Annotated in this window: 78 protein-coding genes, 2 tRNA genes, 1 pseudogene and 1 CRISPR repeat array (2 of these 82 only partly in view); of the genes and pseudogenes, 42 read left to right on the top strand and 39 right to left on the bottom strand. The window is 48.4% G+C overall.

Annotated features, from left to right (window positions below):
- Nucleotides 1-532, top strand: partial view of a peptide-methionine (S)-S-oxide reductase MsrA gene (gene msrA, locus IPM52_02985; protein MBK9290585.1) — the 3' portion only. The gene continues 77 nt to the left of window position 1, outside the view; 532 of the gene's 609 nt are visible here — the last part of the coding sequence; the start codon falls outside the window, past its left edge; it ends in the stop codon at nt 530-532.
- Nucleotide 533: 1 nt separating this feature from the next.
- On the opposite strand, the gene mgtE is transcribed toward msrA, so the two are convergent.
- The 3 genes from mgtE to gyrA form a co-directional block, all read right to left on the bottom strand.
- Nucleotides 534-1,892: a magnesium transporter gene (gene mgtE / locus IPM52_02990; GenBank protein MBK9290586.1), complete on the bottom strand. Its 1,359-nt coding sequence runs from the start codon at nt 1,890-1,892 to the stop codon at nt 534-536.
- A 279-nt stretch (nt 1,893-2,171) separates the two neighbouring features.
- Nucleotides 2,172-3,317 carry a hypothetical protein gene (locus IPM52_02995; protein MBK9290587.1) on the bottom strand — a complete coding sequence of 382 codons (1,146 nt, stop codon included), beginning with the start codon at nt 3,315-3,317 and terminating at the stop codon, nt 2,172-2,174.
- A gap of 57 nt (nt 3,318-3,374) precedes the next feature.
- Nucleotides 3,375-5,903 carry a DNA gyrase subunit A gene (gene gyrA, locus IPM52_03000; protein ID MBK9290588.1) on the bottom strand — a complete coding sequence of 843 codons (2,529 nt, stop codon included), beginning with the start codon at nt 5,901-5,903 and terminating at the stop codon, nt 3,375-3,377.
- A 234-nt stretch (nt 5,904-6,137) separates the two neighbouring features.
- Here gyrA and IPM52_03005 point away from each other — a divergent pair, with 234 nt between their 5' ends.
- The 3 genes from IPM52_03005 to IPM52_03015 all read left to right on the top strand — a co-directional run bounded on the left by IPM52_03005 (nt 6,138) and on the right by IPM52_03015 (nt 12,099).
- Complete coding sequence (locus IPM52_03005) at nt 6,138-8,687, top strand: ATP-dependent Clp protease ATP-binding subunit (GenBank protein ID MBK9290589.1); 2,550 nt, start codon at nt 6,138-6,140, stop codon at nt 8,685-8,687.
- A gap of 157 nt (nt 8,688-8,844) precedes the next feature.
- Nucleotides 8,845-10,623 carry an acyl-CoA dehydrogenase family protein gene (locus tag IPM52_03010; GenBank protein ID MBK9290590.1) on the top strand — a complete coding sequence of 593 codons (1,779 nt, stop codon included), beginning with the start codon at nt 8,845-8,847 and terminating at the stop codon, nt 10,621-10,623.
- Between the two features lie 108 nt (nt 10,624-10,731).
- Entirely contained in the window at nt 10,732-12,099 is a 1,368-nt protein-coding gene (locus tag IPM52_03015) for a GIY-YIG nuclease family protein (protein MBK9290591.1), read from the top strand.
- Here IPM52_03015 and IPM52_03020 read toward each other — a convergent pair.
- Both IPM52_03020 and IPM52_03025 read right to left on the bottom strand, forming a co-directional pair.
- Nucleotides 12,081-12,833, bottom strand: a complete 753-nt coding sequence (locus IPM52_03020; GenBank protein ID MBK9290592.1) for a class I SAM-dependent methyltransferase — start codon at nt 12,831-12,833, stop codon at nt 12,081-12,083. The genes IPM52_03015 and IPM52_03020 overlap by 19 nt on opposite strands.
- Before the next feature lie 2 nt (nt 12,834-12,835).
- A complete protein-coding gene (locus tag IPM52_03025; protein ID MBK9290593.1) occupies nt 12,836-13,615 on the bottom strand; it encodes an SDR family oxidoreductase in 780 nt (259 codons plus the stop codon).
- Between the two features lie 101 nt (nt 13,616-13,716).
- Here IPM52_03025 and IPM52_03030 point away from each other — a divergent pair, with 101 nt between their 5' ends.
- The 7 genes from IPM52_03030 (at nt 13,717) to IPM52_03060 (ending at nt 20,374) form a co-directional block, all read left to right on the top strand.
- Entirely contained in the window at nt 13,717-14,637 is a 921-nt protein-coding gene (locus IPM52_03030; GenBank protein MBK9290594.1) for an EamA family transporter, read from the top strand.
- Between the two features lie 54 nt (nt 14,638-14,691).
- The gene (locus IPM52_03035; GenBank protein MBK9290595.1) at nt 14,692-14,922 is read left to right on the top strand and encodes a DUF2007 domain-containing protein; all 231 of its coding nucleotides are present in this window, start codon (nt 14,692-14,694) and stop codon (nt 14,920-14,922) included.
- 1 nt (nt 14,923) lies between these two features.
- Complete coding sequence (locus tag IPM52_03040; protein ID MBK9290596.1) at nt 14,924-15,757, top strand: aminotransferase class IV family protein; 834 nt, start codon at nt 14,924-14,926, stop codon at nt 15,755-15,757.
- A 376-nt stretch (nt 15,758-16,133) separates the two neighbouring features.
- Nucleotides 16,134-16,370: a hypothetical protein gene (locus IPM52_03045; GenBank protein ID MBK9290597.1), complete on the top strand. Its 237-nt coding sequence runs from the start codon at nt 16,134-16,136 to the stop codon at nt 16,368-16,370.
- Between the two features lie 525 nt (nt 16,371-16,895).
- Complete coding sequence (locus IPM52_03050; GenBank protein ID MBK9290598.1) at nt 16,896-17,750, top strand: SPOR domain-containing protein; 855 nt, start codon at nt 16,896-16,898, stop codon at nt 17,748-17,750.
- 44 nt (nt 17,751-17,794) lie between these two features.
- Nucleotides 17,795-19,081 (top strand): deoxyribodipyrimidine photo-lyase, encoded by a 1,287-nt coding sequence (locus IPM52_03055; GenBank protein ID MBK9290599.1) that lies wholly within the window; start codon nt 17,795-17,797, stop codon nt 19,079-19,081.
- A gap of 87 nt (nt 19,082-19,168) precedes the next feature.
- On the top strand, nt 19,169-20,374 hold the full coding sequence (locus tag IPM52_03060) for a hypothetical protein (protein ID MBK9290600.1): 1,206 nt from the start codon (nt 19,169-19,171) through the stop codon (nt 20,372-20,374).
- A gap of 30 nt (nt 20,375-20,404) precedes the next feature.
- On the opposite strand, the gene IPM52_03065 is transcribed toward IPM52_03060, so the two are convergent.
- The 5 genes from IPM52_03065 to IPM52_03085 are packed head-to-tail and all read right to left on the bottom strand — an operon-like array spanning nt 20,405 to nt 25,626.
- Nucleotides 20,405-22,063 (bottom strand): amidohydrolase, encoded by a 1,659-nt coding sequence (locus IPM52_03065; GenBank protein MBK9290601.1) that lies wholly within the window; start codon nt 22,061-22,063, stop codon nt 20,405-20,407.
- On the bottom strand, nt 22,044-23,045 hold the full coding sequence (locus tag IPM52_03070) for an ABC transporter ATP-binding protein (GenBank protein ID MBK9290602.1): 1,002 nt from the start codon (nt 23,043-23,045) through the stop codon (nt 22,044-22,046). The genes IPM52_03065 and IPM52_03070 overlap by 20 nt, the downstream gene beginning before the upstream one ends.
- A 2-nt stretch (nt 23,046-23,047) precedes the next feature.
- Complete coding sequence (locus IPM52_03075) at nt 23,048-24,082, bottom strand: iron ABC transporter permease (GenBank protein ID MBK9290603.1); 1,035 nt, start codon at nt 24,080-24,082, stop codon at nt 23,048-23,050.
- Nucleotides 24,079-25,215, bottom strand: a complete 1,137-nt coding sequence (locus IPM52_03080; protein ID MBK9290604.1) for an ABC transporter substrate-binding protein — start codon at nt 25,213-25,215, stop codon at nt 24,079-24,081. Before IPM52_03080 ends, IPM52_03075 begins: the two co-directional genes overlap by 4 nt.
- A gap of 27 nt (nt 25,216-25,242) precedes the next feature.
- Entirely contained in the window at nt 25,243-25,626 is a 384-nt protein-coding gene (locus IPM52_03085; protein ID MBK9290605.1) for a co-chaperone GroES, read from the bottom strand.
- A 143-nt stretch (nt 25,627-25,769) separates the two neighbouring features.
- Between IPM52_03085 and IPM52_03090 the strand changes: the two genes are divergently transcribed.
- From IPM52_03090 to uvrB, 6 genes are read left to right on the top strand one after another with little or no spacing between them, the layout of a single operon-like run.
- Nucleotides 25,770-26,078 carry a hypothetical protein gene (locus tag IPM52_03090; protein ID MBK9290606.1) on the top strand — a complete coding sequence of 103 codons (309 nt, stop codon included), beginning with the start codon at nt 25,770-25,772 and terminating at the stop codon, nt 26,076-26,078.
- Nucleotides 26,079-26,100: 22 nt separating this feature from the next.
- Nucleotides 26,101-27,921, top strand: coding sequence for a DNA mismatch repair endonuclease MutL (gene mutL / locus IPM52_03095; GenBank protein ID MBK9290607.1), 1,821 nt, complete (start codon nt 26,101-26,103; stop codon nt 27,919-27,921).
- A 33-nt stretch (nt 27,922-27,954) separates the two neighbouring features.
- Nucleotides 27,955-28,797, top strand: a complete 843-nt coding sequence (locus tag IPM52_03100; GenBank protein ID MBK9290608.1) for a rhomboid family intramembrane serine protease — start codon at nt 27,955-27,957, stop codon at nt 28,795-28,797.
- A gap of 1 nt (nt 28,798) precedes the next feature.
- A complete protein-coding gene (locus tag IPM52_03105; protein MBK9290609.1) occupies nt 28,799-29,716 on the top strand; it encodes a rhomboid family intramembrane serine protease in 918 nt (305 codons plus the stop codon).
- Nucleotides 29,717-29,724: 8 nt separating this feature from the next.
- A complete protein-coding gene (locus IPM52_03110) occupies nt 29,725-30,843 on the top strand; it encodes an endonuclease/exonuclease/phosphatase family protein (protein ID MBK9290610.1) in 1,119 nt (372 codons plus the stop codon).
- 9 nt (nt 30,844-30,852) lie between these two features.
- Nucleotides 30,853-32,883: an excinuclease ABC subunit UvrB gene (gene uvrB / locus IPM52_03115; GenBank protein MBK9290611.1), complete on the top strand. Its 2,031-nt coding sequence runs from the start codon at nt 30,853-30,855 to the stop codon at nt 32,881-32,883.
- Between the two features lie 295 nt (nt 32,884-33,178).
- Here the strand turns inward: uvrB and IPM52_03120 are convergent, their stop codons facing one another.
- From IPM52_03120 to IPM52_03140, 5 genes are all read right to left on the bottom strand, one after another.
- Entirely contained in the window at nt 33,179-33,316 is a 138-nt protein-coding gene (locus IPM52_03120; protein ID MBK9290612.1) for a transposase domain-containing protein, read from the bottom strand.
- A 59-nt stretch (nt 33,317-33,375) separates the two neighbouring features.
- Nucleotides 33,376-33,468, bottom strand: a complete 93-nt coding sequence (locus tag IPM52_03125) for a transposase (protein MBK9290613.1) — start codon at nt 33,466-33,468, stop codon at nt 33,376-33,378.
- 171 nt (nt 33,469-33,639) lie between these two features.
- Nucleotides 33,640-34,245, bottom strand: coding sequence for an IS66 family transposase (locus tag IPM52_03130; protein MBK9290614.1), 606 nt, complete (start codon nt 34,243-34,245; stop codon nt 33,640-33,642).
- Between the two features lie 495 nt (nt 34,246-34,740).
- The gene (locus tag IPM52_03135) at nt 34,741-34,989 is read right to left on the bottom strand and encodes an IS66 family insertion sequence element accessory protein TnpB (GenBank protein MBK9290615.1); all 249 of its coding nucleotides are present in this window, start codon (nt 34,987-34,989) and stop codon (nt 34,741-34,743) included.
- A gap of 120 nt (nt 34,990-35,109) precedes the next feature.
- Entirely contained in the window at nt 35,110-35,385 is a 276-nt protein-coding gene (locus tag IPM52_03140) for a hypothetical protein (GenBank protein MBK9290616.1), read from the bottom strand.
- A 51-nt stretch (nt 35,386-35,436) separates the two neighbouring features.
- On the opposite strand from IPM52_03140, the gene IPM52_03145 reads away from it, so the two are divergent.
- From IPM52_03145 to IPM52_03235, 19 genes are all read left to right on the top strand, one after another.
- Nucleotides 35,437-35,763 (top strand): response regulator transcription factor, encoded by a 327-nt coding sequence (locus tag IPM52_03145; protein ID MBK9290617.1) that lies wholly within the window; start codon nt 35,437-35,439, stop codon nt 35,761-35,763.
- 33 nt (nt 35,764-35,796) lie between these two features.
- On the top strand, nt 35,797-36,972 hold the full coding sequence (locus IPM52_03150; GenBank protein MBK9290618.1) for a sugar transferase: 1,176 nt from the start codon (nt 35,797-35,799) through the stop codon (nt 36,970-36,972).
- Nucleotides 36,973-37,073: 101 nt separating this feature from the next.
- On the top strand, nt 37,074-37,850 hold the full coding sequence (locus tag IPM52_03155) for a TolC family protein (protein ID MBK9290619.1): 777 nt from the start codon (nt 37,074-37,076) through the stop codon (nt 37,848-37,850).
- A 9-nt stretch (nt 37,851-37,859) separates the two neighbouring features.
- A complete protein-coding gene (locus IPM52_03160; protein MBK9290620.1) occupies nt 37,860-40,721 on the top strand; it encodes a LysM peptidoglycan-binding domain-containing protein in 2,862 nt (953 codons plus the stop codon).
- Between the two features lie 9 nt (nt 40,722-40,730).
- The gene (locus tag IPM52_03165) at nt 40,731-42,176 is read left to right on the top strand and encodes an oligosaccharide flippase family protein (GenBank protein ID MBK9290621.1); all 1,446 of its coding nucleotides are present in this window, start codon (nt 40,731-40,733) and stop codon (nt 42,174-42,176) included.
- A complete protein-coding gene (locus IPM52_03170; GenBank protein ID MBK9290622.1) occupies nt 42,173-43,672 on the top strand; it encodes an O-antigen ligase family protein in 1,500 nt (499 codons plus the stop codon). The genes IPM52_03165 and IPM52_03170 overlap by 4 nt, the downstream gene beginning before the upstream one ends.
- A 17-nt stretch (nt 43,673-43,689) precedes the next feature.
- On the top strand, nt 43,690-44,601 hold the full coding sequence (locus IPM52_03175; protein MBK9290623.1) for a glycosyltransferase family 2 protein: 912 nt from the start codon (nt 43,690-43,692) through the stop codon (nt 44,599-44,601).
- An 11-nt stretch (nt 44,602-44,612) separates the two neighbouring features.
- Nucleotides 44,613-45,851, top strand: coding sequence for a glycosyltransferase (locus IPM52_03180; GenBank protein MBK9290624.1), 1,239 nt, complete (start codon nt 44,613-44,615; stop codon nt 45,849-45,851).
- A gap of 24 nt (nt 45,852-45,875) precedes the next feature.
- Entirely contained in the window at nt 45,876-46,802 is a 927-nt protein-coding gene (locus tag IPM52_03185) for a glycosyltransferase family 2 protein (protein ID MBK9290625.1), read from the top strand.
- Nucleotides 46,803-46,816: 14 nt separating this feature from the next.
- A complete protein-coding gene (locus IPM52_03190) occupies nt 46,817-48,013 on the top strand; it encodes a glycosyltransferase (protein MBK9290626.1) in 1,197 nt (398 codons plus the stop codon).
- A gap of 14 nt (nt 48,014-48,027) precedes the next feature.
- On the top strand, nt 48,028-49,170 hold the full coding sequence (locus IPM52_03195; protein MBK9290627.1) for a glycosyltransferase family 4 protein: 1,143 nt from the start codon (nt 48,028-48,030) through the stop codon (nt 49,168-49,170).
- A gap of 39 nt (nt 49,171-49,209) precedes the next feature.
- Nucleotides 49,210-50,412: a glycosyltransferase gene (locus IPM52_03200; GenBank protein ID MBK9290628.1), complete on the top strand. Its 1,203-nt coding sequence runs from the start codon at nt 49,210-49,212 to the stop codon at nt 50,410-50,412.
- 6 nt (nt 50,413-50,418) lie between these two features.
- On the top strand, nt 50,419-51,039 hold the full coding sequence (locus IPM52_03205) for an acyltransferase (GenBank protein ID MBK9290629.1): 621 nt from the start codon (nt 50,419-50,421) through the stop codon (nt 51,037-51,039).
- Nucleotides 51,040-51,052: 13 nt separating this feature from the next.
- Complete coding sequence (locus IPM52_03210) at nt 51,053-51,850, top strand: FkbM family methyltransferase (GenBank protein MBK9290630.1); 798 nt, start codon at nt 51,053-51,055, stop codon at nt 51,848-51,850.
- Between the two features lie 12 nt (nt 51,851-51,862).
- Nucleotides 51,863-53,056 carry a glycosyltransferase family 2 protein gene (locus tag IPM52_03215; GenBank protein MBK9290631.1) on the top strand — a complete coding sequence of 398 codons (1,194 nt, stop codon included), beginning with the start codon at nt 51,863-51,865 and terminating at the stop codon, nt 53,054-53,056.
- Entirely contained in the window at nt 53,053-54,696 is a 1,644-nt protein-coding gene (locus IPM52_03220; GenBank protein ID MBK9290632.1) for a right-handed parallel beta-helix repeat-containing protein, read from the top strand. Before IPM52_03215 ends, IPM52_03220 begins: the two co-directional genes overlap by 4 nt.
- Nucleotides 54,697-54,755: 59 nt before the next feature.
- On the top strand, nt 54,756-55,589 hold the full coding sequence (locus tag IPM52_03225; GenBank protein ID MBK9290633.1) for a methyltransferase domain-containing protein: 834 nt from the start codon (nt 54,756-54,758) through the stop codon (nt 55,587-55,589).
- A 56-nt stretch (nt 55,590-55,645) separates the two neighbouring features.
- Entirely contained in the window at nt 55,646-57,949 is a 2,304-nt protein-coding gene (locus tag IPM52_03230; protein MBK9290634.1) for a response regulator, read from the top strand.
- Between the two features lie 81 nt (nt 57,950-58,030).
- Nucleotides 58,031-58,438, top strand: a complete 408-nt coding sequence (locus IPM52_03235; GenBank protein ID MBK9290635.1) for a response regulator — start codon at nt 58,031-58,033, stop codon at nt 58,436-58,438.
- A 91-nt stretch (nt 58,439-58,529) separates the two neighbouring features.
- Here IPM52_03235 and pepE read toward each other — a convergent pair whose 3' ends face one another.
- The 3 genes from pepE to IPM52_03250 form a co-directional block, all read right to left on the bottom strand.
- A complete protein-coding gene (gene pepE, locus IPM52_03240; protein MBK9290636.1) occupies nt 58,530-59,264 on the bottom strand; it encodes a dipeptidase PepE in 735 nt (244 codons plus the stop codon).
- 139 nt (nt 59,265-59,403) lie between these two features.
- Nucleotides 59,404-59,487 (bottom strand) — tRNA-Leu (locus IPM52_03245).
- Between the two features lie 18 nt (nt 59,488-59,505).
- Nucleotides 59,506-59,592: transfer RNA gene (locus IPM52_03250), tRNA-Leu, on the bottom strand.
- Nucleotides 59,593-59,715: 123 nt separating this feature from the next.
- On the opposite strand from IPM52_03250, the gene IPM52_03255 reads away from it, so the two are divergent.
- Complete coding sequence (locus tag IPM52_03255; GenBank protein MBK9290637.1) at nt 59,716-61,272, top strand: DUF4301 family protein; 1,557 nt, start codon at nt 59,716-59,718, stop codon at nt 61,270-61,272.
- 64 nt (nt 61,273-61,336) lie between these two features.
- On the opposite strand, the gene IPM52_03260 is transcribed toward IPM52_03255, so the two are convergent.
- The 8 genes from IPM52_03260 to IPM52_03295 all read right to left on the bottom strand — a co-directional run bounded on the left by IPM52_03260 (nt 61,337) and on the right by IPM52_03295 (nt 70,753).
- A complete protein-coding gene (locus IPM52_03260) occupies nt 61,337-63,211 on the bottom strand; it encodes a RecQ family ATP-dependent DNA helicase (protein MBK9290638.1) in 1,875 nt (624 codons plus the stop codon).
- Between the two features lie 21 nt (nt 63,212-63,232).
- On the bottom strand, nt 63,233-64,729 hold the full coding sequence (locus IPM52_03265) for a response regulator (GenBank protein MBK9290639.1): 1,497 nt from the start codon (nt 64,727-64,729) through the stop codon (nt 63,233-63,235).
- 68 nt (nt 64,730-64,797) lie between these two features.
- Nucleotides 64,798-64,986 carry a hypothetical protein gene (locus IPM52_03270; protein ID MBK9290640.1) on the bottom strand — a complete coding sequence of 63 codons (189 nt, stop codon included), beginning with the start codon at nt 64,984-64,986 and terminating at the stop codon, nt 64,798-64,800.
- A complete protein-coding gene (locus tag IPM52_03275) occupies nt 64,983-66,791 on the bottom strand; it encodes a hypothetical protein (GenBank protein ID MBK9290641.1) in 1,809 nt (602 codons plus the stop codon). The genes IPM52_03270 and IPM52_03275 overlap by 4 nt, the downstream gene beginning before the upstream one ends.
- A gap of 177 nt (nt 66,792-66,968) precedes the next feature.
- Complete coding sequence (locus IPM52_03280; protein ID MBK9290642.1) at nt 66,969-68,312, bottom strand: FKBP-type peptidyl-prolyl cis-trans isomerase; 1,344 nt, start codon at nt 68,310-68,312, stop codon at nt 66,969-66,971.
- Between the two features lie 3 nt (nt 68,313-68,315).
- A complete protein-coding gene (locus IPM52_03285) occupies nt 68,316-69,179 on the bottom strand; it encodes an FKBP-type peptidyl-prolyl cis-trans isomerase (GenBank protein ID MBK9290643.1) in 864 nt (287 codons plus the stop codon).
- A 4-nt stretch (nt 69,180-69,183) separates the two neighbouring features.
- Entirely contained in the window at nt 69,184-69,702 is a 519-nt protein-coding gene (locus IPM52_03290; protein ID MBK9290644.1) for an FKBP-type peptidyl-prolyl cis-trans isomerase, read from the bottom strand.
- 22 nt (nt 69,703-69,724) lie between these two features.
- Nucleotides 69,725-70,753 carry a bifunctional oligoribonuclease/PAP phosphatase NrnA gene (locus IPM52_03295; protein MBK9290645.1) on the bottom strand — a complete coding sequence of 343 codons (1,029 nt, stop codon included), beginning with the start codon at nt 70,751-70,753 and terminating at the stop codon, nt 69,725-69,727.
- 154 nt (nt 70,754-70,907) lie between these two features.
- Between IPM52_03295 and ndk the strand changes: the two genes are divergently transcribed.
- A complete protein-coding gene (gene ndk / locus IPM52_03300; protein MBK9290646.1) occupies nt 70,908-71,327 on the top strand; it encodes a nucleoside-diphosphate kinase in 420 nt (139 codons plus the stop codon).
- On the opposite strand, the gene IPM52_03305 is transcribed toward ndk, so the two are convergent.
- Nucleotides 71,324-71,854, bottom strand: a complete 531-nt coding sequence (locus tag IPM52_03305; protein ID MBK9290647.1) for a helix-turn-helix transcriptional regulator — start codon at nt 71,852-71,854, stop codon at nt 71,324-71,326. The genes ndk and IPM52_03305 overlap by 4 nt on opposite strands.
- A gap of 503 nt (nt 71,855-72,357) precedes the next feature.
- On the opposite strand from IPM52_03305, the gene IPM52_03310 reads away from it, so the two are divergent.
- Both IPM52_03310 and IPM52_03315 read left to right on the top strand, forming a co-directional pair.
- On the top strand, nt 72,358-74,181 hold the full coding sequence (locus tag IPM52_03310; protein MBK9290648.1) for a sensor histidine kinase: 1,824 nt from the start codon (nt 72,358-72,360) through the stop codon (nt 74,179-74,181).
- 3 nt (nt 74,182-74,184) lie between these two features.
- Nucleotides 74,185-74,817, top strand: coding sequence for a response regulator transcription factor (locus tag IPM52_03315; protein ID MBK9290649.1), 633 nt, complete (start codon nt 74,185-74,187; stop codon nt 74,815-74,817).
- A 186-nt stretch (nt 74,818-75,003) separates the two neighbouring features.
- Here IPM52_03315 and IPM52_03320 read toward each other — a convergent pair whose 3' ends face one another.
- Together IPM52_03320 and IPM52_03325 are read right to left on the bottom strand one after the other, a co-directional pair.
- Complete coding sequence (locus tag IPM52_03320) at nt 75,004-76,665, bottom strand: S8 family serine peptidase (GenBank protein ID MBK9290650.1); 1,662 nt, start codon at nt 76,663-76,665, stop codon at nt 75,004-75,006.
- 12 nt (nt 76,666-76,677) lie between these two features.
- Entirely contained in the window at nt 76,678-78,573 is a 1,896-nt protein-coding gene (locus IPM52_03325; GenBank protein ID MBK9290651.1) for a M1 family metallopeptidase, read from the bottom strand.
- A 97-nt stretch (nt 78,574-78,670) separates the two neighbouring features.
- Here IPM52_03325 and IPM52_03330 point away from each other — a divergent pair, with 97 nt between their 5' ends.
- Together IPM52_03330 and trmD are read left to right on the top strand one after the other, a co-directional pair.
- Nucleotides 78,671-80,029 carry an NAD-dependent succinate-semialdehyde dehydrogenase gene (locus IPM52_03330; GenBank protein ID MBK9290652.1) on the top strand — a complete coding sequence of 453 codons (1,359 nt, stop codon included), beginning with the start codon at nt 78,671-78,673 and terminating at the stop codon, nt 80,027-80,029.
- Nucleotides 80,029-80,715 (top strand): tRNA (guanosine(37)-N1)-methyltransferase TrmD, encoded by a 687-nt coding sequence (trmD, locus tag IPM52_03335; protein MBK9290653.1) that lies wholly within the window; start codon nt 80,029-80,031, stop codon nt 80,713-80,715. Before IPM52_03330 ends, trmD begins: the two co-directional genes overlap by 1 nt.
- Before the next feature lie 234 nt (nt 80,716-80,949).
- Here trmD and tnpA read toward each other — a convergent pair whose 3' ends face one another.
- The 10 genes and pseudogenes from tnpA to IPM52_03385 all read right to left on the bottom strand — a co-directional run bounded on the left by tnpA (nt 80,950) and on the right by IPM52_03385 (nt 109,618).
- On the bottom strand, nt 80,950-81,432 hold the full coding sequence (tnpA, locus tag IPM52_03340; GenBank protein MBK9290654.1) for an IS200/IS605 family transposase: 483 nt from the start codon (nt 81,430-81,432) through the stop codon (nt 80,950-80,952).
- 1,289 nt (nt 81,433-82,721) lie between these two features.
- Nucleotides 82,722-89,096, bottom strand: coding sequence for an amino acid adenylation domain-containing protein (locus tag IPM52_03345; protein MBK9290655.1), 6,375 nt, complete (start codon nt 89,094-89,096; stop codon nt 82,722-82,724).
- Nucleotides 89,097-89,972: 876 nt separating this feature from the next.
- Nucleotides 89,973-91,130, bottom strand: coding sequence for a DNA-processing protein DprA (locus IPM52_03350; GenBank protein MBK9290656.1), 1,158 nt, complete (start codon nt 91,128-91,130; stop codon nt 89,973-89,975).
- On the bottom strand, nt 91,127-93,115 hold the full coding sequence (locus IPM52_03355) for a RecQ family ATP-dependent DNA helicase (protein ID MBK9290657.1): 1,989 nt from the start codon (nt 93,113-93,115) through the stop codon (nt 91,127-91,129). The genes IPM52_03350 and IPM52_03355 overlap by 4 nt, the downstream gene beginning before the upstream one ends.
- Nucleotides 93,116-93,256: 141 nt before the next feature.
- Nucleotides 93,257-94,795: pseudogene (locus IPM52_03360) on the bottom strand (putative DNA binding domain-containing protein).
- A gap of 23 nt (nt 94,796-94,818) precedes the next feature.
- Entirely contained in the window at nt 94,819-99,030 is a 4,212-nt protein-coding gene (locus IPM52_03365) for an N-6 DNA methylase (GenBank protein MBK9290658.1), read from the bottom strand.
- Between the two features lies 1 nt (nt 99,031).
- Nucleotides 99,032-101,845, bottom strand: coding sequence for a DEAD/DEAH box helicase (locus IPM52_03370; GenBank protein ID MBK9290659.1), 2,814 nt, complete (start codon nt 101,843-101,845; stop codon nt 99,032-99,034).
- Nucleotides 101,846-101,848: 3 nt separating this feature from the next.
- Entirely contained in the window at nt 101,849-107,134 is a 5,286-nt protein-coding gene (locus tag IPM52_03375; protein ID MBK9290660.1) for a DEAD/DEAH box helicase, read from the bottom strand.
- A gap of 276 nt (nt 107,135-107,410) precedes the next feature.
- Complete coding sequence (locus IPM52_03380) at nt 107,411-109,234, bottom strand: ATP-binding domain-containing protein (protein MBK9290661.1); 1,824 nt, start codon at nt 109,232-109,234, stop codon at nt 107,411-107,413.
- Between the two features lie 75 nt (nt 109,235-109,309).
- Nucleotides 109,310-109,618: an AAA family ATPase gene (locus tag IPM52_03385; GenBank protein ID MBK9290662.1), complete on the bottom strand. Its 309-nt coding sequence runs from the start codon at nt 109,616-109,618 to the stop codon at nt 109,310-109,312.
- Nucleotides 109,619-110,097: 479 nt separating this feature from the next.
- A CRISPR array of direct repeats spans nt 110,098-115,343; the repeat unit is 37 nt; unit sequence GTCTTAATCCTTGTTTTAGTGGAAGTTGGTTAGTGAG; it runs 6,876 nt beyond the window's last position.

Below are 115,343 nucleotides of genomic sequence, written 5' to 3' on the forward strand. Positions count from 1 at the left end.
CGAAACCATTACCCTCGGAGGCGGGTGTTTTTGGTGCGTAGAAGCTGTATTTCAGCGCGTTAAAGGCGTAGAAAATGTCGTTAGCGGTTATTCAGGTGGCCGCATAGCCAACCCCACCTACAGGGAAGTGACCTCAGGATTGACCGGACACGCCGAAGTGGTGCAGGTCACGTTTGATCCTAAAGTGGTGAGTCTCGAAAAAATCCTTGAGGTATTTTTCAAAACCCACGATCCCACTACGCTCAACCGCCAGGGTGCAGATGTGGGCACCCAATACCGGTCAGTTATCTTCTATCATAATGAAAATCAAAAAATTACTGCCGAACGAATCATCCGCCGGCTGACGGAAGAAAAGATATGGGACAAGCCAATCGTCACGGAACTGAGCCCTTTCAAAGCTTTTTACAAAGCTGAGGATTACCATCAGAACTATTTCAACCGTAATCCCAGCCAGGGATACTGTCAGTTTGTCATAATTCCGAAACTGGAAAAATTCAATAAAATCTTCAGCGAAATCAGCACCGGTCGTTAGACTATGCAAACATTCCGTACATCAGCCGTCCGATGCTGAAATAGATAAACAAGCCTACGATGTCGTTCGAAGTGGTGATGAAAGGCCCGGTAGCCAGGGCAGGGTCTATCTTTAACTTATTGAGCGCCAGGGGAACAAAAGTACCAAAAATTGAAGCGAACAATATCACGGTGAGTAGTGCAACACTCACCGTCATGCTCAGCGCAAACGTAGGTGCATAAAAGAAACTGTAGGCTAGCAACAAAGCCGAGCAGACCAGGCCATTGATCAGACCGACGGTGAGTTCTTTGCCCAATTTGCTTAACAAACTACCGCTCAGACTGTTGCTTGCGAGTGCCTGCACAATGAGTGCCGAAGACTGCACCCCCACATTTCCCGCCATGGCGGCAATCAGGGGCATAAAGAAGGCCATTTCCGGGTAGATACTAATCTGATCTTCGTAATTGGCTATCACACGCGAACCCAAAATACCACCAAAAAGCGCCACCACCAGCCAGAAAAGGCGACCACGGGTAAGTTCCCACACTTTGTCGGACGCCTCGATGTCGTGGCTGATACCCGACATCAGCTGATAGTCTTTTTCAGCCTCATCTTGCACAAAATCAAGTACATCGTCAATGGTAATCCGTCCTATCAGCCTGCCTATCTCGTCCACAACGGGCAGGGCCACCAGGTCGTACTTCTTCATGATAGAGGCTACTTCTTCAGCTTTTTGGTATGCTTTTACCGAAATTACATCCGGTTCATACAGATCAGAAATCTTATCGCGAGGCGATGCAATAAGCAATCGTTCAAGCGAAAGCATGCCAACCAGCACGTTATCGTCGTCCACCACATACACCTGATAAACTTTGTCCACATTGGCAGCCTGCGCGCGCATTTCGCGGATGCAGGTAACCACATGCCAGCTGATGTTTACCTTCACCAGCTCCTTGGCCATCAGACTACCCGCGGTATTCTCCGGATAGAATAACAGGTCAGCAATGTTTTGTGCCTGGTTGCGGTCAGAGATTTTCGAAAGCACATCCTGCCTGAGGTTTCCAGGCAATTCGTTAATCAGGTCGGCGGCATCGTCCGAATCCAGGTTGTCAATCACATCCCTGGCAAGCTCCATGCTGGTGAGCGAACTGATCAGATCCTCACGCACATCTTCTTCCAGCTCCATCAAAACCTCGGCAGCTTCTTCCTTGTGAAGCAGGCTCATCAGGTATTTCGCCTCGTCGGCCTCAATCTGATTAATGATTTCAGCAATATCTGCCGGATACAACGCTTCGAGTTGAGCCAAAAGAAAATCAACCTTATTGGCTTCGATGGCTTCCCGGATTTCGTCAATCTTTTCTTTTGTGATATGCTGGCTCATCGAAAGGCGCTTTTTTTCTGGTTTGTGCGAAGATACTCAATCACGCCTTTGTTTTACCGTTTATTAAAGGATATTTATGTGGATAAAAAATGTACATAATTTATATTATGTTAAATTATGAAAATCGCTTCTAAGGGTTCACAGAGATCCACCAATGCCACACCATAATTTAATTTTTGAAAATTGCCTGCCAACAATCTGAGAAATCCCCCCCTGCCTGGATAAAAAAACTGCCCCGAAAAAATCCGGGGCAGAATGCAGTTTATATGTCTGATGTCTTTACTGCTCGTTCAGTTTTTTGAGCTGATCGTCCATCTTGAAGCGGATGTAAACAGATTTCAGCACGGCGATGGTTTCTGGATTGCCTGGTTGCAGCTCATTGGCCTTTTCCAGGTGTGGCAGAGCCAGCCGGATGATTTCATCAGCCTGTTGGGTCAGCGCTTCGTATTCTTTGGTTTTGTCGAGCGGCAGGTCGTTTGCTTTCACCTGAATCTTATTTGCCTCGTTGATATAGAGCGCTCCCAGGTTGTACACAGCGTCGTAGTAATTAGGCTCAATTTCAAGCGCTTGCTTGTAGTATTTGGCAGCAAGTTCCATGTCGTACATATCGGCTTTGGTGTCGTCGCCATAAAGTGTGCCAAGCACAAAATAGATGCTGTAGTTGTTCGGATCTTGCTTGAGCAACTCTTTGAGGTCGTCCACCACTTTTGCACCCTCGCCGATCGACAGGTAAGCATTGATCTGTTCGAGCAACAAACCGGCATCATTGGGGTATTTCTGGCGACCGAGCTGAATAGTTTCAAACATCTTTTCGCTGTTTCCCAATCCACGGTATGCGGCTGCCATATTGCGATAAAGCTCGGGTTCGTCGAAGCCGATGCCCTTGAGCTGTTCGTAGTAGCCGAGTGCGGCTTCAAAATCTTCACCACGAAGCGACGAAAGTCCGGCATTGATAAGTGCCAGGGTATCAGTTTTATTGATCAGACGGGCAACCTCGTAGGCTTTGGCAAAGTCAACGGCTGCACTCTTGTAATCAGACTCGTTGAAAGCCTGAACTCCAATGCTAAAGTACTGTTGGCCAATTACATCCACACGTGGTCTGATTTCGGCCATTTGTTTGGTACGATCGGTGGGATCGAGTTCCATTGCTTTTTTGAACGATTCGAGGCTCTTCTCCAACGCCTGGGGATCGAGGTTGGCAAATTGCTCGGAAAAGACGATGTTCAGGTAGATCATTCCCCTGTAAAGCCAGGTTTTGGGATCGTTCATGGTCTTTTCGTGGTTTATTGCCCTGTCGATGGCTTCGCGTGCCTTATCGTACTGACCGTTTTTATTGAACATGAATGCACTTGTCCGCTCGGAATTCTGCGCCATTACCTGAAAGCCGAGCGCAAACGAAAAAAAGAGGATGAAAAACTTTTTCATAGTGTTAAGGTTTGGGTTATACAGTTTGATGCATGAATCGTGCCAAAGTACTGTTAACTAATTATCTGTCTGATTATCTGTATCTTCAATCAAATCGAGCTCAGCTGTTTCGGGGTTAACCTCATCAGGGTTCTCCTCTTCATCAACTGTTGCCTTTGCCACAGCGGCAATTTCATCACCGGCTTTGAGATTGATCAGGCGTACACCTTGTGTGGCACGACCCATCACACGCAAGGTATCCACACCTATTCTGATAAGGATACCCGACTTGTTGATGATCATGAGGTCATCTTTGTCGGTCACATCGAGAATTGCGATGAGTTTGCCTGTTTTTTCGGTGATATTTATGGTTTTAACGCCTTTGCCACCGCGGTTTGTTGTGCGGTATTCCTCGAGCTTCGAGCGTTTACCGTAGCCTTTTTCTGAAACTACCAGGATGTCGGCATCGGCGTTTTCGACGCATATCATACCCACTACCCTATCCGATTCATCACTCAGACTGATGCCGCGCACACCGGAGGCATTGCGGCCCATCGGACGGACGGTGCTTTCGTTGAAGCGGATTGCCCTGCCCGATTCCAGTGCCATCATCACTTCATTGTTGCCATTGGTCAGGCGCGCTTCCAGGAGTTCGTCGCCTTCGCGCACGGTGATGGCATTGATGCCGGATTGTCTTGGGCGGGAATAAGCTTCCAGGCTGGTTTTTTTGATGACGCCCTTGCGTGTGCAGAGAATAATGAAGTTGTTGTCAATATATTCCTGATCCTTAAGGTCTTTGACGTTGATATAGGCTTTCACCTTATCGTCGGGTTCAATATTGATCAGGTTCTGAATAGCTCTGCCTTTGCTGGTTTTAGTGCCTTCGGGTATTTCGAATACCCTGAGCCAGAAGCACTTGCCTTTTTCGGTGAAGAAAAGCATGTAATTGTGGTTGGTGGCCACAAAGAGATGTTCGATAAAGTCTTCTTCTCTGGCTTCCGAACCTTTGGCTCCCTTCCCTCCCCTGCTCTGCTTGCGATATTCCGCAAGGGGTGTGCGTTTGATGTATCCCAGGTGACTTATGGTAACCACCACAGATTCGTCCGCAATGATGTCTTCGATGCGGAAGTCTTCGGCAGCGTGCACAATGGTCGTCCGCCTTTCGTCGCCATATTTCGACCTGATTTCGAGCATCTCGTTGCGAATGATCTCATACTGAAGCGCTTCGCTGGCGAGGATTTCGCGATAGCGGGCGATCATGTTCATGACCTCCGTGTATTCCTCCCTGATCTTCTGGATTTCCAGACCCGTGAGGCGCTGCAGTCGCATATCGAGAATGGCTTTGGCCTGAATCTCCGACAGGTTGAAGTTTTCCATCAGGCCGTTGCGGGCAGTTTCAGGATTTGGCGAGCGCCGGATGAGTTCAATCACTGCATCCAGATTATCGAGCGCAATGATCAGACCTTCGAGGATATGTGCACGTTTTTCGGCTTCGGCAAGCTCAAACCTTGTGCGACGCACCACCACATCATGCCTGTGCTCTACAAAGTGGACAATGAGGTCTTTGAGGTTCAATGTTTTAGGTCTGCCCCCAACCAATGCCACGTTGTTCACGCTGAAGGCTGTCTGCAGCGGGGTCATCTGATAGAGCTTGTTGAGCACTACGTTCGAAACGGCGTCTTTGCGCAGTTCGTACACAATGCGCATGCCCTGCCTGTCGGATTCGTCGCGGATATCTACGATGCCGTCAATCTTTTTCTCGTTGATGAGGTCGGCGGTCTTTTTGATCATCTCCGCCTTATTCACCATGTAAGGAATAGAGGTGACCACGATCCAGTCGCGCCCGCCATGTTCTTCGATGGTGGCCTCGCCCCGCATGACGATACGTCCGCGTCCGGTTTCGAAAGCTTCGCGCACTCCCTCGTATCCGTAAATGATGCCACCTGTCGGGAAATCGGGTGCCTTGATGTATTGCATCAGCTCCGGAATTGTGATATCGCGCTTATCGATGTAGGCCACTATGCCATCAATCACTTCGGTAAGGTTGTGCGGGGGCATATTGGTGGCCATACCTACTGCAATCCCACTGGCGCCATTGACCAGCAAGTTGGGAATGAGCGAAGGTAAAACGGTGGGTTCCTGGAGGGTATCGTCGAAGTTTAGTTGAAAATCAACTGTTTCCTTATCAATATCGGCGAGCATTTCCTCGGCTATCTTGCGCAGCCGGGCTTCGGTGTAACGCATGGCCGCAGGGTTGTCGCCGTCGATAGAGCCAAAGTTACCCTGACCATCTACCAGTGGGTAGCGTAGCGACCATTCCTGTGCCATACGCACCATGGCATCATAAACTGAGGAGTCGCCATGGGGATGATATTTACCCAAAACTTCCCCGACAATTCTTGCAGACTTTTTATAGGGCCTGTTGCTCAGCACGCCAAGCTCAAGCATGCCAAAAAGCACACGGCGGTGTACAGGTTTCAGACCATCGCGCACATCGGGTAAGGCACGCGAAACGATGACCGACATCGAATAATCGATGTAGGCAGATTTCATCTGGTTCTCAATGTTTACCCTGATGATTTTTTCTCCTTCGAACACTTCTTCCATTCGGGTTACTCAGTCGTTTTAAAAGACTTGCAAAGGTAAGAATTCTTTGCGGACCCTCCGTCCGGCATTTTGGCAAGTTCTCAACAGATTATGACCTTTTTGACAGGTTCAACAACGGCATGTTGATAATTTTGTCAGGCGAACAATCCTGGACTGATTTTTGTTGGTACCTTTGAAACTGCACAGATTTGCTTGTTTTGTAAGTCTGTCGAAAATCTAATTCTTGTGACAAATATGGATGCAAAATTTTCACCACAGGTGAAAGACATACTGAGTTTCAGCCATGAAGAGGCAGTACGCCTAGGCAACAGCTACATTGGCATCGAACATCTTTTCCTTGGTATTGTGCGCGAAGGCGACAGCAAGGCGCTTCAGGTGCTCAAATACCTTGGTGTTGATATTCAGAGCTTTAAAAAGAAAATTGAGATATCAATACGGGGTGAGGATGTCCAGAATGCGCCCAACTCCAACATTCCCCTGATGAAACAGGCCGAACGGGCACTTCGGTACACCTATATCGCTGCCAAAGAACTGAAAAGCGACATCATTCATCCGGAGCACCTGCTGCTGGCCATCCTGCGCGACAAAAATAATATCGTGAGCCAGCGGCTCGATGAGCAAGGTGTTGATTATGAAGCTTTTCGTAACGAGCTTCTGCTGATGATCTCAGGAACCGAAGCGCAAAGGCAGCAGCCCAAAGCTGAATACAACGACCCCTCGGAAGAAGATGAGGATATTCGTCCGGCCGGTGGACAACAAAAACGTCAGGCCGACAGCAAATCGAAAACACCTGTGCTCGACAATTTTGGTCGCGACCTGACCAAAGCGGCCGAAGAAGGCAGGCTTGATCCGATTGTAGGACGCGAACGCGAGCTCGAACGCGTGGCTCAGGTGCTCAGCAGACGCAAAAAGAACAACCCGATTCTTATAGGTGAGCCAGGTGTTGGTAAATCGGCCATTGCCGAAGGACTGGCACTGCGCATCGTGCAACGGAAAGTGTCGCGGGCACTGTTCAACAAGCGGATTATCATGCTCGACCTTGCTTCGCTGGTTGCTGGTACCAAGTACCGCGGACAGTTTGAGGAGCGCATGAAAGCTGTGCTCAACGAGTTGGAAAAGAATCCCGACGTCATTTTGTTTATTGACGAAATACACACCATTGTTGGCGCGGGCAACGCCAGCGGCTCGCTCGACGCTTCCAATATGTTCAAACCTGCATTGGCAAGGGGCGAACTGCAATGCATCGGCGCCACCACCCTCGATGAATACAGGCAATATATCGAAAAGGACGGTGCCCTTGAGCGCAGGTTCCAGAAGATCATGGTTGATCCTACCTCACCGGAGGAAACCATCGAGATTCTCAACAACATCAAGGAAAAATATGAGGATCATCACCTTGTAAAATATACCCCGGAGGCCATTGAAGCCTGCGTGAAACTTACCAACAGGTACATTTCGGACCGTTACCTTCCTGATAAGGCCATCGACGCTCTCGACGAAGCAGGCGCACGTGTTCATATCAATAATATTAATGTGCCTGCAGAGATCATTGCTTTGGAAAACGAGATCGAGGAAACCAGGCAGAAAAAGAACAAAGCCATTCAGATTCAGAAGTTTGAAGAGGCTGCCATGTTCCGCGACAAGGAGCGCAAACTTACCGACGAGCTGGAGCGCGCCAAACGGAAATGGGAAGAGGATTCCAAGATTCACCGTGTTACCGTGACCGAAGAAAATGTGGCTGAGGTGGTTGCCATGATGACCGGAATCCCCGTTCAGCGAATTGCCCAAAACGAGAGCGACCGCCTGCTGTCAATGGAAACAGAACTCGAGGGTGCAGTCATCGGTCAGAATGAAGCCATCCGGAAAGTGGTTAAAGCTATCCGGCGCAACCGGGCTGGTCTCAAAGATCCTAACAAGCCCATTGGCACCTTTATTTTCCTAGGTCCGACCGGTGTGGGCAAAACCTATCTTGCCAAAGTGCTCGCCAAATATCTGTTCGACAGCGAGGATGCCCTGGTACGCATCGACATGAGCGAGTATATGGAAAAGTTTGCTGTGTCGCGCCTGGTGGGAGCGCCTCCCGGTTATGTGGGCTACGAAGAGGGCGGCCAGCTCACCGAGAAAGTAAGGCGCAAGCCCTACTCCATTGTGCTGCTCGACGAAATCGAAAAAGCCCATCCCGATGTGTTCCATCTCCTGCTACAGGTGCTGGACGACGGTGTGCTCACCGACAGCCTTGGCAGGCGGGTGGACTTCAAAAACACCATTGTGATCATGACCTCCAACATTGGATCGCGTCAGTTGAAGGACTTTGGTCAGGGGGTTGGATTCAGCACCACTGCCCGCAAAAGCAGCAAAACTGCTTATGCCCAGGGAGTTATCGAAACTGCCCTACGCCGGGCATTTGCACCTGAATTCCTTAACCGCATCGATGATGTGATTGTATTTGAATCGCTCGAGCGTGAAGACATTCACAAAATCATTGACATTGAGCTGAATCATCTTTACCGCCGTGTGTCGGAGATGGGTTATACACTCAAACTGACCGGGAAGGCAAAGGACTTCATCGTGGAAAAAGGTTGGGACGAGCAATTTGGTGCCCGTCCGCTCAAGCGTGCCATCCAGAAATATGTCGAAGATCCGCTGGCGGAGGAAATCATCCGAACCAAACTTGTCAGGGGCGATGTTTTGCTGCTGGATTACAATGCCGAGAAGCAGGAAATGTTTATCACTGTCGAGAAGCCCGAAGCGGTTGTGAAAGCCGAAGAAGCCGAGCTGAACTAGGGAAACATTTTATTGAGCGCCAAATACTTGTAACAGGCTTGCCCATTCAGGCGAGCCTGTTCTTCTTTAGAGAAAATCTAAATTGCCTGAGTTTTAGGCAAATGTGAAAATGATTGCTCATTTTGGCTATGTTTGCCCACTAACAATACCAAAACACATGAGCGAGATTCCAAAACTTAGAGGCGGCGAATTTCTGATTCGCAAAGTTGATTTTGAAGATATTTTCATCCCTGAAGAGTTTGATGAGCAAACGCAGATGATTGCCCAGACCTGCCAGGATTTTTTGGAAACGGAGATTTTTCCGAACCTCGACAGGATTGATAGTCAGGAAGAAGGCCTGATGGCTTCGTTGCTCAAGAAAGCCGGTGAACTGGGTTTGCTTGGTTTGGCCGTGCCGGAAGAATATGGTGGTTTTGAGCAGCCTTTTCTCACCGTGATGCGGGCCAACGAGGTGCTTGGCGCTGCGCACTCCTATTCGGTGGCCATTATGGCGCATACCGGAATTGGTACTTTACCCATCCTATACTACGGCAACGATGAGCAACGCGCAAAATATATCCCAGCCCTTGCTGCGGGCGATCTGATGGCAGCATACTGCCTTACGGAGCCGGGAGCAGGTTCGGATGCCAATTCTGGACGCACAAAGGCAGTGCCTTCAGCCGACGGCAGCCATTACATCCTCAACGGACAAAAGATGTGGATCACCAATGGTGGTTTTGCGGATGTGCAGACTGTTTTTGCCAAAGTGGAGAACGACCGCGTGCTGAGTGCTTTCATCGTGGAGCGCAAATGGGATGGCGTCAGCATGAATCCCGAAGAAAAAAAGATGGGTATCAAAGGCTCGTCCACCCGCCAGATCTTTTATAACGACGTGAAGGTGCCTGCCGAAAATATGCTCGGCAAACGCGGTGAAGGATTCCGCATTGCACTGAATATCCTTCATCTTGGCAGGATCAAGCTGGGCGCAACAGTGGTTGGCGGAGCCAAACGTGCCATCTTGCACTCGGTGAATTATGCCAACGAACGCAAACAATTCGGAAAAGCAATAGCCGAGTTTGGTGCCATCAAGCACAAGCTGGCACAACAGGTTGTCCGCACATTTGCCACCGAATCAGCCATTTATCGTGCCAGCAAGGACATTCAGGATAACATCGCCAAAATGAAAGCCGAGGGCAAACCCTACGGTCTGGCCAATATAGAAGGCGTGGCCGACTACGCCATCGAATGTGCGTTGTTGAAAGTCTTCGGATCGGAAGCCCTTGATTATGTGGTTGATGAGGCCGTTCAGATTTATGGTGGGATGGGCTTCTCGTCGGAAACACCGGTGGACAGGGCCTACCGCGACTCGCGCATCAACAGGATTTTCGAAGGCACCAACGAAATCAACCGTTTGCTGGCCGTAGATACACTGCTTAAGAAAGGCATGAAAAACGAATTCAACCTGTTCGAGCATGCCCGCAAGGCCTGCGAAACAAGAAACCAGGCTGAAAGTTTTGAAGGCAAGGGTTATTTTGAAGCCAAAGAAGCCGTGGTCGAAAACCTGAAAAAAGCCACGCTGATGATGATCCCCGGAATCTCCGAGGCGTTCGGCCGCAAGCTTGCCGACGAAGAGGAAATCCTGATGAACTTGTCGGACATGCTGATGCAGATATACGGTCTTGAGTCCACCCTGCTCAGGGTGAAGAAACTCGAGCACCTCAAAGGCGAAGAATATGCCGCAGTTTACAGGGATATTCTGGACGTGTTGACACACGAAGTTGCTTCGATCGTACAGAAATCAGGAAAAGATGCCCTGGTTGCTTTCCTGCCTGCTGAATCTGTTGATGATTATATGCTGGCCCTCAACAATCTTTGCCGCACCCCCTACGCCAATGTTAAGGACAGCCGCAGGCGAATAGCCGACAGGCTCATCGAGGAAAACCGGTATTGCTTCTGAGGGGCTGTATCGAAACAACTTTAAACCGCCGTCAAAATGGCGGTTTTTTTGTTTTTCAACGTATAATGCGCCGTGCGGCAAATTATGAACTTTGCGGCGAATTGTAGTATGCAGGAAAAATTTGCCATAGTTGACATCGAAACCAACGGACTGAGCGCTGGCCAGGGACGCATCACCGAGATTGCTATCCTTGTTTATGATGGCATAGAGGTGGTTGATGAATTTACGAGCCTGGTTAACCCTGAGGCCCCCATACCCTATTTCATCACCAGGCTCACCGGAATCAACAACCAAATGGTTGCCGGTGCACCAAAGTTTTATGAAATAGCCCGTCGCGTGGTCGAACTTACCGAGGGTTGCACTATCGTAGGGCACAATGTCAAATTCGACTACGGTTTTTTGAGGGCAGAGTTCAGAAGTCTTGGATACGATTACCATCGAAAGACCCTCGATACCGTGGCGCTCACGCGCAAGCTGATGCCGGGAATGCCCGGATACAGCCTTGGGAAGTTATGCAACGCATTGCAGATCAACAACTCAGGACGACACAGGGCATGGGGGGATGCTGCTGCCACACTGGAGCTTTTTAAAAAATTGCTTACTATTGATCCGCAACTGCTTACACCGGGCGAATATCGCAACAGTCAGGGTAAAAATCTGAACATCAATACCTTGCCCGAGCGCACTGGTGTATATCAGTTTTATGATGCATCAGGTAAACTGATTTACGTGGGAAAATCGGTGAATATACGCTCCAGGGTGATGCAGCACCTGAGCAATACCGGTACCCGCAAAGCAATAGAAATGAAAAACAGTATCGATTCGGTGAGTTGCGAACTTACTGGAAGTGAACTGATTGCATTGCTGCTCGAATCGGACCTGATCAAAAAGCATCAGCCACTATACAACCGCCGGCAGCGAAGGGCGCTATTCAATTATGGATTGTATCATTATACCGACGATCAGGGTTACATTTGTCTGAAGGCCTCCAAAACCATCAACGGGCTGGTACCCGATTACAGTTATGCCTCGCTCCAGGAAGCCAACGGGCATCTTTTCCAGCTGACCGAGCGCTATCAGCTCTGTCAAAAACTCAATGGACTGTACACCAGCCGGGGAAGCTGCTTTCATTACCATATCGGCCAGTGCTTTGGCGCCTGCATCGGCAAGGAGGAGGCGGAAAGTTACAATGCAAGGGTGATGCAGGCCCTCGAAAGGTTTCACCCTGACCATCACAGCTTTTTCCTTATTCTCCCGGGGCGTTCGGAAGAGGAACTTGGTTTGGTTCGCATGGCTAACGGTGTGTACATGGGATTTGGTTTCATTCCTTCGGATGCATACAGCGAATCGCCCGAGGTGCTGGATGACTATATTAAAAGGTATCCCGACAACCGGGATGTTCGCCAGATCATCCTTTCGTACCTTCGAAACTCGAATAATTACAAGATCTTACCGGTTCAGGAGGCTGGCCTGTAGTTCGTCTTGTTTTTGATGATCACCAGGCTACAATCGCGGTCGGGGATGGCAACAGCTTCTTCAGGAATGGTGGACAGGAATTCGTCCACAGCCTGCATCAGTCCGGGCCATTTCGGATTGTAGTCGTGCACGATGATTACCCCTCCGGGAAGCAATCTGGGATAAAAAAACTTCAGCGCCAGGGCAGTGGGCGCAGCCAGATCGGCATCCAGATTGACAAGTGCAAACGACACGTTTTCAATAAGATGGAGGGTATCCTTCAGGTTGCCCTCGAGAATATGAACTTTTGGGCTGTGCTTCAGCCGTTCGCGTACGAGCGAGGTGTTGGTATCGGCAAAGCTGGCCGGGGTGTAGGTTGCTGCTTCGCCCTCCTCCCCTTCCAGGTCGGCGGCATCAAAACCTCTGAAGGTGTCGAGCAGATACAAATCACGTTCGGGGTCGAGTGCATGCAATATTCTGGCACTGTCGCCACGGTACACGCCCACTTCGGCAAAAGCCCCTGAGGGAACCACATTTTTTAGCCGGCTCACCTGCAGCCAGAACAGGATGAACCGTTCTTTGTCGGGATATGTTCTGAAGAGTCTCCTGACCTCCCTGCTTATGGCTCCTGTTTTATTGGCCCAAACCCAGGCCTGATGCCTTTTTTCAATTGCATGAAAACTTCCGGCCAGGTAATAAATAGCAAAAACTACCAGAGCTGCGAGTAAGATATAATACAGTGTACTGATTATCATGTCTATCCGAAAATACCCTTTACTATTCCGCCATCGTGACTGATGGTCTGACCGGTGAGGTAGTGTGCCAGAGGCGACAACAGCCAAACGGCCAGGGAGGCCAGGGAGGCAGGTCCGGCCATGGCACCCACGGGGATTTGTTTTTCGAACTGCTGACGAGCTTCCTGCACACTGATGCCCAGCATATCCGATTTCTTTTGGTAAAGCCTTTGCATGGCCGGGGTATCATGGTAGCCCGGTGCAAGCACGTTGACGGTAATGCCATGCGCAGCAATCTCCTGAGCAAGTGTTTTGGCGTATCCCACAACTGCCGGACGCAATGCATTGCTTAGCACCAGGTTATCCACAGGTTGCTTCACCGAAACGCTTTCCACAAACAAAATCCTGCCATAGTGCCGACGCATCATCAGTTTCGCCATTTCGCGGCTCAGGTAAATCTTCCATCTCAAAACGAGCTGGTAAGCCTGATCCCATTGTTCGTCAGCAACTTCCAGAGCACCTCCGGCAGGTGGTCCGCCAGCATTAACCAGCACCCCGTGCACCGGTCGGCAATTGGCCCAATTCAGCATTTTTTCGAGGGTTTCATGCTGGGTCACATCGCCTGGCAAGATCTCCAGCCTGTTGCTGTCCGACTGCTTTTTGAAAGCTTCAAGCACATGAGCGCTGCGGGCGACAGCCATTACATTGGCTCCTTCGGCCAGCAAAGCCTCAGCCACTGCCCTGCCGAATCCTGATCCTGCGCCAGTTACCAGAAAGTTCTGTCCTGTCAGTTTTAGATCCATGGTTCTGAGATGTTTTTGCCAAAGGTAATGAACGAACAGCATATGTTGGAGGAAAGGCCGGGAACAGTCAATTTGCTACCTTTGCGCTTCAATTTTGAAGAATGGAAAGATCAGCCAGAAGGGAGATTTTTCGCGGGTCGCTGGCGGTAGGCCTGGCAGCTGTGCTCTGGGGCTTCGATGGGGTAGTGCTCACCCCGCAGCTTTACCGGCTCGATGTGATTTATGTGGTTTTCATCCTGCATCTGGTACCCTTCCTGATGATGCACCCGTTTTTCTGGAGGTCGTACAAAAGCCTGGCGAAGATGTCGCCCACCGACTGGCTGACTTTCAGCCTGATCGGGCTTTTTGGCGGAGCCATAGGCACCATAGCTATTGTAAAGGCGCTCTTTTTACTGAATTTCAATCAGTTATCGGTCGTTGTGCTGTTGCAGAAACTTCAACCGGTTTTTGCCATTGCGCTGGCTGCCCTGTTGCTCAAAGAGCGCATCAGCAGGCGCTATGCTTTCTGGTCGGCTGTGGCCATTGTTTCGGGTTACTTTCTCACTTTTGGATGGAATCTGCCTGATCTTCAAACTGGAAGCAACACCATCCATGCCGCGCTGCTCGCCTTGCTGGCAGCATTTTCGTTCGGCAGCTCCACAGTTTTTTCGAAAAAAGTCCTCTTCAAATACCCTTTTACCACTTCCACATTCTTCAGATATGGGTTTACCAGCGCCATCATGTTGATAATCATGATGTTTTTTGGCGATTTCGGACAATCTGCCCTGACAACAGGACGCGACTGGCTGTTTATTCTGATTATCGGGCTGACCACCGGTTCCGGGGCTATCTTTTTGTATTACTATGGTTTGCGTCGCATCAAAGCCATGACGGCTACCATCAGCGAACTATTGTTCCCCGTTTCGGCTGTGGTGTTCGACTATTTGATCAACGATTCGGTGCTCAATCCCCTGCAGTGGATCTCTGCTGCCCTGATGGTTTTTGCCATCATCCGACTGAATACGGAGTTTCGGGAAAACTAAGTTTGCTTTCACGGTGCAAAAGTGTTAAATTAGCCAAACTAAATTTCATTGCTTATGTCGGAAGATTTGGTCAGAGTTTACACCGGATCCATTGTGGAGGCCACTTACCTCAAAGAGATGCTGCTCGAAAATGGTATTGGCTGCATCCTGCGCGATACGCTCAACGAAAGTCTGATGGCCGGCTGGGGTAATGGCTCGCCTGAGAATTCAGTGATCCTGCTGGTAGAGTCGAGCCTGGCTGAAGAGGCTGAAAGGCTTGTCAGTCAGTATTTTGATTACACCTGAAATGGAGCAGTGCCTGCACCAGTGGTTCGTTGCAGATGGTCAGCTTCGCAATAGTTGCGATTTTCACGATGGTCTGATACCGGCCCATAACGCTGTTTATGAGGTAATTCGGATCATTCATGGCAAGCCATTGTTTCTCAAGGCACACCTCGAAAGGCTGTATGAGAGCCTGCAGCTTACGGCGATGAACCATTTTCCCAAACCTGAATCCGTCCGGCTCAGCATCAAAACCCTGATTCAGGCCAATGGCGTGCATACAGGCAACCTTAAGCTGTTGGTCGGCAAGGGTAGCACAAATTCCTCCGCTCAAATCTTTGCATGGTTGATACCATATTTTTATCCCTCAGAAGACATGTATCTGAACGGGGTAAATGTTTCCTTGTTCACCTACCAAAGGAAACAACCGAATGCAAAATTGGTGAACCCTGAACTGAAAAGCGCTGCATCCGGCCTGATGGAACAACAGGAGGCCTATGAGCTTTTGCTTCATCACAACGGGCTGATTACCGAAGGAAGCAGATCAAATGTGTTTTTTATTATCGGTAATACGATCCGAACGGCTCCGGACAACCTGGTGCTGAAAGGAATTACCAGGGATAAAGTATTGGAGATCATTAAAATAAATAAGATACCACTCGAGTTGGAGGCTGTCGGGCTCAATGAGCTGGAACGGGTAGAAGCGGCTTTTCTTTGCGGCACTTCACCCCGTGTGCTGCCCATCCGAAGCATTGACCATCAATACTATTTTGATGTACAAAATCAAACCATAAAGGACATCCGGTTGACCTATGACCAAATGATCGCGGACGATATTGATTCTTTTGTCTGGGAATGAGGGTATTATTACTTCGGCGTTTAATTATCGCAATTAACTAGCATGGGGTTTAGCTTACTTTTTCATGTTCAATAAACTTTTGTCCTTCGTTTTGTCGTGATATGGTTTTTACAGGCATGGCCTGACACAGCCTTCAGGTTTAAATTAGTCTGCGTGGTTCTGGTTTGTGCATTGTGTTGGTCTTCAAATCATTACTCACGTATTGGTCAGGATTGAGTCAGGACGATTTTGGTTGGTAATAGCTATAGCACTAAAGGGTTTTGGAAATAACATGAATGAGTTCCTCGCTTGCGGCGGATTAGATACCTGGATAGAACTACGCTGATAGTGATCACGGTAAAATGAAGGAGATTTCTCCCTTCAGAACTCGCTGATAATGATCACGGTAAATGAAGGAGATTTCTCCCTTCAGAACTCGCTAATAATGATCACGGTAAATGAAGGAGATTTCTCCCTTCAGAACTCGCTGATAATGATCACGGTAAATGAAGGAGATTTCTCCCTTCAGAACTCGCTAATAATGATCACGGTAAATGAAGGAGATTTCTCCCTCGAGTTTTTCGCTGCGCTCAAAACTCTCAGTCGAAATGACAGGCGCCTGAAACAGGAATAGGGTAAGTGGGCGGTGCGCCTGCGGCGCACCGCCCACTTACCCCCCCTTATCCGTTTGCAGCCTGTCAATTCGACGAGTCATTTCCCGCCAGGGAAAGGACGAGGAGAAATCTCCTTCTTGTTAATATGAATTAGACTGCGAAAAGTAACGGGAGCGAGACCCTGTTCCGCCCTGGGGAAAATCTCCTGTTAGTTTAATCTAACTTCTTTCTGATTTCATGAAGAGGCATTACGCCTTGTTTCCTGCCCTTGGTTTTAGGGTTTATTGCCTTTGTCCATTCTTACGTGGATAATTTCTACCAAAGTTGAACTGTCCGTCTGCTGCAACTAATTATTTCGACAAACTCAGCATGTTTCTTAACGCCTTGTATCATGCGTATGACCGTACGGTTTATTTCCATAGGTGCTGAATCGGGAAGTTATACAAAATCTATGCGTTTCAGGCGACAAAGACGCATTGGTATTTATGTATTTAGTCGCCATGGCAATTAATTTCCGCTATAATTAATTTTCATATTTTTGGCCTATGCGCCTTCGACTCCATTTGCAGAAGTTGTTGATTTTGCTCCTCTTTGTGCGGTTACATCCGGCCAATCTTTCCGCTCAGGAAGTATGCCTGAGTGATGATGAAAACCGGCTTGCCACATTGATCAATCAGTTGAGGCAACAGCACCGGCTGCCTGAGATTGCCCTGTCGGCAAGCCTTACTTTTGTGGCCAAAACCCACGTCAACGATCTTCAGCTGAACCGGCCCGATACAAGCATCTGTTCAACAGCGAGTTGGTCGAATAAGGGCCAATGGACGCCCTGTTGCTTCACCGCCCTGGCTCCCCGGTTCGAATGCATGTGGAACAAACCCAGGGAACTGACAAACTATACATTCCGGGGTTATGAGATCAGCCACTTTGAAGAGGGAATAATTCATGTGGACAGTCTGTTTTCGATCTGGATGCGCACCCCGGCCGTGGTGGATATGTTGTTGGGGCGCAATGCCCACAGCGACAAACGCTGGGCAGTGATGGGGATAGCCATCGGAGAAAATTACGCCTCCCTCTGGCTGGGACAGCGACCCGATGCGGCAGGAAAGCCGGCCCTGTGCAGGAACATAAATCCGGCAAATGAACCATCGGCTGATAAACAGATGGATGTAAACACAAAACCAGGTAAATACCACCTCATTTTTGCCAGTTTTTCCAACCGTGCCGATGCCAACGAAGCTGTCAGGCGTTTTCGCAACAGCGGTTTCCCCAATGCTGCCGTCATCGCAAAGGACGGGCGGTTTCGGGTGTCGATCAATACATACAAATTTCTGAAAGAAGCCATGGAAGCCCGGGAAAAACTGTTGGCCGAATATCCGGACATCTGGGTAATGAAAGAATAGCCGGCAAACCTTTGGCGCTCCGACTTGTTTATCAGAAAAAACCTATGATCAACATCTTCTGGTTTCGCCGCGATCTCCGGCTCGACGATAATCATGGACTTTACAGGGCTTTGAGCTCCGGACTACCCGTTCAGTTGCTGTTCATTTTCGACAAAGCCATACTCCAAAAGCTTGAAAGCAAACAAGATGCAAGGGTCACTTTTATTCACGATCAACTCGCAAGGCTCAATCAGGAACTCAAACCATTCGATACCAGCATCTTAGTGGAGTATGGAAGACCTGTAGAAGTGTTTGATAAAATTCTTGATCAAAAACAGGTTCACACGGTATTCACAAACGAAGACTATGAACCCTATGCCATCGAAAGGGACATGGCAATTGCTATGTTGCTGAATTCAAGAGGAGTAGCGTTCCAAAGATTCAAGGATCAGGTGATTTTCGCACCCGGGGAGGTGCTCAAGGACGATGGCCGGCCCTATACTGTGTTTACGCCGTTTTCAAAAAAATGGAAGATGCTGCTCAGGCCAGAGCATTACGCTGAGTTTCCGTCAAGGGAACTCCTAACCAAATGTTTCAAAAACAACCAATCCCTGCCCGGACTACAAGACTTTGATTTTCAGCGCTCAGCCATCAAGATCCCAGAAGCCCGGCTGGAGGCAGACCTAATACAAAACTACGCACAAACGCGGAATTTTCCTGGGATTGCAGGCACAAGCATGGCTGGCGTGCACCTCCGGTTTGGAACTATAAGCGTCAGAAAAGCCGTGCGGCTTACTGTCGGGCACAGTGAAACCTGGCTTAACGAGCTCATCTGGCGCGAATTTTTCATGCACATCCTGTACCATTTTCCGCACAGCGCCACCGAAAATTTCAATCCACGCTATAACCGGCTGCAATGGCGCAACGACGAAGAAGCCTTCCGGCGCTGGTGCGAAGGCAGGACAGGTTTTGCCATGGTAGATGCCGGCATGAGGGAACTCAATGCCACGGGATATATGCACAACCGCGTCCGGATGGTAACGGCAAGTTTTCTCACCAAGCACCTGCTAACCGACTGGCGTTGGGGCGAAGCCTATTTTGCTTCGAAACTGCTCGACTTCGAACTGGCTTCGAATGTCGGCAACTGGCAATGGGCAGCCGGAACTGGTTGTGATGCAGCGCCTTACTTCAGGGTATTTAATCCCGCAGAACAAGTGAAAAAATTCGACCCCGACCTGAAGTACATCCGTAAATGGGTGCCTGAATACAGCGAAATCACTTACCGGCCCATGCTCGACCATGCGCAGGCCCGACTGCGTGCCATCGAAACTTACAAATCCGCATTGAGCTAAAAACCGTGCTCGTTGACAGCGTCAGCGTAAACTGATTTTTTGGACTTTGCACTATGGGCCATATCTTTGTGCAAAATCCGTTAATCCATGGCAAATTATACTCTTGCTGAAGTCAACAACGAAAGCCTTGAAAATGCATGGCTTGCTTTGCCTGCGCGCATGTATCGCAATGATAAAAACTACGTCAGGCCACTTGATCAGGATGTGAAGAAACTTTTCGACCCTTCAGCCAACAAAAAGTTGCGCAAGGGGGAAGCTGTCCGCTGGCTTCTGGCTGATGGACATGGCAATTACGTGGGCAGGATAGCTGCCTTCATCGACCCCCATACGGCTAAAAACAATGAACAACCCACGGGTGGTTGTGGATTTTTTGATTGCCCGAACGACTTCGAAGCTGCAAGAATCCTCTTTGATGCCGCCAAAACCTGGCTCGAACAAAGAGGAATGGAAGCCATGGACGGCCCGATAAATTTCGGCGACCGCGACAATTTCTGGGGGGTGCTGGTGGATGGTTTTACTGAGCCGGTGTTCAACATGCCCTATAACTACCCGTATTACAAGGACTTATTCGAGAAATACGGTTTCCAGAACTACTTCAATCAGTACACCTATCGCAGAATGATTTATGATGGCGGCCTGAGCGAGAAGGTTTTTGAAAAGGCTGCCAGAATCCAGAAAAATCCGGATTACCACTTCGAAATGGTAAGCTGGAAAAAAATGGAGAAATACGCTGAGGATTTCATGACCATCTATAACAAGGCCTGGGGGGTAATTCCTGGTGTGAAGATGATTACCCGGGAGCATGCCATGGCCCTGCTGAAGCAGATGAAACCCATTCTCGACCCCAGGCTTGCACACTTTGGTTATTATAAAGGTGAGCCCATCGCCTTTTTCATCATGATGCAGGACCTTAATCAGGTGATTTACGATTTCAACGGTAAGATCAACTGGATCAATAAGTTAAAGTTGCTTTACCGACTAAAGGTTAGCAAAAGCTGCACCCGAATTATCGGAAGAATCTTTGGCATTGTTCCTGAACATCAGGGTAAAGGGGTGGATGGAGCCATAGTATTGCATTTCAGGGAGATAGCAATTCAGAAGAACTTTAAGTACAAAGAATTGCAGTTGAACTGGATTGGTGATTTCAATCCGCCAATGATGAAAATAGCCGAAGGAATCGGAGGGCAGATATACAAAACCCACGTTACCTACCGCTACCTGTTCGATCGCAACAAACCTTTCAAAAGGGCTGAGCGTCAGGAGTCGGCAAGAACAAAAGGACTTAAGGAGTGAGCACTAAAAACGGCTCACACTCCACGTAAATCACTCATCAGCAAACATTTGCAGGCCTGAGCTAAACACATAACGGGCTCTGGCGTTGGCCACATCAGCCGGTGATGCGGTCATCAGATCGGTGTTGAGCACCACAAAATCAGCCAGTTTTCCAGGTTCGATGCTCCCTTTGATTTGCTCTTCGAATCCTCCACGCGCAGCCCAGATAGTCATGGAACGTAATGCCTCCTCCCGGCTGAGCGCCTGCTCCGGCAGGAAACCATCGTCGGGCCAGCCATTCAAATCTTTTCTGAACACAGCTGCATAAAATGTGTATATGGGGTTGACGTGCTCGATCGGAAAATCGGTGCCATTGATGAGCCAGCCATTCTGCCCAAGAAGTCTTTTCGAAGCGTATGCATTCTTAATCCTCTCATCCCCAATACGTTCCACAGCCCAATACATATCAGAGGTGGCGTGTGTACTTTGTATGCTCGGGATGATATTGAATTGCGAGAAACGATCAAAATCATCGGGATGCACAATCTGGGCATGTTCTACCCGCCAGCGCCTGTCGTTGGCGGTTTTGAGATAACTGCCATAAAGGTCGAGCACGTAGCGGACTGCCGCATCTCCAATGGCATGGGTATTAACCTGAAATCCAGCATCGTATGCCCTTTTCAGCACCTTATTAAAAAATTCATCTTCATGCATCTTCAGTCCGGTGGTGCCCGGGCTGTCGGAATAAGGCTCAAGCAACCAGGCGCCGCGCGATCCCAGGGCTCCGTCGGCAAACAGCTTCACTGCGGTGATGCTGAGCATCTCGCCCACCTGCGGACCAGCCGGAAGATAGCGATCGAGTGTAGCTTCGTCGGGGTTGAGCATCGCATTGATGCGCATTTTAAGTTTTCCTTCTTCCTGCATCTGCCGGATGAGTTCGATGGTTTCGGCAGACAATCCGGCATCGTGCACACTGGTCAGTCCCAGCGCAAAACACTTTTCCTGTGCTTCGAGCAGGGCCTGCATTTTTTCTTCAGTTGTGAGCGGAGGTATCATTGACCTGACGCGTTCGTAGGCCTTGTCGATCAAAACCCCTGTTGGTTTACCTCTGGAATCAAGCAAAATTTCTCCTCCTTCAATCCGGCTTCGGCTGTCGATGCCTGCCTCAGCTAAAGCGGCTTGGCTTACCAGACCTGCATGGCCATCAATTCGGATAAGCAGGATTTTCTTCCCGGGGAAGTGAGCCTCAAGCAATTCGTTATCAGGAAACATCTTTCCCGGAAACAGGTTCTGATCCCATCCCCTGCCCAGCAACCATTCCGACTGGTGCTTTCCGGAATGTGCTTTCAGGCGTTCCACCACCTCTTCCATCGAACGGCTTCCGGCCAGATCGGCATAACGTACCAGGTTTTCGCCATAACCGTAAAAATGGCAATGCCCGTCGATGAAACCCGGATAAACCGGCAAACCGGAAACATCCAGGATGTGATCGGATTCAAAGCGGCTAAGGATGTCTTCGTTGGATCCAACCGCGGCAAACTTTCCGTTTACGACCGCAAAAGCCTCTGCCGTCCGGAATGATTCGTCAACTGTATAAACTTTTCCGTTCACCAGTATCAGATCGGCATGTTGCTTTTTGTTCTGACATGACATTAGAACGATAGTGGTCAAAGTCATGGCCGCCAGGAGTTTAGAGATTTTGTATTCCATATATCAAAGCTTCGAAGTTTTCAAAATTATGGGTTTTGCCTTTAAAGGTAATCTGGACAATACCTGCCTGCTGCCTGACCACAAGGTCGGCCTGCGGAAGAGCTGAGGGAATAAAGCCTTTTCGTTGTAAAGCACTACTAACTAATGTTTTATCAACTGTGTCATTCTCAAAAAAATAGGTGCCTCTGATGGCATCATGCACCACAAAATGTCCGGAGAGGGTATCGAAGCGGAGGCGCTGGTTACCAAAAGCACTGGCAAAGGCATTCTGTCTCAGCAGGATTTCGGGTGCCCCCTGCCCTACCTGCACTCCGTTGCCCAACAGCCAGACATGGTCGGCTGTCCGGATAATCAAATCGAGATCGTGCGAAGAGAAAAGCACAGTCTTTTGCTGTTCTGTTGTAAGCCGTTTGAGCAGGTGCATCAGCTCAATTTTGCTGGGGAAATCGAGAAAGGCTGCAGGTTCGTCGAGTACGATGATGGGGGTATCCTGAGCTAATGCCTTGGCAATCATTACCTTCTGTCGCTCACCATCGCTGATGCTGTTCAGAAAATTGTCCTTCAGATGGCTGATGGAGGTATATTCCAGACTTTTCTCAATCGCCAGATGATCGGCTTGGCTCAATCTTCCCCAGAACCCGGTGTAGGGTGCACGACCCGAAGCAACCGTCTCATAAACAGTAAGATACTGTTCTTCAGGCCGGTCGGTTAACACAAGGCTGATCAGTTGCGAGAGTGCTGATGGCTTAAGTTGCGTTATTTCTTTTCCAAACAACAAGATGTTGCCTGCCAAAGGTTTGAGCAATCCGGAAATGGTTTTCAGCAAGGTACTTTTGCCGGCGCCATTGAGTCCGGCAATGGCAGTAAGCTGTCCCTTTTCAAAAGCAGTATCAATGCCATGAAGCACCAGTTTGTGTTGCTTAGCGGCCTGGTAGCCCACGCTGAGGTTGCGGCATTCGATCGCTTTTGAGGAGAGCTGCATACTCAATAAGGCATTGATTGATATCGCTTTACAAGTACATAAACTACGATCGGTGCACCTATGAGTGCAGTGATGGAGTTGATGGGCAAACTGCCGTCGAAGCCCGGGAGGCGGGCGATGAGATTGCAAATCAAAGCAAGAATGGCTCCGATGAGCATACTCGAGGGAATCAGGACACCGTGGTTACTGGTTTTAAACAAGTTACGCGCAATGTGCGGCACAGCCAGTCCGAGAAAAGCAATGGGTCCCGTGTAGGCAGTGGTTACCGCCGTGAGGTACCCGGCAAGCAACAGGATCAAAGTACGGAACGGACGAATGCGCAATCCGAGATTGGAAGCATACGACTCGCCCAAGAGAAAGATATTGAGAGGCTTAATCAGAAAAACCGAAGCAAGCAGCCCGAATAGCACAACGGAAGAAAAAGATGCCAGTGAAGCGCGGTTAACGTTTGAAAAACTCCCCATTCCCCATACCACAAAAGCCTGCAGATCTTCCTTGTTGCTGAAATACTTAATAATTCCGGTGAACGCACCTGCCAGGTAGGCAATCATGATACCGGCAATAAGCAGGCTGGTCATTGAGCTTAATACCCTGCTTATCAATGTGATAGCAAAAAGAACGGCCAGAGCTCCCAGAAAGGACGCCCCTATGATCCCTACATGACCAAAAGCGCTGAAGCGGTAGGCCTGATCGGTAAGGCTTGCTGTGCCAAAGAGCAGGAGAGCCACACCAAGGCTTGCGCCAGAACTGATGCCCAAAATAGATGGATCGGCCAGTGGGTTGCGAAAAAGCGTTTGCAACAACAAACCTGCCACGGCCAGTGCAGCACCTGTGAGCATGGCAGTGAGCAACTGTGGTATCCGGAAATGAAAAATTATAGTGTCGAAAGCCTGATCTGCCTGCGGATGACCCTGCAGTACCAGGAACAGCTGCTCCAATGAGATATGGACCGAACCGTAAATCAGATTAAGCCACACAAACACCGGCAGGAGCAACAAAAGCAGAACAAAGACTATGGTCGTCCTGGATGGAATCATTTCAGCAGGTAATGATAGCGTGGCTTGTGATCCGGTAAAATTTCGGGGTGAAAGATAGCGATAAAATCAGCGAGTATCAGCTGAGGTTCCAGCGGGCCAAGCTCAAAATATCTGCTTTCCATTGTGTTGCAAAAAATTACGCGCCTGTTGCGAAAAGCTGCGAATTGTTCGAATACTTTGTTCTCGCTTAACAAACCTTCGTAACCTCCGATGTCGCCTGCATGCGCAATGCGCCAGAAATCAGCGTCCACTGCCCGTGCAAAGATGGCCTCGGGGTCGAGGGGAATGCTGCCGGTTGCATCGAGATGACTGAACACATAGTCTCCCCCGGCATCCCTGATGATTGAAGCCATATAACTCCTGCCTCCCGGCACATACCACTGTCCTGCAAAAGGCTTGTCGGCGAAGATGGTGGGTCGGGATGTGGTTTCGGATGCCAGATGTGAGAGTCTCTCATATTCAGCTTTTATCTGACCAAAGATGCTGTCTGCCAGGGTTTTATAGCCGGTAAGGAAACCCAGCAATCGAATCCATTCGGCCCGGCCAAGCGGGTGAGGCTCCAGAAAATCAGTCCACGGCAAAGGCGTGAGCGGAAGCGCCTTGATAGGCTCAGGCAAACCTGAAGCGTCCGGGGAGTAGAGCATCAGTGCACCGGGGTATTTGCTCAACAGCTCGTAACGGAACAGCCCGTCGCGGGCTACCTCGGCCACCTCTCCCCTTTTGAGCATTTCAAGTATGCGCGGGTCGCGTACGTAGGGCGCCTCTGAGATGCCCGCGATAAGGTGTCCTGCATCGAGCTGAAGCAACATGCCCCACTGGGTAGCCGATAATGCTATTATCTGATTTACAGGAAGATGTATTGCAGGTGTGGATGATGCAACCTCTTTCGTTTCCGAAATATCCTGAAAAATGAATCTTGCCAGCAGATGTTGTCCTGCTGATGGGTCAAAAATTTCCAGAAAGTAAGCCTGGCCATCGTCAATGATGCGAAATCCTCTGGCATAGTCAGGATCGAGTACAATGCTATGGCTTTCAGTCTTTTCCGGGACTTTTTGGTTATGATTGACACAGGAAAAATTGAACAAAGCCAGTAAGCAAAACAAATGCAATCGAAAAAGACTGTGTTTCGTCATGGTTGGGCTGGCAGGCAAAAATGATGGTTAATCTTCTGGCATCAGGTCTTCCCGTTCAAGCAGGAGAATAGAATTGTGGGGTACGATGAAATAGCGCTCGTTGTGATAAAATACCTCTATGGCGCCTTTTTGCAGGAAGATAGCCAGATCGCCCACCTTGGCCTGAAGCGGTAAATAGCGGATATCTTCCCTGCTGTTTTTCTTCCAGGGTTCGTAATCTTCATCCTGCAGGTTTGGAATAGGATAACCAGGCCCCACCTTGACCACATATCCGCTCTGAATGGCTTCTTTCTCGGTGTATCCGGGAGGTAAAAAAAGTCCTCCCCGGGTTTTCTCAGGCGATGATTTTGGTTTGATCAGCACCCTGTCGCCAACCACGATGAGCTTGTCGAATTCTGTTTCGGATTGCATGAATATGTTTGAGCTAAGACATTTGCAAAAATAGCCCTTTTGTTCCGAAGGCCTGCTTTCTGGTTCAGTGAAGTCATCCGCTAACTCTCCGATTTTGGCTACTTTTGCACGATTACGCGGATGACGCAAATAAAGTTTTTATCATGAAGCTGTATATGTTCCGGACCTCCGGTCCCAGAAAATTCACCTATATTCCAAGGTATTACGACCCCCAAAAGGAAGCCCTCGAAAAACGCAAAGCCGAGCTGGGACTTGATACCCAACTGAGCGAAGAGGAGAAACTCAGGCTGCGTATGAGTTCGCGCTGGCGGAAAAGCGGTCAGGACAGAAGCATAACCGGCCCAAGGTTTACCTTTATTATATATGCCATCGTCATAGTGGGCGGAATTTACATGATCTTTTTCACCGATCTGATTGACAACCTCTTACGGGCTTTTGGTGTAGGCAAATAATGAATAAAGCGAATAAAAATCCATGAGCGACCTCATCAGGCTATTGCCCGATTCAGTGGCGAACCAGATTGCCGCGGGCGAGGTGATCCAGCGACCTGCCTCGGCAGTCAAGGAGTTGCTCGAAAATGCCATTGATGCTGGTGCAAGCCGCATTGATCTGGTAGTCAGAGAGGCCGGAAAGAATCTGATTCAGGTTACCGACAATGGTTCGGGCATGTCGGAGACCGATGCCCGCATGTGTTTTGAGCGCCATGCCACTTCCAAAATCAGTAAAGCCGACGACCTGTTTTCCATTCGCACCATGGGTTTCAGGGGGGAGGCACTGGCCAGTATTGCTGCCGTATCACAGGTGGAGTTGCGCACCCGGCGTCCGGCCGACGAACATGGTACCCTGGTAAAAATTGAAGGCTCAACGGTGGTGGCTCACGAAATCTGCGTTTGTCCGGCCGGAACGACCATCTATGTCCGTAATCTTTTTTTCAACGTTCCTGCCAGACGCAACTTTCTCAAATCCACGCCCGTGGAGCTCCGCCACATCATCGACGAATTTCAGCGTGTGGCGCTGGTGCATCCGCATGTGGCTTTCACCCTGACCCACAACGACAAAGAAGTTTTCAGGCTGGCAACCGGATCGTTCAAGCAGCGCATCGTAAACCTGCTCGGCCCAACCTATAACGAACGCCTGCTGAGCGTGAGCCAGGAAGCAGCAAAAATCAAGATAGACGGCTTTGTGGTCAAGCCCGAATTTTCGAGAAAAACCCGTGGAGATCAGTTCTTTTTTGTAAACAACCGCTTCATCCGGCATCCTTACCTGCATCACGCCATCGAAAATGCCTTTGCCGAGCTTCTTCCCAAAGACACTTTTCCGGGTTATTTTATACACATATCCATCGACCCTGCCGAGATTGACATCAACATCCATCCCACAAAAACAGAAGTTAACTTCCTGGATACCAAGCTTGTGTATGCCATTCTGCATGCAGCTGTCCGGAAAACCCTGGGGATGCATCAGCTCAGTCCGCGCCTTGATTTTGAATCGGATCATGACCATGGCATTGACTTTGGCGAGATAAGCCGGGCAGGAAGGGAAGTCAGGCCGCCAACCATCAGCATCGATCCCGGATTCAATCCTTTTCGCTCCTCAAGCCAGCCGGCGGGCAATGCACAAAGGCTCAGGCCAAACGAAAACTGGAGGCTATTTTATCAGGAGACGCATGAAAAAACTGTAGAGAATGCGCCTCAGTTGGCTCAACAGCAAAAGCCGGCGCAAGAACCCGCTGTCCGTTCTGCATTTTTGCAATTGCACGGCACCTACGTCATCAGCGTGGTAAAATCCGGATTGCTTATTGTCAATCAGCACCTTGCAAGTTGGAGAATACGATACGAAAGCTGCCTGGAACATTTGAAAAACGGTTATGGGGTATCGCAACAGCTGCTTTTTCCACACACCGTGCAGCTCAATGCCCGTGAAGCCTCGCTCTGCGAAAGTATATTGCCTGACCTGCGTACCCTGGGAATGGACATTTCAAAAGCCGGCGACCGAACCTTTGTGGTGTCAGGCCTGCCCGAAGGCAGCGAAGATCAGGATGCCGGTGCCCTGCTCGAAGGATTGCTGGAACAGCTGCAGCAACACTTAGACCAGGGAGCGGGCGACAGCAAGGAACTTCTTGCTGCTGCACTATCGCTCAGGCTTGCCTGGCCCTATGGAAAAACCCTCTCTGCAACCGAAATGGCCGGATTGGTAGATGCGCTTTTTGCCTGCAGCCAGCCTGAGGTTGCACCAGATGGCCGGAAAATATTTACTTTGCTCGGAATTAACCAACTGAATCAATATTTCGAATAAACCCCACGCCACCGCATGAGCTACTATCAACCAATGGGATTCAGGGTTTTGCCCCCTGTGGTAAAAAACCTGCTTATCATAAATGGTCTTTTCTTTCTGGCGACCATTTCCTTTCAAACGAGCTTTGGCCTCGACCTGACCAAAACCCTTGGTCTTCACTTTCCGCTGGCTTCCGATTTCAGGCCGTGGCAGTTTATCACCTATATGTTTATGCACGGCGGCTTTGCACACATCCTGTTCAACATGTTTGCCCTGTGGATGTTTGGCTACGCACTGGAAAACGTATGGGGTGGGAAACGATTCCTCGTTTATTACATGGTAACCGGAATAGGCGCCGGCATGGTTTACCTGATCTGGATCTGGTTTCAGATGAGGCCTGATATACAGGCAATGGATCGCTTTCTTGCCACTGCAAGTGTGGAAAGTTTGCAACAATTTACCTCTGAACATACTTTCCGTGTGAGCAGGTTCTCCGGCCCCATCTGGCATGAGTTCCAGAAATTCGAACGAAACCTGAGCCTGATCTCGCTCAATCCATTCGATACCAGAGCATTAAGCGAAGCTTTGGAATTTGTTTCGCTTTACCGCGACTATTACCTCAATCAATTTGTGGTGGTGGGCGCCTCGGGTGCAGTGTTTGGTATCCTGCTTGCATTTGGCATGATGTTTCCCAACTCATTGATTTACTTGTATTTCTTTATCCCGATCAGGGCCAAGTATTTTGTCATCCTATATGGTGCATTCGAACTTTTCGAAGGGGTGATGAACCGTCCCGGAAACAACATCGCCCATTTTGCCCACCTCGGAGGCATGATCTTTGGTTATTTCCTGATCCGTTACTGGAAGAAAAAAGGTGAGTTCTACGAACTGAACTGATATGGCTTATTATGCTTATAATCAGGGAAATGCGGGGGATGCGATCAAAAGCTTTTTCCGTAAGCCCTCCGCCCTTCCAAGGCTTATTCTGGTAAACCTGGCAGTTTTTGCCGTCATTTATCTGATTAGCCTGTTTTTGTGGCTCTTCAGTGCTGTGCCCCGGTCGGATGTTTCACAAATAATTGCCGGATGGCTTGCTGTGCCTTCAGAATGGTCGAGACTTGTGCAGAAACCCTGGACCATAGTCACATACATGTTTTTGCATCTGGGGCTGCTGCATCTGCTCTTCAATATGTGGATGTTGTATTTTGGAGGAAGCCTGTTTCTGCGTTACCTAAGCGACAGGCAGATGCTGGCAACCTATGTGTTTGGCGGCTTTTCCGGGGCATTGGTGTACATCCTGTCCTACAATTTTTTACCTGTTTTCATTCAGGCCAATCCTTATGCGGTGGCACTTGGAGCTTCGGCTTCGGTGCTGGCAATTGTGGTTGCCATTGCCGCATGGGTGCCAAACTATCCGGTGGATTTGTTGCTAATCGGCCGCGTGCGGATCAAGCATATTGCTATCGCATTGGTAATCATCGACTTTTTTAGTATTCAGGGTGCTAATCCAGGAGGCCACCTGGCACATCTGGGGGGCGCCTTGTGGGGCTTTATTTATGCCAGACTCATGCGCAGAGGCTACGACCCGGCTGTGGTCTTCAACTTTGCAGGAGTGTTTCGCAGAAAACCAAAATTCAGAACCTATCCGGGAGAGCGCAGGCAAAGGCCGGAGACTGACGAGCAATACAACATGCGAAAACAGGCTGAGCAACAGGTGATTGATGAAATCCTGGATAAAATAGCCAGAAGTGGCTACGACAGCCTGAGCAATAAGGAAAAAGATATCCTGTTTAAAAACAGCAACCGAAGAAGCTAACCTGAACAATGGGTACCATAAGCAGCCTGGGGCGCAAAGTAGCCGAAACCATCACCACACCTTTGTCGCTGGTGATTGCCCTGCTGCTTGTGCTATCAGCTACTGCGCAATATTTCAACCCATTGCAGGTGGAACTGATGCCTTTTCTCGGGCTCTTTTTCCCTGTCTTTTTCCTCCTCAACATCTTTTTTTTGGTGCTGCTGGCAATCCTGGGAAAACGAACCGCCTTTTTATCGCTTTTTCTATCACTGGCACTGTCACCTGTTTTCCTGACCTACATCGGAAAAAACCAGACTTCAACGGAAAGCGACTTTAAACTACTGACCTTCAATGTACATGGTTTCAGAGGTCAGGCCAAAGACAGCAACAGATCAGATGTAGCCACCGGGATTGCCAATTTGATCAGGGATTCCGGAGCAACCATGGTTTGTTTGCAGGAATTCAGATCATGGACGGGTGATATCGAACAGGATATCAGCATGTTTGCCGGCCAGGCCGGTTACCCTCATTATTCCTACACCATTTACTGGCCCAAAGGAGGTAGCAATTCTGATATTCATCTGATAATCAGCAGGCATCCTATTTTAAGGTCTGGTCCGGTTGGTGCCAGAACCGGACGCAACATCGGACACTATGCGGATCTTGCAACAGATTTGGGCGTCATCAGGATGGTAGGTTTGCATCTGGTTTCATTCAGCCTCGATAAGCAAGAAATTGAAATGTTGGGTCAGGCTGATTTTCTGAACCGGGAAAATGCACGTAAGCACTTTCCCCGTCTTTCAAGTAAATTGGTCAACACCTTCAGAATAAGGGCTTTCGAAACTCAGGACCTCCTTACCTTTATCAACAAAAGCCCGTTACCCCTTGTGCTGGCAGGCGATTTCAACGATACACCAGCCTCGTACACCTACCATAAACTGCGACGGGCAGGATTTACTGACGCCCATTCCCGATCGGGCCATGGCATAGGCGCAACATACGCAGGCCGGATTCCCCTGCTCCGAATCGATTACGTGTTTTTGTCGCCGGCTTTCGAATCCCGCTCCAGCACAGTTTTACCTTCATCATTGTCCGACCATTACCCTGTTGTGGTTACTTTTGCAAAACGCACCTCTGCGCAAGATTAAGTCTCCACAATGCACTTTAAACTTGTTTCCGATTTTCAGCCCACAGGCGACCAGCCACAAGCCATCGCGCAGCTGGTTGATGGCTTACACCGTGGCGACCGGCATCAGGTGCTGCTTGGAGTCACCGGATCCGGTAAAACTTTCACCATTGCCAATGTGCTCGCGCAGGTGAACCGCCCTGCCCTAGTGCTTAGCCACAACAAAACACTGGCAGCCCAGCTCTACGGCGAGTTCAAACAGTTTTTTCCGGAAAATGCCGTGGAGTATTTCGTTTCCTACTACGACTATTATCAGCCCGAAGCTTACATCCCGAGCACAAACACTTATATAGAAAAAGACCTTTCGATCAACGACGAAATCGAAAAACTGAGGCTGAGTGCCACTTCCTCCCTGCTCTCAGGCAGGCGCGATGTGATTGTTGTTTCTTCCGTTTCGTGCATATATGGAATCGGAAACCCGGACGATTTCACCAACAACATTATCCATCTTTCTGTCGGACAGCGCATTAGTCGGAACTACCTCCTCAATCTGCTGGTCAATGCCTTATACAGCCGCACCATGGCAGAGCCGGGAAGGGGCCAGTTTCGGGTGAGAGGCGAGGTGCTCGATGTATTCCCAGCCTATCTCGACTACGGTTTCAGAATCATCTTTTTCGGAGATGAAATTGAGCAAATCGAAATTATAGAAACCAATACCGGTAAACGGATTGAACGCCTGACCGAGGCCACCCTCTATCCGGCAAACATCTTTGTCACTTCGCCCGACAGAATGAAGCTGGCACTCATTCAGATTCAGCAGGATATGATCCGGCAGGTGGAATATTTCAATGAGATTGGCAAGCACGAGGAAGCCCGAAGGCTGGAAGACCGCGTGACTTACGACCTTGAGATGATGCGCGAACTTGGGTATTGCAGCGGCATCGAAAACTACTCGTTGTATTTCGACGGACGCAAGCCTGGATCGAGGCCCTTCTGTCTGCTCGACTACTTCCCGGAAGATTACATCACCATCATTGACGAAAGTCATGTCACCATCCCCCAGCTTCGGGCCATGTATGGTGGCGACCGCTCGCGCAAGCAGGTGCTGGTGGAATACGGTTTCAGATTACCTGCAGCCCTGGATAACAGACCTTTGAAGTTTGATGAGTTTGAAGCGCTATGCGGGCAAACCATCTACGTGAGCGCCACTCCTGCTGATTATGAACTTCAGAAATCAGAAGGCGTGGTGGTGGAACAACTGATCCGGCCAACCGGACTACTCGACCCTGTGATAGAGGTAAGGCCAAGCATCAATCAGATTGACGACCTGCTCGACGAAATCAGCCAGGTTGTAAAAAAAGGCCAGAGGGCGCTTGTGACCACCCTCACCAAACGCATGGCCGAAGAACTCAACAAATACCTGCTGAAGCTTGATATCCGGAGCCGCTACATCCATTCTGATGTGGAAACGCTTGAGCGCGTGGAAATTATGAGGGGTTTGAGGCTTGGAGAATTCGATGTGCTCGTGGGTGTAAACCTGCTTCGCGAAGGCCTTGATCTTCCGGAAGTTAGCCTGGTGGCTATCCTGGACGCAGATAAGGAAGGTTTCCTGCGCAGCGAACGGTCGCTGACCCAAACAGCAGGTCGTGCTGCCCGAAACGCCGACAGCAAAGTGATTTTTTATGCGCATACCATCACCGGCAGCATGCAGCGGACGATAGACGAAACCAACCGAAGAAGACAAAAACAACTGGAATACAACGCATTGCACGGAATCACCCCTACGACAATCATCAAATCGACCACAGCAGTTCTGGGCCAGAGTGCAATTGTCGATATCGCGGCAGAAAAGAATCAGGAATATCCGCTACACGATACCCAGGCTTCGCTGGCCTCCGATCCGGTGATCAAATATTTAAAACCGGATGAAATCAGGAAGATCATTTCGCAGCACAAGCGTTCGATGCAGGAGGCCGTGAAGGAGCTCGATTTTATTGAAGCTGCCCGCCTTCGTGACGAGATTGCCGAACTGGAACGCTTGCTTGCAGAGAAATCAAACTGAAAAATTCTTATTATTAGATTCCTTGTCTCATTTTTGGAATGTAACAAGGTATTTTTCATGAACCAAATTTTGTTGGAAAAAAATTTTTCTTTCAAACCTTGCGGATTTGGTTAATTTTGCGTGGTGGTGGGAAATATTAGTAATTTGGGGCATGGAATAAAACTGGCAAAAACAACCCGGAACTAAACACATGAAAAAGAAGATTCTTGTTGTGGACGACGAAATGAGCATCCGATTGTTGCTCGAAAATTATCTTGGAAAAACCGTAACCCTTCGGCCACGAGCGTGTTGCTTGTTATTTTGGATTTTTTATTGGGAGTAGTTTGTACAGTTGGTTGGCCGGGTGGTCTGGAAGTACCTCGAGGGTATGGCTGAGCCAGCCAAAAGGTTCTACTTCATTGAGTTTGCAAGTGGCTAACAAGGAATAAATCATGGCTGCGCGCTTTGCTCCCTCATGCGAGCCTGCAAACAGATAGTTTTTTCGGCCAAGGGCTAAGGACGTATGGTGTTTTCAATCAGGTTGTTGTCCATTTGATATCGTCCGTCATCGAGGTATCTTATCAGTCTTGGCCAAAGGGTCAACATGTAAGTGATGGCCTGGCCAATGGCGCTTTGGGCAAGACACAGGCATGTTGCTCACTGAGCCACCGATGCAACTGCTCAAGCACAGGTTGGGCCTGTTGCTGTCTGAGGATTTTTATCTCATCATGGTTCAGGGATTCTCTTTTGCCATGCGCTCAATCTGGTATAGCTTGCCTATAAGCAACAGGGCAGTTTCAGCCCGTTGGCTGTCGTTATCCAATGCCTTTTCAAAATTGCGTCTGGCATGTGCCATGCAGGCAGTTGCAAGATATGGCCTTTGAGTCTTAATCCGTTGTATGCTGCATAACCATCGGTTTGAAGCACTCCGCTAAAGTCTTTCAAAAACTTCCGGGCCTTCGCGTCCGCGCCCTGCTGGTAGTCGAATACCACAAGGCGCTCCATCGGATCGTGGTACACCCAGAGGTAACCTTTGTGTGTTGAGCCCGGCTTGTCTTTTGTCAATACTGCAATGGGCGTTTCATCGGCCTGAAGGTAGCCCGAGGATTGAACTTTTGCCACAAGGCTATGGTATAGCGGTTCAAGCAACTGACAGCTGGCGCTGAACCATCCGTTGATGGTTGACTCTGACAACTGAAGCTTCTGACGTTTGAACATTTGTACCTGACGGTAAAATGGCAGGTGATCTGCGTATTTACTCACTATCAGGTGAGCCAACATGCTTGCGCCGGCATTACCTTTCTCGATAGGCAGGCTCGGAAGCTCGGCTATGGCTATCTGTGTTTGTTCCTGGTTCTGACCAAGCACATACTTGGGGCGCACAATCGCCTGACATAGATGCTGCCAGGCTCGTATTCAAGTACCTCCGTGATGGCATTACCAATGAAGCGGGCGCCCTCAGGAAGGTTCTGTGGTTCGATGACCTGCTGTTTGCGTGGCAAATGGGCCGGAAGTTCAAGACGAAGCGGTTGTTGCTTGTCTTTTTGCCCGGCTTTTGTGGGTGTAGTTTATTTGCTGGGTCTGGGGCTCCGGTTTCTGAGGTTCCGGCAGCTCGAAAAGGGTTAGTTGATTGGGATTGGGCCACAAACCGTTCGCTCTTTGCACCAAATAGCATACGCTGGCTGGGCAAGTTCATGCTGAGCAGCTGGAGCTGACCACCAGCGCATCATTCCATACCATGTCCTTATGCCGTGCAAGCTCTTGACGAAGCATATTGAGCTCGGCCAGTAAGGCTTGATGTGCTGCTTTGGAAATAGTGATTGTTTCTGTGCTTGCCATAGGGCAAAATTCAGAATCAACCTGCTGGAAATGACCGCCTTAAACCTTAGTTTCCAACAAAATCATGTCGATAAAATCGCTTGTTTTTCTTGCATTTTCCATTGAAATACCATTGATTATCATCACCAGCTGGCTATAGTCGAGCATCTGGTTTTTCACCCCATCCATACTTTGTTTGGGCAGTTGCAGCCTGCCTTGCTCGAGTCGCTTGTAAAACAGTACGAACCCTCCGGGTTCCCACCGAGCTTTTGATGCAGTTGCGTGGCTTGTTAATGAAAATGTACAAATCTCCGTCTGGGGTTTTGGCCAAGCTTGCTTGTGACCAGCCCGTAAGCCGTCGAAACTTTTACCATGTCTGTTGGCTCAAGGTAGAGAAAATACCTTGCCGAAGTAATGGAAAACATATCATCACATCCGGATTAAACATTTGAGCAGCGATACAGGGGTAGACAACGGCACATGTAGCTCAATGCCATTGGGATAACGAATCAACAGGTTTGTGCTACATGGCCCATTCAACTGCACAAAGCCTCCAGTTGCCTGCTCCTTTGAACGATACTTATTTACCCAGTAACGAAATGTGTAAAGCTTCATCCCATTTGCCATTGCAAACGACCTTTGACTTTGACCACTGCTCCACTGCTCAACAAAAAACATTTTGTCTTTGCGCTCTTTACGAATCATATCCCAAAAATTTTAAGCGCAAATATCTGCAACCCAACCCCATCCTAAAATATGCTCGTGGCCGAAGGGTTACGAAAAACCTACGACGTCTTTACAAAAAGTGATGGTTTGGAGGCAATGAAATGGCTGCAGGACGGTAATCTTCCCGATTTGATAGTTGCTGACATTCAGATGCCAAACCTTGATGGCATTCAATTTTTAACCCAGATCAGAGCAAGTGGGTTTTTCAAGGAAATTCCGCTTATCATGCTCAGTGGCATCGAGAGTAGCCAGGAAAAAGTAAAGTGCCTGAAGATGGGTGCAAACGATTATGTGGTCAAACCATTTAACCCCGAAGAACTCGCCTTGCGTATTGAATTGCTTTTGGCACGAAAATAGCTCCGGCAGAAAATTTACCAGGAATCATAACCAATGCAACGCATTCTTTATATTGGAGGCAATCATGCCAACACCCGTGGACTTCAGGCCCTGGATGCCTCCTATGACATAAAGATTGTAAGCAACGGGCTTGAAGCTATCAACACAATTCATAAAGGGTTTGAACCCGAATGCATTATTTCCGAACTATATCTTCCGGGAGTAAATGCAATAGAAGTTTTCAAGCTTCTCAGATCGCAAAATATCGCATCAGGCACTCCATTTATCATTTATTCCGAGAAAGAAAACCCTGAAATGAAGTTGGTTGCCCACAAGTTGGGTGTGGACGATTTTTTTGAAGAAAATTTTGAGCCCGAAGAAATCATGCTCAGGGCTTCATTTCTTGCGCAGCTGAAACAATTGAACATCACCACAGAGGCATCAACAACCTCGATCCGGGAATATAAACTGCCCTGGGAAAAGCGGCTGTTCGACATTGTTGTATCGCTCGTTGCTTTGATTCTATTGTTGCCTTTATTCATCATTGTGGCCATTGCTATCAGGCTGGAATCGAAAGGAAAAGTATGGTACTCCTCCAAACGTGTGGGAACGGGTTACAAAATATTTGACTTTTATAAGTTCAGATCCATGTACACCGGCGCCGACAAGGACCTTACAAAATTTAAGCACCTGAACCAATATCAGTCCAAATCGGAAGAGCTGACCTCAGAAGAGATGGATGAGGCCTGCCCACGTTGTGCCGCGCTGCCTGAAGGATCAAGTTGCTCACCAATATTATATAAGGAAGGAAAGAAAATATGCGAATATTGGTATCAGGAACTGAAAAAGAAGAAAAAGGGTGCTACATTCATCAAAATCAAGGATGACCCACGTGTGACGAAAGTCGGCAGATTTATCAGAAACACCAGCATCGACGAGCTGCCGCAGCTGATTAATGTGCTTAAGGGGGATATGTCGATTGTGGGCAATCGTCCCCTGCCGCTTTACGAAGCTGAACAACTTACATCAGATGACTGGAGTGCACGTTTTCTTGGACCAGCAGGCATCACAGGCCTGTGGCAGGTGGAAAAACGCGGAAAGAAAGGGGTGATGTCGGACGAAGAACGCAAAGCCCTTGACAATCATTATGCACAAACCTATTCATTCTGGGGAGATATTAAGCTAATTCTGAGGACAATACCTGCGTTGTTCCAGAAAGAAAATGTTTAAAAACCCTGTTAAAAACTTTTGCGGAAAATGCCTTTTCTCGATAGGATAATTAAAAGTCAGTTTGATATATTTACAAGTTGTTTAAAAAGCGCTTAACCGTTATGGGTAAAAAACGTCTGTTCACAATATGTTTTCTGATAACGGTTTTATTTGCTGCTAAATGGAATGCCCAGGCTCAGATACTTGCTACAGATGAGTCACGTCTTTTCAATCCTTTGACTGACGACATCACCAAGCGACTGCCAAACATCAGGGTGCTCATCGATTCCGCTGTTAAGCATTCACCATCGGTGAAATATGAAGAATTGAAAGCTGATTATTACTACTATGAACAGCTTACAGCCGAACGTCACTGGATGGAACATTTCAGCTTCAACCTCGACTGGAACTGGGGTATCTGGAATTTTCACGACCGGCAAACTTCTACAATCAGCGAGCCTTTTGCCATTGACCTCAATTCGATAAGGGACAACTTTGCCATCGGATTCTACATCCGTTTCCCACTTGCAACACTTGTGGATCGGCGTAATCGCATCGCCAAGCAAAAAAAATGGCAGGAGCTTTCATTTGTTCAGCGCGAAATCAACCGCCAGTTTGTGGTTACACAGGTCATCGAAGCCTATGATATGATGATCCAGTGGCAGAACTACATCAGGATATACAACGACTATCAGAAGTTTACGATGATTCAGATGCAGATGGCGCAGAATCAGTTCCTGAATGGTGAGATCTCAACAGCAGAATATACCAGGTTAAAAGAAATACAAACCAGAGGTGCCATTGAGTACCAACAGGCAATTGCCGAGTTTAGCAAGAACTACCGAACCCTCGAAATTCTCACCGGTATCAATTTCAACCTGGTTAATGTACTAAGATAAACCACACATATGGATATAGCTCAGTTTTTACGCGTAATAAAAAACAACCTATTGCTGCTGATAGCAATTCCCTTGCTTTTGGCCCTGGTTGTCTTCTATTTTACTAGGAATCAGGACAGTGTGTATGAATCCGAAGCCATCATCTACACCGGCATCACCACCGGCTATTCCATTGAATCTACCGCACAACGCCCCACCGACTATTTCTTTACCAGCGCCCAATTCGACAACCTGATCAACCTCATCAACTCGCGCCAGACCATTGTTGAATCTGCCATTATGCTTTATGCGCAAAACCTTTCTCTGGAAGGCTACAATCCACAATACATCTCCAACGAGAACTACGATAAACTAATGAAAGCCACCCCGAAATTTATCAAGGACATGGTGGTTAAAAACGGTAAAGCAGGGGTGCAGCGCGAGAAAGAAGAACAAATCAGGGCATTGGAACGTGAACTCAAAAGTCTTGAGCGTGAGATAAATAAACAACGTAATTCTGAAGATAATTCACAATCGCCTGTTATTCAAGGAAATACAAGAGAACAGGGGCTTTCTAAAGACGAAATGATCATCGAACCGCAGTCGTACAATACCCAAAACCCGCAGATTCAGACTTCGGCTGCTTTTGACCGTCAACCGGCAAATGAAAGGGTGCATATCGTCAGAGCCGGCGAGACTTTGCTGACCATCGCACGGCAGTACGGCGTGAGCATGAACCACCTTCGTGAATTAAACAACCTTTCTTCACAGGAACTCAGGTCGGGACAGCGTATTGTGATTGAGCGCAGTGCTTCGGTTCTCCAGGTTACCAACACACAATACAGTCTTGATTCACAGATTCCCGACATACAGGAGAGCGACATGCTTCCGGATGATGTGTATGATCCCAATACGGAGGACTGGAACGCCTTTATCCATCAACCGGCCAGGCAAGAAGGCACGGGCACAACTATAAACCTGGAAACTGGGATGATTGAACAACTCGTCGAGAAAGACCCCATTATACCGCCTGGCGTGAGGGAAGAAGACTTCATGAAAACTGTCCAGAACTTTACAAACTACTACAACTCAAGCGATACAAACTATATCTATGGTTTGTTGCATTACGGAACCAGCCCGCACTACTCCATCAAATCCCTCAAAAGGTTGCAGATATACCGCATCAGCAATTCCGACCTGGTGAGGTTGGTTTACACCTCCGACGACCCGGGTATCTGTCAGCAAACCCTGAAAATCATTGCGCATGTATTTGTGAAAAACTACAAGCTGCTCAAGGAAAGCCAGACCGATATGGTTGTGGACTACTTCCGCAGGCAGGTGGACAGTGCGGACAGAATTCTTAAAGTTACTGAAGATAAGTTGTTGACATTCAACAGAAAAAACAATATTATCAACTACCCTGAACAGACAAAGTTTATCGCTGAGCAAAAAGAAGAGCTTGATCTGTACTATTCGAACGAACAGGTGCGAATGGCCCAGTCAGCCGCAGCTTTGCGCGAACTGGAAACCAAGCTCACCCGCCGCGACAGCATCTATCTCAAAAGCGATGTGATCAACCAGAAAAGGAAAGAATATGCCGATATCACCGAGCGTATTTTGATCAACGAGCTGGCCGAAGACTATGACAAGCGCATCGGGGATGAAATTGCTGTGCTCAGAAGGCGTGCCGACATTCTGCGCGACGAAATCAAGCTGTATGTGGACCAGCTTTACCTTTACAGCCACTCCACACAGGGTATTCAAATTGCCCGCCTGCTTGATGAATGGCTCAAAAATGCCCTGGCATACGAAGAAGCCAAAGCAAGCCTGGTGGTGCTGGCGCGACGCAAGCTCGACTTTGTGCGCACCTATCAGCGTTTTGCACCATTGGGCGCCATCCTGAAGCGCATTGAGCGTGAGATGACGATAGCCGAGCAAACTTACCTGGAGTTGCTGCGCAGCCTCAACCTGGCCAAGATGCGACAGCAAAACCTTCAGATGGCGACCAATATCCGCATCGTGGACCCGCCTTATTTTCCGCTTCAGGCCAATCCTTCCAGAGCGAAGTATCTCGTAGTGGCCGCTGCCCTGCTCGGTTTCTTCCTTGTGCTGTTCATCATACTCCTGCTCGAATACTTCGATATGTCGCTTAAGAGTCCGGACAAAGCTGTTGAGCGGATAGGCCTTAAACTCGCAGGAGCTTACCCCTACCTGGGTGCGGTCGTTAGCATAAAAGATTCCACATTCGTTACCAATCGCCTGGTGGAATTGATTATTCAGAACATCAAGCGCACTATTGTCATGAACTCGGTTTATCCGGCCAGAAAACCTTACCTGGTACTGTTCTTCAGTACCCAGAATCAGGTCGGAAAGTCGCTGATCATGAGCAAGGTTGCTAATAAACTGCGCACCTACGGCGAAAGGGTACTCATGCTCAACTATTCCAGTGATGGTAGCCAGCCGGAGGATGCGGACCTCGAACAGCATTACCAATACCTGATCCGGGAAAACTTCCCGGAAACCAAGAATTTACGCGACCTGATCAACGCCCAGGTGTTGAGGCGTGAAAATTCACCTTACGACTACATTCTCCTCGAGATTCCTGCAATCATATACCAAAGCTTCCCCATGGAGCTCATTCCTCAGGTAGATGCAGCATTGCTTGTTGTTAAAGCCAATGCCGGCTGGTCAAAAGCCGATGCCGGTGCACTCCAACTTGTGAAAGAACTCACCAAAGAGCCACCCATGCTCATCCTGAACGAAGCCGAAGATTATGCCATAAGAGAACTGATTTCGGGCGTGAAAGCACAACGCACCGATACCCTTTTCAGCAAGCTGAAATATTATCTCACCTTGCCCGGCAGGATAAAAATTCAGGTGAAAGAAAACTAACCGTGACCTTTGAACAGCCTCCTGAAAAAGCTGCTGACCAGCAATAATTTCCTCTCGCTGGCAAATAACGGGCTGGTTGCATTCTTTGCTTTTGTCAGTTTTTTTCTACTGGTCAGAGCTTTACCTCAGGAAACTTTTGGCGAATGGGTTTTGCTCATCACCACAGGAGGTTTTATTGATATGCTTCGGTTCGGGATTACCCGGACTGCCGTGATACGTTTTGTCTCCGGAGCGGAAGAACAGGATGCCAAAGCACTCATCGGGGCCAACAGCCTTATAAATTTCTTCTCCACCGCACTTACCTCTCTTTTAATCTATTTTATCTATCTCACATTGGAAGAGCGACTTGCCGATTCCGGTTTCCTGCTGTTTTTCAAGTGGTATCCGCTGCTGGCATTTTTCAACCTTGGTTTCAACAATGCCCAATCAGTCCTTCAGGCCAAAATGCGTTTTGACCTGATGCTGGCGCTCAGGATGGTGAATGTGCTCAGCTTCATGCTATTCCTGGTTATCAATTTGTGGACGAAGTACGACATTGATACCATCGTCTGGGCCTACCTCGTCACCAACCTCATCAGCTCCCTCCTGGCCTCGGTTTTCAACTGGGACGGAATAAGATACACATTCAAGGCTACCAGGCAGGCTATACGGGTCATCCTGAATTTCGGAAAATACACTACAGGCACCCTGATCGGGAGTAACCTGCTGCGAAGCTCCGATACATTTATTATCGGGTTGAGTAGTTTCATGGGAGCAGCCGGGGTAGCCGTGTACAGTATTCCGCTCAAATTGACCGAGATTATTGAGATACCCCTCAGAAGTTTTGCCGGCACGGCATTTCCAAGCATGTCGAAAGCTGCCATTGAAGGCAAAACCGACGAAGCCAGATTGATCTTTTACAGGAATGCCGGAGGCACTACCCTGCTCATGGTTCCACTCATGGCCCTGAGTTTCATATTTGCTGAACAAATTGTTTGGTTTCTCGGAGGTGACGATTATGTGGTTTCAGCGAATATTTTCAGAATCTTCTGCATCTATGGTCTGCTGCTTCCCATTGACCGCTTTCTGGGTGTTGGGCTGGACAGCATCAATATGCCGAGGCAGAACTTTTACAAAGTATTATATATGGCCACCTTTAATATAATAGGTGACCTGATTGTGGTTTTTGGACTTTTGCAGCTGTTGCTTGGCAGTTCATGGCTGGTATTGCTCGGACAAGGTTTTGCTCCCGACGATGCCTACCGCATTGCCCATGGTTTTTCGCTGATCAAAAGCCTCGAAATGGTGGCGATTGTCACTATACTTTTCACTGTGATAGGCATTATGGTGGGTTATTACTATATGGATAAGACCCTGAAGCTTGACAAATATGCTATATTTGCTGAAGGCATAAATGTGCTGAAAACAAACTGGCATATTTTGCTTGATAATCTTAAACACAACAGGCGCGCATGAACCTTTTCTCGTCGTTGAGGGACAAAAACGGTGCAGAGAAGTTGCAGCATCCTTTGATGGTGCTGATGCTTGTCGTGCTTGCTGTGCTGCTGGGATACATCATTGCCAGAGGTGGAATGATGGTCGCGATCGCCTTGGTTGGCTTGTTTCCTGCCATAGTTTTTGCCAACAGATTTCTCAACAACCCAAGGGTTGGGGTTTATACCATCATCGTACTGGCTTTCACCGCCATCGGGCTAACCCGCTACATCCGTGGTGTGCCGCTTGGTCTTACCATTGATGGTTTTCTTGTGCTGACCTACATCGCGATATTTTTCAGGTACTTTTACGAAAAAATTAACTTCAACCAGATCAACCGCGACATCATTTACCTTTCTGTGGTCTGGTTTTTATATAGCATCCTGCAATTGGTTAATCCCGAAGCCCTGAGCCGGACAGCATGGTTTTATGCCATGCGTGGTATCTCGCTCTACATGCTCCTTTTGATTCCAATAGCCCTGCTGATTTTCAACAGATTACGCTATTTAATGATCTTACTGTACATGTGGGGGGCTTTTTCGATCTTGGGAACCCTCAAAGGCCTTCAGCAGCTATACATCGGCCCTGACTATGCAGAGCAATTCTGGCTGGACACCGTGGGAGCAGTCACGCACGTGCTTTTTGGTGAGTTGCGGGCGTTTTCATTTTATTCCGACGCTGGTCAGTTTGGGGCAGCCCAGGGGGCCGCAGGTATCGTTGGATTGCTTGTGGCTACTAATATCAAAGGTAAATTCAACAAGATTTTTTTCACAGTAATGGGCATAACCGGGCTATGGGGCATGATGATCTCCGGAACGCGCGGAGCCATGATTGTACCTATGGTTGGAGGTGCTACTTATATCCTCCTCCGGAAAAATTTCAAGGCCTTTTTCATAGGAAGTATCCTGATGGCTTTCGTTTATGCCTTTTTTGCCTATACCTATATTGGTCAGGGCAACTCACAGATCCGCCGTATGCGAACGGCTTTCCGCCCGGAAGACGATGCTTCCTACCTGGTTCGCCTTGAAAACCGGCGCATATTGAGTGGTTACCTGAGAACCAAGCCTTTCGGTGGAGGTATCGGAAGCGCCGGTGACTGGGGCAAACGCTTCTCGCCTCAGGGCTTTCTGGCGCAAATTGCAACCGACAGCTGGTATGTGCAGATCTGGGCTGAACAAGGCATCGTCGGACTCATTTTGCATTTGTTTATCCTGAGCTATATTTTGCTCAAAGGTTCCTACATCATCATGTTCAGGCTCAAAGAGCCGGAGTTGCGCGGCATAATGGCGGCCCTCATGGCAGGATTCACCGGAATCATGGGGGCCAGCTACGGAAACGGTGTGTTGGGGCAAATGCCGACAGGAGTCTTGACCTACCTGAGCTGGTCGTTCATTTTTATGAGCCAGCAGCTCGAAAGGGAGTATATCTATCTGACTGGCAAGAACTTAAACCCCTGGTCGTTTAAGAACAAAACCTGAATTTCAACACATGAGCTATGATGGTGACGCAGTCCGTTCAAACGTGGCCGAAAGTATCGGTGGTCACAGTCAACTATAACCAATCGGCGGTCACCTGCGCACTGCTCGCCTCGCTCAGAAAGGTTAATTACCCCAACTTAGAGGTCATTGTGGTGGACAATGGTTCCCCTTCAGACAACCCTGACATTATTGCCGAAAAATTTCCTGAAGTTAAATTGATCAAAACCGGCAAGAACCTTGGCTTTGCCGGAGGCAACAACGCTGCCCTGCCCTTTGCTTCGGGAAAATACCTCTTATTTATCAACAATGATACCGAGGTAGAACCAGATTTCCTTGAACCCATGGTAGAATTGCTGGAGCAGAACCCGGAAATCGGCATGGTGAGTCCCCGCATTCAGTTTTTTCACAGCCCGGGAATACTGCAGTTTGCCGGTTTCACGCCCTTCAGCAAAATCACTGCCCGCAATTTTGCCATTGGTTTCGGACAAAAAGATGTCGGCCAATACGACCAGACCGTTTGCGAAACCGGCTCCATATTTGGCGCTGCCATGCTCGTTCCACGCGCTGTAATTGACAAGGTAGGCCCAATGGACGAAATTTACTTCCTTTATTATGAGGAACACGACTGGGCTGCACGCATTAAAAGCGCAGGTTACAAAATTTATTTTGATGGCCGCTCACTCGTCCGCCATAAAGAATCCATTTCCACCGTCAAGGAAAGCCCTTTTCAAATTTACTATCTGCACCGTGGCCGGGTGCTGTACGTCAGGCGAAATACCCACGGAATCTACAAAGTGCTGAGCTTGACATACCATTATACCATTGTGTTGGCAATCAACGCCTTAAGGTTTATACTGAAAAAGAGGCCCGACCTGGCCAAAGCTTTCCTGAAGGCCATGTATTGGAATATTGTTCATCCTTGCCGTTAAATACTGCTGCCATGCCAGAGCCTGTCTATATCATCCTGAAAGTGATTGAATACCTGGTGTTTGTCTATTTCGCATTTTCTGCTGTCTATATCACCGTTTTTGGGATAGCAGCTCTTTTCTACAAAAAACCGGCTTCAGTTCCGGTAAAGACATACCGGAAAATTGCGGTGATGATTCCCGGCTATAAAGAAGACAGGGTGATCGTTGGTGTGGCGAAGGATGCACTGGAGCAGGATTATCCGCAGGACAAGTTTGAGGTGATTGTGATAGCCGACACATTTAAGCCTGAGACCATTGAAGCATTGCGTTCGATTCCGGTGCGCGTTGTCGAAGTGGTCTTTGAGGTGAGCAAGAAATCGAAAGCGCTGAACAAATGCATGGAAGTGATTGGTGATTCGTACGATATCGCCATGATTCTCGATGCAGACAACATCATGGCACACGATGTGCTTCAGCAGATCAATCAGGCTTTTGAGCGTGGTTTTCAGGCGGTTCAGGCCCATCGTACAGCCAAAAACCTCAACACCCCATATGCCGTGCTCGATGCCATCAGCGAAGAAATCAACAACAATATTTTTCGAAAGGGCCACCGGGCATTGGGACTTTCGTCGGCCCTCATCGGGTCGGGTATGGGCATTGACTACAGCCTGTACAAAAGTACGATGGCCACCATCGATTCGGTAGGTGAAGACAAAGAAGTGGAACTGAAATTCCTGCGCAGAGGAATCACCATCGAATACCTGCCGGATGCAGATGTGTTCGACGAAAAGACCTCAAAGTCGGAAGTCTTTGTGAACCAACGCCGCCGATGGCTGGCTGCCCAGTTTGTTTACGTACGCACACACCTCTGGGATGGGGTTAAACAACTGATTGCCAAAGGAAATTTCGATTACTTCGACAAGGTGATCCAGTTTATGCAACCCCCGAGAATCATTCTCTCCGGCCTGAGTTTCATATTGGCCCTGGTTTATCTTACTATTGAGCTGCTTTGGCCGGATTTTTACAGCCAGCTTGCAGTCAGCTTTAAGCATTGGTTACTCATCTTCCTCACAAGCAGCCTTATCCTTTTGCTCAACACCCCAAAGCGTTTCTTCAGAACAAATACCATTGCAGCCCTGCTTTATCTGCCATCGGGTTTCCTGCTGATGATCAAGAGCTTACTAAAAATCCGAGGTGCATCTAAAAAGTTCATTCACACCACACACGAGCACACCGACCACGATGTAAAAAGAAATAAGGGGAAGGAGTAAAAGAAAAAACGTCAATTCATACTTATGACCGCTGGCCTGACATCCTATCCGCTGGTTTCCATCATCACGGTGAATTATAACCAAACGGAAGTGACCTGTGCCCTGCTTGCTTCGCTCCAGCGGATTACCTATCCAAACATCGAAGTGCTTGTGATCGACAATGCCTCTGACGATGATCCGCAGACAATCAAACAGCTCTTTCCCAATGTGATATTGGTGTTGAACCCGATCAACTACGGATTTGCAGCGGGAAACAACTTTGGCCTCATGCGTGCGAAGGGAGAGTATGTCTTGCTTCTGAACAACGACACGGAGGTGGACCCGGGTTTTCTTGAGCCATTGGTTAGTAAACTACAGAATAACAGGCATATAGGAGCCGTTAGTCCGAAAATACGCTATTACTACGAGCCCAGGGTAATCCAATATGCCGGCTACACTCCCATGGACTACGTTACCATGCGGAACTTTGCCATCGGGCATCGCGAAAAAGATATAGGTCAGTACGACTCCGACAGGGAGACATTTTATGCGCACGGTGCAGCCATGATGGTGCCCATGCGCGTGATTAAAGAAGTGGGGCTGATGTCGTACATTTTTTTCCTCTATTACGAGGAAGCCGACTGGTGCGAACGAATCAAACGTGCCGGATACAAGATTTACTATGTCCACAATTCACTGGTTTTGCACAAAGAATCTGTTTCCACCGGCAAACTGAGCTCCCTCAAAATTTATTACCTCAACCGCAACCGTCTGGTTTTCATGCGAAGAAATGTGGAGGGTAAAGATTTTTACCTTGGTTTGATGTATCAGTTGTTTGTGGCCATCCCCAAAAATGCTTTCCAGTGGCTGCTCAAAGGTAAGTTCTCGCTTTTTTACGCTTACTACAAAGCCATTGGTTGGCACCTGTCGCATCTTTTTGATCCGGAAATTCACGAAAACCCTTCACTTTAAATAACATAGGCAGCATGTCACAGATTTTTCAGACAATCGAAGTTTTGATGCTCCTATATCTGGGTGGCACTGCGCTATACCTGCTGGTTTTTGCAGCTGCCTCCCTCCTGCCCTATCGCCCGGTCAGGACGGCCAAACCCGGGTTCAAAAGATTTGCACTGATTTTTCCCTGTTACAAGGAAGACGAGATAATTTTCGAGGTAATTGATGATGCCCTCGAGCATAATTTTCCCAAATCGCATTTCGATGTGGTTGTGGTAGCCGATGGTTTCAGACCCGAGACGCTGAACCGACTCAGGAGCTTGCCTATCATTCTGCTGGATAAAGATTTCGAAATCAGCACGAAGACCCGCGCCATTAACTATGCCCTCAAACAATTGGACGAGTCCAGGTACGATGCCGTTTGTATTCTGGATGCCGACAATCTGATGGCCGAGGACTTCCTGCTGAAGATGAACGAGGTACTCTCGGCTGGTCATGTTGCCGTGCAGGGACATCGTATTGCCAAAAACCTCAACACCTATTTTGCGGTGCTCGACGGAATAAGCGAGGAAATAAACAACAGAATATTCAGAAAAGGACACCGGGTGCTGGGCTTGTCTTCCGCACTCATCGGATCGGCCATGGCATTCGATTACCATTTTTTCAAAAAACTGATGGCCGATGTGGAGGTTGTGGGCGGATTCGACAAAGAGCTGGAACTGAGAATGCTGAGCCAGGGTATTGTCATCGAATACGTAGATGATGCCTATGTGTTTGATGAAAAGGTACAAAACGCACGTGTATTCACCCGACAAAGAAGGAGATGGCTCTCGGCACAGTTTCATTATTTCGGCAAACATTTCACACCCGCCTTCAAGGCTTTGATCACAAAAGGTAACATCGAATACTTTAACAAAGCACTGCAATACCTGCAATTACCCCGGCTTTTGCTGATGGGTTTGTTGTTTGTTATGGCAGTGGTTTCGTTTATTTTCCCACAGTTGGTTTGCAGCAAATGTTGGATAGCCGCGTTTCTCACAATCATGCTTGCAATACTTTTTGCCGTACCCAGAGGGTTTTACAATATCGATACCCTGCTGGCCATTGTCCGTCTTCCTTTGGTTTTCGTTTATATGTTTCTATCTTTACTGCAAATGAGGGGAGCAAATAAACAGTTTATACACACCAAACACACTTACAACGCATTCCAGAAGAAAAGAAGGCGTTAAAAAACGTATCAGTTATGCGCATCGGAATTGAAGGCCAGAGATTATTTCGGCTCAAGAAGCACGGCATGGATATGGTTGCCCTGGAACTTATCCGCAACCTGCAGAAGATAGATACTGAGAATGAGTATTTTATATTTGTCAAGCCGGATGAGGATTCAGGCTGTCTGAAAGCTACTCCCAACTTTCATATCATCGAGCTTGATGGCGGTGCATATCCTGTATGGGAACAAAAAGCCTTACCGGCAGCTGCACGCCAGGCCGGGTGTGACCTGCTTCACTGCACCAGCAACACTGCCCCCTTGCGCCCGGGCATGCCCCTCATCATCACCCTGCACGACATCATTTACCTAGAAAGCATCAGCCTGTTTAAAAAGGGAGGAACGCTTTACCAGAAGTTTGGCAACATGTACCGCCGCTTTGTGGTGCCCAGGGTGGTAAAGAAAAGCAAAAGAATCATCACCGTATCACAGTTTGAAAAACAGCGCATTGGTGAATTTTTTGGGTTTGCGCCTGATGATCCGCGGCTTGTTGCTATCTACAACGGTGTGGGCGAGCATTTTAAACCAGTGGAAGACCAGGCCGAACTTCTGCGAGTCAAAGAAAAATATCGCCTGCCCGACAATTATGTGTTTTTTCTTGGAAATACCGATCCGAAGAAAAATACCATTGGTGTGCTCAGGGCTTTTTCAGCTTATCTCAAGGCAGGAAACCCGCCACTGAAGCTGGTAATGCTTGATTATGAAAAAAATGCATTGGATAAACTATTGCTCGAAATCGGGGATACCGCCCTGCGCAACGAGATACATCTTACGGGTTATGTGGTAAATACCGACCTGCCGGCCATTTATGCCCAAAGCAGGCTGTTTCTCTATCCCTCGCTTCGCGAGAGCTTCGGTATTCCCATGCTCGAAGCCATGCGATGCGGCACGCCGGTCATCACATCCAACACCTCCTCCATGCCGGAAGTTTCGGGAGGTGCAGCCCTGCTTGTTGATCCATTCAGGCCGGAGGAAATCACCAACGCCATGGTCAGATTGATGCATGACAATAAACTGCGCGAGGAACTGATTGCAAAAGGATTTGAGCAGTCGGCCCGGTTCTCGTGGTACAACATGGCGCTTGAGGTACACAAATTATATATGGAGGTTTTGAAATAAGTATTTTTTACATTTGCCCGACGGCAATACCGAAAACCAATGATCAGAAACCGCGATTTTATCATCATCGGCTTGCAGGCGCTCGACAGCCGCATTGGCAGCAATTGCATCAATATTGCCCATGAGATTGCGCGCCACAACAGGGTATTGTACGTTAACTATCCGCTTGACAGGCTGACCCGCTTCAGAGAAAGAAAAGACCCGCTGATCCGGAAACGTATCCGTGTGATACGAGGACAAGAGCCTGATCTGGTGCAGGTTTCCGAAAACATGTGGAACCTTTACCCGCGCACGATGCTCGAAAGCATCAGCCAGTTGCCCAACGACCGGCTGTTCGACTTCTTGAACAAGATCAACAACAGACGCTACTCCAGGCAAATACAATCAGCCATCGACCGCCTTGGTTTCAAGGACTACTTTATTTTCAACGACAGCGACATGTTCAGGGGTTTCTACTTAAAAGAACTTCTGAAACCTGAACTTTATATCTATTACACCCGCGACAACCTTATTGCGGTGGATTACTGGAAAACACAGGGCATCCGTATCGAAGCAGCGCTAATGGCCAAATCCGATCTGGTGGTAGCCAATTCCACTTACCTGGCCGATCATGCCCGCAAGTTTAACCCCAGGTCCTACTATGTGGGGCAGGGATGCGACGTGAGCCTCTTCGACAAGAGACTGATCGACCGCATACCGGACGATATCAAACACATCTCCAGGCCAATCATAGGCTACATTGGTGCCTTGTTTGCCTTGAGGCTCGACCTCGAAGTAATCGAACACATTGCCACCCAACGGCCGGACTGGCAGATAGTGCTTGTGGGACCAGAGGACGAAACATTCAGGAACAGCCGTCTGCATCAGATCGAAAACATCCATTTCCTGGGTGCAAAAAAGATGGAAGAGCTGCCATACTACCTCAATGTATTCGATGTGGCCATCAATCCGCAATTACTCAACGAAGTAACCATAGGCAATTATCCCCGTAAGATTGACGAATATTTAGCCATGGGAAAACCCACCGTGGCCACACGAACAAAGGCCATGGAAGTTTTTGAGGGATATACTTATCTTGCTGAAAATAAGGAGGAATATGTCAGTTTGATTGAACGGGCACTGAAGGAGAATACTCCGGAGCTCGAAGCAGCACGCGAGGCTTTTGCCCGCAGCCACACCTGGGAAAACAATGTGCTCGAGATCTACAAATGGATGATCCATACCCTGCAACAGCCAAAATAGATGCCAATGGGACTGGTTGATACAATAAAAAGCAATCCACGCCTGAAGCAATTTGCCCTTTGGTTGCTGATGCCACGCAATCAGGCCAGGCCGCGCCTGTGGGTACGCATCCTGCTTAATCCTTTGAAGCACAAAAGAAAAAAAGGGTCGCTGGTACGCAGGCGCACACGCATGGATGTGCTGCCATTCAACAACTTTGTCCTGGGAAGCAACTCAACCATCGAAGATTTTGCCACCATCAACAATGGGGTTGGTGATGTGATTATTGGCGATCGCACCCGCATCGGTTTGGGTTGTGTATTGATCGGTCCGGTAACTGTGGGCAACGACGTCATGTTTGCCCAGAATATTGTTGTTTCCGGACTCAATCATGGCTATCAGGACCTCAGCCTCCCACCGAGCAAACAACCGGTCGAAACAAAGCCTATACTTATTGAAGACGAAGTATGGATAGGCGCCAACAGCGTCATCACAGCCGGTGTCACTATTGGAAAACACTCGGTGGTGGCCGCCGGAAGTGTGGTAACCAAATCAGTACCGCCTTATTCCGTCGTGGCGGGCAATCCGGCAAGAGTTTTGAAACAGTACAATCCCCAAACCAACCAATGGGAAAAACCAACCAATTGAACCTAAATATATTATGCAAAAACTGCTCACCTTCTACAGGTACCTCAAGGATTTCCTGCGCTACGGTCAGATCAGGCCCACCATTGCGGCAGCATTGTATGTAACTATCAGAAAATCATTTCTCCGGACACGTCTGGTACGTGGTAAGCTTGGTTATTTTCTCCACCGGAAAGGCACACTTGATTTCCAGTTTGCCAATTATGCCTATGAATGGGGGGTGAAGTGTTTCATGAATAAACATGCACCGGGCAAGGATGTATTTATTGATGTGGGCGCCAACGTGGGCACCTATTCCGTGATGATGGCCGGCAAAGGCTTGAGGGTCATCGCTTTCGAGCCTGCATACGAAAACTTCAAGGCCCTGAACATCAATATGATGATAAACAATCTGGAGAAGCGTTTCAGCGCATTCAACTTTGGCCTGGGCGCCGAGAACCGTCGTGCAGGATTTCATTTCGACCCGCTGAACACAGGCGCCTCTCATCTGGATACCCTGCCTTTTGAAAACGAAACCTTCGCCGCCCGTGCTGTACATACCGAAATCGAGCTCAGGCGATTTGATGACATTCTTGATAAACTAAACATTCATCCGGACGACAAGGTGCTGATGAAAATTGATGTGGAAGGAATGGAAGATCAGGTGATTAACGGTGCCCGGAATTTTATCCGCAACCATAAAAACCTGACCATGGTTATGGAATGTGCACACACGGACAAAGGATTATTAATGAATCTTTTGAGCGAGATGGGGCGCTTCGAATTTCTCGAAGTGGACAACCTCAACTTCGGCGCACGCAAGCTGGACACTTAATTCGATATCCATATGGTTTGGGCGGAGGTCTTATTCTGGGCTCTTTTGTTTGTGGTCTTTTATGCTTACCTGGGCTACGGCATACTTTTGTTTGTGCTGGTAAAGATCAAAAGGCTGTTTTCCAGACCCTTTGAGGCCGACCCCACCTACCTGCCCGAAGTGACGCTTTTCGTTGCAGCCTACAATGAGAAAGATTTTGTGGACAAAAAAGTTCAAAATGCGTTTGAACTGGACTACCCCCGTGAAAAAATCAAGCAAGTATGGGTAACTGACGGTTCGGATGACGGGACACCCGATATGCTAAAAAAATACGCCGACCAGGGCGTTGAAGTCTATCATAAACCCGAGCGGGGCGGCAAAATCGGTGCCATGAACAGGGGCATGCAATATGTGAAGACACCCATCGTGATCTTCTCCGATGGCAATACCCTGCTTGGGAAGGAAAGCGTCAAACGCATTGTGGCCCTGTTCAGCAATCCTTCAGTGGGCTGTGTATCAGGAGAAAAACGAATTTTTAACAAAGAAAAAGACACCGCAGCCGGCACAGAAGGTATTTATTGGAAATACGAGTCGAAGCTGAAAAAGTGGGACGCCGAGCTGTATTCGGTGGTGGGTGCTGCAGGCGAACTTTTTGCCATACGCACCAATTTATTCGAAGAAGTTGAAAAAGATACCCTGCTCGACGACTTCATCATCTCGCTCAGGGTGGCCATGAAAGGCTTCACCATTCAATACGATCCGGAAGCTTACGCCATCGAAACCTCCTCGGCCAACGTAAAGGAAGAACTCAAACGGAAAATCCGCATCGCTGCAGGTGGCATTCAATCCATTATCCGCCTTGCTCCCCTGTTGAACATTTTCAAATATGGTATCCTGAGCTTTCAATATATCTCGCACAGGGTACTTCGCTGGACCATTGCGCCCCTTTCTTTGCCATTTATTCTGATTATCAATACTTTATTGTGGCTGAATGCTGGAATAACAAACTTCGGAAATATCTACGTCTGGCTGTTCTATCTTCAGCTTGCGTTTTATCTCATGGCCCTCATTGGCTGGTATCTCGAAAACAAAGCCATAAAAATCAAAGTGTTGTTTGTGCCTTACTACTTCCTGATGATGAACTATGCGGTACTTATGGGCATCCGCCGTTATATCAAAGGTGCGCAGTCGGTTAACTGGGAAAGAGCAAAACGCAGCACATTATGACGCGTAGCCTGGTAGCTATTGTTTTTACGATTCTCTTTTCGGCATTTAACCTTTCTGTAAAGGCCCAGAAAATTTGTAATCACACCATCGCACTGAATACCAATGTGTTTGATGGTGCCAACGTGGCTCCGGGTGATACCATATGCATCACGGGCGGGCAACGCGATTACCTGCTGTTGCGCAACATCAGTGGCACACAAAATCAACCTGTCGTCATCGTCAACCGCGGAGGAACGGTAACCATCAATACCAACCACTTTTATGGGATAAAGATGGCCAATTGCAGGCACGTCAAACTTATAGCCACAGCTACAGTTGCTGCCCCATATGGCATTCGCATCATCAGGGTAGCTAACGGAGGTGGCATTTCGGTGGATGAGATGAGCACCAATGTTGAACTAGCCCACATCGAAATTGCAAACACCGCCCTGGCAGGCATTTATGCCAAAACCGACCCGGATTGCAGTTTTGCGGCCACACGCGACAAATTTACCATGTACAACCTGACTGTTCGCAATTGCTATCTGCATGATATTGAGGATGAAGGACTTTATATCGGAAGTTCGAAATTTACCGGACAATACCTGCCGGCATGCGATACAACCGTGCTCCCTCATTTTATTCATGGGGTGTATGTGTACAACAACATCGTCGAACGTACCGGATGGGACGGCATACAAGTGGCTTCAAGTCCGGTCAACTGCAAGATTTATAACAATATCATCCGCTTCGACTCACAGAGGGAAACCCCGAACCAGATGTCGGGCATCCTTATCGGTGGCGGTTCCAATTGCGACTGCTACAACAACCAGATCTTCGACGGCAAAGGCGATGGCATTGATGCCTTCGGATTTGGAACCCAAAAGATCTACAACAACCTGATTGTCAGAGCAGGTCAGACCTATTTTCCCGGAAACCCCTCCTATCCGCGGCATGGCATTTTCGTTGGCAACTCACCCGACGGGGCTGCCGCAGTGTATCACCTGATGCACAACACCATCATTTCGCCCAAAAGCACCGGCGTGCGTTTTTCCAACAATAATACTACCAACAACCTGGTTTTCAACAATATAATTACGAACCCCGGAGACTTTGGCACGCTTGCCGATAATGCGTATTTCCAAAACGCCTCCTCTTCGGTGGGCTTCAACATCCGCAACAACATCTTCAGCCAAAGACCTGATACGTTGAAATTCAGAAACCTGCCTCAGGACAATTATGACCTGCTGCCTTCCTCACCCGCAGTCAACAAGGGGTTCAATGCCGGACTGAATGCCGTTGCCTTCGACCTGCTCAATCGCCCGCGTCCTCACAATCAGGGTTACGACATAGGTGCATTTGAGTGTCAGGATGTGAACGCTTCCTTGCCGGAAAACTTCAATAATCTGAATATCAGGTACTTTTTTCAATCAGGATATTTGATTGTGAGATTTTCAGGACTGCCTGCCGGCAAAGCGAGTCTGATGCTGACAGATGCTTTTGGCCGGGTATTGTTTGAGCAGACCCAATCGGTGAACCCTGAAGCTGTCAACGAGTGTGTGATCCCGGGCTTTGACTTCCGCAATGGCATTTATTTTCTGAACCTTCGTCAAGTCAACCTCAGCAAAACAATCCGCATTCCCTACTTCGCCGGTCAATGAATTGACCCGGGCTTTTTTTCGTAACTTTCCGGCAAATGCCCTGACCTTAGAACTATTGTATGGAAACAGGCAGCAAGAGATGGATAAGGACGGCCGGATATGCCCTTAGAAAGCTGAAACTCAGGATAAAGGGATTGTATTATTCCGGAAACACTTTTTTTTGTCCCCTCTGCAACAGGTTCTACCGCAAGTTTCTTGATGGAGGGGAACACCACGAGGTGTTGATCAAAATGCAGGTGATCGGGGCCGGACGCAGGCCAAATATGGTATGTCCGGGCTGCCATTCAACCGACCGCGACAGATTGCTCCATACTTTCTTTTGCCATGGAAGTGATATCCCGTTTCCGGATGCGCGAATGCTGCATATTGCACCCGAACCCGCGCTCTACGACTGGTTTATGAGAAGATATCGCGAAAAACCTCACAACTATATTGCAGGTGTAAAGTATCACGAAGGCTATTATTACAACCAAAGCATCCAATTGCTCGACCTTACTGCCCTGCCTTTTCCGGACGAATCGTTCGACCTGCTGATGGCCAACCATGTGCTCGAACATATCAAAGCAGAACAAAAAGCCCTGTCGGAGATTCATCGGGTGCTCCGCCCGGGAGGTATGGCCATTCTGCAGGTGCCATGGTCTCCCCTGCTCGAAACCACCATCGAAGAAGAATCGGAAATGAGCGAAACCGATCGTGCCAGGCATTTTGGACAGGCCGACCATGTGCGCCTTTATGGCAAAGACTACCCCAAACGGCTCGAAATGGCAGGTTTTTTGGTAGAACGTATTGATATTCAACACATAAACATGGATCAGAATTACCTAGAAAGTATAGCGATAAATAAAAACGAAATCATATTTTTGGCTAACAAACAAACAATTCATCAGGTCTGAAAAAAAGGGTTTATACAGGCATTGTTCTTGCCCTTTCCCTGCTCATCTGCAACTCCTTGCTTGTTGCAGCCGAGGTGCGGCTTGCACCAGGTTTTCAGCCTGCACTTAAAGCACTGCATGCTCAAAACCTGAACTGGTCGCTGTTGGCGCTAAGCAGCCCATCGGGCACCGGGGAAGCCGACTCTGCCCTTGCCATTCTTACCGAATACCAACTTTTCTTCTCAAACAAACCTGAGGCAGCCCGGCTGGCCGGCGAGGCCTACGATCGTGCGCTGGCTTCGTCTGCACCTCCGCAAAGTCTTTATCGCACCCTACTCCGCTACAGCACCGCCCTCGAAATCAACGAGGATTACGAAAAAGCTACCAACCTGTGGATCAGATTCATACAACGTATGGAGCAAAACGGGTACAACGAGCTCACCAACCTTGGTCTGGCCAATGTCATCCGGCTATCATTGATTCAACAGGATACCCTGCGCGCCTCAAGGTTTATCAAAACTATCGACAGCTTGTATTTGAAAACCCTTCCCGAACCGGTGCAGTTCGAGCTAAGGCTGCAGGTTTTCAATGAAAAGCTGCTTGCAGGTGCAGCCAGTTTTAAAGACCTGGAGTTTCTGGCAGGGCTGGCCCTTAACGACAAAACGACCCGAACCCAGGTGAACCTGATCAGGCTTGCTGATGCTGCGCTGGCATCCGGTCTGGCAGCAGCTGATCACCCATTGATGCTCAGAATACTCAAAACAATTTCCGAATTATCTGAAAATCAAGACGAAGCATTTCCCATCTTTGCCCAAATGCTGGCTTCACGCGCTGGTTTGATACATCAAAACGCCTTGACCACCACGCTGATTTCATATCTCGAAAAGATTGGGCAAGCGAGACAAAGGCTAAGCCTGGCGATGCAAGAAGCCGTGCAACTCAGCCGGGAAACAAACCTTGCCAGAAGCAAAAAATCGAAGCTGATCAACCTCGCCGGATGGTTGCTCGTTCTGCTCATTGGTGGAGGCATGGCCATAGTGAACTACAGGATATACAGGCAGTTTGTCGATCAGTCGGGCGACCTCCGCCGGTCAATCGGGAGCAAGCAGGAAGAAATCGCCCGGCTTGAAGACCTCGAAAGTCGGACAGATGAAAAGATTGAAGAAAAGGTAGCCGAACGCATCGAAGCCATTAGAAACGAGCTGGAGACGCGGAAACAGATTGACCAGGAATTGCAAAAGGCACTGCAGGAGGCCGAAAAGGCCAACTATCTTAAAAATGCGTTCCTGGCCAACATGAGTCATGAGATCAGAACCCCGCTCAACGGCATCCTTGGTTTCTCGGTACTCCTGCAAAACGAATTTGCACTCAACGATCTGCCCGAACTGTACGACTACGCCCAGTCGATCGAACGCAGTGGCGAACGCCTGCTGCACATCCTCAACAACATCATTGACATCAGCCGCCTCGAAGCCAACGATTTCGAGATCCGTCAGGAACCTTGCGGCCTCAGGCAAAGCCTCGATCAGGTGCTCAATACTTATAAACTCAAGGCCAGCGAAAAAGGCCTCAAACTTTTCACCGACCTGGAGGATTGCACCATTCTGGCTGACCCAAACACTTTGCCGAGAATATTTAATGAGCTGATAGATAATGCGTTAAAATATACTGAGAAAGGCTTTATCAAAATCAGTGCAAAACGCATACCCGAACAAAATAAGGTGGAAGTGCGCATTCAGGATACCGGAAACGGAATCGACCCCGCCTATCTGAAACATATCTTCGACCCATTCAGGCAGGATAGCCTGGGCTATACCCGTCAATATCAGGGTATTGGGCTGGGTTTGCCCCTCACGCAAAAGCTGGTGGAGCGCATGGGAGGAAGCCTGGAAATAAAATCCGAAAAATCTGTTGGCACAACCGTCATCCTGAGGTTTGCGCTAACATCTCAAAATACATCACAGGAGAAAAAGCCTGAAAAAGATGGCCTGTCGCAGAAAAAATTCAGCCGGGCACTGGTTGTTGAAGATGATGCTTCAAGCAGGATCATCCTGAGTAAAATTCTCGAAAATTACATGCCAGTGGTAGTGGCTGGTGATGGCGACCAGGCGCTGAAAACAATAAGCGAAAAGCTTCAGCATGCTGAGGTCTTCGACCTGATTATGATGGACATCAACCTGCCTGCCCCATGGGATGGTATAAAACTCAGAGAACACATCATCAGCAACTTTCCGCAGTACAAAGACAGCGTTTTTATCGCGCAAACCGCCTATGCCATGGAGGGCGACCGTGAGCGCCTGCTGGAAGCCGGCTTTCTGGGATATCTTTCGAAACCTATCTCACGAAAAGACCTGCTTGAGTTGCTCAACATTCAAAATTAAATTTTTAACAAAACTTGTAAAAGTTTTACCTTTACCCCAGAAAACGTGCAAGAACAATACCCTTAGCTACATCATCCAAAAATGACTGCAGGCTCACTACCCTTTAAAATCTTACTGGTTGAGGATAACCAACTTAATCAAAAATTTGCGGTTGCCGTATTACATAAGCTGGGCTGCAAGGTTGATGTAGCAGAAAACGGCAGGGTTGGGCTGGAAATGTTCAAGCAAAACAAATACGACCTCATTCTGATGGACATTCAGATGCCTGAGATGAATGGCATTGAAGCAACCATAGCAATCAGGCAGATCGAAGCGCTGGAAGGTAAGGGACGGCACATTCCCATCATTGCTGTCACAGCATTTGCGCTGGAACAAGACCGGAAGAACTGCGCCGATGCAGGCATGGACGATTTTCTTGCCAAGCCTTACAAGCCCCACGAAATTGAGGAAAAACTCCGGTCTGTTGCCCAACGGTTTGGCCTCCTGTGAGCCTGTCGGCACCATTCATACCATAAAAAAAAGGCCTGGGTGCACACCGGCAAGCCCAACAGCCCTTTTATTTCCTGAAAAACCAGGCGGCTTAAGCGTGAAGCAAAAAGCTCAGGTCGCTTCCCACTTCAAATTCTTCGGGTTCGAGTCCGAACTGGAACAAACGCATGGGTTTGTGGCCCAGTAGCTTCATCTCAAGGCCTTGAACTTCGAGTAGGCTGGCCTCACGCAGCCCCACCACTTTTACATTCCGGTTGATTACCAGAAACTCTTCGATGCGCTGCTGGCGGGTTTCGCCTCCATGCCCTGCTGGATGCGCATCGAGGTAGTGCGGGTTGATTTGAAATGGCACCAGATTCAGGCAGTTAAAGCTTTCCGGCTGAATGATGGGCATATCGTTGGTTGTGCGCAGGGTAGGACAAGCCACATTGGCTCCGGCGCTCCACCCCATGAAAGGCATGCCATCGAGCACACGCTTCCGGATGGGATCCATGAGTTTGTGCTTATGCATCTCGGCCACAAGGTGAAAAGTGTTGCCTCCGCCAACAACCACACAGGCGGCATTTGATACCGCTGCAGCTGCATCGTGATGATGGTGCACCGATTCCACCTCGCATCCGAACTCTGCAAACACACCCGCTACACGCTCCTCATACACATCATAGGATTTTTTCAGACTCTGTGTGGAGAGACCAACCCCTGCGTAAGGAATAAAAAGCACCTTGCCGATTTCATACTTCTTCAGAAAATCGGCAATAAACGGCCTGGGCCATCCCAGGTAAGCCTCACCCGGATTTGTGGAATTACTAATCAATAATAGTTTCATTATCAATAAATTTATCATGCCATTCACCGGCATGAGGTTTTACATTCAGGGAATAAAGATAAGGAAAAGACGGGTATTCTGATGCCAATGCAGGCAAAGGGGTGAGACAAAAAAATCCCGGCCAATGACCGGGATGCTGTGCCCAAGAAAGGACTCGAACCTTCACGAGCGTGCGCTCACTACACCCTGAATGTAGCGCGTCTACCAATTCCGCCACTTGGGCAAGCTGAGAAGAACGGTTTGGTGCCCAGGACAAGATTCGAACTTGCACACCATTGCTGGCGCCAGCCCCTCAAGCTGGTGTGTCTACCAATTCCACCACCTGGGCATTGATGGTGCAAATTTAATACCATTTTCGGGATGTCGCAACAACAATCAAAAAAAATCCTTAATCCCATTTCAGAAGCACACATGCTTTCGTACATTTGAGCATCAAAAACACTTGTCTGCCATGCAACTTCATCCAAAAGACCTTGACCAGATTCGCCTCAAAGGCATTGACCAGGAGCAGATTGAACGTCAGTTGGGCTACTTCAGGAGCGGATTCCCCTACATGCGCCTCGTTGCGCCTGCTACCATCGGCAACGGCATCCGGCGCATTGAAGACGAAGAACTCCACCGCCTGGTGGAAGAATTCGACCAGCGAAAATATGACTACGACATCATCAAGTTTGTTCCTGCCTCGGGTGCTGCCAGCCGGATGTTCAAACATCTGTTCGAGTTTTCGCAGACATTTCAGGGTAAACCCGAAGAAATCGGGGAGGTGATGAAGCAGACTGACTTCAACAGTGTGGGGTATTTTCTGAAAAATATCAGGAAGTTTGCCTTCTACGACGACCTGAAAGCCGTGATTGCTTCAGCGGGCGAGGATATCGACAAACTTTTTGAAGAGGGTAAACTCGACAGAATTGTGAACTACCTCATCACCGAACGTGGCCTGGACTATGGCGCACTGCCCAAAGCATTGCTCAAGTTTCACTGGTACCCCGAAGGCAGCCGGCTTGCACTCGAAGAACACCTCGTGGAAGCTGCGGTGTATGCCGAAGGTCAGGACAAAGTGGCTAAAATACATTTTACCATCTCGCCCGAGCACAAAGCCAGGTTTATCGAATTGCTCAGCGAACTGAAGCCAGCCTACGAAGCCAGACTTGGCGTGAAATACCTCATCACCTTCTCCGAACAGAAACCATCGACCGATACCATTGCCGTTGATCTGAACAACGAACCTTTCCGCAACGATGACGGCACCCTCCTTTTCAGGCCGGGCGGACATGGCGCACTCATCGAAAACCTCAACGACCTGAAAGAAGAAATCATCTTCATTAAAAACATTGACAACATTGTCCCCGACAGGCTCAGAGAGACCACCTACCAGTACAAGAAAGCCATAGGCGCCATGCTGATACAATTGCAGGAACAGACTTTTGAGTACCTCGACCTGCTCGACAGCGGCAACCTGAACGAGGCAGAGCTGAACAAGATTGCAGACTTTGCCCGTAATGAACTGATGATCAACCTCACAGAGGCTTTCGAAGCTTACGACTTCATGGAAAAGGTGGACTACCTTTTTACACAGCTCAACCGCCCGATGCGCATCTGCGGCATGGTAAAGAACGAGGGCGAACCAGGCGGCGGTCCGTTCTGGGTGATTTCGCCGGATGGTATAAAATCGCTTCAGATTGTGGAATCTTCCCAGATTGACCTGCACGACCCCGAACAACTGGCAATCGTTAAAGCCTCAACACATTTCAATCCTGTGGACCTGGTGTGCGGTGTGTACAGCTTCAGAGGCGAAAAATTCGACCTCACAAACTATGTAGATCACAACACCGGATTCATTTCGACAAAATCGAAGGACGGGCGCGCACTGAAAGCGCTCGAACTGCCCGGCTTGTGGAACGGGGCCATGTCGGACTGGATAACCATTTTTGTGGAAACTCCACTGATCACCTTTAACCCGGTCAAAACGGTGAACGACCTGCTGAGGCCACAACATCAGCCCGGGTAAGCGCTTGTATATCAGATTATTGATTGCTGAACCCTGAGCCGGATAAAATCGTTTTTATCCTTGGTCAGGGTGCCAATTTCAAGCAGATACCTGACCACCTTGATGATTTTTCTTCCGGTTTGCCGCGAAATGCTGCCAGCAGTTCATAAATCGGATAAGGGCGCGACCTGAGCATCCCAATCAGGGCACCGGAGATCTGCTGAAATTCGAAGTCGCTGATTTGCAGGTCGTTTCTGCGCAGACAAACATCGCATTTGCCGCATCGTTTATCATTTTTCTCGCCAAAATAGCTGAGCAGCTGGCGGCTCCTGCAGTGCGCGTGATTGTTTACAAAATCCAGCACAGCTTGCAACCTGCGGGCTGCAGCCTGCTTGCGCATCTCATAATTTTCGGGGGACAAACTAAGCTGTGAAGCCTCGATGCGCTCGCTCAGCCACACCAGTTGCGGATTTGATGAGCGTGCCTGGTAAGCAATCAAACCAAATTTTTCGAGATTTCTCAGCAACCTGACCAATTGATCCACAGGAAGTTTGCATTTGCGGCTCAGGTCTTCCTCCTGAAAATTCACAAAATCTGTCATGATGCCGGGATAATTTCTCAGCATCGTCTTGATGAGCGGATCATAGGCAGGCTGTTCCACCTGAAAACGATACAAATCGTCTCTGCCGGCGGTGATGAGCACTTTGCTGCTTGAGCGCAAGCCGTCTGTGAGCATCACCAGCCCTTCTTTTTCGAGCAGTTGAAGGGTTGAGAAAACGACCAGGGGCGACTGGTTATAGGTTGATGAAAACTGCTGGAGATCAAAATCATAGGCTATATCATTGCCTCCCCCGACAGGTATTTTAAGGTAATTGCCCAGGGCCTGGTAAATCAGCCTGATGGTTTTCAGATCGGGATAAGCGGCTTCGAAATTCTTTTTGAGGTTACGGATATCTTCGTCGGAGAGCAGCATCCAGGCAGCGCTTTCATTGCCGTCGCGCCCTGCCCTGCCTGCCTCCTGGAAGTAGGCCTCGAGGGTGTCCGGAAGATCCATGTGTACGACCAGTCGCACATCAGGCTTGTCAATGCCCATGCCAAAGGCATTGGTGGCCACCATCACTTTGGTTTGACCCCGCATCCAGAGCTGCTGCCGTTTGTCGCGCTCCCGGGCATCGAGACCGGCATGATAAAATGTGGCGCTGATGCCATTGTGGTTGAGGTATTCGGCCATCTCGCGGGTGCGCCTGCGGTTACGCACATAAACCACCCCACTTCCCTGCGTCATCTGCTGAAACAGGCGAAGCATGGCCGTCATCTTGTCCGGATTGTAAGCCACATTGTAAACCAGGTTCTTACGCTCATAACTTGTTTGAAAGACCTGCCTTCCCCTGAATTTGAGCTTGTCCATGATGTCTTCCACCACTTCGGGGGTGGCCGTCGCCGTGAGCGCAAGCACCGGGGCATCGGGCACGTAGGGCCTGATATCGGCAATCTTCAGATAGGGTGGCCTGAAATCGTAGCCCCATTGCGAAATGCAATGCGACTCGTCCACAGCAATCAGATTGACCTTCAAGCTGGAAATTGATTCTGTGAATCGCCTGGTTTGCAAACGTTCCGGACTGATATACAGAAATTTAAGCTGACCAAAGGCAGCATTGTTGTAGATGCGGTCCACCTCTGCCTGATGCATGCCCGAATAGATGGCTGCAGCCTGAATTCCACGACGTTTGAGTTGTTCCACCTGATCTTTCATCAAGGCGATGAGGGGTGTAACTACCAGGCACAGCCCATCCTTGACCATGGCAGGCACCTGAAAACAAATCGACTTGCCTCCTCCTGTGGGCAACAACGCCAGGGTATCCTGCCCGAACAGGACCGCGTCGATGATCTCCTCCTGCATGGGCCTGAAAGTTGAGTATCCCCAGTAACGGGTTAGAACCTCCCTGGCCTTTTTGCTCATAACTATATGTGATTCAGGTGTTTACTTCCTGAGGTGCTGGCTGATTACCGTGAACAGTTCCTGTTTGTTGATGGGTTTCGCTAGAAAATCGTCGCATCCCGATTCCATGGCTTTGCGACGGCTGTCGTCGTCGGCAAACGCAGTCTGGGCAATCACGGGCAAATTTGGATTGATTTCTTTGATTTGTCTGGTAGCTTCGAAGCCATCAAGCTTGGGTAGCTGCATGTCCATCAGCACCAGGCTGATGTCGGGATTGCTTCTGCAATACCTCACAGCTTCTTCTCCGTTTTTAGCCCAAAGCAGGAGTGCGCCGGTGTTTTTCAATACCGACCTGAGAAACAGATAGTTGTACTCCACATCGTCCACTACCAGGAAAATCTCATTGCTCCATTCAAACAAGTCGAGGGCAAACGACTGGGCTGTTTGTATCTTCTGCGGATTACAGGCAGGCAGGGTGAAGTAGAAGGTTGTGCCTTTTCCGGGTTGGGAGTCGAACCAGATTTGCCCACCCATCAGCTCCACAAGCTGACGTGTGATCGACATGCCCAGCCCCACCCCTTGCCTGTTCTGTACACCGGGATGGCCGATCTGGCCAAATCTCTGAAAAACTTTGGCGGCAGCGGCAGGATCAATACCTATTCCGGTATCTTTTACATAAAACTGCATCAGGGCAGAATCGGCAGGAAGGTAACCAAATTCAATAATTCCCGATTCAGTAAACTTTATGGCATTGCTCAGCAGGTTAATCATAATTTGCCTGAACCGGTACGGATCGGTATGCACACAGGCATCTGATGGCTGACAACGGCCAATTCTGAGCTCTAGTTTTGAAGCTTTTCCTCTTTTATAAATTTCATTATCAAACATCTGCAGCAGCTCCCTGAAGACAGATTCAATCCTGACATCAGCTTTGCTGATCCTTATCTGTCCGGCCTCTATGCGTGAGATGTCAATAATATCCTCAATGAGTTGCAACAACGATTTACCGGAAGATTTGATCATTTCCACCAGGTCGAGCATTTCCCGGTTTTTCATCTCCTCTTCGAGTATGAGCTCCGAAAACCCTATGATGGTATTGAGGGGCGTACGGATCTCGTGGCTCATATTGGCAAGAAATGCCGTCTTCATCCTGCTGCCTTCCTGAGCCTCCTCGAGGGCAAGGCGAAGCTTTTCAGGGTCTTCATCTTTAAGCAACTCAACCACAATCAGATATGTGGAATTGCTTTCATCATTACCAGGATAGAGTCGAAAATAATGGTTTTTCCTGCCCCGAATTTTAAGGGTCAGGGAGCTTCCATTGCCTTGTCCGTTTGTTCTGAGCAAATCGCCGAGGCTTTCGGCGCTTACGGGCTCAGCCAGAAATAAGAGATTGGGATTGTCGGTACTTGACAAACTATGGGCAAAATAGTCACCAAAAGCCTTGTTGAAAGATTGGATGCTGCCATCGGCACGGGCAAGTGCCGCAGGTACCGGGGTCTGGGAGAACCAATCGCTAAACTGAGTTTTTGATGCATTCATGCCACTCTGCTTGTTTTTCTGATGTAAAGATAAGTAAATCAGGCCAATTTTCACAATCTCCGACCCTGCTATTCTGCCAGCCGCGTATTGCCTTTGATGTGACGCGGAAAGTAGGGACAATGGCGGCATCCGTTGCCACAACAATAGCCCCTGCGCTTCAGGTAGGATGCCTTCATCACCCTGAAACCGTTCTCCATGTAATAATCCTCTCCCTCAACCAGATTATTGTTAAACCGGTAGAACCTGTCGTCTGTCATTTTTCGTTTATGTTGTAAAAGTTTATGTGAAAATCGTCGAGCTGAAATTGTTTTCGCTCTTTGTTCCAGATATATACTTTAATTTCAGCAGCTTTCCCGTCCCATGCGGGCACCCTGAAACCGGTCTCAAATGTCCTCCATGTTTCCGTGATGCTATCCGGCATTTCTTTGATTCTGAATGTTTTATAAAATACCACCTGCTGACTTGAATCTGCAACTGCATACACCAAAAGGGCATCCAGGGCTGCATTGGGTTCCTGCTCAAGGTATTGAACAGATGCCTTCACGTAAATGTCAGACTCTGTTGGAAGAATATCGTCTTTTTGCAACACCAGTGTTGGGCTGTAAATGTTCGATTGATTCATCTGGGCCACATGGCTACCCGAAAAAGCATTATCCGAGGGTTGAATGCCGTTGAATGTCCATGGATTCCGGCTGTGCTCCATCGAATTGGTATAGGAGGCAATCAGCCCGCCCAGATTGTTCCCGAACAAAGGTTCGGCCATGGCCCCAAGCACATTGCGGTATTCCTCGCCCCATTTCAGAAACACATGACGGTATTTTTGTGCATTCATGGAATCGGGATGAATGATGCCGGCTTTGTATTGCCATGTCTGGAAAAGATTGAGCACTACCAGGACAGCAATGACCGGAAAAATCAGCAGCGACAATATCCGACGCTCCTGCAGGCTTGCTACAAGCATGGCCATTGGTATGGCAAGCAAGGAATAAAAATCGACCATTGCACGCATTCCAAAGCTGTCGCCATAAAACCAGTTCCACCAGGAAGAGAGAATATACACCAGGAGCAGGAAAAACAATATAAAACTGCCGGCCATCCAGCGGTTTTGTTTCCAAACGACGACGATACCCGCGAGGCTGAGCAACATCAATGGGGTATAAACGAAAAAGCCTTTGCGGAAGCTGAACAAGAACTGAAAGAATGCAGGCTGCAAAAAATTAAATCCCTCGTTCTGGTATGTCCAGAGAAAAATTCTCCCTGTCAGGGGATAATTATAAATTATTTGTAAACCAATGATTAGCAGGGTTATGGCAATTCCCCTGAGCAGCATTCGCACATGGCTGAGTGCGTATCGGATGCCACTCAGCAGATTGTCGGCGCTGCCGGCCACAACGGCCGACGCAAACAGGATCAGGCCGTTCGAAGGACGGATCAACAATACCAGTCCGAAAAAAACCGAGGCCAGCACAAAATGCCGGCTTTGCTGATGCAGGAAATACAAACGGGTATAGGTGAGGAACGATGCGATGGCTGCAAAGGAATAGACGTGAGAATGAGAAGGTTGCAGGAATGTGTAGTGAAATAGATTTGTGCCGAACACGAGTATGGCCAGACTGGGCAGTATGGCTTTTGTTGGCAAACCAAAAAGGGAAAGCAGGCGACGTGTGGCAAGCAAACCAATAGCCAGCCAGAATGCTGCTGCAAGCGACACACCATATTGAAAAACAATATTATAGCCATCTAGTGGCATACCCGATATCCATGAAAACACCCATGCCGCCAGGAAAAAAGGAAGCATCATCAATGCGGTTCCCATATAAAACTTGTTAATGAGCTTCTGGTCAGCCTTATGAAAATAGTGTGCCATGTAATCGAGGCTGTGGCGCTTTTTCTCGGCCTCGAGCACCGGGGTAAGATCGGTGGTGCGGTGAATCAGAACTGCGGTCAGGTAGGCATAATATCCACTGCCATCGCCATCCACATGTCGCAGGGCTTTTTCCTGAAGCATCAGCTGCATCACATACCATATGATCAGTACGCCGGCAATGATAAACGACCTCATGAAGGAAAACTTTTATTACACAAAGATAGACCTCTGCACCGAAGTTAGGCAAACCGGACTTTTCAATCTAACAAACCTCAACACGGGCGGAATATTATGTGCTTTGCTGACAATGCAGGCATACCGAAAAAAAAAGCTGACCCGTAAGGTCAGCTTTTTTGATGCAAGTTATTTTTTTTATTGGTTATCAAGCACTTCCAGCACTTCCACATCAAAAACCAGGGTACTGAAGGCGGGGATATCCGGACCGCGATCGGTGCCACCGTAAGCAATATCGGAGGGCAGGATCAGCCGGGCTTTACCGCCTTCGCGCATATAGGTGAGGGCTTCGTCCCAGCCTTTGATTACCTGGCCCTGTCCCACAGTAAATTCGAATGGCTGACCTGAGTCTTTCGACGACTGGATCATCTTGCCACTCAGGTTGTACAAAGTGTAATGCACTCGGACTTTCTTACCGCTTTCGACGGCTTTTCCGGTGCCTTTCTCGGTTTCGATAAAATAGAGTCCGGAGGCCTTGGGAGCAACTGTGATGTTATTAGTTCTCAGATAGTTGGCAAGTTTCTCTTTTTCTTCTTTTCTGGCCTTTTCATTGGCCGCTTCAGCGCGTTTGCGTTCAGCTTCCTGCTCTTTTTCAACCTGTTCCCGGGTTTTAAAATCTACGAGCTCCACTTCGTAAAGCAGTGTGGTGTAGGGTGGAATAAGTCCCTGACGGCCAGTGCTGTCGAAAGCCAGGTGCGAGGGCACGATGAGGCTGGCTTTGGTGCCCTTGCTGAGGTAAGTCAGGGCTTCGTCGAAGCCTTTGGTGTCGAAAGGCTCGCCGAACTCGATATCCATAGGGCGATTGCCTTCGGTGGAGTACAAGGGGAGGCCGTCGATGGTCGAAATGGAAAAGTGCACCTGCATCACATCGCCCGGCTTTGGGGCCTTTCCGCTTCCTTTTCTTTTCTCGATGTAGTACAGTCCCGAAGCCAGAGGCTGGGTGGAAATGTTGTTGGCTTCAAGATATTCCTTAAGTTGTTTTTGTTCTTTTTCTTTCATTTCGAGCAGCATTGCCCGCTCTTCGGCCCGTGCTTCTTCTGCACTTTTGAGCTCGAGGAGCTTCATATCGAAGTAAATGGGCTGGCCGGGCTTGACAAATTCAGGAAGCTCGGGCATGCGTGCCATCACCATGAAAAATGAGTCGGCTGGAAAGACAACAGTCACAGAGTCGCCCACCCTGAGCAGGGTAAGCGCAGCGTAAATATCGCCTTCGAAGGTGGGCGCTACAACAGGGAAAGTCAAGGGCTGTGGCATGGTGCGGCTATCGAAGAGGATGCTGTCTTCGAGACGATAGACCATGGACAGGGTGACCAGATCGTCCAATTGTGGCTTAACCTCGCCTGAGCCTTTGGTGTGCCATTTGATGTACACCCCGTTTTCGGCTTTCCTGAAGCCGGGATACTTGCTTTTGGTACATGCGCCGACTGCGAGCAGGAGGGCCAGCAGCACTACGACGGATCGGATTGTGGTTTTGATTGTCATAAATTATTTAACGATTTCAATGAGTTCTACGTCAAAAACAAGCGCACTGAATGGAGGGATCGCACCTGCCTGCCGGGCGCCGTAGGCCAGATGCTGAGGTAGAATCAGCTTTGCTTTGCCGCCTACTCGCATCATGGCTATGCCTTCGTCCCAGCCCTTAATCACCTGGCCCATGCCAAGGATAAATTCGAAGGGCTGACCGCGGTCGTATGAGCTGTCGAATTTTGTACCGTCGAGCAATGTCCCCTTGTAGTGTACTTTCACGGCCTGTCCTTTTATGGGAGCCGGACCGCTTCCCTTTTGTATTTCCACGTAATACAAACCGCTTTCTGTAGGTTTGGCAGTAATTCCCTGAGCAGCAATGAATTCCTCTAATGCTTCGTTGCTGGCATCAATCATGGCCTGCATGGCCTCCTGTTGTTCGCGTTCGTAGGCCTCCTGCGACTGAAAACGCAACATGCCAATGTCGAACCTGACCACAGAATTCGGCTTGACGAACGGGGGCATTTCGCGCACCATGAACATCAGCTTGAACGTGGAATCGGCACGGCAAATAAAGCTGGCTGAATCGCCTGCCGACATCATCAGCAAACCCTCGTAAAAATCGCCTTTGAAAGCCGGCTGCATCAACGGAAACTTGAGCTCGCGTCCGAGAAACTGGCTGTCGAAAAGCAGCGAATCATCAATGTAGTAACGCATGTTGGCGGTTACGATGTCGCCTACGCGCGCAGGTGGCAATCCGGGGGTCTTTTTGTGAAACTTATAAATCAGGCCGCTGGGGGCTTTTTCAAAACCTTGAGGCACCGATTGTCCGCAGGCCGGAACTGAAAAGACTATCAATCCCAGAAGAAACAGATAAATTCTCATAAGACTATTGAATATCAACTACTTCGATCAAATAAACGATAGGTGTGCGGGGAGGGATCTTTTCAGAATCGCCCAGCAATCCGAAAGCAAGGTGCGAAGGTAGAATAAATTTGGCCTTGTCGCCTTTTCGCAGCATCACAATACCTTCCTCAAGTCCGGTTTCAACGCCTCCCCTGCCGACAACAAACTGTTTCAAACCCAGCTGTTCCGAATCGTAGATTACATCGCCCGTGAGCAACATCACCTTATACTTAAGCGTAACCAGCTGCCCGTAACGCGCTTTGTCGCCCTTGCCTGGAGTTTCGATGGAATAGCGGAGGCCTGTGCCTGTTTTCTGCATCTTCCAGCCATACCTACGCAAAAAATCGTCAATGTCCTCTTCCTCCGAGCGGATCAGATACCGGTTTGCCTTGATCAGCGATTCTTTCAGGTCAGCTTCTTTGGTGGCGGGTTCATCGTCCTGATGCTCCGCAGCAGGACCACCACAGGAAAATGCGAACAAAGCCAAAACAACCCACACCATGAAGCGCAGGTGCGAGCCTAACTTATTGATATTCATAGGAAAGTAGCTCAGCATATTGCGGCAAAACAGATAGCAGCTTGTCAATGGTTTCGCTCAAAGTGCTTTTCGAGCTGCCGCCGGCGGCATTGGGGTGCCCTCCCCCATCGAAATGCAAACGCGCCAGCTCGTTGGCCGGAAAACTGCCTTTCGACCTGAACGACAGCCTGATCTGGTCTTTTCGCTCGGTGATAAGTACAGCCAGATTGATGTGCTGCATGCTCAGGGGATAATTCGATAGGCCCTCGGTGTCGCCGATCTGGTAGTTAAAATTCTTCAGATCGCTGAGGCTCAGCGATATAATGGCTGTTTTGTACTGCTTCAGTACTTGCATGCGCTCCAGGAGGGCAAATCCGAACAACCTGAGGCGGTCTTCGGAGAAAGTGTCGTAAATCAAACGATTGATACGCTCACCATCAATGCCCAGACTGATTAACGAGGCGGCTGCCCTGAAAGTCTCCGGGTTCCCGATGCTGTATTTGAACGAGCCAGTATCGGTCATGATGCCTACGTAAAGGTTTTCGGCCACCGATCTGGTGATCATGTGGGACAATTCCAGCTCGGTGAGCAAACGATACACCAGCTCAGCTGTGCTCGAAACTCTGGTATCCCAATAAATCAGGTCGAAGTTATCATGCTCAGGATCAATATGATGGTCAATCATGATCCGGATGGCCGCCGATTTCCGGATGTCGTCGGCAAGATTGCCTGCACGCGAAAGGGCGTTGTGGTCAACAGAAACAATATAGCGCGATTGCTGGATTATCTGTTTTGCCAATTGCGCCTGTTTTTCAAAAATGATGGTATGGCCGATACCTGGCATCCATGCAAGAAAGCCTGGATAGGTATTGGGAATCAAAACCTTAGCCTGATTACCCATGGCATTCAGCACCTCGGCAAGGGCAAGCGCTGAACCGATGGTATCCCCGTCGGGATTGCTGTGGGTGACAATCGCAAAAGTGGATGATGACCTGAAAATGGAAGCCAGCGAAGTAAGTGGATTGAGTTGCGTCATGCTTTGACAATGTGTTGCAAAAATAGCGAATTGGCCGGCACAGACGGGTAACAGGCCAGATAGTTGGGCACGATCGAAAAATTACGCATCGAAATGCCTATTTTTGCAGCGCAAAATCACAACATTCATTCAATCAAAAACATCAACCCTGATTATGGCAGGAAACATCACATTTACAATGATCAAGCCCGGAGCAGTAGCCGACGGGCACACCGGTGCGATTCTGGCAAAAATTGCCGAAGGCGGATTCCGCATCAAGGCTTTGCGCATGACCCGCCTGAGCAAGGAACAGGCTGAAACATTTTACGCTATCCACAAGGAGCGTCCGTTTTTTGCGAGCCTTGTTGCTTCCATGAGCTCAGGCCCCATTGTGGCTGCCATCCTTGAAAAAGAAAATGCAGTGCAGGCCTATCGCGACTTTATCGGAGCCACCAATCCCGAAAATGCCCACGAAGGCTCCATCCGCAAACTGTTTGGCAAATCAATCGAAGCCAACGCTGTGCATGGTTCCGACTCGGATGAAAACGCCATCATCGAAAGTGATTTCTTCTTCAGCGGCTTCGACAGGTTTTAAGCCTTTGGCTCCAGCACACGAAACGTGTGGTCGCTGTAAACTAGAATAAGTTTTACAACTTTTGGTTCATCCCCCTCCTGACGAGGGGGATTTTCTTTTTTGGCCGGCTCATTCAGCACATCCCCGGCCTTTACCTCATGAGCAGCCTGGGGAGCAGGCTGAGAGGCAGCCTGAACTTCAGGTTGGGAGCTTACATTTTTAGGTGGATCAGGAGCCTTTTGCTGTTCAGGTTCAGAAAAATCAAACAACGTGCCCTGCACACGAGGCAACTTAGGCTGTGAAGGATTTGCACCAGCTGCCACCTCCGGTGAAAGGGTGGCCGGACCTTTGCCCAGCAACAACCAGTCGAGGCTAAACTCAGGAAACGATTCCTTGATTCTAATGATAAACTCAGTTCCCGGTTTGTTGCGCCCCGAAAGTATATGCGAAATGCCCGACCGCTGTATTCCCAGGGTCTCGGCCAGTTGCGTCGCATTGATGTTTTTGGTCTTCATCAGATGCACAATGCGGTCTTTGATGTCGTCCATTGCTACAAACTTAACTTTACAAATGTAGAATTAAAATTGAAGTAAATCAACATTTATTAGTTTTACATTTGTAACCTAACGCATATTACCTATCTGAATTGAGCTTTTGTCTAAATAATACTTTTTATATCATTGTTATTCAATAGTTTATTATCTAATCTAATGTAGTGACATTTTTTGCTGATCAGCTTTCCATAGTTTTAACAAATAATACATATAACCTATTTAATTTGGCTGATTTCGTGTGTTTTAACTATTATTTTAAAGGATTTTTGAAAAATATACTATATTAGCATGATTTACATTTGTATCAGTAGCTAAATTCTAAATGTTACATATGTATATTGTAATGTTTTACTGTATGTTAGATGATAGGTTGTTTATTTTTATAAATATGTTTACACATATAACACTGTTGTATTTTGAGCACTTTTCCTGAAGCTGCGAAGAACTTTACCTACAACTGCTGATATTGATTACCTTTGTTATGAATCAAAAATCAAATGGGCTCATCTCCGTTAAGTGTAATATGGCTGGCGATTGCTGTTGCCCTTCTGCCCTTTGATGGCCTCATATCGGCCAGGGATACCCTTATTGAATCGGCCAGGCAGCGACCCGACAGCCTTCAGGTGGATTACCTCCTTCAGGCCGTAGCAAGGCATTACCGGAGCATGCCCGAAGAAGCCCTCAGATGGATTGATGAGGTTGAAAGACAAAGCTTTGCCAGATCAATGCCTGATGCGCGTTCGCAGGCCTACCGGTTTGCCGGAGCTATTTACAAAAACAAAGGGGATTTTGCCAGGTCCCTCGAATACCATCTTAAGTCGTTAAAAATCAACGATTCGCTGAATAACAAGGCTGCCCTTGCCACCAATTACAACGACATAGGGATTGTTTACAAAAACCTTGGCGACTACAGGCTTGCACTCGAAGCCTACCAAAAGGCCAACGCCCTGGTTACAGAGCTGGGACTAAAGAAAGGTATTGTAATGACTTTAAACAATTTAGGGACGATATATGAAGCATTGGGTCAATACGATGATGCCTTGAAATATTACAACCGGGCATATGCCAAAGCCAAAGAATATGACATCCCCGAAGGATTGTCGGTAGCGCTCAGCAATATTGGCGAGCTATATGCCAACAGGAACGAACCTCAAACGGCACTGGAATACTTCCGCGAAGCCATCACCATCGACGAGCAAACCGGCGACCTGATAGGTTCGGCCATCACGCGTCTGAACATTGCGGCAATGCATATCGGGCTGAAGCAGTGGGACAGTGCCCTGATGCATTTTGAAAGGGCACAAAGCATTGCAGAACAGTATAATTCGTACGATTTGCTGAATAAAGTTTACAGCGGACTCACACGTTTGTACGAAGCCCGTGGCGACTATCGTAAAGCCCTCGAGATGTATCGGCTTGCCCGCAATGCGCAGGATTCGGTGTACAATGAGGCAGCGTCGAAGCAATTGGCCGAAATAAAGGCGAGATACGACGACCTGCAGAAAGACCGTGAAATTGAGCAACTTAAATCAGAAAAGCTATTCAATGAGCTAACCATACAACAACAGCGCTCCGAAAGGCTCGCACTGATCTTCCTGACCGTTTTTGGAGCCTTGATCGCCTTCATGCTTTATCGCAGGCAACAGGCCAGACAAGCTGAAAAACATCACCTTGAGCTGATCCGGCAGCGCGATGCGCACCTCTCAGCGCTTGTCGAGGTGCAGGAAAACGAGCGAAAAGAACTGGCGAAGGAACTCCACGACGGAGTTGGCCAACTACTCTCAGGGATTAAACTGGGCTTGTCGGCACTTAAATCACAGGTTGAACAACATGGCTATAACTTACATAATATCAATGAGATTACCGATGTAGTTGATCAAACTATTACAGAGGTCAGAGGGATTTCGCACCGCATGATGCCCAGGATATTGCAGGAGGAAGGTTTGGTTCCGGCAATCAGCGATATGCTCGATAAGTCATTCAAATTCAGCAATATCGAATGTGTGTTTGAGCACTTTGGCCTCAAGGACCGTTACCCGGAAAAGATTGAAATCAGCCTCTACAGGATCTGCCAGGAACTGATCAACAACATCATCAAGCATTCCGGAGCCACCAAAGTAAGCGTGCAACTTGTTCAAAATCAAAACTATCTGATACTCTTTGTTGAGGATAACGGACACGGCCTCGCCGGAGATAAAACGGATAAGGGCATCGGTTTGCTCAATATCGCAACCAGGCTCAAAAACCTGCACGGAGAGTTTATCATGGAGCCGAGTCCGGAGAGTGGATTAACTGCAACTGTAAGAATACCAATTTCTTAGAAGATGCCAAAGGTCATCATTTGCGACGATCATGCCATTGTGAGCGACGGCCTGCGTAGCCTCATCCACACCGAACCGGGCTGGCAGGTCATCACCACCACAAGCAACGGAAGGGAGCTGCTCGACACCCTGCGCCTGGTAACACCCGACCTTGTGTTGCTCGACGTGGACATGCCTGTGCTCAACGGCTTCGAAACCATGCGCCTGATAAAAGAACAATACCCTGACCTTAAGGTGGTTATACTGACAATGCACAACGAACAAGCCATTGTGCGTCGTTTTGTAAATCTTGGCGCAAAAGGCTACCTGCCAAAAGATTCCGACCGGACAAGCTTTTTCGATTGCCTGAACAAGGTGATTGCCGGCCAGACCAGCTTTAGCTTTGCTTCATCGGGTAAGATGCCGAATGCGCTGGCAAATGAAATTCCACAGGAGGTTCACGTGGGACTGTTGACCGAACGCGAGACTGAGATCTTAAAACTTATCGCCGGGGGTTTCTCCAACAAAGAAATTGCTGACAAACTTGGCATCAGCCACCGCACCGTGGATACCCACCGCACCAACCTGATGCGCAAACTCGACCTGAACAACACAGCAGCCCTGGTGAGGTACGCGTTCAGGAACGGACTCATCTGACCAAGCCCTCATCCCTTACTGGTTTCAAAATTTCTGTGTCTTACCCGGACTGAACGTTTTTATGCGATTCTCAGAGAGGAATACTTCTTCTGCGAAAAACGTAAAACATTATTAACCAAATACTTTTAAAGAAATACAGGGGTTGTAAACCCAAAGCATTTCTTTTAAAAAAGGCTGAATTTAAAACTAACGTGTTTTGATCAGCCTGATCTGCTGGTGGCCATCAGGACCGGAGGCCTGGAGGAGGTAGGTGCCAGCCTTCAGTTGTGCAAGCCGCGAGGTGAGTTGGTCTTTGTTCACGTCAGTGATGGTCATCGAAAGTATCCGGCGGCCGTACAGGTCGGTTAGCACAATGTTGAGCGGGCGCAGTTCGAAAAGGCGGATCTGCAGATTGTGGCTGAACGGGTTGGGATAGACAAGCATGAGCCTTGCTTCGTGCAGGCCGGTGTCGATGGAAGTAAGCCAGTCGGCGGCTGCCACAAAATCGGGGATGCCATAGCCAAAGGTATAGGAAGGATTGGAGGCAGTGCTCCCGCTTTGCATAATGGCTTGTTTGATCTGAAGGTTGGTGAAATTTGGTTTCATCTGCCAGAGGCAGGCCGACATGCCCGCAATGATTGGCGAGGAGAACGATGTGCCGTTGCCAAAGGTGAAGTTGTTGTTCGATCCGGCCAGGGCGGTACCCTGCCCTTGTGCCATCACATCGGGTTTGATGCGACCGTCGTAAGTAGGCCCGATGCTGCTGAACGAAGCGCGCTGACCGGATGCATTCACCGCACCTATTGAAAACACATTGAAACCGTCGGCTGGCGCACCTATGTATGGGAAGCTGCTGTTGCTGCCGGAGTTGCCGGCACTGTTCACCACCAGAATTCCTTTGGAAGCAGCAATGTCGGCCCCGATGGTAACGATGGCTGTCTGTCCGTTCATATGGGTGTAGTCGTGGTTCCACTGCGGCCAGTCGAAATCAATATAGCCAAGCGACGAATTGATGATGTCCACCCCCACACTGTCGGCAAACTCAGCCGCTGAAACCCAATTGTATTCTTCGATCAGGTGCTCGCTGAAAACATATTCTGACTTGAGCAGCCAGAACGATGCTTTGGGAGCAGTGCCAATGAGCTGGCCAGGTCTGTTTGACGCAATGGTGCTCAATACCGCTGTTCCGTGCGTGCTCTCGGAATACACATTTCCGCCGGGGAGGGTAAAGTCTTTTGTACCGAGAATCTGACCGTTGTTGCGGATGCTGTCGAAGGCAATGTGGGTATCCACCCCGGTGAATCCACCGTCGAGCAGGGCGATGACCATGCCTTCGCCACGAAACCCGTTGGCATGCAACGGAATGCCATTGATCTGGTTGATCTGATTAAAACCTGTACCATAGTCATAGAGTCCTGAGCCACTTTTTGGCAAAGCAGGTTGTGCAGCGTCCATAATTTCGACGCCTTCGTCAAAAAGCTTCTTTTTGAGCTCATGCTTCATAGGTTCCTCTGTCAACATCTTGATGCTCAACACGTAGGGCAGCGCAGCGATGGCATTCAGCACAGACTGGCTCGAGGTTTGAATCGTGACCCCATTGAGCCATTTGGTTGGGAAAAGGATGGTGGCACCCGTGGCGGCAACACCGCTCAGGTACTGCGGGTTGACCGGCAGGTCGTTCTCCGAAATGGGGATATTCTGCCTGATTCTGCGCTGAATGGCCCGTGGTGTGAGAAATGCCCCCGGATTGTCGATGCTGTATGGAGAGCCGGCTTTGTCGGTAAATTGTACATAATAAGTGTTGGGTGCAATCTGGGCTTCCAGGCCAAGCATGGCCAGCATCAGAATTAAGGTGAATATCTTCCGCATATGTTCAAGGCTTTAATCAATGTAAATCAATATGTTGTCTTTTTTGTTCACATCGGGTATCAGGGGATTGCCCAGTTTCACCTCACGTACCGGTTTGTTGCTGCTGATAGGCAACAGGAGCGTAGTGCCATTTTGCCAAACCCGGGCATCCCGAACGATATCCTCTGTGGTGTCGTCGGCAAATGTAACGGTAATGTGCACAGGAAGAGGCAGTCCTCCGGAATTTTCAACCACCACTTCGTTTGCGGGTGTGATTTTGCGCAAAGCGAGGTCGGCATAGGCCGACTGATAGAACCATGGCATAAAAAACCAGCTCAGGTCCTGGTCGGCCACTTTTTCAAAAGCTGCAAAAAAGTCCAACGGAATAGGATGTTTGCCGTTCCAGGTATGCATATAGTGTTGCAAGGCTTTTCTAAACAACCCGCTTCCAAGGGTTTGCTCGAGGAAGTAATAGGCCAGAGCTGGTCGCACATAGCTGGCCAGGCGCAGGCTCGGATAATTGGCTGCCATAAACTGGTTAGGAACCATAGGAGGCAAATCGTTTTCTGTTCCGGCCTGGTTTTCGTAGCCCCGGATGAGCTGCGCAATGTAGTTGTTTGAAGGATAGAGGCTGTCGGTGAGCTTGTGCGGCCAGAGTGTAGCCCAGCCCTCATCCATCCAGGCGTATTTCTTTTCGTTGGTTCCCATATAAAACGGCATATAGGTATGCGCGATTTCGTGGAAGGTGAGGCTGAAATTGCCCTGCTCCTGCGAAGGTGCCCCGTTGATGGCCATCATGGGTGTCTCCATCCCGCCTGCAGCCTTACCGTTATGCATGGTGGTCATGTGAGGATAGGGAAACGGGATGCCCGGCATTTGTTTCGACATGTATTCGATGCTTAACTGACTGAAATAGGCCACCTTATTCCAATGCCTGGCGCCAGCCGGATAGACTGCCGAGGCAAGAATATGGTTTCCATCTGCATCCGTCGAAACGGCCACTGCATCCCAAACCAGTCCATGCCCCAGTCCAAAACTGAAATCAGGCACATGCCGTGCTTCGAAGCGAAATACCTGCGGGGCATGTTTGCGGAACACCTGCTTTTTCCTGTAATCAGCTACATCGATCACGCGCACCACTTCCGTTGAGCTTTCAGCCTGATGAAGCCTGGCCAGGATGAGGTCCGAAAATACCTCCGTCCTGTTTTGGATCAGTCCGGTTGCCCAGGCTACGTATCCTTTTGGCACTTTAATATTAATAAGGTAGTCGTTGAAATCGTTGTAAAACTCTACACTGCCTCCGTAGCTGATCATGTCCCAGCCATCAATGTCGTCATACACAGCTACTTGCGGATACCAATAAGCCACAAAAACCACCGAATCGCTGTACTTGCCCATGCGGATGGTACGCGTGGCAGGGATAGGCACTTCCCAGCTGATGGATACCACGGTGGAATCGCCGGGAAAAACCTTCCGGCCGGTACGAAGTACCAGCTTGGTACCCAGGCGGTTTACTTTGGTCTGGTCGTTCGGATTGATGGTTACCCCATCCCATTGCAAGGAGTTGATTGTTGTTCCGCTGTGCAGGTCTGGCGTGCCAACGTCCCAGTCGCGGCTGTTGCCCATGCGGAAGATATCCTGATAAAGGTTAAATACCAGCCTGTCGAGGGTATCCGGACTTTGGTTGAAATAGGTGATGGTCCCCTGCCCTTTCAGCAGCCGCTTTTTCACCGAAACAGACACGTCAAACTGATACCGGGCATGGTTTTGCCAGTAATTGGGTCCGGGTTCACCGGTGGTGGTTCGGGTACCTTTGGCCAGGGCTTGCTGCCAGTTGCGCGGCAGCGGATAGCTTGTTGTCTGGCCAACAGCCTGAATAGCAATGATGAGCAATCCGGCCAGCGTTGCGAGTGTAGATTGTCTGGGCATGCAATGCTAAGTTTTTGTGCGTTCAAAAGTAGCTCAAATGGAACGCTGACCTCTGGCCGGCAAGTTTTCGTTACTTTGCAGCCAAAAGACGGCCGCAATGAAAAGCATCAACCCCTTCGATGGCAGCCTGATAGCCGAATACCCTCCGATGAGCGAAGCTGAAATTGCTGACCGGATCGCAGAAACCGACAAGGCTTTTGCTGTCTGGTCGGACATGGAGCTGTCGCGGAGATCGGTTTTCATGGAGCGACTGGGTGAGCTGTTGGAGCAGGACAAGGAAAAATATGCCCGCATCATCACCGCCGAGATGGGCAAACCCATACGCGAGGCGCGGACAGAGGTAGCCAAATGTGCCTGGCTATGCAGCCACTTTGCCCGGAACTCGGCAGACTATCTCAGGGACAGGCAGGTGGACACCGAGGCACGTCGGACGGTGGTGCGATACGAACCCCTTGGGGTGTTGTTTGCCATCATGCCATGGAACTTCCCGTTCTGGCAGGTGATGCGTTTTGCCGTCCCGGCCCTGATGGCAGGCAATACGGTTTTGTTCAAGCATGCGCCCAATGTCACCGGCTGCGGGCGTGCAATAACGGAGGCATTTGCCGCTGCAGGATTCCCGCAAGGCGTTGTATCGCAACTTGTTATGGATGTTGAGCATACCGAAATGGTCATTGCACACGCTGCAGTGCGCGGGGTGAGCATCACCGGAAGCGAGCGGGCCGGACGAAGCGTGGCTGCACTGGCAGGCAGGCATCTGAAAAAGGTTGCACTGGAACTGGGTGGATCGGATGCCTTTATTGTGTTTCCGGATGCCGAGCTTGGCGATGCCTGCACCACCGGCATGCGTTCGCGCATGCTCAATGCCGGTCAGGTGTGCATAGCTGCCAAACGCTTCCTGGTTCACGAGGACATATATGACGCATTTGTGCAACAGCAGCTCGAACTTCTTCAGGCCCTGCAACCCGGCAATCCTATGGACGAACATACTGAGATAGGTCCCATGGCCCGTCCCGATCTGATGCTGACACTCACCGAACAGCTCTCTCAGACCCTCTCGGCCGGAGCAAAGCTGAGCTTTGGCGGACGTACCTTTCCGGATTACCCGAATATCTTCATGCCTACATTGGTCGAAAATGTGCGGCCTGGCATGCGGCTGTGGGACGAAGAAACCTTTGGCCCGGTGATGTGTCTGAGCCGGTTTGGCAGCACCAACGAAGCCATCGCACTGGCAAATGCGAGTCCCTATGGCCTGGGCGCCTCGGTCTGGACCAGCGATCAGGATCTGGCACAACATGTGGCCATGCGCCTTCAAACCGGAAGCGTATTTGTAAACAGCCTGGTAAAGTCCGATCCGCGACTGCCCTTTGGCGGCATCAAAAACTCCGGCTTCGGGCGCGAACTGGGCGAAGCTGGTATCAAAGAATTTGTAAACATAAAAACCTACTGGTATCAATGATGCATATCGACATCATCACCATATTCCCCGAAATGTTTGATGGCCCCTTCAGCGAGAGCATCATCAAAAGGGCAATACATAAAGGTCTGGTTAACATCAGCTTGCACAACCTTCGCGACTACACCACCGATAAGCACCACAAGGTGGACGACTACCCTTTTGGCGGCGGAGCCGGTATGGTGATGATGGTGGAACCTATCGACCGGTGCATCAGTCACCTCAGGTCGCTGCGCAATTACGACGAAGTCATCTATATGAGTCCTGATGGCGTGTTGCTCAACCAGGGCCTGTGCAACACCCTCTCGTTACGTAAAAACCTCATCCTCCTCTGCGGCCATTACAAAGGGATAGACGAGCGCGTGCGTGAACACCTGGTTACTATGGAAATTTCCATTGGGGATTATGTGTTGTCGGGGGGTGAGCTGGCTGCAGCTGTACTCACCGACAGCATCGTCAGACTGCTGCCTGGGGTGCTGGGCGACGAGACCTCAGCGCTTTCGGATTCGTTTCAGGACGGGCTTGTTTCGCCACCTGTCTATACCCGTCCGCGCAACTACAAAGGTTGGGAAGTGCCGGAGGTGTTGCTCAGCGGCAACGACAAGCGCATCAGCGAATGGCGGCTGCAACAGGCCATCGAGCGCACCAGAAAAAGACGACCCGGGATGATCGGGGAGAGAGGGGAATAAGCACCTTTCTTACCTGAACAGGAAATTTGCTGCGCATGGAGCCTTACCCTCAGGCCAGGGTGAAAGTGCATCTATAATCTGGTTTACAGAGACTTATGAATTTTTTGGGATGACTCGTTTTGTCGCTCCCATGGGGCGGGCGTGATACAGTCTGCCCCGATTGGCAAAATATTTTCCATCGTGACCGGACTTGCTGTTCACACAAAAAATCACAACCCCAGATGGCCAGAATACTTACTGAAAAAGCTTATAGTCCACCTCGATGGGTTGAAACAAATATCGTTCATCATATGTAACCTCAAAATCCCGAAGAAAATCCAGATATTCCTCCCGAAACGACCTACGAGCGTGATGTTTCTCCTGATTTTCAATGTAATTGATAACCGTCTGCAAGTCCTTCTTTGCATAGGAAAAAGCTCCAAAGCCTTCCTGCCATGAAAATCTGCCCGTTACAAATCCCTTTTCGTTGATCCATTTGGATGAGCTTGACTTGATTTCCCGAATCAAATCCGATAATGATTGTGTTGGGCGAAGACCGAAAAGAATATGCAGATGATCAGGCATTCCATTGATAGCCAACATTTTGTGATTATTGCTTTGCACAATGGCGGTGATATATTTGTATAAATCGTCTTTCCATCCTCTCCTGATGAGGCTTCGCCTGTCTTTGACAGCAAAAACAGCATGAATGTGGATTTGGGTATAGGTGTTCGACATGGTGTTCGATTTTTGTAATTTGTAAATTTCAACTGGTTGCGCGCTACGAATATAATTTTTTTTGGATAAAATTTTTTTTTGGCAATGAAAATGGGGCGATTTATGACGTGTGGGTCGACGATGGGATTAACGATATGCCGCCCCTATCGGGGCTACCGATATACCGCCCCTATCGGGGCTACCGATATACCGCCCCTATCGGGGCTACCGATATATCGCCCCTAACGGGGCTACCGATATATCGCCCCTATCGGGGCTACCGATGCCGCCCCTATCTGGGCTACCGATATACCGCCCCTATCGGGGCTACCGATTTGCCGCCCCTAACGGGGCTACCGATTTGCCGCCCCTAACGGGGCTACCGTTATACCGCCCCTATCGGGGCTACCGATATATCGCCCCTATCGGGGCTACCGTTATACCGCCCCTAACGGGGCTACCGATCTACCGCTCCTAACGGGGCTACCGATTTGCCGCCCCTATCGGGGCTACCGTTATACCGCCCCTATCGGGGCTACCGATATATCGCCCCTAACGGGGCTACCGATTTGCCGCCCCTAACGGGGCTACCGATGCCGCCCCTAACGGGGCTGCCGTTATACCGCCCCTATCGGGGCTACCGATATACCGCCTCTATCGGGGCTACCGATTTGCCGCCCCTATCGGGGCTACCGATATATCGCCCCTATCGGGGCTACCGATGCCGCCCCTATCGGGGCTACCGTTATACCGCCCCTATCGGGGCTACCGATATATCGCCCCTATCGGGGCTACCGTTATACCGCCCCTATCGGGGCTACCGATATATCGCCCCTATCGGGGCTACCGATTTGCCGCCCCTATCGGGGCTACCGATATACCGCCCCTATCGGGGCTACCGATTTGCCGCCCCTATCGGGGTTACCGTTATACCGCCCCTATCGGGGCTACCGATATACCGCACCTATCGGGGCTACCGATATATCGCCCCTAACGGGGCTACCGATATACCGCCCCTATCGGGGCTACCGTTATACCGCCCCTATCGGGGCTACCGATATATCGCCCCTAACGGGGCTACCGATATACCGCCCCTATCGGGGCTACCGATGCCGCCCCTATCGGGGCTACCGATATATCGCCCCTAACGGGGCTACCGATATATCGCCCCTAACGGGGCTACCGATGCCGCCCCTAACGGGGCTACCGATATATCGCCCCTATCGGGGCTACCGATTTGCCGCCCCTATCGGGGCTAGCGATTTACCGCCCCTATCGGGGCTACCGGATTGCCGCCTGGTATGCATTGGTCAGCTTTCTGCGTCAAGGGCGGTTTGTCTTACGATTTCGGTGAAGAGCACCCTGTTGCGCACCAGGTCGTGGTGGTTGCCCCAGATTTTGATGATTTGAGGCTGGAACCCTTTCTCTCTATCCCATCCCAGATCTGGAAGATCGAATTCATTCTGGACTGCCACAACGAGTTGCAGCCTGACTGGTTTTCGAGGAGCCTGGGGAATATGGTTTCGGGCAGCTTTATACCACGTCCATCGGATGTAAAAATTCCGGTACTTTTCAGGCAAAGGCTTATTGAAAAACAGGTAGATACACAGGCGAAGCCGTTTGCTAAACAGGTTGATGTGTTTCCTCAAACCTGCGACCGGATGATAAAGTTCACGCCAAACCCAGGGGGCAGGAGTGTCAATCAAAATCAAGCGTTCAATCCTGATTCCCTGACGCACCAGGATCGATGCCATTTCGGCAGCTACAAGACCGCCGAATGAATACCCGATCAGGATAAAACGACTGTATTTCAGGTGGTTGATGAGATGGCTTGCATAGAATTCTGCCATCGAATGTACGTTCGTCCTTTGTATTTGCTCCCCGTCCGATCCCTCCGGAAGAAAGGTATAAATGGCTCTATCCGGCAAAAGTTCCGGGAGATAAAGGTTGCCCCTGTCGAGGAAAACCGTAACCACTGGCACGGTATCATCAGCTTTATGCTGCAGACAGACCATGCCAGGCGGCAGCTGAACCATACCAAGGTTAAGGCTTTGTTTTTTGGCTTCGATAAGTTCAGCAAGCTGCGCAACAGAGGGGTTCTGATAAAATTCACCGATGCTCAGATTTACACCGGTCTGCTTTGAGAGCTCGGAAATACAGGCCAATACCTGAAGTGAGTCGCCTCCGAGCCTGAAAAAATTTGATTCCAGGAATATCTTGCTAACATTCAATATCTTGGAATAGGTCTCCACCACAATGGCCTGGATGGGTGTGTAGCTTTGTGCTGGCACGGCATAAGCTTCATCGGGCAGTTCCGGAAGTGGCAGGGCATGTTCGTCGATCTTCAGGTTCCGGGTTAGCGGAAAATCGTGCAATGGCACCACCGCGGCAGGACACATATAATCGGGCAACATGCCATGCAGATGACGAAGCAAGGACTGGCCATCAAAATTCTCCGGCTCTTTTACTTTGACGTAGGTTGTCAGCACAGGTTTTCCGTGCAGTCTGGCAAGGGTGGTAAAGGCGTCAAAAATTCCTGGGAGTCTTCTGGCTGCCGCATCTATCTCTTCCGGTTCAATTCTGTAGCCCCTGATTTTCAACTGCCTGTCTTTCCGACCCTTGTAGATCAGCTGGCCGTATTTATTCCTCAGCACAAGATCGCCGGTGAGATAACAGCGCACATCCGAAGCAAAATCCGTCTGCAAAGTCACAAACTTTTCGGCCGTTGTTTCAGGTTTGTTGAGGTATTCGTCTGCCAGTTGGGGACCAATCACTCCGAGCTCACCCACAAAACCATCCGGGAGCACCTGATGCTGATTGTCGAGCACCACCAGGCAGTTCTTTCCCAGGGGATATCCTATGGCAAAATCATCTTTGGCTTTGTTTTCGCTGAGCTTACAACTTGCAACGACTACGGTGGTTTCGGTCGGGCCGTAGGTGTTGATGAGTTCCGGACTGTTTCCGAAATGCTCCTTCCAGGCTTCCGCAGCGGGCCAGGAAGCTTTTTCGCCGCCGATGATGACCAAACGCAGGTGAGCGGGAAAATATAGCTGAGCCTCAATCATTGCTCGGGTCATCTGCGCCCAGAACGCAGTTGGCAGATCGAGCACCGTGATCTGGTGTTTTGCCAGAAAATCTGCAAATGTTTTGGCGTTGGTCATCATCTCATCGTTGCGGAGCACGAGTGTGGCCCCGGCACCAAGAGCGCAAAAGATCTCTTCGACAGCGGCGTCGAAAGTGAGAGATGCAAACTGCAGGATCACATCCGTTGGGACGATTTCATAGCGTTGGATGGCGCTTTGGGTAAAAGCGGCCAGCGCCCCGTGGCTGATCAGCACACCTTTGGGCCGCCCTGTGGTGCCTGAGGTGTAGATGATGTATGCCGCATCGGAGCGTTTTGGCCCGGCTGGAGAAGTGTCGCCTGGCTTGAACTGCGACAAAGTCTTGATATTCAAAATCCTGACCGAGGAAAAGATCGGCTTGACCGATAGATCTTCCACAACAAGTAGCACGGACGGTCGGGCGTCGGAAAGAATTTCTTCGATGCGACTTTCCGGCCAATTTGCATCAATGGGCACAAAAGCCCTTCCGCTCGAAAGCACCGCCATCAATCCGGCAATATACCAAACAGAGCGACTGGCAAGTATGCCCACAACTTTCTGATTTCCTGTACTTTCTCTATCCAAAGCAGCACGAATGCGATGGATCAGATCATCGAGCTCCGCATAGGTCAGCACGGTTTCACCCTCCACCAGGGCCGGTTTGTCGGGGTATTTAACCACACACTTTTGGAATAGTTCCGTAACCGATGGCAAATCCATCGCACTTGCAGCCGTAGCTTCGTTGCAGACCTGTTTTAGCGCCGAAAGTTCCTCATCAGGAAGAATACTTAGTTGATTCAGTGGTCTGTCATTACTTAGGCCGGCTTTGAGAAACGTTCTGAAAGATTCTTTGAGCTTACTACCTGTAAAATAGTCTGATTCTTCGCTGTCAAAACCACTGAAAAACAGTGTGTTTGTGGTTGAGTCAAGGCCAAAAGAAAGCAATTCACCCTCCCCAGGAATGCCTGCAGCACAATCGACAAAGATGTGCAACGGGCAGGTTTCATCTATCTGATTTTCATCCTTAGAATCGCCTCCTGACCGAGAGACAGTCGCATCAACCGGTATATTATCCGGTAACCCAATTTGTTTTTCAATTTGCCGGATGCATTTTAACCATTGAACAGTAAAAGCATCTTCGCCCTCTATAGAAATGTGGAGCCACGTCTGAATTGGGTCAGTGCCCTGCTTAGTTTGTATGGTTACAGGAAATGAGAAGGTGGTCGAGTTCGAAATCCGGCCGGCAAACAAGCATAATAAGGATATCAGGCGCGCCCTCGGGGAAGCATCCCTTAACCCGGCCGGAAGTGAATCAACCGAAATCTGGCAGATGGCTGCCGGGTAGGGTTCCCTGAAAAGACCGGTAAGAAAGGAGGCCTGGGGCAGTTTTAAAGCTGGAGCATGAACGTAATCATGTGTGAGCGCTTCGCCTGGGCCGAGCTCCGAAAGCATGGTTTCCGAATTGCTCAACATGAGCTCCAGCAATTGGTTGTAGCTTTCGGCCAGCAAACCAATCTCAGCCTCAGAAAACAAATTAACCGGGTATTCCAACCAACATTCCAGGGCATCCTTGTGCAGGGTGCAATCCATTGTAAGCAAGGCTTTGGCCGTATGGCTGCCAAGCTCTTCAAATGCAATGGCACAATTATGTGCGGAGGCATCTTCCCCATTTCCGAATGTGCTCAGAAAGGTTTCAGCCTTCGGTAGCTTGTCTTCCAGCAAGGCCGGCATCCAGTTTTGAAAAATGAAAAAACACTGGTAAACAGGATTGTGATCAAAACTATGCGCCAGTCCACACTTCTTGATCAACAGGTCGTACGGATACCTTGCGTGGGCGAAGGCTTCGTTGCAGGTGATGGTCAGGCGGTGCACAAACTCCCTGATTGTCATATGCTTCCCGGAATGCCCACCGATCGCAACCACATTGGTGAAATACCCGATCATGCGGTCGAAGGGCGGCAACTGACGGTTGGCATACACCGTGGCAACCATGCCCCTGCCTTTGCCGGTTTTTTTGAACAGACTGAGCATGAATGGCGCCAGCAAGGTCACAAACAATGTGGTATGGTTTGTCCTGGCGTACAACTTTAGTTTTTCGACTGTTAGCAGAGGCATCTTCCAGCTATGCCTTCTTCCCCGGCTGAAGTCGGGAAGCCTGGATTCGAGCCGGAATAATGGTTGAGGCAGTTCTTCAAAAACCTTTCTCCAATAGTTTATATCACTGTCCCAGGCTCCGCTGCTCACTTGTTGCGCCTGGTAACGGACGAAACTTTCGAAGGAGAACGACCGGACGGCAACAGCCTTGACCTCATGCACCAAAGCGTTGCATTTGTTTTTCAGGCTGTTAATAAACAGCCCTGCCGACCAGCCGTCGAAAATGCTGTGGTGAATGTTGAAATACAGAATCTTATGCGCTGCATTGAGCTCGAGCAGGTGCATGCGCCATAGTGGCGCCTCGCCGAGCTTGAAGACATGCCGGCTCAGTTGGAATTCCAAATCATCGATGCGCTGTCCAGGAGCGGGAGATATACCTTCAATTTCAACTTGAAGTTCCGGAAGAATTTTCCAACACAGTTTTCCTTTCTCAAGCTGCATTGCTGCCCTGAGGATATCATGTTCCCCGACAATTGCCGATACGGCCTGGTGGATGACATCAGACCGTACCTCCCCTTTGATTTCGATGCGCAGAAAAATGTTGTGGGCACACTCGAGACCGTCAATCCGGTGCAAAAAGTAAAGCGCTTGCTGTGCAGGTGTAACCGGAAAACATTTTTGATCCCGACCGGCAGCGCTATCTTCGCAGAGGATGGGCGTTTGAGATCTATTTGCCTGTATATCTGATTCATGGATCAGCTTGCGCAAGGCATTTAGACTTCCCTGGCTGCTTAACCATTCGGGAGGGAGTTGTAGGCCAAAATTTTCGTACAGGTCGATCAGCAGCACCATGACGCCTATCGAGTCGCCACCAAGCTGGTAATAGGGCAAATCGGCATCGAAGGTTGAGGCAGGCAGATTTTTCCGGTAGATCTTCTCCAGCAAGTCGGTGGGTTCGGCCTGGCTGGCGGCATGGGTTTCCAAAAGTTTTTCTTTTGCCAGCCTCACGAGCGCCTCACGATCGGTTTTGCCTGATGCATTCACAGGAAATTGTTCGAGACGTACCAAGAGAGCTGGAATCATATATTCCGGCAGGCGCAAAGCGAGTTGTGCCTTCAATCCATCGGGCTGACCGTCTGCCAGGTAAAAAGCAACCAGCTGTTTAAGGCCGGGTTCAGGTTCCACGACTACAGTTATCGCCTTAAGCACCTGAGGCACAGACATCAATGCGGCATCTATCTCGCCCAGTTCCACCCTGTGGCCGCGAATCTTCACCTGAAAATCGCTGCGCCCCACAAACTCTATATTGCCATCGGGCAGCCTGAATGCCAGGTCGCCTGTGAGATAAAACCTCTCTTCGGGTGCATGGGGCAGGATACCTTTCACAAACTTCCGTGAAGTGAGTTCGGGATCATTGAGGTAGCCCGGCGAAACGCCTCTGCCGCCAATTGCAATCTGTCCGATGCTGCCATCGGCTACTGGCTGCAAGGCTTCGTCGAGCAATAGCACAGTATAGCCTGGCAGGGCCGTGCCTATGGACACAATTTCCCTATCGGAACGAATGCCGGTAAATATTTCCGCCGTTGCCGAAACCGTGGCCTCCGTAGGACCATAACCATTGATAATCATGCCGTTGGGCATATGCTGACGGATGCGTTCGAGCACTGACTGTCGGATAGGTTCCACACCCACGAGCAGCCGGCGCAGCGGCAAGATGATGTGGTGCCGGTGGAGGTAGGAAGCGAACACCTCAACCACCTGCGGAGGCAGATACATTATGGTGACCGGACCTTCGGTGAGGTGTTGAACCAGGGAAGGTATATCGGTAATCTTTCCCTTGCCGAGAATTTCCACTTCCGCACCCCAGATGAGGGTGGTAAATATCTCGTGCACCGACACATCAAAGCTGAAAGGTGCGTTGATGAGTGTGCGGTCGTTTTCGTTCACCGGACAGAGCTGTTGGTAGGCATCCACCTGAGTCATCAGGTTTTGATGGGTGATGACCACCCCTTTCGGCCTGCCAGTGGTGCCGCTGGTAAATATGACATAGGCAGGGGCGTCGGCAGTGAGCTCGGGTAATGCGAAACCTTTTGGCAGCTCAGGAAGTTGGGCCAGCATGGCCTGCGACACATAGGTACCCTCAAAATGCACTCCCTGAGGCAATCCCTCATCCGGACCGACGAGGATTCTTGCCTTGCAGTCGTCAAGGATTTGCTGTATCCGTTGCGCACCCTGGGAAGCATCCACCGGGACGTAGGCTCCTCCGGCTTTGAGCACCCCGAACACGGCCACAAGATAATCTGTTGTTCTGTCGAGCAGGATGCACACCAGCTGCCCGCGCTCCAGCCCAAGCTTCAAAAGGAAATGTGCTAGCTGATCGGTAAGACTGTCAAATTGCGAAAAGCTGAGCGAACGACCGCTTCCCGAAACGGCCAGCCGACTGGGAAACCGACCTGCAGTATGCCTGAAGATGTGAATTACGGTGGACATGGTGGTCAGCAATTCCCCGAAAGTAGGAATTTTTGGTTTTGTCAAGTCCTAAAACCTATGCCAATTAACCATAATGTCCGGGTAAAATGGCGATTTTAAAATTTAGTCGGATAAAAGGGATAGAGTTAAATTTTTCACCACAGAGGGCACGGAGGGGCACAGAGATTTTTTTACCACAGAGGACACGGAGGGGCACAGAGAGTTTTTCACCACAGAGGGCACAGAGGGGCACGGAGAGATTTTTTACCACAGAGGGCACGGAGGGGCACAGAGAGATTTTTCACCACCGAGGACACAGAGGGGCACGGAGAGATTTTCACCACAGAGGGCACGGAGGGCCACAGAGTGTTTTCTCCGTGTATCTCTGTGTTCTCTGTGGTGAATTTTTTTCTAACCACAGAGGGCACAGAGGGGCACAGAGAGATTTTTTACCACAGAGGGCACGGAGGGGCACAGAGTGTTTTCTCCGTGTATCTCTGTGTTCTCTGTGGTGAATTCTTTTTCTAACCACAGAGGGCACGGAGGTGCACAGAGAGTTTTCTCCGTGTATCTCTGTGTTCTCTGTGGTGAATTTTTTTCTAACCACAGAGGACACGGAGGGGCACAGAGAGATTTTTTACCACAGAGGACACGGAGGGCCACAGAGATTTTTTACCACAGAGGGCACGTAGGGGCACAGAGTGTTTTCTCCGTGTATCTCTGTGTTCTCTGTGGTGATTTTTTTTTCTAACCACAGAGGACACGGAGGGGCACAGAGAGATTTTATTAACCACGGAGGACACGGAGGGGCACAGAGAGATACCTCAGAGAGTTGGTTGAGATCAAGAAAAATCGGACTGTTATCCTATTGAAATCAGTTGGAGGCTTTAAGGCAAGCTAATCAAAGAGCGTCTTCTGCACCGCACTGCGTGTTCTTTTTATTCTGTAATAATTTTTCCCTTTCAACTTTTCTTTTTCAATGAAATCAAGCTGGTTAAGAAAATTACTCATTTTTCGTACTGACCAGTTAAGACAAAGTTTTTCAATTAGCTCCTGTGCACTGAGTGATCTGCCGCTTAATGCCGTACGAATTTTTTCTTCTGACGAATCGTAATGCATAGGCTCATTGACATTTGCTGCCTGCCCGGTCTTTTGTTCACTGGTGTAGGCCTTTGCCAATTCTTTTCCATCGAAATCAACCGGTATGGCTCCCATTTGAATCAGCAGATGATTGGCATTCTTCTCGCCGGGTTCAGGATTTCTGATGTAGATTATTCTTCCTTTCCTTAGGCCGTCGATTACTCCCGACCACGTGCCTCCTTTTTCTGACGACTCGGCCACATAAATTTCCTCGGACAGTCCGTAAATAATCGGGTTGCGCGCCATGGCAAGCTCAACACGCCAGGGTGCTTTAGGGAAAAATGTACTCAATACCAGCACATCTCCGCTGATTATTTGCCTGTAATAATTTTTAAAGCCCGTTACAAAGGTCATTATCCCCTGTGGCAGAACAATAATACTGCGACCACCGTAGGTTAGAGCCGAATCCAGTGCCTGTTTGTCCACTCCTTTCGCAAAGCCGCTCACAATTATTTTATGTTCGTTTACGGCCGATTTTACGATGTTATCAGTGAATTTTAACGCTGAATCTGATGCAGCCCTTGAACCCACAATGGCAATCGATTTCTCATTGAGAATGTGTTTGTTCCCCTTTACATAAATTACACAAGGGGCTTGAGCAACTTTCAGATTGGTTTTTAAGGTTTTAGAATAATCGGGAGCGGTGATGGGTATTATTTCATATCCCTGATTGAGAAGCGATTCTGCCAGAAAGGCATTGCTTGCCAATTGTTCCTTTGCCTGGGTTAAATCCAAAATTTGCCTGTCGTCCAGTTGATATTTTTCCTTCCAATCTTCTGCCTTTAAATGGAAGAATTCTTCAATGGTCAGCTTATTTTCGTGATAAAACCTGATAATGAGTTGATTTATAGATAGATATTTCCACCCCTGCAGGTGGGCCAGGGTAATCCAATAAGTTGCCTCTTCTTTTTTCATAGCAAGTCTCCTCCAACGGTTTTGGCAATAACTACAGGTGCAATTTTTTTTGCTCCATATCCAGTTAATAACCTTCCTATTTCTTTCACAGTTGCACCGCTATCAAAAATATCATCAATCAGCAAGATTATTTTCCCATTAACTTCCGATGGATTTTTCAGTGTAAATGCATCTTTGATGTTGTCGGCTTTTAGATAACTGTTCTCAAAGACTTTTTGCTCTTTGGTTGTGCGGGTTTTGACAAGCCCATGGGAGATAGGGATGCCGACTACCTGCGAAACCTTGGTGGCAAAGTTCTTAACTAAATTTCCAGATGATGTAGGCGGCACGTAAAGAATCAGGTCAAATTTTTCATTTCCAAATTTTTTACGGAAAGCCTTTAAAAACAGTTTCAGGAGAAAATCAGGAAAATCGCCTCCATTTTCGTATTTCGAGCGATGCAATGCCGCACCCACATTCGAAAACCCATAATATGAGGCAGCAACTCCGTTAATGAGATTAGAATTTCTTGACTCGACTTCTAGTTCAGGAAAATAATTTTCCCTGAATACCTGAAGTTTTTCAATCCACGCTGAGGTTACAGACACAGTAATTTTCCTTTCTCCTGTGTTGTCGCAATTGTTGAAAGACGTTTTGGTAGAATCGCCCAGATAATCACAAAGATATTTCATACGCGATCCTTTTGTATCCACATAAGCAATCATGTCTTTCAGTTCTGCAAGTTTTGCTTTCCGTAATTCATCAAATGCTCTGGTGTTGAGGGGCATAGAATCAGGAATGTATTCGTATTTCTTGTTCCTACCAATGTATACCTCACGTATGATGCCTTGCTCCATCAGGTCGGCTTTGATAACCCTCAGCTGTGTTTGTTTCAAATTCGTTTTTTTTATTAACTCCCTTTCTCCCAACAATTCGTTTTTTATTGCTTCGATCACTCTCTGATACTTATCCAGGGAAGGCCTTCCTCCTTCGATAAATGCTTCAGGCAGTTTTCTATCTTCCGGACTGTAGAACAGAATGATGTATGCCGGCCTTCCGTCGCGACCAGCCCTGCCAATTTCCTGATAATAATGAATCGGAGATTGGGGAATCTGGGTGTGGATAATGAACCTGATATCTGGTTTGTCAATTCCCATCCCAAGTGCATTGGTCGCAGTAACACATTTCCACCTATTGTTCATCAACCCGTTTTCAATATCAACTATTGAATCTTTGTCCATGCCTGCATTGTAAGCAGTCGATGAAATTCCGAGAAAATTGAACCAATTTGCGTAAATTTCAGTACCTACTCTTGTTCCTGCATATAAGACACCTGTTCCTGGCAAGCTTTTAAGGTTCATGCCAAGCCAGATGAGCTTTTCATCCTCTGAACTTACTTTTACAACAAACAGTTTGAGGTTTGTTCTCAATAATTCACCCCGTATAACGGAAATGTCGCTGCCAATTTGTGAAACAATATCTCTTTCAACTCTTTTGGTGGCTGTTGCGGTGGTTGCCAGCACCGGCACTCCTCTGGGCAGAAGCTTTACCAGATCGACAATTCTTTTGAATGCAGGTCGGAAATCGTGTCCCCAAACTGAAATGCAATGCGCTTCATCTACAACGACCATTGAAATTTTTATTTGATGCACCGCTTCAATCCATTCACTGTTTTCCTGTCTTTCAGGTGATATGTACAGGATCTTTAATCTGCCTCGTTTTGCTTCTTCAATTGCATTTAAATTATCCTCAGGTTCTTGCTCATAGTTGATGCAACTGGCTGCAATACCAAGTGCATTCAACCTTTTAACCTGGTCGCGCATCAAAGCGATTAACGGAGAAAACACAACCGTCGTTCCCTGAAAAATTGTAGCAGGAAATTGAAAACAAAGCGACTTGCCAAACCCTGTCTTTGCTATCAGCAATATCTTCTCACCTCTGAGAATTTTCTCAATTGCCACCCATTGTTCGTTGTAAAAGGCAGGCAATCTGAATCTTGTTTTCAACTAAACTCCGCTTCTCTTCTTGTTATCACTTCAGACCTAAGTTTAACTAACGGTTACAAGCTGATTGGATATTTGGTTATGCTCAACTATTACATTGGCTCGCCCTCATTTCAAATAATTGAGAAAAGCTTACCGGCAAACTTACAATCTCCTGCCCTCATCCAACAACTTCAAAAACACTAACCCCTTTGGCGTAATCCTGTGTTTCTGTCTGGAGCTTTTGGCCTCGGGTTCAGTCCACTCGACCAATTGGTCCGTTTGCAGCTTTGTCAATACTTTCTTCAGTTGCCCTGATATTGATTTCTGTCCAAGCGCTTCAGAAATTTCTTTTGTTGACGAGGTTCTTTCCTTGATCAGCTTCAGTACTTTCCCATATAAAGACTCGTGCTGTAACTCGTGCTGTAACTCGTGCTGCAACTCGTGCTGTAACTCCTGCTGTAACTCGTGCTGCAACTCGTGCTGTAACTCGTGCTGTAACTCCTGCTGTAACTCCTGCTGCAACTCCTGCTCCTGCTGGTAGTTTTTCTTTAGGAATACCACCCGAAAAGACAATCCAGGCTCTTTCCACTGAAACTCTATTTCAGGATATTGCTGTAATTCATTTGCTATCAGCTTTAAACCATTACCCCATTGCTCAATAATTCCCAGACGTTTGAATACCGGCGCCAACACCTTATTTCTGATGTCAGATTGCCCGGAAAGCATTTCATTGAAATCAACCGTAGGTGGCAGGGTTCCCAGGCTGGTAATTTCGATCTTGTCGTCAAAAATGGCAATTTTAATATCCTTTCCGGTGAGCGCGTAATCCCGGTGGATCACTGCATTACGGATTACCTCACGTATGGCAATTACCGGATATTCCCATCGGTTGTTCCTGTAAACACCCGAATAGTCGGTGGAGCCTTCTGAAATGTGACGGAGTACGAACTTATAGGCTTCCTCTGGCTGTAAAGCAAGGCCCACACTGATGGTTTTCTGGTCAATAAAATTTCCAGGCTCAGTTCCCTTGAACCTTGCACATTCAACCTTTGCATAAGGGAAAAGTTGCGTTCGCAACTCATCATCCTACAGAAGTATCAACGCGTTGGTTGGAAGATTTTTATTTTGTTCGGTGCGGAAAAGGTCCAGTTTCCTTAAAACCTGGCGTGTAAGTTCTTCACCCGTTTTTTCCAGAAAAAATTCTTTAAACGAAGTTATGTTGACCTGATCAATGGTTTTGGTAAAAACCAGTTCACTGTCGAAGGAAATATTTTTCCTTTGCCGCTTGAGTTCTTCAATGATTTCTTTGGAAGCCAGACGATTGCTCGAGCCAACTCGAATATACGTGCCTTCTTCAATGGTTGACTGTTTAAGGTGATAAGGTGGTGCGCTACCCTTAAATATGACTACTTGTATGATTGATTTGCCTTCATGGCGTAAAAAGGATATCTCCGGGAGAATTACCGGTTCGCACAAATCATGAATGATGCTGCTGATCTTTTCTTCCGTTTTTAATAAAAGGTCTTCATCAATTCCGGTAACCTGACGGGGAGTATCCTGAATTCCGATGTACATTGTTCCGCCTGCATCATTGGCAAATGCTATGGCTGTTTTGGCAATATCCAAACCCGAGGTGATTTCTTTTTTAAACTCAAGTTTGCGGCCTTCAGATTGTTGGAGTATTTGATTGATTTTGGACATGTTGTTATAAAACACAGTTGACTTTACTGATTAAACAAATCCCCATACCCCACCCCCGTCTCTTTCGCTTTTGGCTTGGAAGCTGTTGGCTTTTTATGGGTTTCTTTCTCCCCGCTCAGATCCCGCTGGCACTCCTCCCAAATCGCTTTCAGTCGTTTCAGGTGCGATTCCATATCCCATTGTGGGCGGAGGCGGTCGTAGGCTTCGAGCACGAGGCGGCGGGTGCGGTATTCGCCGTGGCGGCGGATTTCTTTTTCCTTGAGTACGCGGAAGGTTTCGCCGGGGAAGTCGGGGCCGTACACCTCCTGTGGGTCTAAGATGTAGCGCAGCTCGTCGCGCTCCAGGCCGTAGAGCAGCGCATACCAGGCATCGAGTTCGGCGCGGAGCAGGGCACGGCGGTCTTCGTCCCATTTGAAGGGGGGCAGCGGGCAGCCGCCGTTTTTCTCCGGTTCCCAGTCAATTTCAGGGTAGGCCGGCGCCCAGTCGGGGATTTGCCAGCTGTGGCCGCCTGTGGCGCGGCGGTTGTCTTCCCATTGCTGCCGGATGGCTGCCCTGAGCTCCTCATCCGCCTCCCGCCACACATCATCGGCAAAGGCTTTGATGTCCCAGGAGGTGTAAATGAGTTCTACAATGCTTGGAATCAGCATAATTATCATCCCAACGGGATACGTTTCAGGCACCAATACTGCAAATTGTTCAACATAAAAAAAGTTCAAGTGAGCACTTGCAATCTTTTGCCTGGCAAAGAAATCAAGGATTAAACTGTTAAAATTTGCAAATTTGATTGTACGTTGTTGGTTATTTTTATTGCTTTTTACGATGGGAAAATTATTTCCTATTGCTGCTAATGACAAAACTGAAAAAATACTTGTTCTCTCATCCGTTGACCTGGCAATATCTCTAAAACCAAGAAACCACTTCTTATCCGTCTGTTTGTCTACCTCCTCTTTCACCACCCAATACCAGGGAATGGCCACAAAAGCCGGATTTTGTTTTTGCAGCAAGGTAGTTTCGGTGGTTTCGGAACGGCTTGAGGCGCCTTCGAAGGTACTGAAACGATGGTCAAAATGCCAGATCATCTTGGCTTCATACAGCGGCAACCAGATCTCCTCCCCTTTCACAAAGCGGTTGCCCATAAGGGTAAAGCCGGCCTGCTCCATCTGCGCACGGGTGCGGAAGAGGTGGGAGTCGGTTGACATATTGAATAAGCCTTGCTTGAAGGACACACCCCACGGGTTTTGGTTTTTTGACTCGTTGATGAGCACGGGCACGCGGCTGTAAATTTTTGCCGTGAGTTCGGCATCCTGGCGGGTGCGGAAAATGGGTGTGGTGCGGGTGTTGGGGTTGATGTTCAGGAAATCCTGTTGCGAAAGGGCAAACACCCTTCGGGGGTCGGTAAGGTCGAGTACATCGTGCAGAAAGAAGCCAAATTTCTGTTCAGACCTAGTTTTTCCACCCAAAATTGTAACAAGCGAAAATTTCATTAAACTAATAACACTGGGGAATATTTTCTTTCGGTTCTCAAAATCAAAGAGCGAGACCAGTTGGCCGTCTTCTATAAGATGAGCAAAAAACCTTTTGTTGCCATCATCGGTGGCAATTCCGGTAGGAACAATAAAACCGGCACGCCCATCAGCATTGATTGATTTCAGAATTTTTTCAGCAAAGGCAGCATAAAGGTTTAACCTGCCGGAATTTGTAAGCGTAAGAATGCCACTTTCCTGCATAAACTTACGGCTGGCGTCGAAAGTTCTTAATTCATGATGATATTCATCATAAAGCCCGGGATTGTTTGTGGCAAGTTGTGCGATTAGCTTTGTTCGTTCAGCCTTGTTTGCGGCTTCGTCAATTTCGGGAGCACGGGTTTCAAAAAATTCTATTTCCTTTAGTTCAACGATTTCCCACGGCGGGTTGGCCAGCACCACATCGAAGCCGCCTTTTGCGGCGATATCGGGGAACTCCAGTGGCCAGTGGAAAAAGCGATAATTGATGGATGCTGCGGTTGCCTGGGCTTCCAAGCGGGCATTCAGGCTGCCGGCGCTGCCCAGAAAAATGGCCAGGAATTCGGACTGCACATAGAGGTGTTCGGGCTTTCCGGTTTTGTATTCCTGGAAAAAGGCATACGTAAACAGGTTGCAGGCGGTTTGGTCTTTCAGCAGTTGGGGGTCGCGCATCAGGCGGCTGTATTCGCGGCGCTTTTTTTCGTAGTCTTCCTGGGTGTACACCTTAAGTTCGTGCAGCTGGAGGTATTTTTCAGCAAATTGCTGCTGGTGGGCCTCCAGCGTTTCGGCTTGGGAGAAAAGGGACAATTGTTTCCTTTTCAGAAAATCGCGGTTGCGTTTCTTTATTGCTGAGGCCACCGCCCGGTCGTCGCCGCTCAGGGGGTTGAAAGCGCCTTCGGGTATGCCGCCTCTGAGGCGTTTCAGGTTGTCCACACCCACCAGCGAGTCGCCGCATTTGATTTTGTGTTCCAGGAAAGTGAGGGGTTTGCCGCTGTTGTGCGCCACCAGCCAGAGGCTGAGGCGGCAAAGCTCCACGGCGGCGGGGTTTTTGTCCACGCCGTAGATGCAGCTTTCAATCACATCGCGTGTGGCTTCCAGCAGGGGTTCTTCGCCCGGGTTTTCTTCGCCGGTGCGTATCTTGGCCAGTTCGAAGCCCAGCACCCTGGCGGCGGCCAGCAAAAAATGCCCGGAGCCGGCGGCAGGGTCGCACACCGAAATGCCGAGGATGGCGTTGGCTTTTTCTTCGCGGGTTCTGGCTTTTTTCAAGCGCTCCTCCATCACCGGGATGAGTGCGGTTTTGATGAGCTGTGCCACCAGGTCGTGGCGGGTGTAGTACGAACCGGTGAGTTTGCGCAGCGAGCCTTCGGTAAAGCTGAAGGCCGGCGTAGGCAGGTCGAGGTTGAAGTAAGGCTGCAGTTCGAGCAGGGCTTCATACACCGAACCGAGTTCTTCCACATCCAGGTCGCGGTAGTTCACACGGGTGAGCTGCCCGCGTTCGTCGCGGAAGGTAGTGAGCCTGCCCAGGATTTCGAGCATATATTGGTTTTGGAGGCGCAGGCTGTAGAGGTCAATCCCGTCGAGGCTGAGGCTGTTGGTTCCGAACAATTCTCCGCCCAGGGGTTTGATGCCCAGTTTTTCGCCTTCTCCCAGGGGTTCGAACAGGCGGAAGGTGGCCAGCAAGGCCTGCCAGAGGTCGTGTTTGCGCGGGTCGATATACACCGGCGAGAGGGCCAGGTTGCGCAGGCGCTCAAAACTGTAATGATTCAGGTAGATGTTGCGCAGGCGGTTTTTGCTTTCGTATTCCGCATCATCTTTTGTGAACCTTGGGTAAACCAGGTTACGTTCCTCGATGGTGGCCAGGAAGATGATGCGGTAAACGGTTCGCAGCAGGAGTTTGTAGAACTGCGCTGCATGGATGTTTCCGGTGCGCACCTGCTCCACAAAATGCGCATTGGCAGGATGGGTAAGAAAGCCTTTGGCCATGGTTTCCATGGATTCTTTCACCGCCGTGCGCAGTTTTTCGCGTATGCGCGCGCCGGAATCCAGGGATTCCTGGTGGTAGAACTCAAAGATGGATTTTTCGGCTTCGTCGGGGCTTTCGGGCATGCGCGAGGCATGGAGCACGCGGTACATGAGGGCAAACTCATAGAACAAGTCCTCTTCGAGCATCTTGCCGAGGTCGAACTCAAGGTAAGCCAGTTTGGAGAGGCGGTTGGAGTCGCGCAGCAGACGGATTTGTGTGCCGTTGGTTACCAGCCCGTAGAGGTGACCGGTGTGGTTGAGGTATTCCTGCATGAGGGCATGCGGCGACATGCGCAGGCGGTTGCCTTCGGGTTTGCGGTCGAGCTTGTCGGCATATCCCATGATGAGCACCGGAAAGCCGTTGCGCTTGGCATCGCGGTGGCTGATGGGGAAGGTTTTTCCATTAATTTCTTCGACGCGGGCCGGTTCAATGTCGTACCCCAGCTCGAACAAAAACGGGGTCATCCAGAGTTTGCGGGTTTCGGAAGTGCCGTATTCGCCCTCCGGCAGCGCTTCCATTTTGCGCGAATAAAGCTCCCAAAGAATTTTCGCTTCCGACCAGGCGCTGCTGATCCTATCGCGCAGCGTGCTTCCTTTATCGAAACCGAAATCCTTGGGTTTCTGATAGTGATAGTTCTCGTCGTTGCGAATCTTATCGAGGATTTCGAGCGTGATGATGTTGCCCTGTATGTGGATGGCTGAGTAGTTCATCTTACAAATCGAGTTTAGGTTTGGGCATGAGGATATACACTCCCATCACATCGGGAGGAAGCACTGGGGTGGCTTTTTCATACCGCCTTCCGCCCACCAGTTCCTTGAAGCGGCCGTGGGCTTCCACCAGGTTTTCGGCACGCTGTGTGGCCAGTTCCAGAAATTGGCTTTCCATTTGGGCAAACTGTTTGATTTCCATTTCAAAGTCGTGTTTCTGGCGTTCGGCGCTGAGGTCGTAGGCTGAGACAGCTTCGCGCAGGAGTTTTTTCCCCTCTTCATATCCGATGGTTTCGGCATCTGGTCCGCTGCCGCGATAGCCCCAGAGGTACATCTCTTCCGAAACTACCTCATGCGTACTCCTCACTTCTTTGATGACGTTGCGCACGCGAAACATGATGAGGGTGGTTTTAAGCTGCACCGCATCGGTTACGATTTCGGCCACACGTGCCACACGGGCATAATCGGCATGCCCTTCAAAAGCCAGGTTGAACATAAACTGGCACAACTGCTCCACAAACAGGTGGTTTCGGCCGATGTAGCGATAGCCGCGCGGCGTAGGCGATTCAAAGCTGATTTTCACTTTTTCGCGCCCGCCAAAATGGTTCTTCAGATGGTGGGGAAGGTTGCGCGGATAGAGGGTGTATCCGCTTCCTCCATCATGGATGATGCTTGCCCCGAGGTGCTGCACCGATTGCACCACAAAGGCTTCCACCGTCTGTACATCGCCTATGGCTTCGTCCACCTCTTTCAGGTTTTTCTTTATCAGTTCGGGCTTGATGGAAGCGTGGGTGAAGATGCTGCGGAGTTTTTCGGCTTTCTGCCGGGCATTTTCCAGTTCGGTAGTAAAAAATTCTTCGGCAAAGAGGCTCAACTGTCTGCCTTCGTTGCTTTTGCCTTCGCCGGTGAGCAATTCTTTCAGCACCTCATCCATCACCGATTGTTCGCTGTCGCCCAGCGAGATGTTCACGCCGGTGGAGTTCTGAATGTCCCAGATTTTTCTGACCAGCACTTTCAGCACCAGTTGGTCAATCTGGTTATCCTCGCCAATGAGCAGGTAAGCCTTGATGCGCGGGGCGGTTTGCCCGAAACGGTCAATACGGCCCTCGCGTTGTTCAATACGGTTGGGATTCCAGGGCAGGTCGTAATGCAACAAGGCCGTGAAGTAGTCCTGCAGGTTGATGCCCTCGCTCAGGCAGTCGGTGGCCACCAGTAAGCGTTTCTCGCTGCCGGCCATGGCTTCAATCCGCATCTTGCGAAGCTCATCGGCATCTTCCGAAGTGATTACCTGAATATCAACAGTTTTAGGCAGGTATTCCCTGAGCAGCTCCCCGATATACCTGGCTGTTTCGATGTATTTGCAGAATACAATGGGTTGGAAGCCCTGCTTCAGCCATTCCTCCACAATTTTGATTGCTTTTTTTGCTTTCAGGTCTTTTTCCGGCCCGTAAAGGGTTTTGATGGTTTCGGCCAGTTTTTCTATCTCTGTGAGTTCTTCACGGATGAGTTCGGCTTTGTCGAGCAGTTCGGCCCTTGTGAAGTCGCTGTCGTGCGAGAGCTTATCCAATAATGGATTGTCCATCAGTTCAGTTTCCAGCAGTTCCTGCTCATCCAGGCGTTTGCTTTGCCTGTTTTCGAGCATGGAGAGGCCGGCAGCGGGGCTCGACATGACGCCCCGTAGCAAAGCGAGCGCTGCCCAGTAACGCACCCTGAACGTGCGTTTATCTTTTCCCAGCGTGGTGAGGACGCGGGCAAAGCGCCTGACATCTTCATAAAACATCCGGTATTCAGGGGATAAAACAAACTTCTCTTCCCTGGCATCCTTTTCCGGGAAAGGGGTTGCCTCTTCCAGCCAAAGTTTGATGTTTTTGCGCTTGCGCTGGATGAAATGCCTGGCAATCTTTTCCCTGTGTTTATGTTCTATGTCGTCGAAATGCCAGGTTCGGAATTCCGGATTGAGCAGGCCGAGCAGCGAGATAAACTCGCTGTCTTTTCCGGAATGCGGCGTAGCGGTGAGCAGCACCAGGTGTCTGTTTTTGTTTTCGGCCAGGTCGTAAATCAACGAATGGCGTTGCTGCTGGTTTTTGTTTTTTGCATTCTCGGGCAGTGCGCAGGTGTGCGCCTCGTCAACAATGATGAGTTCAGGCGCATCGAGCAAAAACTTGCGTTTGTTTTTATCGGATTTGATATAATCAATCGAGATCACCTGATAAGGTGTGTGGTAGAAGATGCTGCGGTCGTCGCGCAGTTTGCGGTCGAGCTGTGCGGCGGTGCTGGAACGGATGATTTCGGCATGGATGTCGAGTTTATCCCTGAGTTCGTTGTGCCACTGGTCGCAGAGGTGGGGCGGACAAATCACGGCAAAGGTTTTTATTTCACCTCTTTCCAGCAGTTCCTTCAAAATCAGCAAGGCTTCGATGGTTTTCCCGATGCCCACATCGTCGGCAATAAGCAGGCGGGTGACGTTTTGCCCGAGGGCCATCACCAGTGGCACCACCTGGTAAGCCCGTGGCCGGAACGAAAGTTTGCCCATGCAGCGGAAGGGACCGCTGGCATTGCGGAATGATAGCCGGGAAGCATCGAACAGCAGGCTGGCGGTGCTGAACGAACCCATGTCGTCGGCCACAGGCATGGGAAATGAATCTTCCGTGATTTCTTCTCCGGGGAGGTTGAGGGCTTTAAAAACCCCTGTAATTTCGTGGTCGGAACCCCCGAGCGGTTTCAACAGCATCAGTTCCGCATCGTCGCAAGGCAATACAATCCAGCGACGGTCGCGGAATTTTACCAGTTTGCCCGGGGTAAATGTTTTTTGGGTCATGGATTAAATTTTGCGGAAAACGTCTTTTCTTCTCTCAACGAGCTGGTCGAGCGGTTCGGAATAGTGCCATACAATCACATCGTACCCATGATTGCGTAAACACTGGCGTTTGGCATCATCATCACGCATCACATTGGGCACATCGTGCACATCGCCATCGCAAAATACCAATACCGGTCCATTGGCTGTCAGATACACAAAGTCGGCATTCACATAACACTCTTTGATGTTTACCTGCGTTTTATCCGGATAAACGATATCATGTTCCTTCAGGTAGCGGATAAATTTCAGTTCGGTGGAGGAATTTTTGTCGTAGTTTTCCAACAGGTATTGGTATTGCTGATCACGGTCGGTACTGGCTTTGAGCGGAACCACTTCGCAGCGCATCAGTCGTTCGAGGGGTTTTTGTATTGAGATTCTGTCGAGTTGGTCGTGATAGCGCTGGTTGTAGTAAGAAAGCAAATCGTCGTAGGTGGCTTTCGGAAGCTCAGGTTTTTCATCCTCACCTGTTTCCGGGTCGAAGTGCAGCAGTTTGCAGGCTGTCCGGAACAACTCTTTCATTTTTGAGGAGCTTTCCACCAGTTGCGAAAGGATGCCCAGGCTTCCTTCGGCCGACTCATAGAGCATGATGTTTTGGGCTTCGTCATTACCCATGAGCCACACGCCAATTTCACTTTCTTCTACTTCAAACAGTTCTTCTACTGCACGTTTTAACGCATAGGCGAGCGATACCACCTGATTGGCATTGAGCTGGAGGTCTTTCACGGGCTGAATGTACAGGGAGTCGGCATGATCGCGGGCAAACAGGCGGACTTCCCTGGCATGCTGGGCGGTTTCGGGCTCTTCCAGTTCTTTCTGCCGCAGCCAGCGCCCGTTGCGGTCGTCAATATAAAAACCATTTGCATCCTTCGATCTGCTCCAACGGTGGTTCACCTGAATCAACTGGGTTGCCTGGCTGAAAATGATCCGCAGCAATGGTTGGTTGCCTTCCTTGATGAGGCATTGCGTGGTCGATTCGATGCCTTTGGGGTAATTAAAATATTGGGTGACCTGAAAACCTTCGCGCGTACGCTCTTCCTCTTCGCACGAAATACGCTCCTGCGGTATGGCTTCGGTTTCGGTCAGCTCCAGCAGGTTGAACCATACCTGGGTTGAGGATTGGTCTTTCAACGGATTGTTGGTTATCGGGTCGTTGTTAAACCTTTCGGTATCCTCATCCAGGAAGGCATAGCCGGTTTGGGTGGACACTTTTATGCTGCGGTTTTTAAGGCTTGCATCGGCAAGCATCATCCGGCTGATTTTAAACTTGTTGCCGTTGTGATAGATAAGGTTGCCCGGCCCGAATTCGCTCAAGGCAATAAACCTGGGGCGTGAAATGTATTCGCCTTCATCCTTGTGTTTGTAACCAACAAATGTTCGCACAGGCAGGCGGGTAAAATTATATCCCGGCAAAAAGCCTTCGGAAGCCAGGTAACGGAACACATAAAACTCCGATTCGTTGCCGAAGCTCTTCTGATCTTCGTTGAGCAGCAAAGCCCTCTGGGCAAGCCCGATGTTGTGCTGCCTTTTGGCCTCACGCATTAGCGGGCTGGATTGTTTCACGGTGGGGTCATCCATCATTGCCCGCGATTTATGAATGATCTCCTCGGCATTGCGCAACAAAATCCGCCATCGGTCGAACGCCCTGTCAAAGCGGTTGCAGAAGCTATTGGCACGCACCCTCAACCAGTCCTTGTTGAACCAACTGGCTTTTTCGATTTCCGGAATACTTGTCCGGAGAATTTTGTCAAAACCCTCAATCCAGGCCTCTCTGTAAAAGGATGAAGCATTTTCAATTAAGCTAACGATATGACTTTTGACCGGCAATACCTTTTTATCCCTTGTATCAATGACATCGCTGATGGAAACTCTGAGATCGTGCAGACCAAGGTTCATGAGGATGTAGGCGTTGAAATGGGTGAGGATCAGTTCCTCGTTCAACAGGTCAATGCGTGGTGGAACCACTGCCCCGGCAACCATTTTCGTGGGTTCTTTGAAGTAGTGCCTGTCGTGGGCCGACCAGTTTGAGCAATAGTTAATAACCAGCGCTGTTTGTCCTGACCTTCCCGCACGACCGCTCCGCTGCACATAATTGGCAGGTGTTGGCGGCACATTGCGCATATGAACGATGTTCAAATCGGCAATATCAATACCCAGCTCCATGGTTGGGGAACAGAAAAGTGCAGAGAGATCGCCGGAGCGAAACTGCTTTTCACGGGCTATCCTGTCGTCATTCCCAAGTTGTCCGGTGTGTTCTTTGCCAATGAATTGCTTTTGAAATTTGGTGAAATCAGTTTGATAAAACTTGCGGAAGAATTTATTGGGCTCCATTTGCTGTTCCTTGTAGGAGGCCAGACGCACCTCGTCGGGTAGTACGGTAATCCCGTCGCCCAATTTCCACACCACATTGTCAACCCTTAAGCGATACCCTTTAACTGTGCCATTTTTGCCGCGGACATCCTGCGAGGTGAGAAGATTGGCTTTTTTCAGGAGTTCGCAAACCTTTTCAATGTATTCAATGTATTCATCCCCGTTTAGTTGATTCAGTTGATGCTTTTTGAAAAGCCTTTTGAAATATTTACCCACATAAGAATGCGGCCCCATGCTGGTGGTGTAGATGTATCGCTGCGTTTCACCAGGGTTGCGACTCACCATAAAGCATGGCACCTCAATTTTTTCATTTTTGTCGAGCGACCATAGTTTATCTGGATCCAGTTTTAGCTTGATGAAATCTTCCGTTTCTGCCCTTTCGGTGGTTATCAGAGGATACTCCAGAGCGTATGACGTCCTGAAAAAATTTAATAGTTGCGTAAGGATATATTTTCGTTCCGGTGGTGTAAGACGGTCAAACAACGGGATGTCGTTAAAAAAATCGTCTCTCCGGCAAAACTCTTCCAGCCGGTCATATTCGATGGAGAGCAGCGCTGTTTGCTCAAGGTTTGGAAGGTTGAAGCGCCACGAACGCCTCAGATCATATAAGATCCTGATAAGGAGGAGTTTTTTTAAGGCCCTTTCGTTTTCGGGATCAGGCCATTCGTCATTGGGTTCTCTGGCATAATCCGATTCTTTCAGCTGGAGTTGTGGCAACATACGCTCAGCAAGTTCCGACACCTTCAAGCAATTTCTTTCGGATTTTTTCAAGGTATGATACAGCGCCGATCTTAAACGTCCGGTATGGATAAAATCGTTGAAATGTCCTGCCTGCAGGGATGCATCCTGGCGGTTATCTGTAAAGCTGAGCAGTTTCTGTATTTTTTTAGGCTCACCCTGATGATGCAATTCACTGATAGTGGTGTAGGCAGTCATGGTTGTGGCCGTGCTTCGGCCCTCATTGCCCAGCCGCATCAGCTTGGTGTTTTCGCTGGTCTTCAGGTCGTAGATCAAGCCGGCAGTGGGATCGAACAACAGTTTGGCAGGCATGAACCATCCCCATTGTCCGTCCATTATTTCATCAGAAAATTTACCTTCACTATTGAAATAAATTTTTGAGGGTAAGCGATGCACATAATAATTGTCAACCACCACCTTACCCTTTTTTTCGCTCCACCACGAGGGCGGCAATTCCTCAATGAATTCATCCGACCACAACTCCTCATCGTCATGCGGAATGATCAGATAGCCATCCGGAAAATCCTGGGCTGTTAGTTTTCTTGGCTTTAAACCGGTCTCCCTATCGCCTCTCAGATCATCCTTGGAAAGTTGTAGCGGAATATCGTCGGGATCGCGCGGCTCCAATATGTTGGTGGTAAAATTTTTTCTGACACAGATAAACTCATGTCCCGAAAATCTGCTGAACAGAAGCGGATAAATGTATTTGTCCTGGTTGTTTTCGCGCACATACCTTCCGGTTTCGAGGGTGATCTTACGCCTGTCGCGAGGTTCCAGGGTAACATAAACTGTGTTGGTTTGCGAAATAAACTGGTGTAGCTTATAGGGCAGGTAAGATTTAAAGGTTTTAAGCCGATGGGCTTTTATATTGAGGGCCTCAGCCCAATCGAGCAGATTTCGAACGGCTTTTTCACAGTCGGTATAGCTTTCGCCGGAGTCGTCTGCCAAAAGTTTAACTATTTCGCTCAAGGTGTGAGGTTTGCCCCTTTCGACAAAACCATCCGGGTGCCTGAACAGTGCAACTTTGTTTTCGAGCCAGATGGCCAGCGGGTGCCTGACAAAATCCTCCGGTGTGCCATCTTTGGAGATATGCTGATGAATGCCTTCCTGCAACTCAAATTTACCCGGTATTTGTGTTGAAGCTGTGCAGTTCTGGAGGTACTCGCCAATGATTTGGGACACATCGAACTGCGTTCCGAAAATGGTGGATGCCACGCCGGCAACCGCTTTCTTTTTGTCTTCGGGCGAGCCTACAGTGGTCATGGTTGCGGAAGTACCTATGCAAGTCACCTCTCCCCTGGTGATATCCTTTACCCTGCGAATGAGCAGAGAAACGTCGGAACCCTGACGGCCACGGTAGGTATGCAACTCATCAAAAACCAGAAATCTGAGATGCGCTTTGATGGAATCCCGCATCCACTCTTCCGAGGCACGCGTCATGATAAGTTCCATCATCATATAATTGGTCAGGATGATGTCGGGAACTTCCTTTTCAATCCGTTCACGCTCCTCCTGGCCTTCCTGGCCGGTGTAGTTGGCATACGTGATCGGAAATGCTTTGCCGGTAAAACTTCTGAGTTTTTTCAGGATATCCTCCAGGCTCTGTCCATTATTTTCATTCGACCGCAGATCATACTCCTTTCGCTTATCCTCGGGCACAAAGCTGATGAGATAATTCATCTCGTACTTCATGATCTCCTCTTTCTGAGAGTTGATCAGCGCATTCATCGGATACACCAGAACAGCCTTAACCCCTTTCTTCTTTTCCTTCAACTTCAGGATATAATCAAAGATGGTAGCCAGGTATGTCAGTGATTTTCCCGAACCGGTGCCGGAAGTAACCACGAATCCCTGCCCTGAAAGCCCTTTCCTGATGGCTTCCACCTGGTGTTTATACAATTGATAATCGCCAAAAACTGTAATCAGATCATGGTGGATCAATCCCTCACGATGCAAATCAGCCAGGGTTTCCTCCCTTTTGTAAGATGGATTGAACTGCAAAAAAGGCTCTGGAATGAAACCATCTTCATCAAACCTGGCCTCAACGTAGTCGCGGATTCGCTTGTCCCTGATTTTAACAAAAGACCGGATATATTCCCGATAACTATCTGTGATGTCCTTATGAAGTTTAAATGCATCCATCTGTCAAAACAGTAAAATGAATAGCTAAAATACGGTTTCTTTGTCTCCCTCCGGCCCCTATCATGCTGCACGGTGTTTCTTATTCATTGATGGGTGCCGTTTGAGCTTTGGTTGGTATCCTGGTTGGGAAGTGGCTACAGGGTCAGGCTGAGCCGGGTAGAACGCTTAACAATAACATGTTTGCATGAGGCTGGCTGAGATTTAATCCTGGCCGGGCGTTTTGCTTTTTGCAAGGCTTCATCAGGCAACGGAGCTTGCCGGAGTTCCCGGGCTTCGTTAAATGACATTATTGCGATGTGTAAGATTGTTTACAATAAATTTAATTTTAGCAAGCAATTCCGGGCTGTTGCATTTTTTTTCCAAAGGCAAAACCCGACCAAAAAATCCATCTTTATTGTATTCAAAATCAACAACACAAGTTCGACCTTCTTTTTCAATGGTATATCGTTCACGCCATTCCAAATGCCTGATGTCTGTGATAACTTCTTCAGCAGCTAACCCTTTCCTCATGGCATCAAAAAGATTTTTCAGAAATGGTTTCTGTTCTTCAGTAGTTACATCAAATTCGATTTGAGTCAATATGCTTCTTATTGTGTTCCTGTTCACTACAATCGGAGCAGCTCGCTCTAATATTTTGGTGATGGTTTCAAATAATTCATCCGAATTGGTCTGTGCGGGTAGCTTTTGAAAATTGTTTCTAAAGATGTTCTCATTATTGACCCAGTATTTGAATGCAGCTGTTTTTGCTTCTCTTTTGAAGACATATCGCACTTCATACCCTACTTTTTGCCAGGCTATTATGTCGATGTAATGTTTTCGGAGCCAATACCACCTGTGAATGAAATGATCCTGAATGGTCAATGGCGCATCAGCCAAACCAAATTTTTCCAGTTCCGGCAAAACTACATTGATATTGATTTCAATGGTAGAATTTGATTGTCCTGTCAATTCATTAAATGCCTGTTGAACATTCGCATCAATAAAATTCATTTCAGAAAAGGAAGTAAAATATGGTGGATTGATGCAAAAGAGTTTCCTGGAAGCCCGTGTAACTGCGGTGTAGGCCCACCGATAAAACTCCGGATTCGATTTTCCGGAGCGATCGTGTACAGATTGGTAGAAATTAAAATTTTCCTTTGTTCCTATATCCCAAAAAACGAAAGCATGATCCCATTCACCGCCCTGGGCTTTATGGCAGGTAACGGCATAGCCGTATTTCAGAAGAATGCAGTTGAAATACTTATCGTTGATAATGGCTTCCTTAAACTCCTCTGTACCTTTTTTAAGTTTGGGATGCCTGTTTTTAAAATCCACATAAAGCGCTCTCTGCTCTTCGGGCTTTAAGTAATTATCTCCATAAAGGTAGTTTTCCAGCATCAGCCCGCCAACAGTTCTGGATTGGTTATTTTTATCTGGTAAAACTAATCTTATGCTACGCCAGGTAAGTTTGACGCTTTGGGTTTTGCCGCCTTTATCATAAAACCTCACCTCTCTGCTTTCAACTTGCGGACTGGCTTCTGAAACTACGGCAAATTCACCGTTCATGATCCCCAATCGGTAATTGTTGCCCCCAATGATTATTGTATCGGATGTCTGAATGGGCAAATCATCTCCAAATTTATCTCTCCGGATTGCCCGGTTTAAAGCGAGAGCTGTTTTGTTTTTGTAGCATATAATGATTTTTGTACCTGTTTGTGCCTTATAGGTTTCCAAATAATGCTCATAAGTAGGATTGAAAACATCTCGTCCGTTTTCTCTCATATCAAAATCGTTAAAATAGCCAGAAGTCAGACACTGCCTGATTTTAGTGGCTGAATTCAAAATGCCATTGTTCGCATCCTGGCGTTTCACTTCCTTCATTTCTGCTTCTGACACAGGAACTTTGTATGTTTCTCTCAGATAATCAGGATCAAGCGCAGGTGAGAAATTCATTCCAATAGGTGGCAGCTGTGCAGGATCACCAACGAAAATGATTTTGCTTGTTGTGGAAGCCTCCTGAATTCTGCCATATATCATCAGGTCATTCAGCAAACAGCCGCTGCCAAAGCGAAAAAACTCGCCCTGGCTCAAAATATTGCTTACCATCGAAGCCTCATCCACTATCAGAACTGAATGATGAACCTCAGGATTGTTTCTGATATTGTATTGGTACAGAAAAGAAACATCATTTTCGTTTTAACCTTGTTTGATTTCAAATAACTTCTCAAAACTGTATATACCCTTGTGTATGGTAGTAGCCTCAAAACCAGTTTTTTGCTCAATTACTTTGGCTGCTCTGCCAGTTGGCGCCATCAGTTGAAATCTCATTTGTAACGACTTGAGATAGTTTACAAAGCCGCTTAGCAGAGTAGTTTTTCCTGAACCAGCATATCCCTTTAGGATAAAAATGCGCTCATCGCTTTTTAAAAAAGCCTGTAGTTTTTCCAATGCATTTCGTTGATCGTTGGTAAGATTGATGTGCTGGAAATGTTGAAAGATTTTCATGGCGGTATTATTTTATGCAGTGGGTATTTTACAAAAAAGCGTGAAAAGTAAGTTGTTCAGAATTTTTTTTGCATATCATTTAGCTAGTGAGGAATTTGAAAAACCAGACTTTAGGCATCAGCAAGTTAGTAAAATTTTGCAGTAATTTGGATTGCTTTCAAATATAAAAGGAGAAAAAGAAGTCTTAATCAATGTTTTAGTGAAAGTTGATTAGTGAGCCCGCAACCCGAAACCCGGAACAACAAAACCAGTTGATGTCTTAATCCTTGTTTTAGTGAAAGGTAATTAGTGAGCCCGAAACCCGTAACCCGAAACCCGTAACAACAATACCGGTTGATGTCTTAATCCTTGTTTTAGTGAAAGTTAATTAGTGAGCCCGCAACCCGGAACAACAAAACCGGTTGATATCTCAATCCTTGTTTTCGTGGAAAGAGGTTAGATAGGTCGGCTAGTTGTTTCACATAAAACTCAAACGGCAATCATAATCCTTTGTTTTAGATGATGTTAACTAGTGAGTCATAGGCCGAAATTTATAAATTTTTTTTAAAATATCTTAATCCTTGATTTAGTGAAAGTTAATTAGTGAGCCCGCAACCCGAAACCCGGAACAACAAAACCAGTTGATGTCTTAATCCTTGTTTTAGAGGAAGTTGATAAGTGAGCCCGAAACCCGGAACAACAAAACCGGTTGATGTCTTAATCCTTGTTTTAGTGAAAGTTAATTAGTGAGCCCGCAACCCGAAACCCGAAACCCGTAACACCATTACCGGTTGATGTCTTAATCCTTGTTTTAGTGGAAGTTGGTTAGTGAGTGATAAAAAGCCTCGGTGGTTTGAGAAACATTAACCCAGTCTTAATCCTTGTTTTAGTGGAAGTTGGTTAGTGAGTCCTTCGGTATCTCGAAGCCTCTTGCTAAGTGGGAGGTCTTAATCCTTGTTTTAGTGGAAGTTGGTTAGTGAGAGGTAGGCGACTGCTTCTTGCAGGACGGGTGGGTATGGTCTTAATCCTTGTTTTAGTGGAAGTTGGTTAGTGAGTACTGCCCCCTCACCATGAGGAAAAAGACCTTAATGGTCTGTCTTAATCCTTGTTTTAGTGGAAGTTGGTTAGTGAGTAAATATGAAAAAACTAATCTTTACACCCGAGGTGATAAAAAGCCTCGGTGGCTTGAAGAAAGTCTTAATCCTTGTTTTAGTGGAAGTTGGTTAGTGAGTGCTGGCTGCTTTAGCTGAGTCCTTCGGTATCTCGAAGTCTTAATCCTTGTTTTAGTGGAAGTTGGTTAGTGAGCCAAGAAGAATTACATCCTTAATGCATTCTCGCTCCAGTCTTAATCCTTGTTTTAGTGGAAGTTGGTTAGTGAGTCGGTATCTCGAAGCCTCTTGCTAAGTGGGAGCAGGAGTCTTAATCCTTGTTTTAGTGGAAGTTGGTTAGTGAGTCGAGTACTTGTGCTCGACAATTCGGGGTGTAAACCGTCTTAATCCTTGTTTTAGTGGAAGTTGGTTAGTGAGGTCGCTAATGAAATAACGTTGGTTACATGCTACAAAACGTCTTAATCCTTGTTTTAGTGGAAGTTGGTTAGTGAGAGGTGATAAAAAGCCTCGGAGGTATTAGAAATTTGAGCGTCTTAATCCTTGTTTTAGTGGAAGTTGGTTAGTGAGACGGGTGGGTATGAACCTACCCGTCACCCCTTCGGGGGTCTTAATCCTTGTTTTAGTGGAAGTTGGTTAGTGAGCAGGAAGGTCGAACTGTTTACTACGTCCCTTCGGACGTGTCTTAATCCTTGTTTTAGTGGAAGTTGGTTAGTGAGAAACGAAAAAATCAGACTCATTGAAATATATTTCAATGGTCTTAATCCTTGTTTTAGTGGAAGTTGGTTAGTGAGAAGCTTGTTTTCTAAGATGCAAGTTCCCTACGGGGAACAGTCTTAATCCTTGTTTTAGTGGAAGTTGGTTAGTGAGGGTCATTAGAGACCTCGGGGGAACAAGAAACATTAACGTCTTAATCCTTGTTTTAGTGGAAGTTGGTTAGTGAGTTTATGTATATAAACCCCGAGCTCGACGGGCTTAATACGTCTTAATCCTTGTTTTAGTGGAAGTTGGTTAGTGAGGATGTAAAACCTGGCATGATGGCCTTCGTTACCGTAGAGGTCTTAATCCTTGTTTTAGTGGAAGTTGGTTAGTGAGCCTGCTTCTCCCTGTTCTGCCGACTGCCTCCTCCCAGTCTTAATCCTTGTTTTAGTGGAAGTTGGTTAGTGAGAAGTTCCATGGGTACTGTCCCTTAACTGGGAGGAAAAAGTCTTAATCCTTGTTTTAGTGGAAGTTGGTTAGTGAGAGGTGGGCGACTGCTTCCTAAAGGACGGGTGGGTGTGGTCTTAATCCTTGTTTTAGTGGAAGTTGGTTAGTGAGAAAACGGCGAGGTTATAAACCTCGTCGACACGATTTGTCTTAATCCTTGTTTTAGTGGAAGTTGGTTAGTGAGCCATGGGTACTGTCCAATAACGATGAGGAAGAAGACCCGTCTTAATCCTTGTTTTAGTGGAAGTTGGTTAGTGAGTCCCTACCGAAAAGCTCAGACCATCTTATCAGAGTTCAAGTCTTAATCCTTGTTTTAGTGGAAGTTGGTTAGTGAGTCGATAGCCTCAGTAACGAGGTTATCATTGCCAATACAGTCTTAATCCTTGTTTTAGTGGAAGTTGGTTAGTGAGACTCTACGAGGAGGTATGCAACCTTCTTGACGGAGTAGGTCTTAATCCTTGTTTTAGTGGAAGTTGGTTAGTGAGTGAACGGTAGCTATTTCGTTAATATGTACGAAAAAAGTCTTAATCCTTGTTTTAGTGGAAGTTGGTTAGTGAGAATAGGCGCAATTTTGCGCCTATTTTTTTTATTTTTTATTGTCTTAATCCTTGTTTTAGTGGAAGTTGGTTAGTGAGCGGAGTCGATAGCCTCAGTAACGAGGTTATCATTGCCAAGTCTTAATCCTTGTTTTAGTGGAAGTTGGTTAGTGAGAGCATCACGTAGCTGGAATTACCGGCTACGTGACCTCGTCTTAATCCTTGTTTTAGTGGAAGTTGGTTAGTGAGCAGAGGGGTAAACCCCGAAACGCTCCTTGACTCTTTGTCTTAATCCTTGTTTTAGTGGAAGTTGGTTAGTGAGTGGGTACTGTCCTTTGACTATGAGGAAAAAGACCTTAATGGTCTTAATCCTTGTTTTAGTGGAAGTTGGTTAGTGAGTTGTAAAAAACAAAATTGTATTAGCGAATTCTGTAGGCTGTCTTAATCCTTGTTTTAGTGGAAGTTGGTTAGTGAGTAAAAAAACTTGAGAATGATCAGCTAAAGATCCTTCGGGTCTTAATCCTTGTTTTAGTGGAAGTTGGTTAGTGAGTAGTCCGGAGACTACTAAATACTTTGAGTCCCTACTGTCTTAATCCTTGTTTTAGTGGAAGTTGGTTAGTGAGAAAGAGTAGGAAGCAGTACCATGTTGGGGACTGCTTGTCTTAATCCTTGTTTTAGTGGAAGTTGGTTAGTGAGTAAACCGTAAAAAGTTTATTAATATAGCTTCGATAGGTCTTAATCCTTGTTTTAGTGGAAGTTGGTTAGTGAGTCGAACTGTTTACTACGTCCCTTCGGACGTAGTGGAGTCTTAATCCTTGTTTTAGTGGAAGTTGGTTAGTGAGAAAACCGTTTGCCAGGTCATAACCTTTTTTAAAAAATGGTCTTAATCCTTGTTTTAGTGGAAGTTGGTTAGTGAGAGGGGGTAAGTGAGAAAAAAGGTAAACTTGTCGAGTAGTCTTAATCCTTGTTTTAGTGGAAGTTGGTTAGTGAGCTTCGGGGTTAATTGATAAACCGTAAAAAGTTTATGTCTTAATCCTTGTTTTAGTGGAAGTTGGTTAGTGAGATTTTTACCCCAGAGGTGATACAAAGCCTCGGGGGTCTTGTCTTAATCCTTGTTTTAGTGGAAGTTGGTTAGTGAGGGGTTTCATTCGTATTTTATAACGGAAATTCTAAAAAAAGTCTTAATCCTTGTTTTAGTGGAAGTTGGTTAGTGAGAATCAGAGGGGTAAACCCCGAAAGACTTCTTGACTCTTTAGGTCTTAATCCTTGTTTTAGTGGAAGTTGGTTAGTGAGTTTGCTTAAGCCGTATGTCGTGGAGTATTCGCCCAAAGGTCTTAATCCTTGTTTTAGTGGAAGTTGGTTAGTGAGGGGAACGCGCTCCCGGTTGGGTATTTAGCGTCAAAATGTCTTAATCCTTGTTTTAGTGGAAGTTGGTTAGTGAGTACTTGCAGTTTGCGCAGGAAGCCGCGAAATTGGCGCGCGTCTTAATCCTTGTTTTAGTGGAAGTTGGTTAGTGAGATCACCGGTTAAAGTTTTCAGAAAGAATAACACAATTGTGTCTTAATCCTTGTTTTAGTGGAAGTTGGTTAGTGAGAGGACTTTACCGATGGGATATTATCCCCTACTCATCGTCTTAATCCTTGTTTTAGTGGAAGTTGGTTAGTGAGCAGAGCCTCGGGGGAATCAGAAACATTAACCCATGGACGTCTTAATCCTTGTTTTAGTGGAAGTTGGTTAGTGAGTGGTCTGCACTTCCTCTTACACTTCTCAAAAGAATAAGTCTTAATCCTTGTTTTAGTGGAAGTTGGTTAGTGAGCAGTCATATTTTCTTTTTAATAGTGGGGTGCGCATACTGTCTTAATCCTTGTTTTAGTGGAAGTTGGTTAGTGAGCAGAAACTGTAAAAAACTCTACGAGGAGGTATGCAACGTCTTAATCCTTGTTTTAGTGGAAGTTGGTTAGTGAGTGGTCTGCACTTCCTCTTACACTTCTCAAAAGAATAAGTCTTAATCCTTGTTTTAGTGGAAGTTGGTTAGTGAGCAGTCATATTTTCTTTTTAATAGTGGGGTGCGCATACTGTCTTAATCCTTGTTTTAGTGGAAGTTGGTTAGTGAGCAGAAACTGTAAAAAACTCTACGAGGAGGTATGCAACGTCTTAATCCTTGTTTTAGTGGAAGTTGGTTAGTGAGAAGACAAACTTGTCGAGTACTTATGCTCGACAATCAAGTCTTAATCCTTGTTTTAGTGGAAGTTGGTTAGTGAGGATTACAACATTATCAAAGAAGAAGAAAATGAAAAGATGTCTTAATCCTTGTTTTAGTGGAAGTTGGTTAGTGAGTTAACCTTCTGGAAGTCCCGTTTACGGAGCAAAAAAGTCTTAATCCTTGTTTTAGTGGAAGTTGGTTAGTGAGAATTTACTTCTGACGAAGTAAAACGAATTTCTCAAGTTGTCTTAATCCTTGTTTTAGTGGAAGTTGGTTAGTGAGAAATTCTAAAAAATTAGATATTTCAGGAATTCCTGAGTCTTAATCCTTGTTTTAGTGGAAGTTGGTTAGTGAGGGGGACTGCTTCTTGAAGGACGGGTGGGTGTAATCCCAGTCTTAATCCTTGTTTTAGTGGAAGTTGGTTAGTGAGTTGAAATATTTTTCAATGAGTCTTAATCTAAAAAAAAGTCTTAATCCTTGTTTTAGTGGAAGTTGGTTAGTGAGTTATTTTGGTAAATTCTGTTAGTTATGTTAGTTTGGTAGTCTTAATCCTTGTTTTAGTGGAAGTTGGTTAGTGAGATTAGAGACCTCGGAGGTATCAGAAACTTAAACCCATGGGTCTTAATCCTTGTTTTAGTGGAAGTTGGTTAGTGAGACAAATGGACAAAGTCATTAAACACGAACAGAGTAGTCTT

The sequence above is a fragment of the Bacteroidota bacterium genome, from assembly GCA_016715945.1.
Taxonomy (GTDB): Bacteria; Bacteroidota; Bacteroidia; order Bacteroidales; family F082; genus JALNZU01.

Excerpts from the sequence above, each read along its gene's own strand:
- mgtE (MBK9290586.1), bottom strand. The coding sequence starts at position 1,892 with ATGAGCCAGCATATCACAAAAGAAAAGATTGACGAAATCCGGGAAGCC.
- IPM52_02995 (MBK9290587.1), bottom strand. The coding sequence starts at position 3,317 with ATGAAAAAGTTTTTCATCCTCTTTTTTTCGTTTGCGCTCGGCTTTCAG.
- gyrA (MBK9290588.1), bottom strand. The coding sequence starts at position 5,903 with ATGGAAGAAGTGTTCGAAGGAGAAAAAATCATCAGGGTAAACATTGAG.
- IPM52_03005 (MBK9290589.1), top strand. The coding sequence starts at position 6,138 with ATGGATGCAAAATTTTCACCACAGGTGAAAGACATACTGAGTTTCAGC.
- IPM52_03010 (MBK9290590.1), top strand. The coding sequence starts at position 8,845 with ATGAGCGAGATTCCAAAACTTAGAGGCGGCGAATTTCTGATTCGCAAA.
- IPM52_03015 (MBK9290591.1), top strand. The coding sequence starts at position 10,732 with ATGCAGGAAAAATTTGCCATAGTTGACATCGAAACCAACGGACTGAGC.
- IPM52_03020 (MBK9290592.1), bottom strand. The coding sequence starts at position 12,833 with ATGATAATCAGTACACTGTATTATATCTTACTCGCAGCTCTGGTAGTT.
- IPM52_03025 (MBK9290593.1), bottom strand. The coding sequence starts at position 13,615 with ATGGATCTAAAACTGACAGGACAGAACTTTCTGGTAACTGGCGCAGGA.
- IPM52_03030 (MBK9290594.1), top strand. The coding sequence starts at position 13,717 with ATGGAAAGATCAGCCAGAAGGGAGATTTTTCGCGGGTCGCTGGCGGTA.
- IPM52_03035 (MBK9290595.1), top strand. The coding sequence starts at position 14,692 with ATGTCGGAAGATTTGGTCAGAGTTTACACCGGATCCATTGTGGAGGCC.
- IPM52_03040 (MBK9290596.1), top strand. The coding sequence starts at position 14,924 with ATGGAGCAGTGCCTGCACCAGTGGTTCGTTGCAGATGGTCAGCTTCGC.
- IPM52_03045 (MBK9290597.1), top strand. The coding sequence starts at position 16,134 with ATGATCACGGTAAATGAAGGAGATTTCTCCCTTCAGAACTCGCTAATA.
- IPM52_03050 (MBK9290598.1), top strand. The coding sequence starts at position 16,896 with ATGCGCCTTCGACTCCATTTGCAGAAGTTGTTGATTTTGCTCCTCTTT.
- IPM52_03055 (MBK9290599.1), top strand. The coding sequence starts at position 17,795 with ATGATCAACATCTTCTGGTTTCGCCGCGATCTCCGGCTCGACGATAAT.
- IPM52_03060 (MBK9290600.1), top strand. The coding sequence starts at position 19,169 with ATGGCAAATTATACTCTTGCTGAAGTCAACAACGAAAGCCTTGAAAAT.
- IPM52_03065 (MBK9290601.1), bottom strand. The coding sequence starts at position 22,063 with ATGGAATACAAAATCTCTAAACTCCTGGCGGCCATGACTTTGACCACT.
- IPM52_03070 (MBK9290602.1), bottom strand. The coding sequence starts at position 23,045 with ATGCAGCTCTCCTCAAAAGCGATCGAATGCCGCAACCTCAGCGTGGGC.
- IPM52_03075 (MBK9290603.1), bottom strand. The coding sequence starts at position 24,082 with ATGATTCCATCCAGGACGACCATAGTCTTTGTTCTGCTTTTGTTGCTC.
- IPM52_03080 (MBK9290604.1), bottom strand. The coding sequence starts at position 25,215 with ATGACGAAACACAGTCTTTTTCGATTGCATTTGTTTTGCTTACTGGCT.
- IPM52_03085 (MBK9290605.1), bottom strand. The coding sequence starts at position 25,626 with ATGCAATCCGAAACAGAATTCGACAAGCTCATCGTGGTTGGCGACAGG.
- IPM52_03090 (MBK9290606.1), top strand. The coding sequence starts at position 25,770 with ATGAAGCTGTATATGTTCCGGACCTCCGGTCCCAGAAAATTCACCTAT.
- mutL (MBK9290607.1), top strand. The coding sequence starts at position 26,101 with ATGAGCGACCTCATCAGGCTATTGCCCGATTCAGTGGCGAACCAGATT.
- IPM52_03100 (MBK9290608.1), top strand. The coding sequence starts at position 27,955 with ATGGGATTCAGGGTTTTGCCCCCTGTGGTAAAAAACCTGCTTATCATA.
- IPM52_03105 (MBK9290609.1), top strand. The coding sequence starts at position 28,799 with ATGGCTTATTATGCTTATAATCAGGGAAATGCGGGGGATGCGATCAAA.
- IPM52_03110 (MBK9290610.1), top strand. The coding sequence starts at position 29,725 with ATGGGTACCATAAGCAGCCTGGGGCGCAAAGTAGCCGAAACCATCACC.
- uvrB (MBK9290611.1), top strand. The coding sequence starts at position 30,853 with ATGCACTTTAAACTTGTTTCCGATTTTCAGCCCACAGGCGACCAGCCA.
- IPM52_03120 (MBK9290612.1), bottom strand. The coding sequence starts at position 33,316 with ATGATTTATTCCTTGTTAGCCACTTGCAAACTCAATGAAGTAGAACCT.
- IPM52_03125 (MBK9290613.1), bottom strand. The coding sequence starts at position 33,468 with ATGTTGACCCTTTGGCCAAGACTGATAAGATACCTCGATGACGGACGA.
- IPM52_03140 (MBK9290616.1), bottom strand. The coding sequence starts at position 35,385 with ATGATTCGTAAAGAGCGCAAAGACAAAATGTTTTTTGTTGAGCAGTGG.
- IPM52_03145 (MBK9290617.1), top strand. The coding sequence starts at position 35,437 with ATGCTCGTGGCCGAAGGGTTACGAAAAACCTACGACGTCTTTACAAAA.
- IPM52_03150 (MBK9290618.1), top strand. The coding sequence starts at position 35,797 with ATGCAACGCATTCTTTATATTGGAGGCAATCATGCCAACACCCGTGGA.
- IPM52_03155 (MBK9290619.1), top strand. The coding sequence starts at position 37,074 with ATGGGTAAAAAACGTCTGTTCACAATATGTTTTCTGATAACGGTTTTA.
- IPM52_03160 (MBK9290620.1), top strand. The coding sequence starts at position 37,860 with ATGGATATAGCTCAGTTTTTACGCGTAATAAAAAACAACCTATTGCTG.
- IPM52_03170 (MBK9290622.1), top strand. The coding sequence starts at position 42,173 with ATGAACCTTTTCTCGTCGTTGAGGGACAAAAACGGTGCAGAGAAGTTG.
- IPM52_03175 (MBK9290623.1), top strand. The coding sequence starts at position 43,690 with ATGATGGTGACGCAGTCCGTTCAAACGTGGCCGAAAGTATCGGTGGTC.
- IPM52_03180 (MBK9290624.1), top strand. The coding sequence starts at position 44,613 with ATGCCAGAGCCTGTCTATATCATCCTGAAAGTGATTGAATACCTGGTG.
- IPM52_03185 (MBK9290625.1), top strand. The coding sequence starts at position 45,876 with ATGACCGCTGGCCTGACATCCTATCCGCTGGTTTCCATCATCACGGTG.
- IPM52_03190 (MBK9290626.1), top strand. The coding sequence starts at position 46,817 with ATGTCACAGATTTTTCAGACAATCGAAGTTTTGATGCTCCTATATCTG.
- IPM52_03195 (MBK9290627.1), top strand. The coding sequence starts at position 48,028 with ATGCGCATCGGAATTGAAGGCCAGAGATTATTTCGGCTCAAGAAGCAC.
- IPM52_03200 (MBK9290628.1), top strand. The coding sequence starts at position 49,210 with ATGATCAGAAACCGCGATTTTATCATCATCGGCTTGCAGGCGCTCGAC.
- IPM52_03205 (MBK9290629.1), top strand. The coding sequence starts at position 50,419 with ATGGGACTGGTTGATACAATAAAAAGCAATCCACGCCTGAAGCAATTT.
- IPM52_03210 (MBK9290630.1), top strand. The coding sequence starts at position 51,053 with ATGCAAAAACTGCTCACCTTCTACAGGTACCTCAAGGATTTCCTGCGC.
- IPM52_03215 (MBK9290631.1), top strand. The coding sequence starts at position 51,863 with ATGGTTTGGGCGGAGGTCTTATTCTGGGCTCTTTTGTTTGTGGTCTTT.
- IPM52_03220 (MBK9290632.1), top strand. The coding sequence starts at position 53,053 with ATGACGCGTAGCCTGGTAGCTATTGTTTTTACGATTCTCTTTTCGGCA.
- IPM52_03225 (MBK9290633.1), top strand. The coding sequence starts at position 54,756 with ATGGAAACAGGCAGCAAGAGATGGATAAGGACGGCCGGATATGCCCTT.
- IPM52_03235 (MBK9290635.1), top strand. The coding sequence starts at position 58,031 with ATGACTGCAGGCTCACTACCCTTTAAAATCTTACTGGTTGAGGATAAC.
- pepE (MBK9290636.1), bottom strand. The coding sequence starts at position 59,264 with ATGAAACTATTATTGATTAGTAATTCCACAAATCCGGGTGAGGCTTAC.
- IPM52_03255 (MBK9290637.1), top strand. The coding sequence starts at position 59,716 with ATGCAACTTCATCCAAAAGACCTTGACCAGATTCGCCTCAAAGGCATT.
- IPM52_03260 (MBK9290638.1), bottom strand. The coding sequence starts at position 63,211 with ATGAGCAAAAAGGCCAGGGAGGTTCTAACCCGTTACTGGGGATACTCA.
- IPM52_03265 (MBK9290639.1), bottom strand. The coding sequence starts at position 64,729 with ATGAATGCATCAAAAACTCAGTTTAGCGATTGGTTCTCCCAGACCCCG.
- IPM52_03270 (MBK9290640.1), bottom strand. The coding sequence starts at position 64,986 with ATGACAGACGACAGGTTCTACCGGTTTAACAATAATCTGGTTGAGGGA.
- IPM52_03275 (MBK9290641.1), bottom strand. The coding sequence starts at position 66,791 with ATGAGGTCGTTTATCATTGCCGGCGTACTGATCATATGGTATGTGATG.
- IPM52_03280 (MBK9290642.1), bottom strand. The coding sequence starts at position 68,312 with ATGACAATCAAAACCACAATCCGATCCGTCGTAGTGCTGCTGGCCCTC.
- IPM52_03285 (MBK9290643.1), bottom strand. The coding sequence starts at position 69,179 with ATGAGAATTTATCTGTTTCTTCTGGGATTGATAGTCTTTTCAGTTCCG.
- IPM52_03290 (MBK9290644.1), bottom strand. The coding sequence starts at position 69,702 with ATGGTGTGGGTTGTTTTGGCTTTGTTCGCATTTTCCTGTGGTGGTCCT.
- IPM52_03295 (MBK9290645.1), bottom strand. The coding sequence starts at position 70,753 with ATGACGCAACTCAATCCACTTACTTCGCTGGCTTCCATTTTCAGGTCA.
- ndk (MBK9290646.1), top strand. The coding sequence starts at position 70,908 with ATGGCAGGAAACATCACATTTACAATGATCAAGCCCGGAGCAGTAGCC.
- IPM52_03305 (MBK9290647.1), bottom strand. The coding sequence starts at position 71,854 with ATGGACGACATCAAAGACCGCATTGTGCATCTGATGAAGACCAAAAAC.
- IPM52_03310 (MBK9290648.1), top strand. The coding sequence starts at position 72,358 with ATGGGCTCATCTCCGTTAAGTGTAATATGGCTGGCGATTGCTGTTGCC.
- IPM52_03315 (MBK9290649.1), top strand. The coding sequence starts at position 74,185 with ATGCCAAAGGTCATCATTTGCGACGATCATGCCATTGTGAGCGACGGC.
- IPM52_03320 (MBK9290650.1), bottom strand. The coding sequence starts at position 76,665 with ATGCGGAAGATATTCACCTTAATTCTGATGCTGGCCATGCTTGGCCTG.
- IPM52_03325 (MBK9290651.1), bottom strand. The coding sequence starts at position 78,573 with ATGCCCAGACAATCTACACTCGCAACGCTGGCCGGATTGCTCATCATT.
- IPM52_03330 (MBK9290652.1), top strand. The coding sequence starts at position 78,671 with ATGAAAAGCATCAACCCCTTCGATGGCAGCCTGATAGCCGAATACCCT.
- trmD (MBK9290653.1), top strand. The coding sequence starts at position 80,029 with ATGCATATCGACATCATCACCATATTCCCCGAAATGTTTGATGGCCCC.
- tnpA (MBK9290654.1), bottom strand. The coding sequence starts at position 81,432 with ATGTCGAACACCTATACCCAAATCCACATTCATGCTGTTTTTGCTGTC.
- IPM52_03345 (MBK9290655.1), bottom strand. The coding sequence starts at position 89,096 with ATGTCCACCGTAATTCACATCTTCAGGCATACTGCAGGTCGGTTTCCC.
- IPM52_03350 (MBK9290656.1), bottom strand. The coding sequence starts at position 91,130 with ATGAAAAAAGAAGAGGCAACTTATTGGATTACCCTGGCCCACCTGCAG.
- IPM52_03365 (MBK9290658.1), bottom strand. The coding sequence starts at position 99,030 with ATGAACTACTCAGCCATCCACATACAGGGCAACATCATCACGCTCGAA.
- IPM52_03370 (MBK9290659.1), bottom strand. The coding sequence starts at position 101,845 with ATGACCCAAAAAACATTTACCCCGGGCAAACTGGTAAAATTCCGCGAC.
- IPM52_03375 (MBK9290660.1), bottom strand. The coding sequence starts at position 107,134 with ATGGATGCATTTAAACTTCATAAGGACATCACAGATAGTTATCGGGAA.
- IPM52_03385 (MBK9290662.1), bottom strand. The coding sequence starts at position 109,618 with ATGAAAATCTTTCAACATTTCCAGCACATCAATCTTACCAACGATCAA.